Origin of the sequence: Achromobacter aegrifaciens (assembly GCF_902859735.1) — a bacterium.
GTDB classification, from domain to species: Bacteria; Pseudomonadota; Gammaproteobacteria; order Burkholderiales; family Burkholderiaceae_B; genus Achromobacter; species Achromobacter aegrifaciens.
In genome coordinates, this window is record NZ_CADIJY010000001.1 from 618,678 (window position 1) to 731,470 (window position 112,793).

The following is a 112,793-nucleotide window of genomic DNA, read 5'->3' on the forward strand; positions in this document are numbered from 1 at the left end:
GCTGTCGTCGATGATGATCACGTATTCATTGCTGACGCCGGCAAAGCCACGGACTACGTCTTCGATGGCGGACGGGAACAGATTCACGCCGCGCACGATCAGCATGTCATCGGCGCGGCCGAGCACGCCGCCAGGCAGGCGGGCATGGGTGCGGCCATCGGGGCCCGGGCGGCTGTCGCGCACCACGATGTCGCCAGTCCACCAGCGCACCAGCGGGCAGGCCTGCTTGTCCAGATGGGTGAGCACCAGCACGCCGCGTTCGCCGTCGGCCACCGGCTCATGCGTGTCGGGGTGCAGGATTTCGACGTAGATGAAATCCTCGGCCAGCGTGGGGCCGAGCTGCGCGGCGGTATCCCAGCCTATGGGTTGGCATTCCAGGGCGCCGTAGCAGTCGAACATCTTGGCGCCCCACAGGCGCTCGATGCGTTCGCGCGTGCCGGCCACGCTGGCGCCGGGCTCGCCGCCGACGCAGACCATGCGCACGCGGGATTCGCGCAGGTCGCGTCCCATGGATTGGGCGGTCTCGGCCATGTGGGCCATGAAGGACGGGGTGCCGATGACGCAGTCCGTGCCGTACTGGAAGATGGTTTCCACCTGGCGTTGCGTGTCGCCGGAGGAGCCCGGAATCACCAGCGCGCCGACCCGCTGCGCGGCCAGGGTGGCGCCCAGGCCGCCGACGAACCAGGCGTAATTGAACATGCATTGGAAGACATCGCCGCGGCGCAGCCCCTGGCCGTAGAGATAGCGTGCGTACAGCTCGGCCCAGCGGTCCACGTCATGCTGGGTCCAGAGCACGGGAGCGGGCTGCGCCGTGGTGCCGGAGGAAAAGTGCACCCGCACGGCCTCGCCGGGCTGGACCGCGGCCAGCGTGCCGAAGGGCGGCGCGGCGCGCAGGCCTTCGAGATAGTCGCGCTTGTGGGTGAAAGGCAGGCGTCTCAGGTCTGCCAGGGTCATGAGGTCTTCTGGAACGAAGCCCGCGTCCGCGAACACCTTGCGGTAGTGCTCGCTGGTATCCGCGACGCGCCGCAACTGCCGGCGCAAGGCTTCGAGCTGGAAGGTCTCGATGCGGTCGCGCGACCAGGTTTCGACCTCATCCCAGATGGTACTGGAATAGGGGAGTTGCTCTTGCTGCTTCATTGTTGGAGTCCTTGAGTAGCCCCCGCAGCGCATAGGCCGCGAGGGTGTGCGCGATATCGTCTATCGCCGCGTCGCTCTGCAGACGCCGCTGGCTGTACCACACGGTGGCCCAGTTCAGCGCGCCAAAGAAGGGTTTGCTCAACATCCTGGCGGGAAGGTCCACGAAGTCACGTTCGCGGATGCCGTCATCGATCACCTCGACGAACATCTGCTCGTAGTCATCGCGCATCTTCACCACGGACCGCAGCCGCTTGGCGGCCGCGGACGCCTCGAGCAGGTGACGCTCCAGCCCCTGCACCGCCACCTTCTGCATCGGCAGTTCCTTGAGCAGGATCTGGGTATGGCGCAGCGCCATGGCCGACAGGCGTTCGACCGCCTTGCCGCCGCCGCGGGCGATGGGGTCGATCTCGTCCGTCAGCCGGGTCATTGCCGCCACCTGCACGTCGAAGAACAGGTCGGCCTTGCTCCGGTAGTGGTGATAGATGCGGCCCTTGGTGGCGCCCAGGCGTTGGGCGACCGCGTCGATGGAAGTGGCCGCATAGCCGAACTCCATGAAGAGTTCCGCGGCCGCCTGCAGGATTTCCTCGCGCGACTCGCCGCCGCCCACTTCTGCCGGGTTCTGTTGTGCACTCACCATTGCTACCTCTTTTCGGAATCGGGTCAAATAGCCAGCTCTTCCGCCTCCTTGCGTACCGCGCGCGACAAGACCAGCCGCTGGATTTCGGAAGAGCCCTCATAGATCTCGAGTATGCGCTGGTCGCGGTACAGCCGCTCGGCCACCGTAGGCTTGCAGTAGCCCAGCCCGCCCCAGATCTGAACGGTATTGTCCACTACCCGGTGCGAAACCTCCGAGGCGAACAGCTTGGTCATGGCGCCCAGGTTGGAGACGTCTTCCTGGCGGTCATAGGCTTGGGCAGCCTGGTACAGCATCATGCGGGCAGCCGAGATTTCCGTGGCCATGTCGGCAAGGCGAAAGCCGATGGCCTGGTTGTCCCCGATGGGTTGGCCGAAAGTCCGGCGCGCCACGGCGCGGGCGGCGGCCTCGCGGTAGCTTGCCAGCGCCACGCCCAGGGACTGGGCGGCGACCATGATGCGGCCGACATTCAACGTCTGCAACGCCAGGCGCAGCGCGCGGTTGAGTTCACCGACCTGGGCGCTTTCAGGCACGACCAGGTCGAGTTTCAGGTTCGAGGTCTGGGTGCCGCGGATGCCCATCTTGTCGGAGAGTTCGTCAATGACCGCGCCCGGCTGCTCCTTGTCGACCATGAAGGCGCTGATGCCGCGTCCTCCTGCCGCCGGGTCGGTCTTGGCAAAGACCACGTAGTAACGAGACGCGCCGCCATTGCCGATCCAGTATTTCTCCCCGCGCAGGCGCCAGCCGCCGCCTTCGCGCACGGCCGTGGCCTCGATGGCCGCGGCATCCGAACCGGCGATGCGCTCGGAAAGTGCAAAGCTGGTGGCGCGGCCCTCGGCCATTTCGCGCAGATAGAAGGATTTCTGCTCGTCCGTGCCGGCCAGCAGCAGGGGGAACGCGCCCAACTGATAGGCGCACATGATGGCGGCGGTCGAAGCGCAGTGCGTACCCAGGGCTTCGACTGCCGCCACGGTGGCGACCAGGTTGGCGCCCTGGCCACCCCATTGCGTGGGTAGGAACAGGCCTGTGAACTTGTTTTCCACCAGGGCGGCGATGGTCTCCCAGGGATAGCGTTGTTCACGGTCCAGTTCGGGGGCGAGCGGCGCGAAGCGCTCGGAGCCCAGCTTATGGGCCAGGGCCTGCCAGCGGGTGGCGGTATCGTCCAGCGTGGGATTCCAGATAACAGTCACTTCGAGTTCTCCAGTGTGGTCGCCATGGCCTTGGGACGCTTGCGACGTGTCGCCAGCAGGCCCATCAGCCCTTGCGGAAAGAAAGCCAGAACAAGGATCAGCAGGCTGCCGAGCACGATTTTGTCGACATAGCCTCCGAACGAGAAAAACTTTTCCTGGATCAGGATCAACGCGGTGGCCAACAGCGGCCCGAGCAACTGGCGGCGGCCGACCAGTACGACGGCGGTCAGCATCAGGATGAGGAAGTAGGTTTCAAGGATGTCGGCGCTGACGTAGGCGCGCTGATAGGCATACAACCAGCCCGCGCAGGCCGTGATGGGCGCCGAGAACAGGAAGACCTGCAGGCGCACCCTGAGCGGATCGATGCCGTTCATGGTGGCCAGGCGGGGATTCAGGTGCACCATCAGCGCCGCCTGGCCCAGGCGCGAGTGGCGGAAGCGGTCCACCAGGTAGAGCGTGATCGCCAGCAGCGTGAACGCGTAGGGCCAGAGCGTCTGGTCATTGCCGGCACTGAGCGTCCAGCCGCCGATGGACAAGTCCAGCGTGGGCAGGCCGCGGATGCCATCCGAGCCGCCCAGGAAGGCCCAGTTGGCTGCCAGGGTCATGGCGACCACGGCGACCGCGTACGTCACCAGCGAAAAGACGAACTCGCGCAAGCGCAGGGTGACCAATCCGATTACTGCCGCCAATCCCAGGGCGACCGCAATCGACGCGGCCAGCGTCAACCATGCGCTGGCGCCGGAGCGGGTAGCCAGCAACGCCGTCACATAAGCTCCCGCGGCGAAGAAGACAGTATGTCCCAGGCTCACCTCGCCCAGGTCCGAGACGATGACATCCAGCCCGTAGGCCATGATGGCCATGATGGCGATCAGCACGGCGGCGCTGTAGAGAGCCTGGCTGCCGCCCAGCCAGGAAGGCAGGAAGAATACGATGACGGCGCCCGGCAGCAGCGCGAGACGCGAGGCGGAAAGCGTGGCCATCAATGGACTCCTTTCATCGAGCCGGCGGTCAGGCCGCCAGGGCGCAGCACCAGCACGCCAATCAGTACGACGAAGGCCGCGGCGGTTGCGTATGCGGGCGACACCAGGGCGCTGAACAGCGCGGTAAAGACGCCCAGTGCGACGCCCGCGACGTAACTGCCGGTCACGCTGCCGATGCCCCCCAGCACGACCACGACGAAAGTGATGATGACCTCTTCGAAACCCATGGAGGTCAGGATCGGCGTGCGCGGGGCCACCAGCCCGGCGGCCAGGGCGACCGCCGCGCCTTCGAAGGCGAACACGCCGTAGTAGACCTGCCGCACATTGATACCCGCCAGTTGGGCCAGCTTGGGATCCTCGGCCACCATGCGCACCAGCCTTCCGGCGCGGCTGCCGTCGAGCACGCGCTTGAGCAGCAGGAACAGCAGGATGGCGGCGGCGACGATGGCGGCATCCTGCCAGGTCAGCCACAGGTCGCCGATCTCGATATCGCGTTGCGACCAGGCGGTATCCAGAATTTGTCCCGTCGAGCCGAAGGCCAACGACGCTGCGCCGTGCATGACATAGCCAAAGCCGAGCGTCATGATCATGATCGACACCAGGTTCTGTTCGAACGTGGCGCGCAGCATGATGCGCTGCATGATGATGCCGATCAGCGCGCCGGCCGCCATGGCCAGCGGCAAGGCCAGCAGATAGGGCAGGCCGGCGGTGGTGGTCGCCCACCAGGTGACGAAGGCGCCCAGCATGTACATCTGGCCGTGGCCGAAGTTGACCAGCCGGGCAACGCCCAGCAACAAGGTCCAGCCGATGGCGATCAGCGCGTAGGCATGGCCCAGCACCAGGCCATTTATCAACTGTTGCAGCAGGCTCATGTCGTATGTGCTCCCAGATAGGCTTGCGCGATGCGAGGATCCGCGCCGACCTCTGCTGCGGGGCCTTGCAGCACCAGCCGGCCGCGCTCGAGCAGCAGCAGACGATCGACCACCTGCAAGGCGGCGCGTACGTTCTGTTCCACCAGCAGGATGGCCAGGCCGGCGCTGGCGAGCGAGCGCAGGCTTTGCAGCACTTGCGTCACCAGCATGGGCGCGAGCCCGATGGAAGGTTCATCCAGCAGCAGGGCGCGCGGCCCCATCATGAGCGAGCGGCCGATGCCCAGCATCTGCCGCTCGCCGCCGGAGAGCTGACCGCCCAGGTGCAGGCGGCGTTCGCGCAGACGGGGGAATAGATCGTAGACATCGTCGCGCTTGTAATAGCGGCGCGACGAGTCCTCGGCGGGCGTGATGGCGGGGGCGAGATTCTCTTCCACCGTCATGCGTGAAAAAACCAGGCGAGACTCCGGCACCAGCAACAGTCCCGCGCGTACGCGCTCATGTGTCGGCAGGCCGTCGATGGGCCGTCCCGAAAGCTGGACCTCGCCGCTGACCGCGGGCTGACCGCGCGACCAGCCCAGCAGGGCGTTGACCAGCGTCGACTTGCCTGCTCCATTGGCGCCTATCACCCCGACGATCTCTCCGGCCCGCAGGTCCAGCTGGTCAAGCTGGAGCACGCGATTGCCGGCATAGGCGACATCGAGACGCCGCGCGCTGAGTACGTGTGGCGTGGACATCATGAATCGCCTCCGAGATAGGCCTGGAGCACGCGCGGGTCGCGCTGGATCTCTGCCGGCGTGCCGCAGGCCAAAGTCTTGCCGAGGTTGAGGACGCAGATGTGGTCGGCGACGGACATGATGAGGTCCATGTGATGCTCGATCACCACCACGGCCACGCCCTCGGCCTTGAGCGAGCGCAACAGCGAGGTCAGGGCTGCCATGTCGGCGCCGCCCAGCCCCGCGGCGGGTTCGTCCAGCAGCAGCACGTCGGCGCCCGAGCCGTAGGCCAGCGCGATGGACAGCATGCGCTGCATGCCGTACGAGATTTCATGCGGCTTCAGATCGTGGCAATCGGGCGGCAGGCCGAAGCGCTCCAGGCGCTTGGCGGCCTGGTCGCGCAGGGCCTGCGCCTGCCGGCCCGCCGTCAGCGGGCGCAGGATGCAGGCGCCGAGGCCGGCCGTGCCGCCCAACGCCGCCACCATGTTGTCGCGCACGCTCAACTGGTCAAAGAAGGCGTTTTGCTGGAACGCGCGTTTGATGCCCAGCCGCGCCAGCCCATGGGCCGGCACGGCGCTGATGTTGCGCCCGCGCAGATGCACGCTGCCGCCGCGGGGGACCAGCGCAGACACGGCGTCGTAGCACGAGCTCTTGCCGGCGCCGTTGGGGCCGATGATGCCCAGCAATTCGCCGGCGCTGACTTCCCAGCTGACGTCTTCCAGGGCGACCAGCGCGCCGTAGCGCACGGCCAGGCTGTCCACGCGCAAGGCGGCAGTCATGGCTTGACCACGATCTTTCGGTCTTTGACCGTGAACAGGTAATAGTGCGACTGCAGCTGGCCGTTGGGCTCGAACGTGACGTCGCCCATGAGCGTGCCCTTGAAACTGCCGCCGCGTATGCGCTTGGCCACAGGTTCGCGATCGAGCGTTTTGAGCTCGTTGACCGCCTGGGCCCAAACCTGCAGCGAGGTCGCGCCCAGCGCCATGAACTTGTCCGGCGTGTACTTGAACATCTCCTGCGTCTTGGCGACGAAGCGCTTGTTGGCGCTGTTCGAGGCGAAGGGCTCGACGTCGGGGAAGTAGATGTCCGCGCCTATCAGGCCGTCCGAGGCATCGCCCGCTACGTTGATGACGCTGGGGGCCACGGTGCCGACCGCGCTCACCAGTTGGCCCGGCAGGCGTGATTGGCGGGCCTGGCGGATGATGGCGGGCATGCCCAGGCCTTCGTTGGCGTTAATGGCGACGGTGATGTCTGGCTTGGCGGCGCGCACGTTGGTCATGGCGACGCGGAAGTCGGCTTGGGTGAAGGGGAATTTCTCCTCGGCCACTTTTTCATAGGTGTGCCCGAGAGCCTTCAGCGCCTTCTCGATGGATTCCTGCGCACCGTTGCCGTAGGCGTCGTTCTCGGTAAGAAAGGCGACGCGCTTGGCGCCGGCGGTCTTGGCGATGTATTCGGCGATGACCGTGCCGTCCTGTGCGTTCGAGCTGTTCAGCCGGATCGCCAGCGGATTGCCTTCGCCGGAAAGAATGGGGTCTGCCTTGGAGATTGCGGTGATGTCCAGCACGCCGGCGCGGGCGATCACGGGCTGCATCGCCAACGTCACCGGGCTGTTCCAGCCTTCGATGATGACCGACACGCCGGCGCTGATGAGTTCGGTGGCGCGTGACACGCCGACCGCCGGCGTGGATTCGTCGTCGCGCGACACGATCTCGATCGGACGGCCGAGCACGCCGCCGTCTTCATTGATCACCGCCGCCATGGCCTGAATCGCTTGCGTGACGTGCTGGCCTTGCGGACCCGCGCCGCCCGACAACGGGAAGATGACGCCTACCTTGATGGGCGCGGTGGCCGCCCCGACGGGTGCGCACAAGGCCATCGAGGCCGCCAGCGCCAGGGGCGATGCCATGCGCAACAACTGTTGTATCCGCTTCATGCCTGTCTCCTGATTTTTGTGACACCGGTCTGCGCCGGCGCTGCGGCGGCCATGGCCGCCGTGCTGCATAAATGGGGACTGCGTGGTGCAACGGTTGACGGAGGCCGCGGGCCGGTAGGTCTCCGGCACTCTGAATCGGCTGTCGGAGTAAACATACCATTCGGTATTTTGATAGGTCAACGGCGTAAATAAAGTTTGATTCTAGGCATTTTCCCTAGGTAAAAAATCAGTTTTTTGGTTTTTATTGATCAGATACTAATTGGTATGTACTATGAAATTTCCTTTTTCGTCACTGAGGGCTTTGGCATGAAGACAGAAGGCAACAGCGCGCTGGTGACAGGCGGCGCATCCGGGCTGGGCCTGGCGACGGCGCAACGCCTGGTCGCGCAGGGCATGAAGGTGGTGATCGCGGATCTGCCTGGTTCAGCGGGGGAGGCAGCCGCCCGCGATATCGGGGCGCTGTTCGCTCCCACGGATGTCACCCGGGAGGCCGACGTGCAGGCCGCGTGCGAACTGGCGGCCACGCTCGGCCCCTTGCGGGTGCTGGTGCATTGCGCGGGCCGCGGCGGGCCGGTACGTCTCATCGACAAAGAAGGAAATCCCGGCTCGCTGGAAACCTATACGGACATCGTCCGCATCAATCTGATCGGCACTTTCAACACCCTGCGCGTGGCGGCGGCCCATATGGCGCGCAACCCGGTGGACGACGAGGGCGAACGGGGCGTCTGCATCCTGACCGCTTCGGTGGCGGCGTACGAAGGCCAGATCGGCCAGATCGGCTATGCCTCTTCCAAGGCCGGCGTGGTGGGCATGACCATCGTGGCCGCGCGCGACCTGGCCAGCAAGGCGATACGCGTCTGCACCATCGCGCCTGGAATTTTCGATACGCCCATGCTGGCTCGCGTTTCTGACGATGCCCGCAAGACCTTGTCAGCCTCGGTGCCGCACCCGGCGCGCCTGGGCATGCCCGCGGAATACGCCCTGCTGGCAGAACACATCATTGCCAACCCCATGCTCAACGGCGAAACCATCCGTCTGGATGGCGCCTTGCGCATGGCCCCACGCTGACGTGTAGAGGAGATAACGATGACCGAGAACAAGACGGAAAGCGACGAGGTACTGCTGGAGAGCAGCGACGGAATCCTGACGATCACCATCAACCGGCCGCAAGCGCGCAATGCGGTGACCCTTGCCGTGGCGCGGGCCATCGCCGCAGCCGTGGATGAACTGGATGACCGTGAGGACCTGCGCATAGGCATCCTGACCGGCGCCGGCGGTTCGTTCTGCGCCGGCATGGACCTGAAAGGCTTTCTACGCGGCGAACGGCCCAGCATAGAAGGGCGAGGATTCGGCGGGCTGACCATGCGCCCGCCGAAAAAGCCGCTCATCGCGGCGGTCGAGGGATATGCGCTGGCGGGCGGCTTCGAGCTGGTGCTGGCTTGCGATCTGGTGGTGGCGGCCGAGAATGCGCAGTTCGGCGTTCCGGAGGTCAAGCGCGGGCTCGCGGCCACTGCCGGCGGCCTGGTCCGCCTGCCGCGGCAGTTGCCGTGCCGGGTGGCGATGGAGCTGGCGTTGACCGGCGACATGTTTCCCGCAGCGCGTGCCTTGAGCTACGGCCTGATCAACCAGGTGACTGCGCCCGGACAGGCCCTGCAGGGCGCGCGGGAGCTCGCGCGCCGCATCGTCGCCAACGGGCCCCTGGCCGTGGCAGCCAGCAAACGCGTCATCGCCGAGTCGCAAGGCTGGCCGGCCGACGAGATCTGGAGCCGCCAGGCCGAACTGACCGAGCATGTCTTCACGTCGGCCGATGCCCGCGAAGGTTCCGCGGCGTTTGCCGAGAAGCGCGCGCCCGTCTGGCAGGGGAGGTGAGGTATGGCTGGCGATGCGCGTTTTGACGGGCCCGGACCCGACGTCCGCCATCAGGCGGGTTTGCGGGAGGGCCGTATCCTGTTGCAGCACTGCGACGACTGCGCCAGCGTGCGCTTTCCTCCGGCGCTGGTCTGCCGGGCCTGCGGCAGCCCACGGCTGACCTGGCGCGAGTCGCCGGGCGCGGGCGTGGTCTATTCAACCACGACGGTGCGCGACCGCGCCGGAGACTACAACGTCTCGCTGGTCGAAGTGGAAGGCGGGGCGCGGATGATGACCCGCGTCGAGGGCGTGGACGCGCCTGCCATCGGTTCAAAAGTGCGCGCGCGCATCGTCGCGGGCGACGACGGGGCCTACGTTGTATTCGACGCCCCGGGAGAACGCTCATGAGCGCCCGCTTGCGAGGCCGTTGCGCCATTGCCGGCATAGGCAATACGCGGCGCTGGAATGCGCCCGGCCGTTCTCCCTTCGATCAGCTGCAGGAGGCGGCGATCCTTGCGCTGGAAGATTGCGGCCTGGGGATGAAGGATGTAGATGGTCTGTATTGCGCCATGTCCACATCCGGCCTGCCGGTGCTGAACGTGGCGGAACGGCTGGGCATACAGCCGCGCCAGGCCGATGGCACGATGGTCGGCGGTGCGTCGTTCCTGTTCCATCTGCAATCGGCGATGGCTGCGCTGGAAACCGGGCTGTGCGATGTCGCGCTGATCTGCTACGGGTCGAACCAGTTGACCGCAGGCGGCAAGCTGGCATCCATACCTGACCCGCAGCCCTACGAGACGCCGTTCGCGCCGCGTTATCCGATCTCGAGCTATGCGTTGGCCGCGGCGCGGCACATGCATCGGTATGGGACCACGCGCGAGCAGCTGGCGGACGTGGCGGTGGCGGCGCGCCTGTGGGCGCAGCGCAATCCGGATGCCTATGTGCGCGGCGAGTTGACGCGCGCGGATGTGCTGGCCTCGCGCATGGTCAGCGACCCGCTCAGCAAGGCGGATTGCTGCCTGGTGACCGACGGCGGCGCCGCCGTGGTGCTGGTCAGCGCGGATCGCGCGCGCGACCTGCGCAGGCCGCCGGTCTATGTGCTGGGCACCGGCGTGGCGACGAGCCACAGGCAGATATCCTGCATGCCGGATCTGGCTACCACCTGCGCGGTCGAGTCAGGGCAACGCGCCTACGCCATGGCCGGGCTGTCGCCGCGCGACATCGGCCATCTCATGGTCTATGACGCGTTCACCATCAACACGATCCTGTTCCTGGAGGACCTGGGCTTCTGCGCCAAGGGGGAAGGGGGCGCCTTCGTCGCCAGTGGCGCCATCGCGCCTGGGGGCTCCCTGCCGGTCAATACCAACGGCGGCGGGCTCTCCTGCAACCATCCTGGCATGTACGGCCTGTACACCTTGCTGGAGTCGGTGCAGCAGTTGCGCGGCGAGGCGGGCGAGCGGCAGGTGCCCGACGTGCAGGTGTCGCTCGCCCATGCCAATGGCGGCGTGCTGTCCAGCCAGGCCACGGCCATACTCGGCACCGCCGACGTTTTGTGAGGTTCGCATGCCCATCGATCCGGCAACACTGTTGGCTGCGCGCATCCCCGAGCGCATCCAGGAATACGACTGGCGCGACTGCGCGCTCTACGCCCTCGCGCTCGGCGCGGGCATGAATCCCGTCGACGAGGAGGAGCTGTCCTACGTCGATGAAACCCGGCTGAAGGTCCAGCCGACCCTGGTCAACGTGTTGGCGGACCCGGGCTTCTGGCTGCGCGATCTGCCGCTGGGGCTGGATTGGCGCCGCACGGTGCATGGCGAACAGTCCATACGCCTGCACCGGCCCCTTGCCCCCAAGGGGCGGGTAAGAGGCGTGACTCGCATCGTCGACCTGGCGGACAAGGGCGCCGGCAAGGGCGCCTTGCTGTACGTCGAGCGTGAACTGTTCGATGCCGCGGACGGCGCCTTGCTGGCCACCCTGCAGCAGACTGTGTTCTGCCGTGGCGATGGCGGTTTCGGCGGGCGGGAGTCGGCGCGGCCGGCGCCGCCGGCGATGCCGGCGCGCGAACCCGATGCGGCTGTCGATTGCCCTACTTCGCCGCAGGCCGCCCTGGTCTACCGGTTGTCGGCAGACCTGAACCCGCTGCATATCGATCCCGCGGCCGCGCGGCTGGCGGGCTTCAAGCGGCCGATCCTGCATGGCATGGCCAGCTTTGGCGTGGCCGGTCTGGGCCTGGCGCGCCTTTGCTGTCCGGGAGAGCCCGAGCGGGTGCGCGCCATGAGCGGGCGTTTTCGCGCGCCGGTCTATCCGGGCGAGAGGCTGCGGGTCGATGTCTGGCGGGAGCAGCCGGGACTGGCGCGCTTTCGCGCCGTGGTTGTGGAGCGCGGCGAGATCGCCATCGACAACGGCGCATTCGAGTTCGGAGAGTCGCAATGACAACAAAAAAGGTGCTGGTGGTGGGCGCGTTGGGCGTGGTGGGGCGGGCGGTGATGGAGCATCTGCATGGCCGGCCGGACGTGCTGTGCGCAGGCTTGTCGCGACGGTCGGCCGACTTTGCCAGGGATGCGATATGGATTGCGGCCGACCTGCGCGATGCGCAGGCAACGCGGCAGGCATTGGCCGAGCACGGCGATGTGACGCATCTGGTCTATGCCGCCTTGAACGAGCAGCCGGATTTGCTCAAGGGGTGGCGGGATCCGGAGAACGTCGCCATCAATACGCGGATGCTGGCCAATACGTTGGCGGCATTGGACGGCGCGCCGCTGGCGCATGTGACCCTGATGCAGGGGACCAAGGCCTACGGCGTGCATACGGGGCGGGCCATGCGCATCCCCGCGCGCGAGCAGGACGCCGTGCGCGACCATGCCAATTTCTATTTCGACCAGCAAGACATGCTGGAACAACAGGCGCGGCGGCAAGGGTTCGGATGGACCATATTCCGCCCGCAGATCGTGCTTGGCGTTGCCCTGGGTAGCGCCATGAATCCGGTGGCGACGCTGGGCGCCTATGCCGCGCTGTTGCGGGAATCGGGCCAGCCGCTGGCCTATCCCGGACATCCGGAGCTGTTGACGGAATGCACGGATGCGCGTCTGATCGCCCGCGCGGTCGAGTGGGCCTGGGATGCGCCGCAAGCCTGGGGTGAGGTCTTCAATATCGCCAATGGCGATGTGATGGCCTGGCGCCATCTGTTTGAGCGCCTGGCCGAATTCTTCGGCATGCCAGCAGGGGAGTTGGTGCAGACCCGTATGCGGCAGGCCATGCCCGCCGAAGCCCAGGTCTGGCGCGAGATGGCGCGGCGGGAGGGCTTGCATGTGAACGAGCTGTCGGACCTGATCGGGCTGTCATGGCAGTACGCGGACGCGACCTGGTCGGCGCAACACCCCTTGCCGTTCCCGCCGCTGGTATCCACCATCAAGCTGCGCCAGGCCGGCTTCGGCGATTGCATCGACAGCGAGCTGTCGGTGCTGGAAAATCTGCACAGGATGCAGGCGCTCGGCTACTTGCCGCGCTGAGCCGGGCGCCCGCGATCCCGCCTATTGCACGGGCGGGATCTTCAACTTCTCGATCAGCGCGCCCCAGCGCTGACTCTCCCGCAACGTGATATCGCGCAGTTCCGCCGGACTGCTGCTGCGCGGTTCATTGCCGATCTGCTGCATGGTGCGCACGAACTGTGGCGAAGCCGTGATCTTGCGCAGTGCGGCGTTGAGCTTGTCGACCACTGGCGCCGGGGTCCCGGCCGGAGCGAACACGGCGTACCAGGTTTCGCCGACCACGTCCGGATAGCCCAGCTCGGCGAATGTGGGCACGTCGGGCAACAGCGGTTGACGCTGCGGACTCAGCACGGCCAGCGCGCGGTACTGCCCGGCGCGCACATTGGGAACGGCGCTGGTAAGCGCCTCCACGTTGGAGTCGACCACGCCGCCTATCATGTCCACGGTGGCGGGCGCCGCGCCCTTGTAATGCACCTGCGTCACGTCCACGCCCATGCCAGCTGCAGCCAGCTCGCCCAGCAAATGGACCATGCTGCCGAGACCGTTGGTGGCGTTGTTGACCTTGCCGGGATGAGCTTTGGCATAGGCGGCGTATTCGGCCACGTTTTTTGCGGGAAAGTCCTTCTTCACTACAAAGGCGAACGGCACGGTGGCGATAGCGGAAACCGGCGCGAAGTCGTCCAGCGTGTACGACATCTGGGTCATCAAATGAGGCGTGACGGTGAAGGTGCTGCCGGAGGAAAGCAGCAGGGTGTATCCGTCCTTGGGTGCGCGCGCCACGAAGGTGGCGCCTATCATGCTGGATGCGCCGGCCTTGTTGTTGACGACAAAGGTCCCTCCCAGCTCCTCGCCCAACTGCATGGCGAGTTGCCGGCCCACCACATCGCTGGTGCCGCCGGGGGGAAAGGGAATGACAAGCGTGACGGGCTTGTCTGGGTAGCTGGGTGGGGCGGCCTGCGCAAGTGGGGCGAGGCTGGCCAGGGCCAAGGCGGCCCAGGCCGGAATGCGATTCAGCATTGCGGTCTCCGGCAAAGAGGTGAGAGCCGCGGGCGTAGCGCCCGCGGCCGGCTTCAGACGGTGGCGACGGGAGTGACGGGCGAACCTACCGCGCCGGGCAGGCGCAGCGGCGGCGCCGTCAGCAGGAAAGTGCTGCGGCCATGCTCGCGCAGCCATTGCGCCAGCTCTGCGAAGTACCAGAGTTCGCCGAGATGCAGCCCAAGCTTGAAGAGGCAATGCGCGTGCAGGGGCAGGCCGGGATAGTGCTCACCCTTGCCTGGCGTGGCCGGATAGGCTTCCACCGCGAAGTTGTCGGCGCAGATTGCCACGATGCCGGAGTCGGTGATCCATTGCAGCAGGCGTTCGTCGCGGCCGTCCAGCACGGCGCACGAGCGCGCCAGGACGTCGCCGTCCGGCTGCTTGTTCATTTCCAGGATCAGGTCGGCAAAGCCCGTATAGAGGCAGAGAAAATCGCCGGGCAGTACCGCGACGCCGTCCAGGGCTGCCATCAGCTCGTCATAGCCGATCAGTGCGCGTTCGCGCCCGTAGCGGCGTTCCAGGTCGACCAGCACGCCACGCCCCTGGACGCCGGCGGTGGCCATGCGTTCGATACCGATGGCCTTGGCGCCCAGGCCGCTCTTTGCGTCATCGGGCCCGATCACGTCCAGGCCGCCGCGATAGCCGTTGTAGTAGACCTTTTCGGGCAGCCCGTCGCCGTTCGCATCGAACATCTGTCCAACATGCCCCAGTCCGTCCCATTGGGTCGAGTACTGCAGGAACATGAGGACGGCGTCGTCCGAAACGACGTCGTTGAAGCAGGGGCAGACCTGCGACAGCCGATAGTTGTAGTTGTGGCCGTCGCCGCGCTTGTCGTAGGAGAACTGCGGTTCCCGGCGATGCTGGAACAAAGTGTTCCCGCCTGGGTAGTCCAGCGGCAGGCTGAGGCAGAACGCCCGGCCTTCCTGCACCTCGCGGAACGCGCGCAAGCGCGTTTGCGGGGTTAGCAGATTCATGCGCCCGATCTGATCGTCAGGGCCGAAGTCTCCCCAATTCGATCCTTCCGGGCGCTGCTTCCAACGTGGGGTATCCATATTCTTAGACATCCTTGCCATGGGTTGGTGAGCCTGCGTGCAGACCGTCCGCCGATTGTCTCCTTCAGCGGCGGGCTGCATTCTTTGGGCAAACATACCACTCGGTATGTTTTTATGTCAATCGCGTTTTCCCATATAAAAAATCCCGGCTTTTAATGCTGAGATTTTTGTTTTTTATGAGAAATGAAAAATACCAATCGGTATCTTTATGGGAATTGGGAGCAAGGAAAGCCCCTGCCGCGCCACGCTCGTGCGAGCACGAGCGTGCTAGGGGACGGTCGGAAGGCTGGGATGGAAGACATGGTCCGTTCGGGAACAGAACGAACAGGGCACGATCAGCTCCCCGTATCGGGGGCATTGGAAGGAACGCCCGGCGCGCGTAGCGGCGCCGGGCGGGATCGGGATGTGGGGGGCGGCCTACTGCTTGTCCATGTACGTCAGCGCGGAAGCCACCAGCGCGCGTACACCCACGCGCAGCGCGTTTTCGTCGATGGCGAACTCCGGCGAATGGTTGGGCGCGCCGCTTTTGTCGCCCAATGGCGAGGCATTAATGAACCAGAAGACCGAGGGCACCTTGCCGCTGACGCCATATGCGCCGAAGTCCTCGCTGCCGGTGGATGGCGCGGGCATTTCAACTGTCTTGCCGGCGCCGGCCGCTTCCTGCCATGCAGGTATCAAGCTGCCGGTCAGGGATTTATCGTTGTCGACGACCTCGTAGCCGGTGTAGATGTTCACCTCGGAGCTCAGGCCATAGGCCTGCGCAATATGCTCGGCGCGTGCGCGGATGGCCTCGTGGACGATGCGTTGGTTGTGCGACGAAAGCGAGCGTACCGTGCCCGCCAGTTCGGCGCTTTCGGGCAGGATGTTTGCGCGCCGTCCGCTCTGCAACATGCCGATGGACAGTACGGTGACGCCGTCGGATTGATCCACCTTGCTGCTGGTGATGCCCTGCAGCGCCAATGTCAGTTCTGCTGCGGGTACGAGCGCGGGATTCGCGGTCCATGGGCGTCCGCCGTGTCCGCCCTTGCCGTGCAGTGAGATCTCGAAGCGGTCGCCGCTGGCCATGGTAGGGCCGGCGCGATAGGCGATGGTGCCGGAGGGGGCGCCGGCGCTGATGTGCTGGCCGAAGACCACGTCCACTTTGGGATTCTCCAGCACTCCCTGCGCGATCATGGCCCTGGCGCCGCTGGGCTCTTTGTCGGGTCCCCATTCTTCGGCGGGCTGGAATAGGAAGACTATCGTGCCGGGCAGTTCGTCCTGCATCGCCGACAAGGCCTTGGCCGCGCCCAGCAGCATTGCGACATGAGTGTCGTGGCCGCAGGCGTGGGAAACCGATACCTGTTCTCCGCGCCAGACGGCCTTGGCCTGCGAGCGGAATGGCAGGTCATTGCGTTCCTCGACGGGCAGGGCGTCCATGTCGGCGCGCAACGCCACCACCGGTCCTGGCTTGCCGCCCTTGAGCACGGCCTTTACGCCTGTGCGCGCTATCCCGGTCTCGACGGTGATGCCGGGCATGGCGCGCAAGGCGTCGGCGATGTACTTCGCGGTTTCGGTCTCCTGGTACGACAGCTCAGGATGCTGGTGTATGTGGCGTCTCCATGCGATCACTTCAGACTCGGTCTGGTCCGCCCGTTGCAGGGCCTCCTGCAGCAGGCCGGCATCGGAGGCGGCCTTGGCCACCGGCAGTGTCAGTCCCAGGGCCAGCATCAATCCGGAACTCGCGGCCATAAGCCGGTTGGGTAGGGCCATTGCCTTGCTCCTATCAGTGGGGCGCCTCGGACTTGCGGGCGCAGGGAGAAATGTTCAGCGCTGCGCGCAAGCGGCGATGGCGCGTGCGACATAATCGATGTTGCCGTCGGTCAGGCCGGCAACGCAGAGTCTGCCGGACTTCAGCAGATACACGGCATGTTCGCGGCGCAGCGATTCGACCTGCTGGGGGCTCAACCGCATGTAGGAGAACAGTCCTTGCTGTCGCTCGATATAGTCCCAGGCTTCGCGCGCGCCGGTCAATTGCGTCAGCGCGTTGGACAAGCGGGCGCGCAGGCTGACGAGCCGTGTCCGCATCTGCTCCAGTTCATCGGTCCAGACTTGCCGCAACGCGTCATCGCTCAGAATGGCGGCAACCAGGGCGGCGCCAAACGTGGGAGGCGTGGAGTAGTTTCCACGTATCAGCAGCTTGAGCTGGCCCAGCGCGCGGTCGGCGGCGGTTTGGTCGCGGCACACGATATTCAGGGCGCCGCAGCGTTCGCCGTACAGGGAGAAGTTCTTCGAGAAGGAACTGGCGACCAGGCATTCCACGCCCGCCCGCGCCATTGCCCGGATTGGTTCGGCGTCCGCATCCAGACCTAGTCCGAACCCCTGGTACGCCAGGTCAAAAAAGGGAATCAGGCCCTGGCGCGCAAACAGTTCGGTCAGTGCCTCCCACTGATCTGCAGACAGGTCCACGCCAGTTGGGTTGTGGCAACTGGCGTGCAGCACGACGATGGACCCTGCCGGCAGAGCCTGCAACGCGTCATGCATCTGCGCAAAGCGCACGGTGGCAGTTTGGGCGTCGTAGTAGGGATACTCATGCACCGCGAAGCCCGCCTGGCGGAAGATCTGAGCATGGTTCTCCCATGTCGGATCGCTGACCCAGACCGTCGCTTTGGGGCAGATATGGCGCAGCAAGTCCGCGCCCAGCTTCAAGGCGCCGGTGCCGCCGACACTTTGGGTCGTCACCACGCGCTCAGGCTCGGGGCCATTGGCTCCGAAGATCAGCGATCTGGCTGCGTTGCGGTATGAGGCCGAGCCGGGGATGGGCAAGTAGGGATGCGGCTTTCCCGCCTGCACGAGCATGTCGCGGGCCTGGCGCACGGCGCGCATCACAGGGATGCTGCCGTCTTCGGCAAAGTAGGTGCCGATGCTGAGACTGACTTTGTGGGGCGCAGGGTCGTTCTGGAAGGCTTCAACCAGCGCGAAGATGGTGTCGCCGGCTGTGGCGGGCAGGGGAGAGAAAAGAGACTGCATGGAACTGCCTCATTGGAAAGGTGCGGCCGTGGCCGGCCAGGATGTCAGCGCGATGCCTGGATCTGTACCGTCAGCGTGCCGATGTCCTCGATCGTTGCGCTGATTTCGTCACCGATCTTGAGGAACGTGCCTTGTGGCGCGCCCACGCCGGCGGGCGTGCCCGTCAGTACTAGATCTCCGGGTTCCAGCGTCATGATGCGACTCAGGATTGCCAGCTGCTCACGGATGTCGAAGACCATGCCGCTGGTACGGGCGTTTTGCTTGATCTGGCCGTTGACGCTGAGCTTCAGACCCAGGTCCATGGGGTCGCGGATGAACGCCGCCGGTACCAGTCTGGGTCCGAGCGGGCAGCTGGTGTCATGCGCCTTGCCGGCCACCCAGTCCAGCTTGTAGAAGGTGTCGGGCGCCTTGTTGAGGTCGCGCGCCGACATGTCGACCGCGACGGTGTACGCCGCCACGTGGTCCAGCGCATTTTCCGGCAGCACATTCCTGGCCGTCTTTCCTATCACCAGCGCCAGTTCGATCTCCCAGTCCAGGCGCTGGCAGCCTATGGGCATGTGTACCGTGGCACCCTCGCCGACCACGGCCTGGCGGGGCGGCTTGAAGAAAAAGAACAGGCGCTGTGCGGACTTGTCCTCGGCGTTCGGGACGTTCATTTCCGCCAGGTGGTCATGGTAGTTGGCCCCGGCGCAAAGCACCTTGCCCGGATACTGCAGCGGAGCCATGTGGCGCACCGGTCCGGAGACCTCATGGCCGTCGAGCGCGGAGCGGCGGGCGGCTGCCTGCTCAAGCAGCGCCAGCGAGCGCGGCCAGTCTTCGAAGAGATCGCGGACGGAGGTATCCAGGGCGGGCTGGTCCAACACCTGGGCACAGGTGGCCAGCGGATAATTCCGCCCTTCGATTTCCAGGCAGGCAACGGGACGAGAGGCGATGTCGAGGGTGGTCAATGCGAACATGGGACTTGATCCAGTGAGATCAGAAAATGGGTGGCGGGCGGCGCAGCTCAATCGACCACGAAGCCGGACTGGGCCACGGTATCGCGCCACTGCTCGAGCTGCTGGCGCGCCAGCGCGTCGACCGCCTGCGGTGTGCCGCCGGCCGGTCGCATGCCCAGCTCGGAAAGACGCTTGGCGACGTCGGGAAGGGCGAGGATGTCGTTTACCGCCGAATTCAGCTTGCGGATGGCTGGCTCTGGGGTGCCGGCCGGTGCATACAGCCCAGCCCAGCCCGAGGTCTCGAGTTCGCCCAGCCCGAGTTCGCGCATGGTCGGCGTTTGCGGCAGCGCCGGTTCGCGTTGTGCGCTGAAGGTCGCCAGAACGCGCAGCTTGCCAGCCTGCGCCAGCGGGACCACTTCGCCCGCATCCATAACGATGGCATTGATGTGTCCGCCCAGGAGCGCGGTGACGGCGTCCTTGCCGCCCTTGAACGCGATGTGCTCCAGCGGCGTACCTAGGCGCCTGGCCAGTGAAACGCCCAGGAAATGCTGCAGGCTGCCGGTGCCGGATGTACCGTAGAACGCCTTGTCCGGATTCTGCCTGGCCCAGGTCTGGAACTCGTTGAACGAGGTGACGGGGCTATCGGCCGCGACGGCGAGCACGATGTCCCAGCTCACCAGCTGCGTCACCGGCTTAAGGTCGGCGAAGGGATCGTAATTGAGCTGTCGGAACAGGTGCGGGTAGAGGAAGATGGCCACGCCCGGCGCCACCAGCAAGCTGCTTCCGTCGGGCGCGGCGCCCTTGACCGCCTGAATGGCAATGCGCGTCTGCGCGCCGGGGCGGTTCTCCACCACCACGGGCCGCTCCAGATGATTAGGAAGCTTCTCCGCCACGATCCTGGCCACGGTATCGAACGATCCGCCGGCCGGCAAGCCGACGACCAGCTTTGCCGGCTGCTGCGCGTGGCCGGAGGCCGCCATGAACAGGCCGGCCAATGCCAGGTACTTGAGTCGGGTGAGAAGGGAGGCCCCGCCAGGAACGGCTGTCTTCATCTTGTCTCCACGGTCTTTTTATTTGAGTTGACCCTGGCGAGGATTGTAGGCGCGTGGTGAAAACCGTCTAATGAAGATTAGTCATCGGGTGAAAACTAGATGGAATTTCAAATCCTGGCATTGGCGCTATCGGCTTCCCTGACAGACCAGACCTCCACCCGATCACGTCCCGCATTCTTCGCCCGGTACAAGGCCTCATCCGCCTTCGCCATGACCTTGTCGATGTCGGCATCATCCGACGGCCACAGCGCGATGCCGATGGACACCGTGACACGCCCCACCGCTTGCGGCATGGCATGGCTTGCCGTCGCAGCCCGGATGCGTCCGGCGACCATCTCCGCCGTGTCACGCGAAGCGTTGGGCATCAGGATCAGGAACTCTTCGCCGCCGACGCGGCACGGCGCGTCTTCCCCTCGCACACAGGTCTTGAGGATGGCGGCCAGCGCGATCAGCACCTGATCGCCGGCCGCGTGCCCGTAGGTGTCGTTCACGCGCTTGAAGTGGTCCAGGTCCAGCGCGAGCGCCGCGAAAGGCTGCTGGGTCTGGCGCAGGGTGGCGATCTGCAGCGCCAGGCCCCTGCGGTTGAAGAGGCCCGTCATCGGATCGGTGATGGTGTCCGTGTTCAGCTTGTCGAGCCGCCGGGTTTGGGAGCTTTGGCTCATCGTCACGGCGTTCCGCAGGCGGGCAGCTTCGTAGTACCAGCCCTTGACCCTGTCCAGATCTCCAGCGGATGCGCCCGGCTGGTCCCGTTCGATGATCTGCGCCAGTTCCTCCAGCGGCCGCGAGATCCAGCGGCCCAACAGATAGATGACCAGGAACATGATCAGCCCCACCGGCAAAGCGTAGAGCACGATCCTGTCGGTCAGGCTCCGCAGCGGGCGCAGCGTTTCGTCCAGCGGGCGTTGCGCCACGACGCCCCAGCCGCCGTTCTTGAGCGCGGCGTAGCCGGCCAGGAGGTGCGCGCCGCGGGTGTTGACCACGGGCATCGCACCCGTCTCGCCGCGCAGCACGGCTTCGACCACGGCGTTGCTTCTTTCGCTGGTGCCGATGCGATCCTTGTCCTTGTGATAAATGATGGTGCCGTTGCCGTCGACGACATACAGGTAGGATCCGTCGCGGTAGAAGTGCTCGCCTACCAGTTTGTCGAACTCGTTGCCTTGCCGAAGGTGGATGGCCGTGAGAATCGTGCCGGCATAGTTGCCCTTGGCATCACGGAAAGGCTCGGAAAACGCCAGTATCAGCTGGCCCTCCATACCCACGTAGGGGGTCGATATCTGGCCCTTCAAATGTTGGGCGCCCGTCGCCAATTGTTGGCGCACCAGCGTCCTGCCTTCGAAGCCCGCGTCGGCGGGAGCGGTGGCGAGGATGGTGCCGCTACTGTCGGCGATGGCGGCCGTCATGACGCCGTCGCTCTGATGGACGAGGCGCGCGAGTTCGTCTTCCATGGCGGGTTTCGAACCCAGCAGGCCAGGCGCTCGCTCGGCTGACAGGAGCAATTGCCGCTGTATGGATTCGATGTAGATGTCGGTGACTTCCGCCAGCTTGACCGCATAGGCCCGGTTGGCCTCGAGGGTGTTGGCAATCAACTGCTCGCGCTGCACCAGGTAGGCCGCGTACAGGGTGTTGACGAAGGCGATGATTCCGCTCGCGAGCGCCAGCACGGTGACAAGGCGGCGCAGTTTCAGTCTGGGCATCGCGGCAGTGGTCAATGCGGAGCTCCTTCAATCATTCACTCTGACCATTGAATCGGGGCCTTCCGCGCCTGGCCGAGCCTGCGCGCGTGTAGAACTTCAGTTTTGCGGCAAGCCTGCGCCAAGTCAAGAATCGCGTGAACGGGCGCCTGTGGATAGCGCTTCGATCAGGTGCTCGATGAAAGCGGCCGTCGCTTCGGGCAACCGGGCGTGGCTGGCGGTCTGCACTTGCAGCGTGCGTTCGGCGAAGACGGCTTGCTGCAAGGACACGGCCACCAGCGCGCCGCTGCGCAGCGGTTCGGCGAGCGTGATCTCGCCGGCCAGCGTGACGGCATGGCCGGCCTCGACGATGGCGCGAATGACCGATGACGAGTTGCTCGAATAGGCGATGTCGAAAGGCGGCCCGTCGCCGCCCGCCGCCGAGTTGTCGAACAACAGGCGCACGGTGGTGCCCGAGTCGGTCAGCGCGATCGGGTAGCGGCGCAGGTCGTCCAAGGACACGCTGGCGCGTTTGGCGAGAGGATGGCCCGGGACCATGATGGCGCGAACGGGCGAGACGATTTCGTAGCGCACGGCGATGCCGTTGCCCGCGTTCAGGCTGAAGGCCAGGCCCACGTCGATGCTGTTGTCGCGCAGGCGCTGCGTCACGACGCCGGGCGAGCCGATGTGCACCTGGAACGCTACATCGGGATGCAGGGCGCGGTACGCGCCCAGGATGGGCGGCAGCACGTTGCGCGCCACGGCTTCGTTGGAGCCTATGCGGATGGTCGTCAGCTCCGCATGACGCAGGCTGCGGATATCGCGCAGCACGTGTTCGGCATCCATGGCGACGCGGCGCGCATAGTCGGCCAGCATTTCGCCGGCCCGCGTCAGCTCCATGCCATGCGGGCGCCGTTCAAACAGGGCCGCGCCGCAGTCATCCTCCAGTTTGGCGACCTGCCGGCTGATGGCGGAGGGCGCTACGTGGAGGCTCGTGGCCGCGTCCTTGATGCTGCCTGCGCGTACGACCTCGAGGAAATAGCGGTGCGCGGTGCTGAGCATGTCGTGATTCTCAAAATAGCAATTGGCATGCTAATTATTGATATTGATTGCCGCAAAAGCAATTCATAGAATGGGCCGACCAGGGCCGCCAGGATACAAGGGCAACAGACCCGCCTACGGCGCTTCAACCAAGGGGAATCGCATGGCTAGTGTTGTATGTAAATCGGGCCGCGCCGCCGCGCGCCCGCAGGGACTCGGCATTCTGAAGCGCGCCTTTGCCGCGCTGGCATTGTCGGCGGCTACCGGCGCGGGGGCGGCTGATTTTCCGCAGCGTTCGCTTCAGCTGATCCTGTCGTTTCCACCGGGCGGAGCGACGGACGTGCTCGCTCGCGAGCTCAGCCAGAAGCTGGGCGACACGCTGGGCCAGTCGGTGGTGGTGTTGAACCGCCCCGGCGCTGGCGGCTTGATCGGCATGCAGGCGGCGGCGCGTTCCGAAGCCGACGGCTACACGCTGTACATCTCGTCGGTGATGTCCAACTCCATTTACGAAGCGCTCAATGGCAAGCAGCAGGTGTCGCTGGACGGCGACTTCGATGCGGTGGGCGCGATCGCCAGCGCCCCGCACATCCTGGTCACCCCCGCGACGCTGGGCATCAAGGACTATGCCAGCCTGGTGGCCTATCTGAAGGCAGCGCCGGGCAAGTACAACTACGCGTCGATGGGCGCGGGCACCCTGTCCAACCTGGAGGGCGAGATCTTCAAGGAGCAGGCGGGCGTGGACGCATTGCAGATCCCGTACAAGGGCAGCAGCCAGGCCTTGCCCGAAGTCATCTCGGGCGCGTCGGTCTTCATGTTCGACAGCGTGACCAGCTCGCTGCCGCATAAACAGGGCGGCCGCATCGACGTGCTGGGCGTGGCCTCGGCCAAGCGTCTGCCGGTCATGCCTGACGTACCCACGCTCAAGGAGCTGGGCGTGCAGGGCCTGGAGGCGGAGAACCTGTTCGCGTTGATGGCGCCCAAGGGAACGCCCAAGGACCGCCTGGACATCGTGGCCCGCGCGCTGGCCAAGGCGCAGGGCGACGCGGGATTCCGCAAGGCCATCGAGGCGCAGGGCTTCCAGATCAGCGAGATTCCGGCTCAGACCCTGCCCAAGTTCATCCTGGACCAGCAGGCGTTCTGGCGCGACAAGGTCAAGGCCCTGAACATTACTGCGGGCAAATAGCGGCCGTCCCGGCTTTCTTGCTGGCCGCCCGCGGGCGGCCAGCCCCTAACTTCCGACCCGACTCCCATGCCCATTCCGAACGATCCCTTCTGGCAGCTTCCTTATGCATCGCAACGCATGCCCCTGCTTGCGGACAACGTGGTCAGCACGTCGCAGCCACTGGCCAGCGCTGCCGGCCTGCAGATGTACGCGCGGGGCGGCAACGCGATCGACGCGGCACTCGCCACTGCCATTGCGCTGACCGTCGTGGAGCCATGCATGAACGGGATCGGCGGCGACATGTTCGCCATCGTCTGGCATGGCGGGCGCCTGCATGGGCTGAATGCGTCGGGGCGCGCGCCGGCCGCCTGGGAAACGGCCAGGTTCGCGCATCTGGATGGCATGGACCCGATAGGCTGGGGCAGCGTGACGGTACCCGGTGTCGTGTCGGGTTGGCGCGCGATCTGGGAGAAATTCGGTTCGCTGCCGTTCGAGGACTTGTTCGAGCCCGCCATACGCTATGCGCGGGACGGCTATCTGGTTTCGCCCACGGTGCATCGCCAGTGGCAGAAGCAGGTGCCGCGCCTGAGCGGGCAGCCGGGCTTTGCCGAGTCCTTTGCGCCCGGGGGCCGCGCGCCCTTGCCCGGCGAGCGCTTCTGCAGCCCTGGCCAGGCCGCCACGCTGGAGAGCATCGCCCGCAGCAAGGGCGAGAGCTTCTACCGCGGCGAGCTGGCCGCGGCGATAGCCGCCCACGCGCGCAACACGGGCGGCTATATCACCGAGGCCGACATGGCGGGCCATGCGGCTGACTGGGTGGAGCCGATAGGCATGCGCTACCGCGACCTGGAGCTCTACGAGATTGGTCCCAATGGCCAGGGCATCGGCGCATTGATGGCCTTGGGCATGCTGGAACGTTTCGACCTGGCGGATTGCGGGCGCGACAGCGGCCGCGCGCTGCATCTGCAGATCGAGGCCATGCGCCTGGCGTTCGCGGACCTGTACGAACATGTGGGCGATCCGGCCCACATGCAGGTGTCGAGCGCGCAGTTGCTGGAACCCGCCTATCTGGCGGAACGGGCAAAGCTCATCGATCCGGATCGCGCGGGCGAACCCCGGGCCGGCAATCCGCACAGCGGCGGGACGGTGTATCTGACCGCGGCAGACCGGCACGGCACCATGGTGTCGTTCATCCAATCCAACTTCAAGGGATTTGGTTCCGGCGTGGTGGTGCCGGGAACGGGTATCGCCATGCAGAACCGGGGCTGGGGCTTTTCAACGAAGGCCGGGCATCCCAATGTGGTGGCGCCAGGCAAGCGGCCGTTCCACACCATCATTCCAGGCTTCCTGATGAAGGGCGGGCAGCCTTTGATGAGTTTTGGCGTCATGGGCGGCTCCATGCAGGCGCAGGGCCATCTTCAAGTGACGAGCCGGCTGGCCGACTTCGGCCAGAATCCCCAGGCAGCGAGCGACGCGCCGCGCTGGCGCATCAAGGATGACAACGTGGGCGTGGCGGTGGAGTGGAACGTCCCGCCGGATGCTGTCGAGCATCTGCGCGCATGCGGCCACAAGGTCGATGTGGCGCCGCGCTTTGATCTGGAGTTCGGCAGTGCGCAGATGGCCTACCGGCTGGAGCAGGGAGGCTATCTGGCGGCGTCGGATCATCGCAAGGACGGCTACCCCATAGGCTATTGACGCCGTCTTCCTGGGGCATGTTTGGTCGAGGAAAATCCCCGTTTCGTCGAAAACTGCGTGATGTCTCGTGGCCGGCCGATGACAATCGGCACATTTCCGGCCCGAACCGATGCGGCAACGGTCCTATCCCGACGCTGGCCACAATGGCCGACCCGTCGCGTCAGCGCTGCGCCACCGCGCGCCGCAGGCGCTGCGACGCGACCCGTCCCAGCACCACGGGCGCAACACCGTTGTTGAACGCGACCTCGGTCTGCGCGCCGGGCAGCTGCGACAGGTGGGAGACATGTTCCAGATTCATGATGACCGACCGCGACAAGGCGCAGAAGGGCGGACTGGGCAGTTGGGCCGCCAGGCGCTTGAAGGTGATGTGCATCAGCTCGTTGGCGTGCGCGGCGCTGCAAAGCATCACGTAGTCGCCTTGCGCCTGCGCCATGGTCAGTTCATGGATCTTGATGATCTTGGTGCCGTTGCGCGTTCGCAGCGTCAGGTGGCCGCCAGCGCGCGGACGCAGCCGCGCCAGCGCCTGTTCAAGCCGGCCCGGACGCACGGGCTTGAGCAGGTAGTCGACGGCCTGGACGTCGAAGGCGCGGGCGGCGTAGTCGCTGTGCGCGGTGACGAAGACGACGGCGGGTGGGACTTCCAGCTGGTCCAGCAGGTCGAAACCGGTGGCGGCAGTGAGTTCGATGTCCAGGAACAGGGCATCCGGACGATGCTCGCGGATCAGCGTTCGCGCCAATTCCAGGCAGTCGGCTTCGCCCGCGACATGGACGTCGGGCGAGGCTTCGAGCAGCCGGCGCAGGTAGCGCCGCGCCGGGGCTTCATCGTCGATGACAAGCACACGCAGCATTTTCCTCCCTGGCGCCATGGTGTGGCGGGTATAGTCGTCCGGTCTGGCACGCGGGTAAATATAAGGCCTATGCAGTTTCCAGAGAACCCTTTGCCCGTCCGGGGGGCGCATCCATGAAGTTCGCATCGATCGGCCAGGGTTTGAGTCCAGGGGAGTCCTCGCTTGGCTTCTGGCGGGCGCAGACGCTGGGATGGCTCTTTCTCGCGATCGTGGGCTTCTTCATCCGGTTGGCGGTGTTCGGCAATGCCACCGCAGCCTTCTGGCTTACCGTGGCGCTGGAACCGCTGGCATTCGTCCTGACCAGCGGGGCGGCCGTGCTGCATGGCCGCCGTGCGGGCAAAGGCGATCCGCCCTTGCTGGTGCTGGTCTGCGCGGTGTTGTTCTGCCTGACCGCCTCGGCCTTGCTGGCGTCGATCGCCTATGGCATCCACAGCCTGTTTCTGCCTGGCGCAATCCGCGTGCTGCCGGGCAACCAGTACCGGCTGGGCTTTCTCTACTACATGGGCATGCTCTCGATCTGGACGCTGATCTATTTCGGCGTCTCGGCCGAGCTGAACGCACGCAGCGAGCGCCTGTCCAAGATGAAGGCGGAGACGCGCTCCTTGAGGCTGGAGCTTGAGCATCTGCAGCTGCAGATCGAGCCGCACTTCCTGTTCAACTCGCTGAACACCATCGTGGCCGAGATCGCCGATCGGCCTGCCATCGCAGAGGAAATGACGCGCAGCCTGGCCGAGTACCTGCGCTATTCGCTGGACCGGCGCGGACGAGGCTTGTCCAGGCTGGAGGAGGAGATCGAGGCCGCCGAAGCCTATGTGCGCATCCAGGCGCTGCGCTTTGACAAGCGGCTTGAATTGCGCAGCCAGATCGATCCGGCCACGCTACGGATCAGTGTTCCGCGCATGACGCTGCAGGGACTGGTGGAAAACGCGATCAAGCACGGCATGCGTTCGGAACACGCGCATTTCCCGATCAGCATACGCACGCGTTTGCAGGGCGATGAACTGCTCATCGAAGTGGACAATCCCGGCCGGCTGCACGCGCCCTTCGATCTGGCCAGCGGCGGGGGCGGACTAGGGAATCTGTGCAGGCGGTTGACGCTGAGGTATCCGGACAGGCATCAGTTCGTGCTGGAGCAGCGCGGGGAAAGAACCGTCGCGCAGATAAGGCTGCGGGGCGAGCCGCTGCCGGCCTAGCGCGCCGGTTTCAGCGGTACGTCGCGAGCAGGATGCTGGTTTCGGTGGCCGCGATGCCCTTGATCAGGCGCACGCGTTCCAGCACCTTGGACAGATCTGCAGTGGAATCTGCGCGTATTTCGGCCAGCAAGTCCCAACGGCCGTTGGTGTCGTGCAGCTGCTCGACGCTCGGCTCGCCCAGCAGGCTGGCCAGCACGGCGCGCGTCTGGTTGCCGTCGACGGTGATGCCCATCCAGGCGCGCAGGCCGTCCTGGTCGGAGTCAGGGCGCAGCTTGAGCGTATACCCGGCGATGAGCCCGTCCTCCTCCAGCTTGCGCAGGCGGTTGGAGACCGTGCCGCGCGACACGCCGGCCTTGCTGGCCAAAACGGAAAGCGGCGTGCGCGCGTCGCGCCGCAGAATGCCGATCAGTCGGGTATCGATTTCATCCATGACGGGTCCGGATTTCAATATTCCCGGAACAGCCGGCCATAGCCGTCCATCCGGTCGTGGACCCCCGCCAGCCGCAGGCAATGCCACATGCTGGCCTGATTGCTGCCGATCACGGGCTTGCCCAGCCTGTCTTCCAGACGTCCGAGGATGGCGGTGGAGCGCAGCGCGCCGCAGCTGATGAAGACGGCGTCGGCATCGGGCCGGTCCACGGCACAGGCGAATTCGTACAGATAGTCGGGCGAGACCCGGTTCATGGTTTCGTCGTCGGGCAGGGCCAGGCCCTGCAGCGAGACGACTTCGTGGCCGATGCTTTCGAAGTAAGCGCGCTCCAGTTCGTTGACGGCATCGTCATAGGCGGTGGCAACCGCCAGGCGGCGCGCGCCGACCGCGTCCAGCGCCTGCGTGACGCCGTCCAGCAGCGTGGCCACGGCCGCGCCGGGGCGGGCCTGCGCGAGCAGCGCTCGTACCTTGTCGTTGCCGATCACGAAGCTGCCCGCGGTGCAGTTGTAGCAGACCACGTCGATATCGCGACGCCCTGGCGCCAGGCCGTCCAGGGCCTGAAGCAGTCCGCCCTCCATGCCGGCCAGGCTTTGCACGGTGCAGGCCGTTGCCATGGGCACGCGGGCAAAGCTCAGGCCCACGCCGTCGGGAGCCATGGCGTGCATTTCGCCCTCGGTCAGGCCGGCATTGGCCACGCACAGGAAAGCCAGGCGGGCCCGGGGGTAGGGGCCGGCGTCGTAGCGGACGGGATTCATTCCGTCATCCCCGCGGCGTCGAAGCACTCGCGTATGACCGTGGCCGCCTTGACGAAGTTGGGGTGCCCGACCATGGCGTAGTTGCGCGGACGCGGCAGATCGATGTCGACGGTCAGCGCCACGCGGCCCGGCCGCTTGCTCATCACCACCACGCGGTCGGACAGGAACACCGCTTCGGAGATGCTGTGGGTAATGAACATGACGGTCTTCTTGCTTTCCAGCCATACCCGTTGCAGCTCCAGGTTCATGGCTTCGCGCGTCATCGCGTCCAGGGCGCCGAAGGGTTCGTCCATCAGCAGGATGTCGGGGTCGTGGATCAGCGCGCGGCACAGCGCCACGCGTTGCTGCATGCCGCCGGACAATTGGTGCGGCAGGCATTTTTCAAAACCTTCCAGTCCGCTCAGCTTGATCAGTTCTCGCAGCCGGGCCTCATGACGCGCCGCGGGCAGTTTGCGCATCTCCAGCTGCAGCGAGATGTTCCCGACGACGTCGCGCCATGGCAGGAGCGCCGCACGCTGGAACACGATCCCCACGTTGGCGCCCGGCTCGGTCACGCGCTCGCCAAGCACGCGGATCTCGCCGGCGGTGGGCGGCGTCAGGCCGGCGACCGCCCGCATCAAGGTGCTCTTGCCGCAGCCGGAGGGGCCGAGCACGGAGAGGAACTGGCCTTCGGGTATGGCAAGGTCGATGCCGTCGACCGCGACATAGGAGCCAAAGCGCTGGACCATGCCGCGGATGTCGATCGCGGTATCGGGCGCGCCCGCTGCGGGAGCGAGCGTCAAGGCTGCGTGCTGTGCCATATCTAGTCCCTGTTGTAGTCGTTGGTGTAGAGCGTGCTGGTCGGGACCGGGCTGGCGATCTGATTCGATTGCACGAACTGGTCGACCATGGCCTGCCAGTCCTTCTCCGCAGAGACGCCGAAAGGCAATCCCTTGGTGTTGGGCGTGCCGGCGGCCTGCAGCGAAAGCTGCAGCTGGCGCACCAGTTGCTCGCGATTGCGCGCCTGTTCCGGACGTTGGCGCACCAGGGCGTCGACCGAGGCGGCCGGGTCGGCCAGGGCCGCCTCGTAGGCCTTGCGCGTGGCGCGCAGGAAGCGCCGAGCCGTTTCGGGATTGGCCTCCAGCCATTTGGTATTGGCCGCCAGCCCGCCTTCCAGCGCGTTGACGCCGAAGTCGGCATAGAAAAAGTAATGCACCTTTGCGCCCTGCGCTTCCAGCGGCGGGATATGGAAGTAGGTCACGCCGGTGATGGCGTCGGCGCGGCGTTGCAGGAACAGGGCGGTCTTGGTGCCCACGGCGGGCGCGATGACATTGATCTTCTTCTGGTCCACGCCGTTCAGCGCGGCCAGCACCGGGAACATCTGCGCCGTCGACTCGGATGCGCTCATGCCCAGCACCTTGCCTTCCAGGTCCTTGGGCGCGCGCACCGGGGCGTCCGCGTGGCTGATGATGACCATGGGCGAGCGCTGGTGCACCGCGAAGACGGCCTTCAGCGGCATGCCTGCGGCGACGCCCTTGAGCATGGTGCCGTAGTCCATGAAGCCGATGGGATCGATGCCCTGCGCCACCAGTTTTGCGGTGTTGCTGGAGCCGCTGCCTTCGCCGATGCTCAGGTCTAGGCCTTCGGCCTTGTAGAGGCCTTTGTCTATGCCGTAGTACAGCGGCGCGTGCGTACCGTAGATGCTGTAGTCCAGGCGCAGGCTCAGTTTTTCCTGAGCGCCAGCCGCGCCTGCGGCCAGCAGGCAAGCCAGGGTCCAGCCAAGTCGAGTCGTGAATTTCATGATGGAGTCTCCGGAGGGCGGGGTCAGACAGAGGGCAGGGCGTCGCTGCGCACGCTGATGTGCCAGGGAATCAGGAATCGTTCGGAAAACTCGACCAGGTAGTAGAAGACCAGGCCGATGAGCATGAGCGCGACCAGCACCGCGAACAGCAACGTCGTGTCTAGGTTGGCGTTGGCGGACAGCAGCACGTAGCCCAGGCCGCTTTCGGCGCCCACCCATTCCCCCACCACCGCGCCGACCGTGGCGAAAGCAATGGCGACCTTCAGGCCGGAGAAGATCTGCGGCAACGCATACGGCAGCCGGATGCGCAGAAAGGTCCGCAGGGCGCCCGCCCGCATCGAGCGGGCCAGGTCGTTGAGGTCCGCGTCCACGGAACGCATGCCCGCCACCGTGCTGACCACGATGGGGAAGAAGGCCACCGAGAATGCGATCAGGATCTTGGGAAACAGGCCCAGGCCGAACCAGATGATGATGAGCGGCGCGACCGCTACCTTGGGAAACGCCTGCGACACCACCAGCAGCGGCATGATGGCGCGCTCCAGCGGACGCGACCACACCAGCAGGATGCCCAGCGGTATGCCGACGGCGATGCTCAGCAGGAAGCCGCCCAGCGTCTCGACGGACGTGACCCAGGAGTGATGTCCCAGGAACGCCGAGTCGGTCCACAGCCGTTCGAGCACGCTTAGCGGCGGCGGCAACAGGTAGGCTGGCAGGCCGAACAGCGGTATCGCGAAATGCCACAGAAGCAGCACTCCCATGACCGCGATGGTTGGATACATCCAGTTCTTCAACACGGCAATTCCCCTTGTATGTTGTTGGAGCCGGTCTTGTTGTCAGACGTCGATTTCGATCAGCTCGCGCGGATAGCGGGTGAGCACTTCGCAGCCGTCCTCGGAGACGGCCACGCTTTCGCTGGCCATGAAGCCGCCTTCGGGCATGAAGAGGGAAGGCACCAGGTGAAAGGTCATGCCGGGCTCAAGCACCGTGGGGTCGTCCGGACGCAGCGCGAGGAAGCGGCCCTCGGCCCAGTTGGGCGGAAAGCCGATGCCTATGCCGTAGGCCGTGCGGTGATCGAAGTAATGCCCCAGCCCGGCCCGTTCGAAGACCGCGCGGCAGGCCTGGTCCACCTGGGCGGAGGTGACGCCGGGGCGGATGGCGTCGATGGCGGCGTCCAGCGCGGCGATGACGGTGCCGGCCAGGAAGCGCTGCCGCTCGGTGGCGCGCCCGACCACGCAATTGCGGGAGATCATGGCGTGATAGCGGTTGATGTTGGCCGCGGCCTCCAGGAACACCAGGTCGCCCCGCTTGAGCTCCCGGCGCTGCCAGGTGGTGAAGCAGACGCCGCTGGCGCGCCCCACGGCCACCAGCGGCACGCGGGTGTACTCGCTGCCGGCCTTGGTGGCGCCGTGCAGCATGGCGGCGGCGAGATCGTTTTCGGTGGCGCCGACTGCGATCGCGCGCACTGCGGCGTCGATGCCGGCGACCGCCGCGTCCGCGGCCTGGCGCATGAAGCCCAGCTGCGCCGGGGTCTTGATCTTGCGCGCCTCTTCCATCGGGCCTTGCCAGTCGGCCAGCCGTGGGCCCAGGCGGGCTTGCAGCTGCTTGTAGGCGGCCACGCTGAGGTAGCCAGAAGCCGTTTCCAGGCCAATGAGGCCGCTGGGCAGGATGTCCTTCAGGTAGCTCGCCAATACATCGACCGGGTCGCTGATGTCATCGATGGCGACAAAGCGTGCGATGTTGCGGTTGCCGGTCGCCACGGCGTGGTTGACCTGGCGCGAGACCATGGCGATGCCGCCGTCGGGCGAGACCACCAGGCACTGGAAGGTGAAGTAGCCAATGGAACGGTAGCCGGTCAGCCAGTAGATATTCTCGGGGTCGAACAGGATGGCGGCTGACAGGCCCTGAGCCTGGATGTCCCGTGCCAGCAGCGAGAGGTTCGCGGCATAGGTTTCCGGGCCGAACGGCAATTCCATGGTTGCGTAGTTTTCCGACACGATGGGTCCTGGGTGAAAGTCGAGCGTTCATCCTAGGAACAATCTGCATAACTGCCTAATACCAATAATTGCCATCCCTATAGCTAAATAGTTATAGTCGGCGCATGAACGTGCGAGAGATAGAAATCTTCAGGGCGGTGATGCGCGAAGGCTCGGTATCCCGGGCAGCGCAGGTGCTGCTGATTTCACAGCCTGCCGCCAGCAAGTACATCGCCCAGTTGGAGCGCCGCGTGGGCGTGGCGCTGTTCGTGCGCAAGGGCGGGCGTCTGTTGCCCACGCCCGAAGGCAGGGCGCTTTATGGCCAGGTCGACCGGCTGTTCTCCGGCCTTTCGCAACTGGATAGCTTCATCAAGGACCTGGGCAGCGAAAAGCAAGGCCACCTGACCGTCGCGTCCTTGCCCTTGCTGTCCTTGACCGTCATGCCGGACGTGCTGGCCAGTTTCATGGCGGACCGGCCCAACATCTCCGTGGCTTTGCAGACGCGCAGTTCGGCGCGCATCGTCGAATGGGTGGCGGCGCGCCAGGTGGATATGGGGGTGTGCTTCTACGGGGGGCAGCATCCGGGCGTGGTAGCCGAGCCGCTGGTGAGCCTGCAGCTATATTGCGCCATTCCTCCCGGCGACCCGCTGGAAAAGTTCGACACCATCCGTGTGGAACAACTGGCCGGCCGCGACCTCATCATCTACGACAACCTGGACCACACCCGCTTCTGGCTGGAAGCGCTGCTGGAGCAGCAGAAGGTCTACGCGCGGCGTCGCGTGCAGGTGTTCTGGACCTCGGTGGCGATGGAACTGGTGATGCGCGGCGTGGGCATCGCGCTGGTAGACCGGCTGACCGCCGCGCGCATCCCGGGCGGGCTGGATCAGCTGCGGCCGCTGGAGCCGGGCGCCTCGTTTGATCTCAGCCTGGTATGGCCAGAGCATTGGCCGTCGTCGGTCATCGCGCTTTCATTCGCTGACGCGTTGCGCGAGCATCTGCGCGACCACGCAACCTAGCGCACCGCGCCCGCGGCCAGGAAAACTGGAGGCGCGGGCTGGAATCGAACCAACCTTCGCGGATTTGCAATCCTGCTGCATAGCCACTCTGCCACCGCGCCGTTTATTTTGTCCTAGGACAGATATAATTATGTTCGAGTACAAACTAAAGCGCAAGCGGCAACCCATAGACAGAGGACAGCAATGCAGTTCCAGTTTCCCATCGTCATCATCGACGAGGACTTCCGCTCGGAAAACACGTCCGGCCTGAGCATCCGGGTATTGGCCGAGGCCATCAAGGCCGAAGGCTTCGATGTGCTGGGAACGACCAGCTACGGCGATCTCAGCCTGTTCGCGCAGCAGCAAAGCCGCGCCAGCGCCTTTATCCTGTCCATCGACGACGAGGAACTCGCGCACGGCGAGGGCGTCGCGCCCGCGCTGCTGGCATTGCGGGAATTCATCAGTGAAGTTCGGCGGCGCAATGCCGACGTGCCGATCTATGTGTACGGCGAAACCAAGACCGCGCGGCACATTCCGAACGACATCCTGCGCGAACTCCAGGGTGTTATCCATATGTACGAGGACACGCCCGAATTCGTGGCGCGACACTTGATCCGCGAGGCCCGGGCCTATCTGGAGGGCGTCAAGCCGCCGTTCCTGAAGGCGTTGCTGGACTACGCCGAGGACGGATCCTATTCCTGGCACTGCCCGGGCCATTCGGGCGGCGTGGCGTTCCTGAAGAGTCCCGTGGGTCAGATGTTCCATCAGTTCTTCGGCGAGAACATGTTGCGCGCGGACGTCTGCAACGCTGTGGAGGAACTGGGGCAGCTGCTGGATCACAACGGCGCCATCGGCGCGAGCGAGCGCAACGCCGCGCGCATTTTCAATGCGGACCACTGCTATTTCGTGACGAACGGGACCAGTACCAGCAACAAGATCGTGTGGCACCACATGGTGGCGCCGGGCGATGTGGTGCTGGTGGACCGCAACTGCCACAAGTCCATCCTGCACAGCATCGTCATGACGGGAGCGATACCCGTCTTTCTACGCCCGACACGCAACCATTTCGGCATCATCGGCCCGATTCCGCGCAGCGAGTTCGATATCCAGGCCATCCGGGAGAAGATCCGCGCCCATCCGCTGCTCAAGCACCTGGACGCTGACGAGGTCCGCCCGCGGGTGATGGCGCTGACGCAGTCGACCTACGACGGCATCATCTACCAGACCGAGGAGATCAAGACGGCCCTGGACGGCTACGTGGACGCCTTGCACTTTGACGAGGCCTGGATGCCGCACGCGGTGTTCCACCCGTTCTATGGCGCCTACCACTGCATGGGCAAGCAGCGCGCGCGGCCCAGGGAATCGCTGGTTTTCTCCACGCAATCGACGCACAAGCTGCTGGCCGGAATCAGCCAGGCCAGCCACGTGCTGGCGCAGGACTCCATGACTCGGCGGCTGGACCGGCATCTCTTCAACGAAGCCTATCTGATGCACACCAGTACCAGTCCCCAGTACGCCATCATCGCCAGCTGCGACGTGGCCGCGGCCATGATGGAGCCGCCCGGCGGCACGGTGCTGGTGGAGGAGAGCATCGCCGAGGCCCTGGACTTCCGGCGCGCGATGAAGGAGGTCGGCACGCATTTCGCCGATGGCGACTGGTGGTTCAAGGTCTGGGGACCGGAGACGCTGGCGCCAGAGGGCATAGGCTCGCCCGAGGACTGGATCATCCGCGGCGGCGACGGCGAGTCGTCCTGGCACGGATTCGGGGCGCTGGCGGACGGTTTCAACATGCTGGATCCGATCAAGTCCACCATCGTGACGCCAGGGCTGGATCTGGACGGCAACTTCGCGGACAGCGGCATTCCGGCCTCCATCGTCACCAAGTTCCTGGCGGAGCATGGCGTGATCGTGGAGAAGACCGGGCTGTACAGCTTCTTCATCATGTTCACGATAGGGATCACCAAGGGCCGCTGGAGTTCGCTCTTGACCGCGTTGCAGCAGTTCAAGGACGACTACGAACGCAACCAGCCCATGTGGCGGATCCTGCCGGAGTTCTGCCGCAAGCATCCTCGCTACGAGAACATGGGCTTGCGCGACCTGTGCCAGCATGTCCATGCGACCTATGCCAGGCATGACATCGCCCGGCTGACCACGGACATGTACCTGACTGACGTCACCCCCGCGATGAAGCCCTGCGATGCCTATGCCTGCATCGCCCAACGCCGCACCGAGAGGGTGGAGATCGACCATCTGGAAGGCCGCATCACCACCAGCCTGATCACGCCCTATCCCCCGGGCATACCGTTGCTGGTCCCGGGCGAGGCGTTCAACCGGACCATCGTCGATTACCTGAAGTTCTCGCGCGAGCTGAACCGCGAGTGTCCCGGGTTCGGCACGGACATCCATGGCTTCGTGGAGCTGCGCGACGCGGACGGAAACCTGCGCTACTACGTGGATTGCGTGCGGTAAGCCCGCTTTATGCGGACTGGAAATCCATGTCAAACTTACGCCGGGAGTCGGCGCGGCCGCTGCCCATGCCAGGAACGGAATTGTCTTAGGACGCTATGAAAATACAAGGAAAGACCGCCGCTGAGATCTTCGATTGCGTGCGCGGGCTGGCTCAGTCGGGCCAGTTGCCGCCGGGCCAGGCGTTGCCGCCGGTGCGCGATCTGGCGGTCGAACTGGATATCAACCGCAATACGGTCGCCGCCGCCTATAAGCGCTTGGTGACGGCCGGCATCGCGCTGACCCAGGGTCGCCTGGGCACCATCATCCGCGACCAGTCCGGACCGGGCGAACAGGAAGGCGCGCTATCGGACTCGCCATTGGCCGATCTGGCCAGCGGTAATCCCAATCCGGCCTGGCTGCCGGATCTGAGCGCGGCCCTCGCGATCCGGCCCTATCAGCCGCGGCTCTACGGCGAACCCACGGTCAACGCGGGGCTGGAAAGCTATGCCCGCGCCTGGTTCGCGCGGGACTGCCCGGCGCCTTTCGAGATCAACCTCACCCACGGGGCTGTGGACGCCATCGAACGGCTGCTCAGCTCGCACCTGGTGGCTGGGGATAAGGTGGCGGTCGAGAATCCCTGCTTCCTGAGCAGCATCAACATGCTGCGCATCGCCGGCCTGCAGGCGCTGGGCGTACCGGTCGACACCGAAGGCATGCAGGCGGCGGCCCTGGAAGCGGCACTGGCCAAGGGCGCGCAGGCCGTGATCCTGACGCCGCGCGCCCATAACCCCACGGGCTGCAGCCTGAGCGAAAAGCGGGCGAAGGCGCTGGCGCGGGTGCTGGCCAAGTATCCCCATGCCATGGTCATCGTGGACGATCACTACGCCTTGCTGTCAGGAAAGGAATACCACTCGGTGCTGCCTTCGGGCATCCAGCGGTGGGCGCTGGTGCGCTCGTTCTCCAAGACGCTGGGCCCCGACGTGCGCCTGGCCATGGTGGCCAGCGATACCGCGACGTCGCGCCAGCTTCGTTTGCGGCTGGCTTCCGGCACCAGCTGGGTCAGCCATCTGTTGCAGGACATGGTCGAGGTCACGCTGGGCCGGCCCGAGGTGGCCAAGCAGATGGCCCAGGCCCGCAAGGACTACGCCCAGCGGCGCAAGGCCTTGGAAGGCGCCTTGTCCGACCAAGGCGTGCCATACGCCGCGGACGGCGACGGCCTGAACCTGTGGGTGCCGCTGGATACCGACGACCAGGCGGTCGCGCTGGCCCTGGCCCATCGCGGCTGGTTGGTGCGCCATGGAGATGCCTTCGGGGTCCAGGAGCCGGTCAGGGGTCTGCGCATCACCGTCTCTGCGATCGAACCCGGGCAGTGCCGCAAGCTGGCGCGGGATATCCGGGAAAGCATGGTCTAGCCACGGCCGGCGTCAACGCCGGTCGGCCATGGCTTGTCCCAATCTGACGGCGCGCCCTGTCTTCCAGCCGGGATGGAACCGCCAGGCGTTGCCCGGCATCAGCAACACCACGGTCGACCCCAACTGGAAATGTCCCATTTCGGCGCCTTGCGGCAAGCGCAAGGGGGCCTGGCCGCCGTAGTCCCATTGCTGGATACGCCGGCCCCGCGGCGCCACCTGGCCATGCCAGGCCGTGGCTATGCTGCCAACGATGGCGGCGCCCACCAGCACCATGGCGTAGACGCCATGGAGTGGATGCTCGAACCAGCAGACCAGCCGCTCATTGCGCGCCAGCAGGCCATCCATGTGCTGCACGATCTCCGGCCGGACGGAATACAGAGTCCCCGGCACATGGCGCATGCCCAGCAGGCGTCCCTCGCAGGGCATGTGCACCCGATGGTAATCGCGCGGACTGAGATAGATCGTGGTGAACCAGCCGCCTTCCAATGCGTGCGCCAGGTCTGCATCGGCCAGCAGCGCGGCCGCGCTGTATCGGCGCTGCTTGGCCTGGATCAATTGCCCCAGGCTGATGCGGCCGAACTGGCTGACGGTGCCGTCCGCGGGGCTGGTCCAGTCCGCATCGGCCAGCTTGCGCGCGCCCGGGCGCAGGGCGCGCGTAAAGAAGGCATTGAAACTGTCATAGGCCCTGGGGTCGGCGTGCAGGGCTTCGGCGAGATCGATGCCGTACCACTTGGCATAGCCGCGTATCAGCGGCTGGGCCACCCATGGCTGGCGGCATGCGGCCAGCCAGCCGGCGCAACGTGTCAACCAGCGCCTGGGCGTAATGCGGTGGATAAACAGGGAAAGAGAGGTAGACATGACACTCGCGTTCGCTCGATGGCGGTTATTGTCCTGAATCATAGTGTAGTATGGCATAGGACAACATTTACGATAAGAATGCCGTAGATCGATTACCGAGAGGCCGCAGCCGCAACAACATGGTTTCCCTACATAGCCCGCGCGTTGAAACCCTGTCGCCCTATGTGCCTGGAGAGCAGGCTCCCGGCAATGGATGGATCAAGCTCAACACCAACGAGAATCCCTATCCGCCGTCCCCCGCCGCGATAGCAGCCATCGCCGCTGCGGCTGCTGACGGTCTGGAGCGTTATCCGGACCCGCAGGCCGGGCATTTGCGCGAGGTCATCGCGCAGTATCACGGGGTGCCGGTAGCGCAGGTCTTTGCTGGCAACGGCTCCGACGAAGTGCTGGCGCTGGCGTTCTGCGCGTTCTTCCAGCACGGCGTCCAACCCTTGCTGATGGCGGATGTGACCTACGGCTTTTATGAGGTGTATTGCCGCCTGTTCGGCATACGCTGCGCGCAGATCTCCGTGGACGAGCGCTTGAGGCTGGACCTGGACGGATTCGCGGCGCTGGGCGCCGCGGATGCGGGCATAGCCGGCATCGTGATCGCCAACCCGAACGCGCCCACGGGAGAGTGCCTGCCGCTGGACCGCGTGCAGCGGCTGCTGGAGATCCAGCCTCGCCGGCTGGTGCTGGTGGACGAGGCCTACGTGGACTTCGGCGGGCGCTCCGCCATTGCGTTGGTCGAGCAGTATCCGAACCTGCTGGTGGTCCAGACGCTATCGAAGTCCAGGGCGTTGGCCGGCCTGCGCGTGGGGTTTGCAATCGGGCAGACGTCGTTGATCGCCACGCTGGAGCGGGTGAAGAACAGCTTCAACTCCTATCCGCTCGGGCGACTGGCCCAGGCAGGCGCTGCAGCGGCCTTTCAGGACCGCGCCTATTTCGAGGAGACGCGGCAGGCCATCATCGGCACCCGTACCTTGCTCTGCGCGCATTTGCGCCTGATGGGCTTTGATGTCTTACCGTCACAGGCGAACTTCCTGTTTGTCCGTCATCCGCGCTTCGACGCGCGCTTGCTCGCCGCCGGCCTGCGAGACGCGAAAATACTGGTGCGCCATTTCGCGCGGCCACGCGTGGAGCAATACCTGCGCATTTCCGTGGGCACCGAGGAGCAGGCGGCCTGCCTGGTGCGCGCGCTGCGCGCCCTGGTTCAGCCATAGCGGCACGGGAGGGCCCGCGGCGTCTAGCGCGGACGCGGCGCGGGGCAGCTTAGCGCGTCGCACTCGTCGCGGGCGGGATCATCGGATGCGGCCGCGTGTGCCGCAGGAACATCGTTCTCCGCCAGCAGCCTCCCAATGGTTGCGCCCAGTGCCAGGTCGTCGATGCTGCCAAAGTGCTGCAGGCGCACGCGTCCCTGGCGGTCCAACAAGACCAGGCTGGGCGTGCCGCGCAAACCGTAGGCTTGCATGGTCATCGGGATGGCGCCCGTCGCCGCTGGCCGGTCTATGCCGATGGGAAAACTCCACCGGTACTCGTGATTGAAGGCCCGCAGCGCGGCGGGCCCCATGACGTCGTGGTGTTCGAACACGGTGTGCAGGCCGATGACCGCGACCTCCTGGCCGCGGAACAGTCTGTGCACGCGTTCGGCCTGCGGCAGCCCATGCGACAGGCACCCGGGGCATAGCATCTGGAACGCATGCAGCAGCACGACCTTGCCGCGCAGGGCAGCGAGTTCGATGGGACCGTCCGCATTCAGCCATTCGTCCGCCAGCAAGGGCGGGGGCAGTGCGTCGGCCAGGGTGTCTGATCGGGACATCTGAATGCTCCTCTGATGCGGCCGGCGGGGCGATGACGCCCCGCCGGCCGCTGTGGTCGTGCTATGCGGCGCGGCGCAGCTTCACGGCCGGGAAATCCACCGGCACGGCAAACGCCACGTTGACGTAGTTGGTGAACAGGTTGAGCGCGACGTGCGCCAGGATCTCGACGATCTCCTGGTCGCTGTAGCCAGCCGCGCGTACGGCCTGCACGTCGGCTTCGCTCACTTGCCCGCGCGCTTCCACCAGCTTGAGCGCAAAGCGCAGCGCCGCAGCTGTCTTGGGATCGGCGGCGTCGCCGCCTTGCGCGGCCGCCATTTCTTCGGCGCTGGCGCCTGCCTTGCGGCCCAGGGCCGTGTGGGCCGCAAGGCAGTATTCGCAAGCGTTGCGGTCGGCCACCGCCACCGCGATCTGTTCGCCCAGCTTGGCGGGAATGACCCCGCCGCCCAGCGCGCCGAAGGCGCCCCACATGCTCTGCAGCGCAGCCGGCGAATTGGCCACGGCCTTGAACATGTTCGGCGTTGCGCCAAAGGCGCCGTGGATCTGCGTGAGCAGCGCCTTGCGGTCCGCGCTGGCGCTGCTGGCATCGATAAGAGGAACTCGGGACATGTCGGTAACTCCTGGAAATGAAAAAAAGGCCGCCGATATCGAACGGGCTGGAGGAATCGTACGTAGAATGTCTGGACGTAAGGTGTTTTTTAATCCATGAAAATTGTCATTTCGTCCAAGATATGAGCAATCCTCTTCCCATTCAGGTTGACCGGCTGTCGGCGCTGCTGGACCGTTTCCGGGTGCGCGCCACGCTGTTCCACACGGGGGCGCTATGCGGCACCCAGGCTTTCGAAGCCGTGCCTGGGCGCGGCTTCCTGCACGTGTTGCGCCGGGGCGAAATGGAAGTGCGGCATCGCCTGGGCGAGACCGCCACGCCGCGCCTGCGCCTGGCCGAGCCGACCCTGCTGTTCTACCCGCGCGCCGTGCATCACGAATTCGTGAACCCGCCGCGGGACGGCTCGGATTTCACCTGCGCGGCGTTGGATTTCGATGGCGGCGAACGCAATCCCATCGTCCAGTCGCTGCCGTCCGTGGTGCGGATCCCGCTGGACGCGGTCGAAGGCTTGCGGCCGGCGCTGGACCTGCTGTTCGCCGAGGCGGATCAGGTGCGCTGCGGTTCACGCCTGTTGGCCGACCGCCTGTTCGAGGTGGTCTTGATCCAGCTGCTCAGGTGGATACTCGACCATCCGGAGGAAGTGGGTGTGACCAGCGGTCTGGTGATGGGCCTGTCCGATCCGCGTCTGGCCAGGGCGTTGGTGGCGCTGCACCGTTCGCCCTATGAAGACTGGTCGCTTGCGCGGATGGCGGCGATGGCGGGCATGTCGCGCAGCGCCTTTGCAGCGGCCTTCAAGGATGCTACCGGCGCCACGCCCGCGGCCTACCTGACCGATTGGCGCTTGAGCCTGGCGGCGTCCATGATGCGGTCCGGCCGCGCGGTCAAGCTGGTGGCGGCGGAGCTGGGATTTGCCAGCGCCTCGTCCTTGTCCAAAGCGTTCCGGCAGCGGATGGGTGTTTCGCCGCGCGAGTGGCTGGCGGCCAACGCGTAGCATCGGCCGCCTGCGCGCCGGCGTGATAATATTGACCTATGACAAAACTTTAGACGGCATAAGCGTAATGGAAAGCGCCCGCCGTTGTTCCTCCGCGAGGTTCAGGCATGAGCGAGCAAGACCCAGGGCAAGACAAGGGCACCCAGACACAGCATGACCAGCATGGCCGCTGGCCGCAGGCGCAGTCGGTCGAAGACTTCCGCCACAACCTGGCCACGGTCAACGGACGCATCGCCGATGCCGCGCGCCGCGCCGGGCGCGATCCGGCCACGGTGCGCCTGCTGCCCGTGAGCAAGACGGTGGAGGAAGCGCGCATCCAGCTGGCCTACGAGGCTGGCTGCCGCTACCTGGGCGAGAACAAGCTGCAGGAAGTTTCGAGGAAATGGGAAGCCATGGCCGACCTGACCGATCTGCGATGGTCGGTCATCGGCCACCTGCAGACCAACAAGGCCAAGCTCGTGGCCCGCTATGCGGCCGAGTTCCAGGCGCTCGACAGCCTGCGGGTCGCTGAGGCGCTGGACCGCCGGCTGCAAGCGGAAGGGCGCCAGCTGGACGTTTTCGTGCAGGTCAACACCTCGGGCGAAGCCAGCAAGTATGGGCTGCAGCCGGACGAGACGGCGGCCTTTCTGCGCGAATTGCCCGCGTTTTCGGGACTGCGGGTGCGCGGTCTGATGACCCTGGCGCTGTTTTCGGCCGAAGCCGCGCGCGTGCGCGAGTGCTTCGTGCTGTTGCGCACGCTGCGCGACCAATTGCGCCAGGACGCGCCCGCGGGCATCGGCCTGGATGATTTGTCCATGGGCATGTCGGGCGACTACGAGATCGCCATCGAGGAAGGGGCCACCGTGGTCCGCGTCGGTCAAGCCATCTTCGGCGCGCGCAACACGCCGGATTCCTACTACTGGCCGACCGACAACGGCGCGGAATCGCGCGCGTCCGGCTCTCAGGAGTAGCGCGCATGCCGGTGTACCGACTCATCATCAAGCGCGACGGCCGCCTGATCGGTCATTTCGAATCCACTGCGGCGTCCGCGCTGGACGACAGCCGCGACATCGCGGCGCGCCTGCCGGCCAAGGACGGCTATCAGCTCAGCCTGCAGGTCGCCGAGGGCGAACGGCGCCTGCTGGAAAGCACGCCGCAAGGCATACGGTTGCTGGCATCGGAAAACCTGTTCGTCTCAACCCCCGAAGGCTTGCTGGGCGGGCTGGACCGCCATCCGAGCCCGCAATAGGAGTTCCTGGAATGAGCCTCAGCGCTTTGGCGATCCGCCACGTTCCCTTTGAAGACCTGGGCATATTGGCGCCGGTCTTGGCCGATCGCGGCTACAGCGTGCGATACCTGGAGGCCGGCGTCGACGCCATCGACGCCGCCACCGTGGCTAACGCCGACCTCGTCGTGATCCTGGGCGGCCCCATCGGCGTCTATGAAACCGGCCGCTATCCCTTCCTGGAGCCGGAGCTGCGCGCCATCGCGCAACGCCTGCGCCAGGACAAACCGACCCTGGGCATATGTCTGGGCGCGCAACTAATGGCGGCAGCGTTGGGCGCGGACGTGGTGTCCACCGGCCGCGCCGAGATCGGCTATGCGCCGTTGACCCTTACGCAACAAGGGCAGGATTCCGTGCTGAGCGCGGTCGAGTCGGTGCCTGTGCTGCATTGGCATGGGGACCAGTTCGCGATCCCCGAAGGCGCGGCGCGCCTGGCCGAAACGCCGGGCTTCCCGAACCAGGCGTTTGCGCTGGGACCCAGGATACTGGGCCTGCAGTTCCATCTGGAGGCGGATTCCGCACAGATCGAACGTTGGCTCATCGGCCATGCCTGCGAACTGAGCCTGCGCCAGATTGATCCCGCGGTGATCCGCGAGGACGCGCGGCGTTATGGTCCCCAGCTTGAACACGTCGCGCGCCAGGCGATCGAGCAATGGCTGGACCAGATCTGAGTCTGTCCTATGCCCTGGCGCGTCCTGGCGACGAGGACGCTGCGCAACCATAGCCTTGCATAGGCGCAAGGGGCGCGCTGCGCCCCGTTCCAATTCGCCGCGGCCTGCGGCTCTCGGCGCTTCTTCCGCTCGCCATCTCTACCGCTGAATCTAAGGGTTAAACCCAGTAGCCGCTTCGATGCCCGATGAATAGGATCCCGTTTTATACAAATGGGATCCCATTTGTGTTTGTCACTTTTCTTTCTTCAGGACGGACAGCACATGACCAGCATCGACACCATCACAGGCAAGAAGATCATCAACGAGGGCGGCCGCGGCGGTCCGCTGACCGAGGACCACCAGGGCATGCGCGCCCGCCACGAGGACGACCTCGAGTGGACCAACCTGCGCTACGAAGGCCAGTTCGCAAAGATGATGTTCCATCCGACGGCGGAGGATCCGACCATTCCGAACGCCGGCATCGTGCGCTACGAAAAGGGTTCGGGACACCCGCTGCACAACCATTACTTCGCGCAGATCTGGTACATCCTGGACGGCAAGTTCCTCATCGAAGGCAAGCTCCACGGCAAGGGTTCGATGATCTTCCATCCGGATCCCCATTTCGAAAGCAAGCTGGAAACCATCGAGGCCGGCACGATTCTGTATGTGCAGTACGTCGGCCCGCACACCCGCCAGGGCGCGATCTACGAAGGCCGCTTCAACGTCAGCGAGCGCAAGAGCCTGGCGGAAGAGACCACCGCCGTGTAGTCGGGCGAAAAAAAGAAAACAAGGGAGACCGGGATGAACGCCATCTCACAACAGCCGTCCTCGCGCTCGAAGAAGCATTACGTGACCGCGGGACTGTCCAGCATGATCGGGACCACCATCGAGTGGTATGACTTCTTTCTATACGGCATTGCGGCAGCGCTGATTTTCAACAAGATCTACTTTCCCGCGATCGATCCCATCAGCGGGACGCTGGCGGCCTTCGGCACCTATGCGGTCGGTTTCATTGCGCGGCCGCTGGGCGGCATCGTGTTCGGCCATTTCGGCGACCGCGTCGGCCGCAAGTCGATGCTGATGATCAGCCTGATGCTGATGGGCGTGCCCACCATCCTGATCGGACTGACGCCCAGCTACGAGACGATCGGCTACTGGGGCGCAGTGGCCCTGGTCTTCTTCCGTTTCCTGCAAGGCCTGGCGGTGGGCGGCGAGTGGGGCGGAGCCGTGTTGATGGCGGTGGAGCATGCCCCCGAAGGCAAGAAGGGCCTGTTCGGCAGCCTGCCGCAAGTCGGGGTCGCGCCCGGCCTGATCCTGTCGTCGCTGGCGATGGGCGCGGTCTCCAGGCTGCCGGAGGCGGATATGCTGAGCTGGGGCTGGCGGCTGCCATTCCTTGCAAGCGTGTTCCTGCTGCTGGTCGGTTGGTACATCCGGGCCAAGGTCAGCGAATCGCCGGAATTCAAGCAGGCGCAGGCCCAGCCGAAACCGGACGCGCTGCCCTTGAAGACGGTGCTCCGAGAGCACAAGGTTCCCGTGTTGACCGCACTGGTGGCCTGCATCTCCGAAAAGACCTGGTTCTATACGCTGGCGACGTTTTCATTGACCTATGCCGTGGGTACGCTGGGGCTGCCGCGTGAAACCATATTGACGGGTGTCATTTGGGGAGCGGTCGGTGCATTGTTCACCATCCCGCTGTTCGGGTTGCTGGGCGACATGATCAGCAAGCGGGCGATATTCATCGCCGGCGCGCTGGGGATCTCGCTGTTCAGCGCGACATTCTTCTCGCTGCTGGATGAGAAGACGGCTTATCACACGAACATCGCGATGCTGGTGGCGTTCGGCTTGGTATACGCCGCGATGTATGCGCAGGAATCCAGCCTCTTTTCCAGCATGTTCCCGCCGGACGTCCGCTATACCGGCATCTCGCTGGCCGTGCAGATAGGCGGGGCGATAGGCGGCGGCACCGCGCCGCTGGTGGCGACGTACCTGCTGTCCCTGGGCGGAGGATCGCCCCGGTTCATCGTGCTGTATCTGGCGGGACTGGGATTGATCGCGGCGGCGTGCGGCGTGTTGATGCGTCCCTATGGGAAGCCGCAAGGCGCGAGCGGCGCAAAGCTGGCTAGCGCCGCGACTCCATCCATTCGATGACGAGTTCGGTCGTCCGGGATATGTGCGTGGCCATCGCTTCGCGAGCGGCGGGGCCATTGCGCAGGGTCAGCGCCGCGATGATGTCCTCGTGCTGCTTGATGTTTTCTTCCATCAGGCGGGGTGGCATCTTGGAGGCGAATCCCAGCACATTGGAAACGATGCTGCCCTGCAACTCGGCGACCAGCTCGTGCAGACGTTCGTTGTGGCTGGCCTGGGTGATCAGACTGTGGAATTTGGCGTTGAATTTCAGCCAGTCGGAACCGCTTTCGCTGCGCACGCGCGAACGCAGGGCGTCGGCGTAGTGCTTCTGATGCTGCGACAGCAGTTCCAGGTCGTGGTCGTCGATCCAGTCCACCGCCAGTTGCGCGGCCAGCCCTTCGAGTTCGGCGCGGATCTGGAAGGCTTCGCGGATGGCGCGGATGGATGGCACGGTGACCACGGCGCGGCCGGTACTGGTCAGCGTGATGGCGCGCCGTGCTTCGAGAAACCGCAAGGCCTCGCGGATGGGGGTGCGGCTGGTTTCGAACTCGGTCGCCAGCTCGTACTGGCTCAAGGCATCGCCGGGCAGGTATTGCCCGTTTCTGATCCGCCGCAGAATTTCTTCCGAAATCTCGATCGAGGATCTAGACGTGTTCCTGGTTTCGCTCATGCTCGAATCCGTGTCGCTTCCTGTGCGGGTCGGCAGGCGCTCCACGGCTTGGGGTGGCCAGGCTGATCCGTGTCCCTGGCGTCTGCGTTGCGCCCTTCCGCCGGCATGGTAGCACGTGGCTTTCGGCGGAATTGGGGGCGCAGCTACCGTGGTGGCTTGCGGCCTTCAGGACGCTTTTGCAGCCAGTCCACCACGAACTCCCCGGACTCATGGATATGCGCGCGCATGGCGGCGCGCGACGCCGCGGTGTCGCGCGCCGTCAGCGCTTCGACGACGGCCGCATGATGTTCGATGTTCTTCTTCATGCGGGCCTCGTACATGCCCAGCACGGTCATGTTGAGAATGTTCTTGGTGTAGTCCGTGTGCAGGTCCTTGATGATGCGCTCCAGCGACGGATTGCCGGCGGCGCGGAAGATCAGGGCATGAAACTCCTGGTTCTTGGCGACCCAATGCCGCATGGGCGCGGCGGCCTGGCGCGGCGCGGCCGAGCCGCCGGCGTTGACCTCGGCGTAGAGCGCGGCGACCGCCTCGGCGCATTCGGCGTGCGCGGCCTGCAGCCTTTGCAGATCGGCGTCGGAGATCCAGCGCGCCGCAAGTTCCGCCGCCATGCCTTCCAGCTCGCCGCGCAGCCAGTAATTCGCGCCTATGTCCTTGATGGTCGGCGCCACCACCGTGGCGCCGTAGCGCGGTTGCTGCACGATCAGGCCCTTGGTCTCCAGCTGCCGGAAGGCTTCGCGCACAGGCGTGCGGCTGACCTCGTATTCTTCGGCCAGGGTCTCCTGCCGCAGCTTCTGCCCAGGCGCGTAGGCGCCATTGAAGATCTTCGCGGAGATCGACTCCACCAGATGCTGCACCAGCTCTTCCGTGGCGGGATAAATGCGATCCATGGCCTGACTCCCCTGTTCTTGACGGCTGCGGCGATCCTCCGCGGGCTATTTTCCCGGCTCCGCGGAGAATACCAGTCGCCACTTCTGCTGTTCCTGGCGCATGCGCTCCAGAAAGACCTGCGACCCCGTGGGCATGGGCTGGCTGCCTTGCGCATGGAGCTGCGCCATGCCCTCGCTCTGCGCCACCGTCTGCATCGCATGTTCCAGCTTGTCGAGGATGCTCCGGGGCGTGGCGGCAGGCGCTACGAGTCCGGATATCGAGCCCACATCGAAATCGCCGCCCAGGGCTTCGCGGGCCGCGGGAACGTCAGCCAAATTTGACACCCGCTGTGCCGAGGTTACGCCCAGCGCCCGCATCCGTCCGGACTGTATGAATGGTCCGACCACCACGGTCTCTACCGCCGTCACGTCCACCACGCCCGAAAGCAGGGCGGTGGCGGCTTCCGCGCCGCTCTTGTAGGGCACATGCATGAGCGTGGCGCCGGTCTGTCGCTGCATCAGGGCGAATACCTGGTGTATCGAGGTGCCTTGTCCGGAGCTGGCGAAGGAGACGGCATCCGGCTTGCTGCGGGCCCGCGTCACCAGCGCCGGCAGGTCCCGGATCGGGGAGTCTTGCGGCACGACCAGGGCCAGCGGCGTGTTGGCGATCATGGAGACGTAGGCGAAATCCTTGAGCGCGTCGTAGTTCAGCTGCTTGTGGATGAGCGGATTGACCGCGACCATGCCGTTGGTGATCACCATCAACGTGTAGCCGTCGGGCTTGGCACGGGCCACGATGTCGGCGGCGATATTGCCGCCGGCGCCCGGCTTGTTCTCTACGACCACCGGCTTGCCGAGCTCGGCTTGAAGCTGTTTGGCCACGGTGCGGGCGGTGAGGTCGGTGATGCCGCCGGCGCCGAACGGCACGACCAGCGTGATGGGGCGCTCAGGCCAGTCCGTTGCAGCCTGGGCCTGAGCGGCAAGCGAAAACGTCAACGACGCGAGGCAGGCGCGCAGAAATCGTGCGTGCATGATGGTTTTCTCCTTGGAATGTTCTATTTCTTGGTGGGCAGGTCGGTTTCGACTGCCTGCCGTGGACGGCTGCCAATCCTGGCTGCCGCCCCGGGGAACCGCGTATCAGTGTTCGAGGTCCTGCTCGGTGATCGCGGGCGGCTCGCCCTTGATGTTCATGCGGCCTTCGTAAACCGGCCGGCCGCCGGTCGTTGGGCCTTGGTACTGGACGAAGAACAAGGTGCCGCCCGTTTCGGTGCTGAGCGCTTCCTCGATGTGCGGGTCCGGATGGAACACCACGGTGCCGGGGCCGTACATCTTTCCGCCCATGTTGAATTCCCCTTCGATCACGTACCAGACCTGGGCGAAGTCGTGCTTGTGCAGGCGGAAGCCCGCGCCGGGTTCATAGCGGAGAAATCCTGCGTTGGGCTCGGTGAGGCGTTCCGCCCGCGTATGGAAAAGGAACTTCGTCTTGTTCTTGAACCGGCCCATTTCCCATTCCATGTCCTCCGGCCTGCGGTACTCGGGCATGTGATGGGTCTGCGCCTGGTCGAGAACGTCATTGCTGCTCATGGCTTGCTCCTTGGTGATAGACCGGGAAAGTCTATCGGCCTTGTGCGGGAATTACTGGATACAAGATTTGCCTGTACTGCAGGGTGGGCGGGAGGTATCAGGCGCCCTGGAAATAGGTATTGGACCGGCCTGGGCGGCGTCCCTAGACTGCAAGCCAACATGGAGAACGAGCGATGCACTTGAAGGGAATCATCGGCTATCTGCTGACGCCTTGCGATGAACGCGGGCGGGTGGACCATGCGCTCTTGGAAGCGCACGTCGAGCGGCTGATCGGCGAGGGCGTGCATGCGCTGGCGCCGCTGGGCAGCGTCGGCTGCCTGCCTTACCTGGACGACGGCGAGCGCGAGGCCGTCATCGACACGGTCATCCGCGCGGCAAGCGGGCGGCTGCCCGTGCTCGCGGGCGTGTCCAGCCTGAGTACCGCCAGCACGGTGCATCACGCGCGCTACGCCGAACGCGCGGGCGCCGCAGCCTTGCAGCTATTGCCTAGCACCTACTGGAAGTTGACCCAGGACGAAATCCACGCCTACTACCGCGAGGTCTGCCAGTCGGTCTCCACACCGGTGATGGTCTACAACAACCCGTTCACGACGGGCATGGACCTGCCCGTCGAGTTCCTGGCCCGGCTGGCCGAGCTGCCCAACGTCACCATGATCAAGGAAAGCAGTCCGGACCCGACGAAGATCGCGCGGCTGCGCGCGGCCTGCCCGGATCGGACCGCGGTGTACATCGGCCTGAATTGCATGGCGCGGACCGGGTTTGCGGAAGGGGCGGCGGGTTGGTGCACGGCGTCGGCCAACGTCAGCGCGTCGTTTGCCCTGAACCTGTATCGCTGCGCCATGGCCGGCGACGCGCGCGGTGCGGACGAATGGTTCGGCCGCCAGATCGATCTCTTGAACTTTCTCATGGACCATGGCTTGCCGCGGACCGTGGCCGCGGGCTTGCGCTTGCGCGGCCTGGACAGCGGCCATCTGCGCGCGCCTCTCGCGCCGTTGGCCCCGGACCTGGAACAACGGCTTCTTGAAATCCTCAAAAAAATGGAGATCGCGCGATGAACAAGGGATTGCGCCGCTGCATGGCGGCTTTGTTGGGTGTAGTGCTTCCCGCTGCGGCGGCATGGGCGGGGTCGTATCCCGACCAGCCCATACGCCTGATCGTGCCGTTCGGCGCCGGCGGCGTGACCGACACCACGGCGCGGGTGTTCGCCGAGGGCCTCACGCGCGAGCTGGGCCAGCCGGTGGTGGTGGAGAACCGCGGCGGCGCGGGCGGCTCGATCGCCGCGGGCGCGGCGGCGAAGTCGCCGGCCGACGGCTATACGCTGCTGGTGATCACCAACGGCATGGTCGCGGTCAATCCGCTGATCTACAAGAAGCTGCCCTATGATCCGAACAAGGACTTCACCTACGTCGCGATGCTGGCCAATACGCCGACGGTGCTGGCGGTGGGTGCGGACAGTCCATATGCATCGTTGCCGGAAATCATCAAGGCCGCCTCGGCCAAGGCTGACAATATCGCGTTCTCCACGGCCGGCGAGGGCTCCGACAACTATCAAGTTCTGGAGCTGCTGCAACAGGCGACCGGCGTGAAGATGCTGCACGTGCCTTACAAGAGCGGATCGGAGTCCATGACGGCCGTGATGAGCCGCAACACGGATCTGACGGCCGTTTCCGCCGTCACCGCGGTGGGTTTCGTCGAGGCCAAGCAGATTCGTCCTTACGCGGTGACGTCGTCGCGACGCCTGGCCAATCTGCCTGACATTCCCACGGTCAAGGAAGTGCTGGGCAAGGACGTGGAAGGCGGGTCGCTGTCGGGTATTGCCGTTCCCAAAGGCACGCCGGCCGATGTGGTTGAGCGCCTGAACATGGCCATTGCCGCGGTGGCAAAAAGCCCATCGGTGCAGGACAAGATCTACGCGCGTGGCAGCGAACCCGTGGATGGATCGCAAGCGGCGTTCGAGCAGCGGGTCGTGGCCGAACAGAAAAAATGGGCGGACATTCTTTCGCGTCCGGCGCCGTAAGCCCCAGGGGCGTCAGGCGGCTTGCGCGCCCAGCACCTCGCGCGCCGTGTCGATGAACCAGCGGACTGCCGGATTCATGGACTCGGCGGGCGCTGCCAACGCCATGGCGTAGGTCAGGGGCGCGCCCTCCACGTCCATGAGGTCCACATATGCCACGTTGTCGATGGCGATCCGGCGCAGCGCCGCCGGCACGATGGCGACCCCCAGGCCCGCGGCGATGAGCGGCAGGCTGATGAGGGCGTGGGACGATTCCTGCAGAACCCGGGGATGAAACCCCGCGCGCTGGCAGGCCGCGACGATCTCTCCCGCGAACCCGGGGCTGTCGGAGTGCGCCAGGGTCACCAGCGTTTCATCCGACAGGTCCGAGAGCCTGGCGCTTTTCATGCCTGCCACCCGATGGCCCGCAGGCACGGCCAGCACCAGCCGTTCGCGCTGCAAGCCCGTGATTGCGATGCCCGGCACCCCGGACGCGGGCGGCACCAGGAATGCCGCGTCCAGCTCGCCGCGCTGCAATCCTGCCAGGATGCCGACGGTGCTGCCGCTGGTCAGTCGCAGGCGTATGTGCGGAAAGCGCTGCGTAAACTCGGGCAGGATGCGCGGCAGCAGGTTCAACGCGGCGCTGGGCACCGCGCATACCCGCAGCGTGCCCATACGTCCTTCGGCCGCATCGCGTGCAGTCTGCAGCGCGGCATCGGCGCCTTCCAGCAGGCGCTTCGCTTCGCGCAGAAAGGCGCCGCCGGCGACCGTGAGGCGCACGCCCAGGCGGTCCCGTTCGAAGAGGTCTGCACCAATCTCGGTTTCGAGCCGTTTGATTGCGACGCTGAGCGGAGGCTGGGTCATGTGCAGCCGGGCGGCCGCCTTGCGATAGTTCAATTCCGTGGCCAGAACCACGAACTGCCTGAGCTGCCTGAAATCCATGCTGGTCTCCCTGTGCTTTCTTAGGGCCGCCGCGCCGGCTTCAGCCCCGCGTGCGCTGGAAGTCTGTCATGAAATCGGCCAGCGCGGCCGCAGCGGGCAGCTCCACCGCGTTGTACAGACTGGCTCGGATGCCGCCGGTGTGCGCGTGTCCTTTCAACCCCATGAGCCCGGCGCTCTCGGCCTGGCGCAGAAACAGGGGCTCCAGGGCGGAATCGGCCAGGAAGAACGGCACGTTGTTGATGGACCGGAATTCCGGCCGGACCTTGTTGAAGTAGAAGCCGTCGCTGGCGTCGATGGCGCGGTACAGCAGCCCGGCCTTGGCCTGGTTGGCCTGATGGATGCGTTCCACGCCGCCGGTCCGGCGGATCCAACGCAGCGTCAGTCCGGTCAGATACCAGGAGAAGGTGGCGGGCGTGTTGAGCATCGAGTCCGCCCGCGCCGCGTGCGCATAGTTCAGCACGTCGGGCGTGATGGGCAGCGCGCCGTCCAGCAGGGCTTCGTCCACCACCACGACCGTGACGCCGGCGGGCCCCATGTTTTTCTGCGCCGCGGCGTAGATCAGACCGTGCCGGGACACGTCGATGGGCTTGGACAGCAGGCTGGAGCAGGCATCGCACACCAGCGGGACGGACGCGTCCGGCGCGGCGGGGAACTGCACGCCATGCACCGTCTCGTTCTCCGTGTAGTGCAGATAGGCCGCATCGGCGTCGAGCTGCCATTCGGCGGGCGCAGGGATGCGGTCGAAGCCCGATGCCTCGCTGCTGGCCGCGACGCGGACCTTGCAGTAGCGCCGGGCCGCATCGATGGCCTTGCCGGACCAGAGCCCCGTGTGAAGGTAATCCGCCGACGCCTTGCCGCGCAGCAGATTCATCGGCACCTGCGAGAACTGCAACGAAGCACCTCCTTGCAGGAACAGCACCTTGTAGCGGTCGGGGATCTGCAGGATGGCCCGCAGGTCCGATTCCGCCTGGCGTGCGATATCGATGAACACGCGCGAGCGATGGCTGATTTCCATTACCGACATGCCGGTGCCCGCGAAATCGAAGAACTCTTCGTGCGCCTCCTGCAGCACTTCCAGCGGCAGCGCGGCCGGACCAGCGCTGAAGTTGTATGACCTTGCCATATTTTCCGATTCTGCCCCGCCTGGCGCGGGCTCCTGCATGGTTACGCCCGCGGTTGCCGTGGCGATCGGGTGAGTCTACGGATAGAATGGCCGGCCCGGACAGGCCAGTTTTCTTCTTGTGAGCAGACCACATGCCTAAGACCTTCGAGCTGGATACGCTGAGGATGCGCATGAACGATGCGGAGCTCCAGCGCCTGGAGCTGCATCAGAGAATTCAGCGGGCGCTGCGCGCCCTGATCCTCGACGGTGCGCTGGGGCCTGGCCTCAGGCTGCCCGCCACCCGGGGGCTGGCCAAGTCGCTGGGGGTGGCGCGCGATACGGTGGAGAATGCCTATGTGCATTTGCACCGCGACGGCTACATCGTGCGGCGCGAGGGCTCGGGCAGCTACGTGTCGCAGACCGTGAGCACCGAATTGCGCGGCGCCGCGCGAAGGCGCGCGAAGCTGGAAAACAAGCTGGGCGCACTACCGCCGGGGGCAGGCCTGAGCCGGCGCGGGCGCATGATCCTGGACAGCGGCGGGGTCGCGGACCAGCAGGCCATCAAGGCGTTCGCCACGGGCCTGCCGGAAACCCGCAGCTTTCCCACCGACGTCTGGGAACGGCTGCAGCGCCAGGTCTTGAAGGACTACCGCAGCCATGTGCTGCTGCATGGCGACCCGCAGGGCGCCGAGCCCCTGCGCCGCGCCATCGCCGCCTACCTGAACCTGGAGCGCGGGGCCAAGGTCTTGCCTGAGCAGGTGCTGGTGTTGAGCAGCACCCGCCAGGCCCTGTTTCTGTGCGCGCAATTGCTGACGGACGCCGGCAAGCCCATTCTGATGGAAAACCCCGGCTACTTCGGCGCCCGCAAGGCCTTCGAATCCGCGGAAACGCGGATCGTGCCCATCGATGTCGACGCGCAGGGCATACGCACGGACCTGCTGCGCGCGGACCGCAGCGGCGCCAACTGCGTGTACGTGACGCCGTCGCACCAATACCCCACCGGCGTGACGCTATCGCTTGAGCGCAGGCTGGATCTGATCGGCTGGGCGGCGGAGCACGGCAAATGGATCATCGAGGACGACTACGACAGCGAATTCCACTACGACGGCCTGCCTACGGCCTGCGTGCAGGGGCTGGACATGCACCAGCGCACGCTCTACCTGGGTACGTTCAGCAAGACGCTTTATCCGGGTCTCAGGATGGGATATATGGCGCTGCCGCCCGGCCTGGTCGATGCTTTTGCCCGTGCGCGCAGCATCATGGACGGGCATACGCCGCAGATCCTGCAGCTGACGCTGGCGCGCTTCATGGACGACGGCCATTACAACTCGCACGTGCGATCCATGCGCAAGCTGTACGCGGGACGGCGGCAGGTGTTGCTGGAGTCGCTGGGCAAGCAGTTGGACGGCGTCGTGCAGGCCTACAGGCCTCCCGGCGGGTTGCAGATCCCATGCCTGCTGGAGCGCGGATGGTCCGAGGAGCAGACCATCCGCCAAGCCGAGGCCGCGGGCCTTCGGCTGCCTGGACTGAGCCGGCTCTATGCGGGCGATCACAAGCAGCAGGGCTGGCTGCTGGGCTATGCCTCGCTGACGGCCTACGAGATCGACGCCGCGGTGCTACGGCTGTCGAATGCGTTGAAGCGCTAGGGGACTTCAGTACGGCAGCGGGAAGCGCCTGGCCAGCCCGGCCACGCCTTCGCGGATGGCGCTTTCCGTGCGGGCGTCGACGGCCCCGGCGCGCAAGCCGCCCAGCAAGGCCAGGATCATGTCGCCGATTTCCTGGAATTCGGCGGGTCCCATGCCGCGCGACGTGCAGGCGGCGCTGCCCACGCGTATGCCGGAGGTAACGGCCGGCTTGGCGGGGTCGTTGGGGACGGCGTTCTTGTTCAAGGTGATGCCAACCTGTTCCAGCGCTTGCTCCGCCGTATTACCGGCCAGTCCCCAGGGTCGCAGATCGACCACGCCCAGATGGCAGTCGGTGCCGCCCGACACGATGGACAGGCCGCCTTCGGCCAGCCGGCGGCACAGGACGCGCGCATTCTCGACCACGGCGTGGGCGTAGGTGCGGAAGGCGGGCTGCAGCGCTTCGCCCAGGGCCACGGCCTTGGCGGCGATGATGTGCATCAGCGGACCGCCCTGCAGGCCCGGGAATACGGCCGAATCGATCTTGCGGGCGAGTTCGGCGTCATCGGTCAGGATCATGCCCCCGCGCGGGCCGCGCAAGGTCTTGTGGGTGGTGGTGGTCGTGACGTGCGCATGCGGCACCGGCGAGGGATACGCGCCGGCCGCGGCCAGGCCGGCGAAATGCGCCATGTCCGCCATGAAGATCGCGCCCGTCTCATCGGCAATGGCGCGAAAACGCGCGAAGTCCAACGTGCGCGAGTAGGCCGAGCCGCCGGCGATGATGAGCTTGGGTCTTTCCTGCCGCGCGATGCGCTCGACCTCGTCCATGTCCACCCGATGCGTAGCCGGATCGACGCTGTAGCTCAGCGCCTGCAGCCAGCGTCCCGACATGTTGACCTTGGAGCCATGGGTCAGGTGTCCGCCCGCCCTCAGGTCCAGGCCCAGGATCTTGTCGCCGGGGGCCAGCAGCGCCAGGTAGACCGCCTGGTTGGCCTGGCTGCCCGAGTGGGGCTGTACGTTGGCGTAGCGGGCGCCGAACAGACGCGTGGCGCGCTCGATGGCGATCTCCTCGGTCACGTCCACGTTGACGCAGCCGCCATAGTAGCGGCGGCCAGGGTAGCCCTCTGCGTACTTGTTCGTCAGCACGGAGCCCTGGACTTCCAGCACCGCGCGGCTGACGAAGTTTTCGGAAGCGATGAGTTCTATCGAGTGCCTCTGCCGGCGCCGTTCGGCGTCGATGGCGCCCCAGATGCCGGGGTCGGCCTGCGCCAAGGGCAGGGCGCTGACGCAAGGCAGTGCGAGGCTGTCGGGAAGGTTGGGGTTCGTCACGGTGGTTCCTGTTTCGATGGACGTATGGAGATGAAGAGGTCAGGAATTGGCGGCCAGCGCCCGCTGGCCGCCATGGATGAGCAGGTGCGCGGTCAGGCCGGCGACCAGCCCCCAGAACGCGCCGCCCACGCCCAGCAGGGTGACGTTGGCGGCGGTGGCCAGAAAGGTGATGAGCGCGGTCTCCCGGGTGCGGGCGTCGGCCATCGCATTGGCCAGGCTGCCGCCGATCGCGCCCAGCAAGGCAAGGCCGGCCAGCGTGGTGATGAATGCCTTGGGCAGCACCATGAACAAGGTCGCCAGCGTGACGCCGAAGGTGCCCACCAGGATGTAGAACACGCCGCAGGCCAGGCCCGCGAGGTAGCGTTTGGCGGGATCCGGATGCGCATCCCGGCCGGTGCAGATCGCCGCGGTGATCGCCGCCACGTTGAAGGCGTGCGCGCCGAAGGGCGCCATGAGGAGCGAACCCAGGCCCGTCACGGTGAGGATCGGGTTCGCGCTGGTCTGGTAGCCGTCGTTGCGCAGTACCAGCATGCCGGGCATGTATTGACCCGTCAGCGTGATGATGAAGAGCGGCAGGGCGACGCCCAGCAAGGCCTGCAGCGAGAACTGCGGCATTTCGAAGACCGGCGCTGCGAGGCTGAGGTGGACTGCCGAGAAGTCGATGCGGCCTTGTGCGATGAGCAGCGCAAGGCCGATGACCAGGATGCCGACCACCGCAAAGCGCGAGGTATAGCGCTTGAGCAGCGCATAGGAGATGACCAGCACGATTACCAGCAGCGGATCGGCGCTGGCCCCGCCGAAGGCATTGACGCCGAATTGCAGCAGGATGCCGGCCAGCAGGCCGGCGGCAATGCCGCCCGGAATCATGCGCACCAGCTTCTCGAATGCGCCGGACAGGCCGAGCACGACGAAGCCCAGCGCCGACAGGACGTACGCGCCGATGACCTCGCCGTAGGGCGTGAAGGGCATCACGGTCGCCAGAAACGCCACGCCGGGTGTGGACCAGGCCGTAATGACGGGCGCCTTGTAGCGCCAGCTCAACAGTGTGCCGGTGATGCCGACGCCGATGGAAACCGCCCATACCCAGGACGCGGTCTGGGCAGGAGTCAGCCTGGCCAGCTCCGCGGCCTGGAACACCAGCACGAAGGTGCCGCCGTAGTTCACCAGCACCGAGATCAGGGCGGCGACGGTGGGGGAAAAGAAGTCGGCGGGTCTGAGGCCAGCCGGTGATGCGTTCATGATCAACTCCGCGTTCGTGGTGGGGCCAGGCCGCGCGGCGGCCGGGCTTGAACGGGGAGTCTATGGTGCTGGCGGTATGTCGATACCTGCCACATTCATGAAAGTGGGCAGACCGCTTTCCTGACGGGAACAGCGCTGGGCGGAGTGCGGGACAGGCTCAGCGCCACGCTTGCCGCAGGGTTTGCGCAAGCGCGGATGCCTGGCGCAGCCCGGCCTCGGCGGCGTCGGCGCGGCGCGCTGGGTCCAGCACGTTGTCGCCGATGGCCTGTTCGCTGGTCGCGTCCGGCAGCACGGCATGGACCTCGTTGCCGGCGTCGCGCAGGGCCTGCAGTTCGCGCCGCAGATGGCCGCTGACCGGATTCCCTTCCCGATAACCCAGCGGCGCCAGCACCACGACCTGCTGATAGCCGGCCGCCATATCGGCATTGGTCATGGAGCGGATGCCGCCGTCCATGTAGGTCGCGCCGCCGATGGGCACGGCCGGCCAGGCGCCCGGCACGGCGCAGCTGGCGGCGATGGCATCGACGAAATCGACCTGGTCGGCGGCGCTGAAACCGCGCCCTTCGCCGGTGGTCGTGTCGACCGCGACCACCAGCAATGGACGGGAAGGCCAGTCGCTTGCGCCCAGACGGGCGGCGATGATGGCGCGGCGTTCCGCCAGTGTGGGCGTAGCGGAACGCTGCGCGTAGGCGCCGATGCGCCGGCGCGCCTGTTGCAGGTCCGCGCCCACTTTGGCGAACAGCTCGCGGTTCTTTTCGTCGGCGGCTTGTTGCGAGTACGGACGATATTGTTCGGCGCCCGTCCCTCCCAGTTGCGTCGCCAGCAGCTGCATGGGCGGGACGCCCAGCGCCAGCTGCGCGCCGGCGACGGAGCCTGCGGAGCAACCGATGAACAGGTCCGCCGCGGTGAGGTCGACGCCCTGGCGCGCCAGGCCCGCCAGGACGCCGATCTCCCAGGCCAGCCCGGTCACGCCGCCGCAGCCCAGTACCAGGCAGCGCTTCTTCTGCGGATGCGCCATTCAGGCTGTCTCGACGCGAGTGGCGGCGGACGGCTCGGTTTCGCCCTCGCCGGACGCCGGACGGTAGTGGTAGTCGCCCATGTCCGTCTTGCGCAGCATGTGCCAGTAGTCGTCGTTGCGGAAGGGAGTGGGCGCCACTACCTTGCCATGCGCGTTGCGGTACCAGTTGCTCATGCCCTTGTGGGTCCAGATCATGCGGTCATGGGCGGCCTGGACACGGGCGTTGTAGGCGTCGTGCCTGTCCCTGCGGACTTCGATCTCGAAGCGTCCGCCGGCCTTGTCCAGACCTTGCTGCAATAGGCCCATGACATAGCGCACCTGGGTCTCCAGCAGGGCGACGACGCTGCCGCCGTGGCCCAGGGCGGTGTTGGGGCCGGCCAGGATGAACAGGTTGGGGAAGCCCGGCGCCGCGACGCCCATGAAGGCCTCGGCCCCTTTTTCGTCCCAGGCTTCGCGGATCGAGCGCCCGCCGCGGCCATAGAGCTTGAACGAGGACAACAGGTTGATCGCGTCGAAACCGGTGGCGACCACCAGCACGTCCAGTTCGTGCGCCCGGCCGTTGTCGCCCACCACCGCGTTTTCCGTGACCCGGGCGATGCCGCCCGTGACCAGTTCGACGTGGTCCCGGGCCATGGTTCGGAACCAGCCGTTGTCCATCAGCATGCGTTTGCCGAAGGGAGGGTAGTCGGGCAGAACGTCCGGCAGCAGGTCCTGGCGGTCGCCGAGTTCCGCCTTGATGTAGCTGGTGAAGTGTTCGCGGTGCCTGTCGTTGATCTGATTGATGGCGCGCTCGGGGTGCGGCCATTGCGGATCGATCTGCAGCGTGGCGTGGACGCGGTCGTTGAAGATCCAGGCTAGCCGTTGGCGATACCACTCCTGGTAGTACGGCACCTCGCGCAGCAGGAAGCGGACGTCCTCCGGCACCGGCTTCTGGAATTTCTCGAAGGGCGCGGCCCATTGCTTGGAGCGCTGGAACACGGTCAGGGAGCGGACCTGGTCGGCGATTGCGGGAACGACCTGCATGGAGCTGGCGCCGTTGCCGATGATGCCCACGTTCTTGCCGCGCAGGTCCAGGCCTTCCGGCCAGTTGGCCGTATGGAAGCAGGGGCCCTTGAAGCTCTCCAGGCCGGGTATGGGGGGCAGCTTGGGCACGTTCAGCAGGCCCACCGCGCTAATGAGGATGTCCGCCACATAGTCCTGGACCTGGCCGTCCTGCCCGACCGTGCGTATGTTCCAGCACAGCGCGTCTTCGTCGTAGCGGGCGGACTCCACGCGCGTGTTGAAGCGGATGTTGGGGCGCACGCCATGCTGGTCGGCGACGCTTTCGAAATAGCCCTGGATCTCGCCTTGCAAGGCGAAGTAGCGCGACCAGTCGTGCTTGGCGAACGAATACGAGTAGATGTGGTTGGGGGTGTCCACGCCCGCGCCAGGGTAGCGGTTCTCGTACCAGGTGCCGCCGACTTCGGCGTTCTTCTCGATCACCACATACGGAATGCCCGCGCCTTGCAGGCGGATCGCGGCGCACAGGCCTGCCACGCCGGCGCCGATGACCAGCACCCGATAGCCTTGCGGCACCTGGAACGCATCGTGTTGCTCCAGCGCGAAGTCCGGGTCCAGGCCCAGCCAGGCGGCGATCATGGGGCCGTACGAGTCGGGCACATCTTCCCCGATGCTGGTGCGCAGCATGGCGACCAGCTGTTCATGCGCAGGCGCCGGCAGCTTGGGCTGCTGGCCGCGGCGGGTCAGCAGGATGGCCGAGTACGCGGCCTCGCGGATCTCTTCCTGCACGGCGTCCGGCAACCCGCCAGGGTCGTTGTCTTCCAGGCCGCGAATGCGCGAGCACTGGTAGCGCTCGGACAGCCATTGCGTGTCGCCCGTCAGGTGCACCAGCACCATGAGCAAGGTGGGGATGTTGGCGCTGGCCAGCGCGCGCTTGAGCGTGGCCTCCCACAGGTCGTTGCCGAACGGTGTTGCCGGAGCCGGGGTATCGCGATGCATGTAAGGGTCCTTCCAGGAGTGGCGTGGGGGGTGGGTTGCGGCCTACTCGGCGGTTGCGCCGGACTTCTTGATCAGCTCGGCCCATTTGGCGCTGTCGCTGACGATGAAGGCGCCGAAATCGCCCGGCTTGGTGAACAGGGCGTCCAGGCCCATTTTCTTGAACTGCTCCTGCACGTCGGGCGCCGTCTTCATCTTCTGCAGGGATGCCTGCAGCCTTTCGACGACCGCGGACGGCGTGCCGGCCGGGGCCACTATGCCCAGCCAGGGCATGGCGTCGTAGCCGGGCAGGCCGGACTCCTCGACCGTGGGCAGGTCGGGCAGCACCGAGGACCGCGTCTTGGTGGTGACGGCGAGCGGCCGTACCTTGCCGCTATCGAGGAAAGGCTGGGCGGCCGCGATGTCCACGAACAGCATGTCGACTTCGCCGCCAGCCAGGGAGGTCAACGCCGGAACGCTGCCCTTGTAGGGGATGTGGGTCATCTTCAGGCCGGTCAGCGCGGCGAACAGCTCGCCCTCCAGATGGTTGGACGTGCCGTTGCCGGAAGAGGCGAAGGTCGCCGATTTGCCGTCTTTCTTGAGCGCGGCGATCAGTTCCTTGACGCTGGACGCCTGCACCTGCTTGCCCGTCACCAGGACGTGCGGCACGCTGGCGATGAGCGAAACGGGCTGGAAGTCCTTGACCGGGTCGTAGTTCGCGGTGTTCTTGTACAGGCTGGGAGCGATGCCCAGGGACGATGCCGCCATCAACAGCGTGTAGCCGTCGGCCGGCGCCTTGGCCACGTAGGCCGAGGCGATCATGGTGCCGGCGCCGGGCTTGTTGACCACCACCACCGGCTGGCCCAGATCTGCCTGCAGCTTGGCCGCGACCTGTCGGGTCATCACGTCCGTGACGCCGCCGGGCGTGAAGGGCACCACGATGTTGATGGGCTTGTTGGGATAGTCCTGGGCGTGGGCGGCTGCGCCCGTGCAGATCAGGGTTGCGGCCAGGCAATGCGATAGCCATTTCATGAGTTTGTCTCCTGTGGTTTTCTAGGTGTGGCGTTCAGATGGAGCCTGCGCTGAGGCTCCGGTGCCGGATCAAGCCCCAGACCGTGTTGGCGTGGGGCATGTCCAGGTTCAACTTTGCTGCGATCTCGATCATGGCGCCGACCAGGGCGTCGGTTTCCAGCGGCTTGCCTTGCAGCGCGTCCTGCAGCATCGAGGTCTGGGCGGCGCCGGCGCTGGCGGCTGCCTGCATGCGTTGTTCCACGGTGACCGGCAGCTCGAGCCCGAGCGCCTGGCCCAGCGCCAGGTACTCGCCGAGCATGGCGCGCGCCAGTTTTCCGAGATATGGATCCTGGACCATGGCTTCCATGGTGGCGCGGGCCAGCACGCTCAAGGGGTTGAAGGTGGCGTTGCCCATCGCCTTGATCCAGACGGCTTGGTGGATGTCGCCGCTGACCTCGCATTGCAGGCCTGAAGCTTGCAACAGCCCGGCGAGCCGATTGGCCCGCGCAGACATGGAGCCGTCCGGTTCGCCGAGGATGAGATTGTTGCGGGCGTTCTGGGCCGCGATGCCAGGCGCGGTGGCGTTCGCCGCGATGTACACCACGGCGCCCAGCACCCGCTCCAAAGGCAGCGCTCGCCTGAGGGCGCCGCGGCCATCCACCGATTGCAGCGGCGTGTCGCCCAGGGGGCTGGCCAGCGTGGGCAGATACCACCAGGGGATGCCGTTTACGGCCGGCACCACGGCGCCCTGCGGCGCGAGCATCGGCGCCAGGTGCGCGGAGATATCGTCCAGCGCCTGTTGCTTGACCGCAAGAATCAGGTAGTCCGCGTCGCGCACCTGGCGCGGTTCGTCGGTGGCGCGCACCGGGTAGTGGCGCGTGACGCCGTTGACCGTCAAGCCGACGCCGTGCTGGCGCAGGGCGGCCAGCGTCTTTCCGCGGGCGATCATGGTCACCTCGCAACCTGCCTGGGCCAGGCGCGCGGCGAGCAGACAGCCGATCGCGCCCGCACCATATACCGCGACGCGGCATTGATGAGCATCTTTCATTTCTACTCTGCGAAAAAAGGGCCGCCGGGATGGCGGCGCGGTTGCCGCTATTCCTGGTATTCGGGCCGGATGCGTTGCAGCAGCCGGAGCAGGGGGGGCCAGTGCTTGTGGCGGGACGGGCGGTCCAGACGGTCGAACTGGCGGCCGACCTTCTCGGCAACTTCGGCTCCGGGCACAACCAGCGGCAGGCCGCCGGCCAGCGCCGCGACCTGCGCCTGGCAGGCGCGCTCCAGATAGAACATGGCGTCGAAGGCGTCCGGCACGCTGGCGCCGCAGACCAGCAGGCCGTGATTGCGCAGGATCATCGCGCTGTGGGAGCCGAGATCGGCGATCAGGCGCTGCTGCTCGTCCATGTCGAGCGCGACGCCTTCGTAGTCGTGATAGCCGATGCGGTTGTGAAAGCGCATGGCATGCTGCGAAATCATGAGCAGGCCAGCCTCTTGCGCGGACACCGCGATGCCGGCCGCGGTATGCGTATGCATGACGCAGGCCGCGTCGTGGCGGACGCGATGGATGGCGCTATGGATGACGAAGCCGGCGGGGTTGATGCCCAGGCCGGTCTGGTCCAGCAGGATGCCGCCGTCTATGTCCACCTTGACCAGGTTGGACGCAGTGATTTCGTTGAACATCAGGCCGTAGGCATTGATCAGGAAGTGCGGCTGGGCGCCGGGAACCCGGGCCGAGATATGCGTATAGATGTGGTCGGTCATGCGCATTTCGACAGCCAGGTTGTAGGCCGCGGCGAGATCCACGCGCACTGCCCATTCCTCGGCCGAAACCTGGTCCTTGATCGATGCCTCTTGCACGGCAGCTCCTCCGGTTTTGCATTCTTCTTGGTCTGGCCGGCGCCTCTGCTGCGTGGCCTCTTTCAAACGGAGTATAGGTTTTCCAGCCGCTGTCGACTAAGCAAACGTTTTGATGGAAACGCATAAATTCCATCAATCATTCGGCCATGCCGGCAGGCATGAAAAACCTTGATGGATATGCATAAAAACGTTTAGCTAGTGCGGCGAAATTCCGCTACCTATACTGATTTTCCTACCCATGGGCGCGGCGGCAAGGAGCCGGCGCGTCCTTGAAAAATCAGAATAGCCGGAGGCTGGATGGACGCTGCAGGAAACCGCGGGATCACGGATTTGCTCGATGAACAGGCGCTGTGCCACGGGCATAAGTTGGCGATCGTGCATGAGTACCACAACGGCGACATCAGCCAGTTGAGTTTCATCCAATTACGCGAAGCGGCCCGCGCATTTGCCGCGGGCTTGCAGGCGCGCGGCGTGAAGCCGGGCGACCGCGTATTCGTATTCATGGGCAACACGGCGGAGTACGTGCCGCTGTGGATGGGCCTGATGCTGGCAGGCGCCGTCATCGTGGCGGGCAACATCCATCTCACTGCGCCGGAAGTGGCCTATCAGCTTGAGCATTGCCAGCCCGCGCTGGCGCTGGTCGAGCCTGCGCATGAAGCGCTGGTTCGCGAAGTGTGCGCCGGGATGGACCAGGCGCCGGATATCGTGCCGGTGGCGCGCGGCAGCCTGGGGCAGGAAGGATTGAGCGGTGCGCTGGCTGCGGCATCCGCGGATTACCGGGCTCCCGAGCTGTGCAGCGACGACCTTGCCCAGATCCTGTACACCTCGGGCACGTCGGCGCGGCCCAAGGGCGTGATGCTCACCCACGCCAATCTGCTCTGGTGTGGCCAGGCGGGCGCAGCCAACAGCGGCATTGGCCGCGCTGACCGCGTGTTCAACAACAAGCCGCTGTTCCACGCCAACTGCCAGGAAACCGTGCTGTCCTGCCTGACCGCGGGCGCCACCGCGGTGATCGGGGAACGCTATAGCGCCACGCGCTACCTGCGCCAGCTCATCGAACACCGCATCACGATCTGCAGCCTGTCCGGCATGCTGTGCCGAACCTTGTTGAACCAGCCGGCCACGCCATTCGATACAGCGCATCAGGTGCGGTACGCGGGCTATGCCATCAATATTTCGGAAGCCGAGATCGCGGCGTTCATCGAGCGTTTCCGCATCCCGCTGCGCAATGGCTATGGGCAGTCGGAGACCATGCTCTACATCACCTTGCAGCCGCATGCCTCGCCGTCCGCCTATCCGTCCATCGGGCGCGCCACGCCCGACCGCGAAGTGTTCGTGGTCGACGACGACAACCGGCCGGTCGCCATAGGCGCAGTGGGCGAGATCGTGGTGCGCGGACGTCCTGGGCGCACGCTGACCCTGGGCTACTACCGCGACCCGGCTGCGACGCAGGCCGTGTTCGAGGGCGGCTGGCTGCACACGGGGGATCTCGGCTACCAGGACGCCAAGGGCAACTTCTTTTTCTTCGGCCGCAAGAAGGAGGTGATCAAGCGGGCCGGCGAGAATATCTCGGCCGCGGAAGTGGAAGAGGCCCTGATGGGGCATCCGGCCGTGCGCGACGTGGCCGTGGTGGGCATACCCGATCCGGTGCGCGACCAGTCGGTCAAGGCTTTCGTCGTGCTGCACGCAGGGCACCAGGCGGATGCGGATGCCATCAAGACCTATTGCGCCGGGCGGCTGGCGTACTTCAAGGTGCCCGAGCACGTGCAGTTCATGGCTGAGCTGCCGCGCAACGCCAGCGGCAAGGTGCAGAAGCGCGCGCTGCTCGACGCCTGAACGCGGCCGCGAGTTCTCAGGCGTGGCCGGTAGCCGCCTTGCCCAGCCGGGCTAGGGCTTCGGCGACCTGATGGACGACGGACTGGCCCTGGTTGCGGTGGATGGCGATGGTGAACTCCAGCGTCAGCGGCGTCAGCGCCGGGTCCACCAGCACCAGGGTGCCGGCGCGAACTTGTTCGGCCACCATCATTTCCGGCAACTGCGCGATGCCGCCGCCCGCCTCGACGACTTCGATCAGGCTGTTCAGGCGATTGCAGCTGCAGATGTTGTCCAGGTTGGCGCCCATGTCGCGCAACTCGTCCTGCGCCGGGCCAAAGAAGCCCGACGGACGCGATACGCACCACAGCGGCTCGGTTTGCAGTAGCGATTGCATGCTGCGAGGCTTGCCTTCCGCGTCGCTGAGCAGCCGGGACGAGACCATCCACGACATGCGGGTCGTGCCCAGCGATTCGCAGATGAACTGGTCGTCGCGCAGATGATTGGCCATGATGGCAATGTCCAGCGCGCCGGACGTCAGGTGTTCCTGCAGCTTGATCGCCAGGTCCAGCTCGATCTCGTAGGAAACGCGCGGCAGGGCGCGGCGCAGCTCGGGCACCACGCGTGAAAACCAGGTCATGGAAATCTCGCCCATGCCGATGCGCACCGTGCCGGCCGCGTTGTTGACGGCCTCCGCGTCGGTGAAGGCGTCTTCCACCGCCAGCAGCAGCGGTTCCACGCGTTCGACGAAGCGGCGCGCGGGCACCGTCAGTTCCAGCCGGCGGCCGCGCTTTTCGAAGAGCGGAAAGCCCAGCGACTGCTCCAGCTCTTTCATGCGCGCCGAGACGGCGGGTTGGGAAGTGTGCAGCCGTTCGGCCGCGGCGCGGAAGCTGCCCAGCTTGGCGATCTGGCACAGGGTTTCGGCGTTGGTCAGATTCGGACGGGGCATGGGCGAATGTCGTGGTTTTTGCGCGGTATGTTAAAGGAAATCGTCAGGAAATCCCGCCTGGCTCGGTGAAATCCGCCATTTCCCCCCGCCAGGCCCGCCGATAAACTGGCCGCTCGCCATCCTAACGAGACAGCCATGAGACATCTACTTCCCGCCCTGGGCGCCGCGCTTGCCTTCACGCTCGGCGCGCAGGCATCGGCCCAGCAAGCCCAGCCCGCGGCCTCCGTGCCGCGCGATCCGTTCTTCTGGCTGGGCGAGATCAACAAGGCCACTGCCGTCATCAACACGGACGAGGGGCTGCTGGACAAGTCCATGGCGCCGCGACTGGCGGCCGGCGTGGCCAAGGTGATCAACGACGGCAACCAGCCGGGCGCCAAGCGCCCGGCCAGCGTCATCACCTTCGAGCCGCTGCTGATCAAGGCGGCGGGCGAGGATGTGACGCTGCTGCACGCGGGGCGCTCCAGCCAGGACATGCACGCGACCTACCGCAGCGCCATCCTGCGCGACAAGCTGCTGGACTTGGCGGCCCAGCTGAACGCCACCTCCACCACGCTGGTGGAACTGGCGGGCAAGCATGCAGCTACCATCGTGCCGAACTACACCAATGGCGTGGCGGCGCAGCCTAACAGCTATGGGCACTATCTGCTGGGGCAGGCCGCCGGCCTGGCCCGCGACGCCCAGCGCATCCGTGAGGCCTACGTGCGCATCGACCGTTCGCCGATGGGCACGACGGTGCTCAACGGCACCAGCTGGCCGCTGGACCGCAAGCGCATGGCGCAGTACCTGGGCTTCGCCGCACTGGTGGACAACGCCTATGACGCCTCGCAGATCTCGTCCATGGATCAGCCGGTGGAAGTCGCCTCTATCGTCACCAGCATTGCGCTGCGCACCGGCAATTTCGTCGAGGACGTGATGACCCAGTACGCCCAGCCGCGTCCCTGGATCCTGCTGGAAGAGGGGGGCGGCAACACCTACGTGTCCAGCGCCATGCCGCAGAAGCGCAATCCCGGCCTGCTCAACGATACCCGCAGCGATGCCTCCACGGCCGTGACGCTGGCCATGGGGCCGGTGGTGCAGACGCACAACATCACGCCGGGCATGAGCGATCCGAAGGACGTGAAGCAGAATTCCGCCATGGTGGATGCCGGGATTTCGGCGCTCAAGCGCTGGGACCGGGTGTTGAAGGCCATGGTCCTCAGCCCCGACCGCGCGCTGGAAGAACTGAACAGCGACTGGACGGCCTCGCAGGAACTGGCCGACGTGCTGATGCGCAAGTACAAGCTGCCGTTCCGCGACGGCCACCATTTTGCGTCCGAGGTCGTCAGCTACGCCAAGGCCAACAACATCAAGCCGCTGGACTTCCCGTATGAGCAGGCGCGCCGTATCTATGCGGACGCCATGAAGGACTCGAAGTACGGCAACGAACTGCCGATGAGCGAGGCGGAGTTCCGCTCCACGCTGGATCCCGTGGCCATCGTCAAGAACCGCGCCACTTCGGGCGGTCCGCAGCCGGCGGAAATGGAGCGCATGCTGAAGGAAGCGCGCGCGCAGCTGGCTGAGCAGGACGCCTGGATCAAGGCGCGTCGCGCCCACATCAACGATGCGCTGGCGGAGCTGGACAAGAAATTCGGCGCGCTGGTGGCCAGCGCGCCGAAGCAGTAGAACCTGCGGGAAGAGCGCTTCCCGGCGGCTGCCGGGAAGCCCCGCTCAGCCGCGGGCCGGGAAGGGCGCGGCGAAGCGGCGCAGCCGCAACGCGTTGCTCAGCACGAACACGCTGGACAAGGCCATCGCGCCCGCCGCGAACACCGGAGACAGCAGGCTGCCGTTGACCGGATACAGCAAGCCCGCCGCTACCGGGATCAGCGCCACGTTGTAGGCAAACGCCCAGAACAGGTTCTGCTTGATGTTGCGGATGGTGGCCTTGGACAGCGCGATGGCGTTGGGCACACCGCCCAGGTCTCCCGACATCAGCACCACGTCGGCGGCTTCGATGGCGATGTCCGTGCCGGTGCCGATGGCCAGGCCGACGTCCGCTTCGGCCAGGGCCGGCGCATCGTTGATGCCGTCGCCCACGTAGGCGATGGGACCGTACTGCTGCTTCAGGCGCTGCACCGCCGCGACCTTGCCGTCGGGCAGCACTTCGGCGACGACTTCGTCGATGCCGAGCTGGCGGGCGATGGCCTCGCCGGTGCGGCGGTTGTCGCCGGTGATCATCGCGACCTTCAGCCCCAGGTCATGCAGGGCGCGGATCGCGGCGGCCGTGGTTTCCTTGATGGGGTCAGCCACGGCGATCATGGCGGCCAGCTGGCCGTTGATGGCGGCGTACAGCGGCGTCTTGCCTTCGTCGCCCAGGCGCGCGGCGTCCGAACCGAAGGACTCGACGCTCAGGCCCAGTTCGCGCATGAAGCGGTCGGCGCCGATCTCGACCAGGTCGCCGTCGACCCGGGCGCCGACGCCAAAGCCGGTGATCGATTCGAATTGCGAAATCGAGCCCAGCGCAATGTTCTCGGCGCGCGCCGCATCCACGATGGCTTGGGCGATCGGGTGTTCCGACTTGGCCTCGACGGTGGCAACCTTGCCCAGCACCGCAGCGCGGTCGAAGCCCTGTGCAACGATCAGGTCGGTCAGCTCGGGACGGCCCTTGGTCAGCGTGCCGGTCTTGTCCACGGCCACGACCTGCGCGTCCTTCAGCGATTGCAGCGCTTCGCCCTTGCGGAACAGCACGCCCATCTGCGCGGCGCGGCCCGTGCCCACCATGATGGAGGTCGGCGTGGCCAGGCCCATGGCGCAGGGGCAGGCGATGATCAGCACGGCCACGGCATTGACCAGCGCGAAGGTCAGGGCGGGTTCGGGGCCGAACGTCAGCCAGATGATGAAGGTCACGACGGCCGCCGCCATGACGGCAGGCACGAACCACATGGTGATGCGGTCCACCAGAGCCTGGATCGGCAGCTTGGAGCCTTGCGCCTGTTCGACCATGCGGATGATCTGCGCCAGCAGCGTGTCGCCGCCGACCTTGGTGGCGCGGAACGTCAGCGCGCCGTTCTGGTTGACGGTGCCGCCGACCACTTCGGAGCCGGGCTGCTTTTCGACGGGCACGGGCTCGCCGCTGATCATGGACTCGTCGATGAAGCTGTTGCCTTCCACCACCTCGCCATCCACCGGGATGCGTTCGCCGGGGCGGACTTCGATCAGGTCGCCCGCCACCACTTCCTCGATGGCGAGTTCCAGCGTCGCGCCGTTGCGCACGACGCGCGCGGTCTTGGCCTGCAGGCCGAGCAGGCGCTTGATGGCCTCGGACGTATTGCCTTTGGCGCGTGCCTCCATGTAACGGCCCAGCAGGATCAGCGCCACGATGACCGCGGCGGCCTCGTAATAGACGTTGACGGTGCCGGCGGGCAGCAGTCCGGCCGCGAAGGTGGCGACCACCGAATAGGCATAGGCGGCGGACGTGCCCACCGCCACCAGCGAGTTCATGTCGGGCGCGCCGCGCAGCAGCGCGGGGATACCTTTCTTGAAGAAGCGCAGGCCGGGGCCGAACAGCACGATGCTGGCCAGCACGAATTGCAGGTACCAGCTGTTCTGCGTGCCGATGGTTTCGGCGATGACGTGGTGGAACGCCGGCACGATGTGCGCGCCCATTTCCAGGATGAACACCGGCAGCGCGAAGATCGTGGCGACGGTCAGCGCGCGCTTCAGTGACTTCAGCTCGGCGGCCTGGCGTTCGGCCACGGCGTCGGTGTCGCTGGCTTCGGCGGCCAGGGGCTTGGCTTCGTAGCCGGCCTTGGCCACCGCCTGGATCAGGGCGCTGGCGGGCACGCCGCCGGCCGCGGTGATGCTGGCGCGCTCGGTAGCGAGGTTGACGCTGGCGCTGCTGACGCCGGGCACCGCCTTCAGGGCTTTTTCGACGCGGCCCACGCAGGAGGCGCAGGTCATGCCGGTGACCGACAGTTCGATCGTGGTTTCGGCGACGGCGTAACCCGCCTTCTGCACCGCCTGCACGGCGGCGGCGACGTCCGGCGCCCCTGCAAACGTGATGTCGGCGCGTTCGGTCGCCAGGTTGACGCTGGCCTGGTTGACGCCCGGCACGGCCTTCAAGGCCTTTTCGACCCGGCCCACGCACGAGGCGCAGGTCATGCCTTCGATAGGCAGGCTGACCGCGACGCTGTCTGCTGGGATGGCACTCATATCCGCTCCTTGAAAACTTGGAATTTCCTGCTGATGGGTGTCACTATAAAGATTCCAATGATGTCAAGGTCAAGCGTTTGATCGGACGAGTTTTGACCTGGCTCAGCCCAGTCTGCCCAAGGCGGGGAAGGTCAGCAGCATCCAGATGGCGAAACGGGCCAATTGGCCGGTGGCGATGGCCCAGCCCATCACGATCAGGATCAGCCCGGTCAGGATCCGCAGGATCCGGCCGGCGCGTTGCAGGCCCTGCATGCGGCGCAGGAAGGGGCTCATGAACCAGGCTGCCGCTAAAAAGGGGACGCCCAGTCCCAGTGCGTAGACGCCCAGCAGGGCCACGCCCTGGCCCACACTGGCCGAGGCCGCGCCCAGCGCCAGGATGCCGGCCAGGATCGGGCCGATGCAAGGCGTCCAGCCGAATCCGAACGCGGCGCCCAGGATCGCGGCGCTGCCGGGGCTGCCCTGGCCCGCCGGATCGAACCGGTAATAGCGCTGCGCCCAGGCGGGCAGGCGCAGGACGCCCAGCAACATCAAGCCCGCCAGCGCGATGATGGCGCCTGCGGCCAGGTTCAGTTCGTAGCGGTAGGACAGCAGCAGGCGGCTCAGCGCCGTGACGCTGGCCCCGAAGATGACAAAGACAGTAGAGAAGCCGGCGACGAAGCAGGCCGCCAGCCCCAGCATGCGCCAGCGCAGCGCACGGCCATCATCCGCGGACGCGCCGGATCCGCCCGCGATGTAAGACAGATAGCCTGGCACCAGCGGCAGCACGCAAGGCGACAGGAACGATGCGGTCCCCGCGATGAAAGCGGTGGCCAAGCCGATGAGGGACAGGTCAAGCATGACGGGCCGCCGCGATCATGGCGCAGCGCCTTCGCGCTGGCGCTGGCGGGCCAGCGTGATGCCCTCATTGACGGTGCGCGCCATGTCGCTGCCGGCAGGCAGCCTGGCCAGCAGGCGTTGCCAGAAATCGATGGCCGCCGGGAAATCGCGCTGGTCAAAGCGGCTTGCGCCCGCCAGCATCAGGGCCAGCGGCTCCTCGGGGTTGAGGTCCAACGCGCGCCGCAACAGCTGGTCAGGCTGTCCGCCGAAACCCCGGTTGGCGCTGAGCACCAGCGATTCGGCGTACTCGGCCAGGGCTGCCGGGTTGCTGTCCACCACCGGCGCGGCCCGGGCAAAGGACTGGACCGCGTCGGCGTGCCGGCCGAAGTAGCGGTGGGAACGGGCCAGCATCAGCCACCCCTGATAGTCGTCGGGATTGCTCGCCAGGCGGGTCTCAAGTTTGGCCACCATGGCCCGGATGTCGGCGGCGGTGACCTCGGGTTGTGCGACAGGCGCCTGAGGCGGGGCGATGGCGGCGGGGTTGCCCAGCGCCACATAGGCAATTATGGCGGCCAGAGGCAGCGCGAGGGCCAGGCTCGCAGGCAGCAGCCGGCCGGGGTTCGTCGCCGCGGCACGGTCTTGCGTTTCGCCGGCTTCTTCCAGCGCCAGCCGCTGTAGCTCGGTGCGCGCTTCGGCGAAGGCGTCTTGCGAGAGGATGCCGTTGGCGCGGTCCCGCTCCAGCTCGCGCAGCTGGTCGCGCAGCACCGCCACGTTCGCCGCCCGGCGCTTGTTGGCGGCGTTGGCGGCGGGCGCACGTCGCAGGGCGGCGATCAGCCATAGGGTGACGACGGCGGCCATCAACGCGGCCGACAGATAGAAGAGCTGAGTCATGTTCCAGATCCTTTTTCAGCGTCGACGCCGAGCAGGGCGTCGGCAGCCCGGCGCTCGGCAGGCGTCAGCGCGGGGCGGCGCTGGCGCAGCCTGCGACGGCGCAAGGTCAGGGCCAGCGCGGCCAGCCCGGCGGCCAGCAGCGCAGCCGGGCCGAACCAGAGCAGCAGCGTGGAGGCTTTCAGGCGTGGCCGGTAGAGGATGAAGTCGCCGTACCTGGCCTCCATATAGGCCAGTATGTCGGCCTCGGATTTTCCGGCGTCCAGCTGCTGACGGATCTCGCGGCGCAGATCGACGGCGAGGTCGGCGCGCGAGGCGGCAATGGATTCGTTCTGGCAGACCAGGCAGCGCAGTTCCGAGGCGATCTCGGTGACGCGGCGGTCGTCAGTCGAGCCTTGGGCGCCCGCGCCGTAGCCCAACGCCAGCGATAGCGCGAATACGCGCAGGAGTATCTTCATTGCAGCCCCCGGATCAGCGGAAGCAGGGTGTCGCGCAGCGATTCGCGCGTCACCGGGCCGATGTGCTTGTAGCGGATGGTCCCGGCCTGGTCGATGACGAAGGTCTCCGGCACGCCGTAGACGCCGTAGTCGATGCCGACCTTGCCGTCGGTGTCGGACACGGACGCCTCGTAGGAATCGCCGTTGCGCGCCAGCCAGGCGATGGCTTCGTCCCGTATGTCCTTGTAGTTCAAGCCTATGACAGGCACGCCGTGCTGCGACGACAACTCCTGGATATAGGGGTGTTCCGTCAGGCAGGCATAGCACCAGGACGCCCAGACGTTCAGCACCCATACCCGGCCTTTCATGCTCTCAGGCGTGAAGGTCTTCTGGGGCTCATGCAGTTCGGGCAGGGCAAACGCGGGCGCGGGCTTGTCGATCAGCGGCGACGGCACTTCGGACGGGTTTAGGGTCAGGCCTATTCCTAGAAAGAACACCAGCACCACGAAGCCCGCCAGGGGCCAGATGTAGCGGCTCATGGCCGGGCCTCCGCCGGCGCCTGCGGTACTGCGCGTTGCGGCTGTTTTTTCTCGCGGCGCTTCAGGCGGTAGCGCGGATCGCTGATCGCCAGCAGCCCGCCCAGGGCCATGAGGATGCAGCCGCCCCAGATCCAGTCGACGAACGGCTTGTAGTACAGGCGCACGCTCCAGGCGCCTTGCTCCATGGGTTCGCCCAGGGCGACGTAGACATGGCGCAGGCCGTTGGCGGCGATGGCCGCCTCCGTCATCGGCAGCGCCGAGGACGCATAAGTGCGCTTTTCTGGATGCAGGTCGCGCAGGCGCTTTTCGCCGCGGTAGAGCGCGAAGGTGCCCATATCGGATTCGTAGTTCGGGCCGCGCACGCGCGCCACGCCCTTGAATTCGACGCGATACGAAGCCACTGGCGCGCTTTGCCCGGGCTGCATCAGCAGATCCTGTTCGGTCTCGTAGCTGCCCACCAGCGTAACCCCCGTGACGAACACCGCCACGCCCAGGTGAGCCAGATGCATGCCCAGCCAGCTGCGTGGCTGGCGCCACCAGCGGTCGCGGGTCGCGCGGATGCGCTTGACGACGTCGACGGCGATGGCGGTCGCCAACCACGCGGCCAGTCCCAGCCCCAGCGCCGTGCCTCCGGACCAACGCTCGAAGAGCAGGGGAACGCCCACGCCCGCCAGCACGGCCAGCGCCGCGGGAATCGACAGGCGTTTGAGCAGGCTGCCAGCATCGGTCGATTTCCAGTTGGCCATGGGCCCCACCGCCATGAGCAGCAGCGCGGGCACCATCAGCGGCACGAAGACCGCGTTGAAGTAGGGTGGTCCGACCGACAGCTTGCCCAGGCCCAGCGCGTCGATGAGCAGCGGATATAGCGTGCCCAGCAACACGCTCGCGGCGGCAACCGCCAGCAGCACGTTGTTGACCAGCAATAGCGATTCGCGCGATACGAACGCGAACTGGCCGCCGTGGCCGATCCGGGGCGCGCGCAGGGCATACAGGAACAGAGAGCTGCCGACCGTGGCGGTGAACAGCGCCAGGATGAATACGCCGCGCGCCGGGTCCGTCGCGAACGCATGCACCGAGGTCAGCACGCCCGAACGCACCAGGAACGCGCCCAGCAAGGCCAGCGCAAACGTGCCGATCGCCAGCAGCACGGTCCAGCTCTTGAAGCTGCCGCGCTTTTCGGTCACGGCCAGCGAGTGGATCAGCGCCGTGCCGGCCAGCCAGGGGATGAAGGAGGCGTTTTCCACCGGGTCCCAGAACCACCAGCCGCCCCAACCCAGCTCGTAGTAGGCCCACCAGCTGCCGACCGCGATGCCCAGCGTCAGGAACAGCCAGGCCGCTGTGGTCCATGGGCGCGACCAGCGGGCCCAGACCGCGTCCAGATTGCCCGACAGCAGCGCGGCGATGGCGAACGCAAACGCCACCGAGAACCCGACATAGCCCATGTACAGCAGCGGCGGGTGGAAGATCAGGCCGATGTCCTGCAGCAGCGTGTTCAGGTCCAATCCGTCAGCCGGGGCCGGGACCAGGCGTTCGAACGGATTCGACGTCAGCAGCACGAACAGCAGGAAGCCCGCGCTGATCAGGCCCAGCACGCCGAGCACGCGCGCGACCATGGCGTCGGGCAACTGCCGCGAAAACAGGCTGACCGCGCCGGCCCAGCCCGTCTGCATGAACATCCATAGCAGCAGCGAGCCTTCATGCCCGCCCCAGGTCGCCGCGATGCGGTAGAACAAGGGCAATTGGGAGTTCGAGTTGTAGGCCACATAGGCCACCGAATAGTCCTTGGCCGCGAAAGACCAGATCAGCGCCCCAAGGCTGAACGAAACCAGCAGGAACTGGATCTGCGCGGCGGGCCGCGCAATGGCGATCCAGTCCGCGCGGTCCAGGGCCGCGCCGCGCAGCGCGAGCGCACCTTGCACCAGCGCCACGAACAGCGTCAGGATCAGGGCGAAATGAGCGAGTTCCGGAATCATCGGGAGCGGGCCTCCTGGGGGGCGGTCTTCGGTGCGGCCTGCGATACGGCCTGATCGATCGCGTGCTGCGCCTCGGGGGGCATGTAGTTCTCGTCATGCTTGGCCAGCACCTCGTCGGCGCGGAACAGGCCATCGCCGTCCAGCCGGCCCTGCGCCACGACGCCCTTTCCTTCGCTGAACAGGTCCGGCAGGATGCCTTCATAGGCCACGCGGACGGTGTGGGCCGTATCGGTCACGACGAAACGGACGGTGAGCGAGCCCGGCGTGCGCTGCACGCTGCCGCCTTCGACCATGCCGCCCACGCGGAAGGCGCGTCCAGCCGGCGCTTCGTTATTGCTGACCTGGGTGGGCGTGTAGAAGAACACCAGATTGCTCTGGAAGGCGTTGAGCACCAGCGCGCTGGCCACGCCCACCGAGGCCAGCTCGCCCAGGACGAGCCACAAGCGACGTGTCCGCTTACTCATCGCCGCCCTCCCGCCATTGAACGGGGGGCGGCCCCGCCAGGATTGCGCGGCGGCGGCGCGCCAGCAGCAGCTGTTCGCTGCCCAGCAGGAACGCCGTCATCAGCAGCGATCCCCACACGTAAAGCGCATAACCGCCCATGGCGAGGAACTCGCCCAGACTGGACCAGTGCATCATTCGCTACTCCATTGTTCGCGGATCCAGGCCGCGTGCCGCTCGCGCTCGAGCACGATGCAGCGCAGGCGCGCCAGCGCCGTTGCGATGCTGTACATCCACGCGGCCAGGGACATCAGCAGCATGCCGGCGAGCATGATGCCGGCCATGCTTGGTGCGGCGGTCAGCGAGACCGAAGCGCCCTGGTGCAAGGTGCTCCACCATTGCACCGAGAAATAGATGATGGGAATGTTGACCACGCCGGCCAGCACCAGCACCGATCCGGCGCGGTCGGCGCGCTGCGGATCGTCGATGGCGGCCCTCAACGCGATATAGCCCGCGTACAGGAACAGCAGGATCAATTCCGAGGTCAGCCGCGCATCCCAGACCCACCAGGCGCCCCACATGGGCTTGCCCCATAGCGCGCCGGTCCACAGCGAAAGAAACGTGAACAACGCGCCGGTGGGTGCCAGCGCGGCGATCATCATGGCTGACAGCCTGCTGTTGAAAACCAGGTGGACCAACGCCCAGAACGCCATCACCAGATAAACGAACATCGACATCCAGGAGACCGGGACATGGACGAAGATGATGCGGTAGCCCTGGCCCTGCTGAAAATCGGCGGGCGCGGCGATAAAGCCGATATAGAGGCCGGCCGCGGCCAGCAGGACCGCGGCCGTGGCGAACCAGGGGATTGCTTTTCCGGCCAGGGGATAGAAGGCCTTGGGCGAGGCATAGTGAAACCAGCGGATCATGGGTTCCTCATTCAAGCGAGATGCGTAGGGCGGCGGCCGCGCCCAGCGGCGCGAGGAACAGGGACAAGGCCAGCACGGCGCCCAACAGCGACAGGTGCGCATTCGCGCCCAGGCCGCTTTGCGCTGCCTGCACAGCGCCCGCGCCGAATACCAGAATGGGAATGAAGAGGGGCAGCACCAGCAGGGCCAGCAGCGCGCCGCCGCCGCGCGCGGTCAGGGTGAGCGCCGCGCCTATGGCGCCGATCAGGCCAAGCGCGGGCGTGCCGATGGCCAGGCCCAGCGTCAGGATCAGAAGGGCGGCGGCATCCAGGCCGAATTGCAGGCCCAGCACGGGCGCAAGCAAGGTCAGCGGCAAACCGGACAGCAGCCAGTGGGCCGCTGCCTTGCCCAGCACGATCACCGGCAAGGGCGCGGCGGACAGTATCAACTGCTCCAGTGAACCGTCGCGATGGTCTGCCTCGAACAGGCGGCCCAGCGACATCAGGCAGGACAGCAAGGCCGTCACCCAGAGCACGCCTGGCGCAATGACGCGCAGCGTTTCCCGTTCGGGGCCGACCGCCAGGGGAAACAGGCTGGCAGCCACCAGGAAGAAGGCCAGCGGCGTCAGCGTGTCGCTGGCGCGCCGTTGGGCGATGCGCAGGTCGCGCAGCGCAATGGCTGCGAGCAATTTCGGCATGGAACTCATGCGCTAGGAGCCAAGCCGGATCTGCTTGTGCGCATGGTCCAGCGCGATCGCCTGATGGCTCGTCGCCACGATCGCGCCGCCATCGCGCAGATGGCGATCCATGGCGCGCGCCAGCCACGCGTGAGCGGTGGCGTCCAGGGCGGTCACGGGTTCGTCGAGAATCCAGAGGGGGCGGAATTCGGCAAGCAGGCGGGCGAGGGCCGCCCGCCGCCTCTGGCCAGCCGACAGGGCGCGGATAGGAAGATGCTGCTTGTCGTCGAGTCCTGCTTCGTGCAGCGCGGAGGCAATCGCCGCGGGACGCTCCGCGTGTCCGCTTGCGGCCTGTAGCGCCCGCAGATTCTGGATAGCGCTGAGTTCACCATTGAGGCCGTCGGCATGCCCCAAATAGAAGAACTGGCTGCGATAGTTGCTGCCAAGTTGCGAAATGCCGAGTCCCTGCCACAGCACCTTGCCGCGAGCGGGCTGCGCCAAGCCCGCCAGAATGCGCAGCAGGCTGGTCTTGCCGCTGCCGTTGCGTCCGTGGACGAAGAGGCATTCGCCGGGCGCCACCTGCAAGGCCAGTTGCTTGAACAGCGGGCGCTCCGCGCGCATGCAACCAAGATCCATCGCTTCAAGCATTGCCGCTCCGCCGCTCTGTGGACAAAGGGGCCACTATAGGGAGGCGCGTCTGACCGTCACATTGCTGGCGGTTTACATTCCTGTAATGTTCGGACGGAAACGGCCGTGTTTCAGCACAGATCGCGCGGATGCGGGCGTAGCAGTTGGAAAAGTTCTGGCCGACGCCGCGAGTTGCGGCGCCGGCGATACTTAGAACCAGATGCGCACGCCGGCCAGGATCGCGCGTTCGGAACGGCTTTCTCCGGCTTCGCTGGCGTAGCTGGCGGTCTTGCCGAACTTGCGTCCGAACGACACGCCGACATACGGGGCGAATTCGCGCGTGACCTCGTAGCGCAGCCGCAAGGAGAACGATGCGTCCGACAGCCCGGAACCCACGCCGCGTTCCTCGTCATTCTTGCCGTTCAGGCTGGCTTCGATTTCAGGCGTCAGGATCAGGCGCTGCGTGAGCAGCAGGTCGTATTCCGCCTTCAGCGCCAGCGCGGTTCTGCCGGATCCGCCGACGTAGCCGGTGATTTCGGTTTCGATGCCGTAGGGCGCCACGCCTTGCACGCCGAACGCCGCCCAGTTGCGCTTCGGTCCCGTGCCGAAATCGCGCCGCGCACCGAGTTGCAGGTCCCAGAACGGCGAGATCGTGTGGCTCCAGAAGGCCTCGATCTTGGCGTCCGTGCTGCCGTTCAGGCGATCGCCTTCGCTTTTGATCCACAGCTTGTTCAGATCGCGGCCGATCCAGAACTGGCCGTCCCATTGCAGGCTGGTCTGTTCGTTGCGGTCGTAGGCGACGCCGAGCTTGTCGAACAGCAGGTGGCTGGTGACGACGTTGTCCATCATGTGCGGATGGATGCGGTAGGCGGCGTAGCGCTGCTCCGTGCTGCCGTCGCTGGAGGGCAGGGATCCCACCGGCGGGCCTTTGGGCGGGGATTCGTCCATGCCGGGCATGGCGCCGTGATCCATGCCCGGCATCGAACTGTGATCCATGCCTTGCATCGAGCCGTGGTCCATGCCTTTCATTGAACCGGGGGCCATGCTCTTCGTCGAGGTCGGATTCTGACCCTGCGTCGATCCATGGTTCATGCCAGGCATCGAACTGTGGTCCATGCCTTGCATCGAGCCATGGTCCATGCCGTCCATCGTTCCGGCCGGCGCCTGCGCCTGGGCCAGTCCGGATGCGGCCGCAAGAAGGGCGGCGCCCGCGACGAGCCCGGACCAGTGCATTCTGGATGTCGTTGTTCTCATTATTCCCCCTATTCCACGACGACCGCGCGGAACATGCCGGCCTCCATGTGGAACAGCAAGTGGCAGTGATAGGCCCAGTTGCCGCGCGCGTCCGCGCTGACGCGGTAAGTGAGGCGCTGCGCCGGGTTCAGGCTGATCGTGTGCTTGCGCACCTGGAAATTGCCGTCGGCGGATTCGAGGTCGCTCCACAAGCCATGCAGGTGGATGGGGTGCGTCATCATGGTGTCGTTGACCAGCACGAAGCGCACGCGCTCGCCATACTGGAGCACGATGGGCTTGGCCTCAGTGAACTTCAGCCCGTTGAACGACCACATGTAGCGGTCCATGTTGCCGGTCAGGTGCAGTTCGATCTCGCGAGTCGGCGGGCGGTTGTCCGCGGGTTCGACCATGGAGTGCAGGTCCGCATAGGTCAGCACGCGGCGGCCATTGTTGCGCAGGCCCACGCCTGGATCGTCCAGCCGGGTCGAAACGATGTCAGGCACCATGGAGTTGGCGGGACTGTACTCGGCGGGGTAGGGATGCTTGACCTCGACCATGCCGCCTTCGTTGCCGCCCGCGCCATGGTTCATGCCTGCCATTCCTGCCATGCCGGCGTGGTCCATGCCGGCCATGGAGCCGTGATTCATGCCGCCCTGAGCGCCATGGTTCATTGCACCCTGAGCGCCGTGGTCCATTCCCCCCGCTTGCGAGCCGCCCATGTCCATGCCGGGCATGTCGTGCGCCATGCCCATGTCCATCATGGTCAGCACCTGCACCGGGTCCAGCGCCGGGATCTCGGCCTGCATGCCCTCGCGCGGGGCCAGCGTGCCGCGCGCATAGCCGGAGCGGTCCATGGCCTGCGAAAAGATCGTGTAGGCGCGCTCGTCCTGCGGTTCGACGATGACGTCATAGGTCTCGGCCACAGCGATGCGGAACTCTTCCACCTCCACGGGCCGCACGGCCAGGCCGTCGGCGGCCACCACCGTCATCTTCAGTCCGGGGATGCGCACGTCGAAGTAGGTCATGGCCGACCCGTTGATGAAGCGCAGGCGGATCCGTTCGCCCGGACGGAACAGGCCGGTCCAGTTGCCGGCCGGCGATTTGCCATTGGTAAGGAAGGTATAGGTTGCGCCCGAGACGTCGGCCAGGTCGGTCTGGTTCATGCGCATCTTCTGCCACATGAGCCGCTCGTTCAGCGCATTCTTCCAGCCGGATTTTTCGGCGTCGTCGATCAGGCTGCCGACGGTGGGCTGGATGTAGTTGTAGTAGTCGGGCATCACCTTGAGCTTGCGGAACACGCTCATGGGATCCTCGTCGGTCCAGTCGGACAACAGCACCACATAGTCGCGGTCCGCGCGCACCGGGTCCGGGCGCTTGGGGTCGATGACGATGGCGCCGTACAGTCCCGTTTGTTCCTGGAAGCCGGAATGGCTGTGATACCAGTACGTGCCGCTTTGCCCCACGTCGAACTGGTACGTGAAGGTTTCGCCGGGCGCGATGCCGGGAAAGCTCAGGCCGGGAACGCCGTCCATGCCGGTGGGCAGGATGATGCCGTGCCAGTGGATCGAGGTGTCTTCGCGCAGGCGGTTGGTGACGCGCAGCGTGACGCGGTCGCCTTCGCGCCAGCGCAGCGTGGGCGCGGGCAGCATGCCGTTGACCGTGGTTGCGATGCGGGGAGCGCCAGTGAAATTGGCGGGGCTCTCGCCGATCTCCAGGTTGAACTCGGTGCCCGACAGCACGCTCTGCCGGGCGGCGCCGGCCTGCGCCCAAGAAGACGGGCTCCACAGACCCATGCCGGCCAGCGCGCCGCCCGTGGCCAGGCCCTGCACAAACCGGCGGCGCGGATTCGAAACTGCTCTACTCATGCTCTATCTCCCCGGTAGCCGGACCGGCATCCCGGCAGTGGATTACTTGACGGAAACCGCGCCCTTCATGCCGGCGGGATAGTGTCCGGGCTCCAGGCAGGCGAAGGCGACGGTTCCCGCCTTGTCGAAAGTCCAGACGATGTCGCCGGCCTTGCCCGCTTCCAGGGACACGGAGTTCGGCTCCTCGTGGCGCATGCCCGGGTCCTTGAGCATCATCTGGTAGTGGCTGTTCAGGTCTGCCGTGGTGCCCAGCACCATTTCGTGGCGGATCTTGCCGGAGTTGGTGACCTTGAAACGGATGGTCTCGCCCGCCTTGACGTCGATCTTGTCCGGCGTGAAGCGCATTGCATCCGTCATGTCGACCACGATCGTGCGCGAGACCTTGGCGGGGTTGCCGGGCTTGCCGATGGGGGCGGCGGCGTCATGGCCGCCGCCGTGGCCCGCGCCGTGGCCGGGGGCAGCCATGGCGCCGAAGGAAAGCAAAAAGACGCCCGCGGCCACGGCGCCTTGTGCGAGTTTCACCAGTTTCTTCATGCGTATCCTCTAGACTCGAATTGGGGGTAGGAGGCGCCACTTTAGTGACGCGCTCCACACCGCAACCTGTCGGGAGGATTACTTTCCTGTAATGTTCGGCGTCCGGGACAGTGTGAAGCCGACCTCGGTGCCCTGACCGCCGCAGCGCGCGAACGCGTTGCCGCCGTGCATGCGGGCAATGGCGCGGACGATGGCCAGGCCCAGGCCGTGCCCGTCGGCGCGCCGGCTGCGGGCATCGTCGCCGCGATAGAAGCGGTCGAAGATGCGCGGCAGCGCCTCGGATGCGATCGGCGCGCCTGGATTCCTGACCCTGATCTCGATCTCCTCTTGCCGGGTGATGCAATAGAGGTCGATGCCGCGTCCCCGCGGCGTGGCCCGGATGGCGTTGCTGAGCAGGTTGGCGATGGCGCGCCGCAACAGCCGCGGGTTGGCCATCAAGATGGCGGCGCCGTGCGCGGTCAGGGACACGCCGGCTTCGTCCAGCGCAGCCTCGTAGTACTCGGCCACGCGGGCGACCTCGCGGCGCACGTCCACTTCCTGCAGGTCCCCCGCTGGTTCGCCGCCGTCGGCGCGGGCCAGGAACAGCATGTCGTTGACCAGCGCCTTCAGCCCTTCCAGCTCCTCCAGGTTGGATTCCAGCACCTCTCGCAGCTCCTGCTCGGAACGGGGGGACGACAGGATGACCTCGGCGCCGCTGATCAGCGTGGCCAGGGGCGTGCGCAGTTCGTGCGCCACGTCGGCGTTGAAGCCTTCCATCTGCTGGTAGGCCGTTTGCACCCGGCCCAGCATTCCGTTGAAGGTATGGGTGAATTCGCGCAGCTCGCGGTCTATGCCCTGTTCCGGCAGGCGCACGGCAAGATTGTCCGGCTGGATCCGGGCGGCCTGCTGGGACAGGCGGCGGATGGGCGACAGTGAGCGCCGCACCGCCCATGCCGACAGCACCAGCGTGGCGCCGACCCAGGTGGCGCAGATCAGGACCAGCGCGGTGGCGAAGGCATACAGGAACTGCGTGCCAGGGCGCAGGTTCACGGCCACGGTGAGCTCGGCCCCCGGCAGCAGCGTGCCTTCCAGCGGCACGCGCAGCCCGCGCATGTTCCAGCCGTCCTGCGAGTGCAGCCTGATTTCGCGGCCGGACAGCGGCCGCACGTCCACGGGCGGCGCCTCGCCGTAGAACACGCTGCCGTCGGCGAGCGTGATCCAGGTCTTGAGATTGCCGTGACCGACCATGATGTTGTCCAGGGCGCCACGCAGATCCTGCATCTGCGCCAGCGTGGTCTGCATGCCGATAAGGTGGTTGATGAGCTCCAGCTTGCCGGCCACCTCGGTGATCTCCTGGCGCTGCACCTCGCGCTTCAAGGCCCAGAACAAGGTGTAGCCGGCGATGCTGGACACCACCAGCGCAATGACGCCGAGCAGCAGCGTGAGGCGGATTTCCATCGACGCGATGCGCGGCAGCTTCATTTTTCGCGCAGCTCCAGCACGTAGCCCATGCCGCGCACGGTATGCAGCAGCTTGGTTTCGAACGGATCGTCTATTTTGGCCCGCAGGCGCCGCACGGCGACTTCGATGACGTTGGTGTCGCTGTCGAAGTTCATGTCCCAGACTTGCTCGGCCAGCACCGTCCGGGACAGCACCTGGCCGTGGCGGCGCAGCATCAGCGTCAGCAGCGTGAATTCCTTGGCGGTCAGGTCCAGGCGCATGCCGCCGCGTTGCGCCTTGCGCCGCGCCAGGTCCATCTCCAGGTCGGCAAGCTTGAGCAGCGTCGACTCCTGCCCGCGGCCGCGGCGCAGCAGGGCCTGGATCCGCGCCAGCAGCTCGGAAAAGGCGAAAGGCTTGACGAGGTAATCGTCCGCGCCGCCTTCCAGGCCGCGCACGCGGTCTTCCACCTTGTCGCGGGCGGTCAGCATCAGGACCGGCGTTTCCTTGTGCTTGCGCAGGTCCGCCAGCACGCCGAAACCGTCGACGCCGGGCAGCATCACGTCCAGCACCACCACGTCGTAATCGCCCTCGATGGCGGCGTGCCGTCCGTCGATACCGTCGCGGGCGATGTCGACCACGTAGTTGTGCTCGGTCAATCCTTTGCGGACGTAGTCCGCGAGCTTTCTTTCATCTTCGATCAAGAGGATACGCATGGGGCGCCTCGCATTCCTTGCACAAATGTAATGAGTCGGTCCGGCTTCTGTAATTGCCGACTGCGTAGAGTTCAGCGTGTCTGCCAAGTTCCCGCTTGGCGGCGCTGAAACACAAGGAGCGATCCGTGAGTGATCGAAAATCTGTCTCGAAGAGCTTTGAAACGGCCAACGATGAAATTGCCGTTGCGGCGCATTATGCACCTTGCGCGCCGAAACGTGCACGGGGATATGCGCGGATGCCGGCCGCAGGGACCGGTCCGTCCAGGGCCTGAACCGGCGTTGCTCGATGAAGATCCTGTACACCAATTTCCATCGCGGCGATGGCGGCGGGCATACCACGTATGTGCTGTCGCTGGCCGGCGCGCTGCGCGGCGCGCACGATATCGTCGTGGCGGCGCCGCCAGACAGCCGGCTGTTCAAGACGGCCTCGGCCATGCCAGGTGTGCGGGCCGAAGCGCTGGATTTCCGCGGCGGCGTGCTGGCAGCGTTGCCCAATGCGCGGCGCCTGCGGCGGCTGCTGGTGCAAGAACGCTTCGACATCGCGCACGTCAACGGTTCGGCAGACCATCGCGTGTGCATGCTGGCGGGTCTGGGGCTGGGAGCGGACAGCCCTGCGGTGGTGTACACGCAGCATAACGACCGGCCCGCCGACAGCTTAGGCGCGATGCTGCGTGCCCGGCTGGCGACGGACCGCGTCATCTGCGTGTGCGAGCACACGCGCCGCAAGCTGGCGGGTAGCGCATTCGGGCGCTGCGGCCTGCGCACCGTGCGCAATGGCGTGGACGTGGAACGGTTCAGGCCGCCCGCGCCGCAGGCAAGGGATGAAGCCCGCCGCCGTTGGCTGCCTGCCGCGCACGCGGGGCGCCTGGTGGTCGGCAGCAATGCAGGCACTGCGGACTACAAGCGCTGGCCGGACATGGTCGAGGCCCTGTCCTTGCTGCCTGTCGAGCTGCGGGCGCGTATCGTCATCATGATCGCTGGCGAGCCTCCCGGCGAACCTCAGCGCCGGCGGGTGCGTGAACTGGGCATGGAAGACCAGGTGATCTTCTCGGGCCTGCTGGACGACGTGCGGTCCTTCGTGGCCGCGCTGGACGTGGGCTTTGTGCTGTCCTCGGAGATGGAGACCATCTCGTTCGCGTGCCGCGAGATGATGGCCATGGGTGTGCCGGTCATCGTCAGCAATGCCGGCGGGCTGGCCGAGAATGTGTATCCCGGGCTGGACGGCTGGGTGGTCCCGGCGCGCACGCCCGAGGCCGTGGCAGGCGTGCTGCGCGAGATCCTGGCGCAACCGCAGCTACTGGGTCCCATGGGGCGCGCGGCGCGGGAAAAGGCAGTGCGGGACTTCGCCCTGTCCCGCTTCGTGGCGGACACGCACGCGGTCTACCTTGAAGCGCAGTCGCAGGCCCAGCGTCCGTTGCGGCTGGCGTGAATGGAACGGCCCCCAGCGTACGGCCTCAGACCATCGCTTTGCCGCTGCGCCTGGCAGCGCGGATGTCCCGCCACAGCGTCACGCACAGCAGCGCCAGGATGAGGGCGGAAATGGCGGGCCACACCAGGAAGTAGAACGTCAACCACATATCAGTCTCCTTGTTGCTGAATGGATGCTCAGCCTTGGGCCGGCTGGATTTCGGGGCGTTGCACGGCGGGCGCGGAAAGGGCGTCCTGCGCTTCCTGGAAGGAAGTCACGCGGTCCGCCAACAGGCTGAAATCGAAGCGCTGCTGGTTGCGCAGGCTGAGACCGGCGCAGACCGTGGCGCTTACGCCGTAGGCGGTCAGCGAGCCCATCAGGACGATGTACTCGCGCAAGGTGCCCACGAACACGGGCAGCATGACCAGCATGCCCAGGGCGCCCACGGCGAGCGCCGCGGTGCGGCCGAAGAAGCCGAACGTCATGAGGCCCAGCACCACGCCGCCGCCGATGGCCGAGCAGATCTCGAAGAACACGGCGACCGCGCCGGTGATGGGCAGCAATTCAAAGCGCACGACGGTGAACAGGATAACCGCGCTGAGCACGGCGCTGACGAAGGCGCGGTTGTCGACGCGGTCCCAGTAGAAGCTGGCGATGACGGGGAAAACGATGGCGCCCCACAGCGCGCCGACGAACACCAGCATGACCAGGATATCCAGGCGCAGGCTGGCGAATATCACGCCTATCATCGTGGCGACGATCATGGTGATACGGCCCCACCACAGCATGCGGCGCGGATCGGGGCGGCCGCCGGCCAGGTTCTTGGCGTAAACATCAGTCATGACGATGGCAGACAGCGCGGCCAGGTCGGAGTCGGCGGTCGAAGACAGCGAGCCCACCACCAGCAGGAAGAACAGCGCAATGCCGAAGGGCGGCAGGTAGGTCGAGGCCATCTGCGGGATGATGTTGTTCATGTCGCCGTTGGCGGGCTCCAGGCCGACGAAAAGCGCCAGCAGCCCCAGCATGCCCAGTCCGATCACGACGGCGCCATATCCCGCCGTGGCCGTCAGGAACGTGGGCTTTATCAGGTCTTCGCGCACCGCGAACAGGCGCTGGGCGATGGTCTGGTTGCCGATGGCGTAGGCCAGCACGGCCACGAAATAGGGCGCGCCCTGTTCCAGGATGGCGCGGGTGGAATAGAAGTCCGCCTGGTCGGCGCTCAGGCGCCACATGTTTTCCGACAGCACGTCGGGTCCGCCCGCGTTGAAGAAGATGAGCGGGATGATGACGACCGCGGCGATGATCATGGCGGCCAGCTGCGCAAAATCCGTCATTACGGAAGTGCGGAATCCCGACCACAGCGTGTACGACAGCACGCCCAGGCCGGCGATGAGCACGCCCTGGATGAAGGTGAGCGGGCTCAGGATCGAGACCAGCGCGCCCGCCGCCGTGAAGTTCACCATCAGGCTGATGCAGCTGCCCACGATGTTCGACACCGCCATGATCATCTGGCTGGAGGTGCCGTGGCGCGCGTGTATGACTTCGGCCAGCGTATGCGCCTTGGGCGCCAGCTTGCGGAAGCGCTTGCCGAAGGGATAGATGAAGAGAATCATCAGCGCGCCCCAGAAGCCGTAGTGCAAGGGGCCCGACAGGCCGTACTTGTAGCCCGAGGTGGCGCTGGCGTAGAACGATGCGGCCCAGATCCAGGTTGCGATCATGCTGGCGGTGGACAGGCCGAAGCCGACCGCGTTGTTCGACACCATGTAGCCATCGACGTTTTCGTTCTTCTGGCCGATAAGCAGCGACATGAGGAACGTCGCGCCATAGAACCCGACCAGCAGCAGGATGGCGGTGGTGGCGGATAGCTGAAAGAATTCTGTCTCTTGCATCGTCTTCGTCCTTTCTCCTTGACAGCGTGTTCATGACGGACAGTCATGGCTGCATGAAGGCCGTTTCCGCGGGATGCGATGGGCGGCAAACCCCTTTGACGCAGCCGAAACACCAGGCGAGCGGCCGTAGGCGCGATCGCATGCCTGTCCGGCGCGGACGTGACTGGACACGCCCGCGGACGGACAGCAATAAGGCACACCGTATAGGTGTCTTGCTGCCGCATAGCGCAGAACGCTGGTTGCTTTTTTACGTTGCCCGATGCGGCGAGCGATGGTCCTGCCTGGTAAGCAGGAGTTTTGTTCCGCAGCCTTTACGGCTGGGTGTGGGTGTTTCGGCGTTACACGCCGGGCCGCTGTGCGCGGCCGTGTGATGGATGCTTCCAGCGATGTACATCGCCTGGCTGCATGCGTAATGAACTACAACAGGCGCCAAGTATAGGGACATACCCCGCGCTAGTCCAGCTTGCGTCCGCCAGGCGTGCATGCGCGGGTATCGCGAATCGCATTGGCGGGTATCGCAACACTTAATTGGCCGCCGTGCGCGCCATCCGATAAGGTGTACGCAAGCCCGGGCCATGCGTATGGCATGGCCGCGCAAGACCGAGACGACACATGACAGACCGCGTATACCTCAATGCCGTGGGAGCAGACGGCAATCCCCTATACATGCACGTGCGCGATGGCCGCATCCTGGCGCTGGGCGCCGAGCCGCCCGTCCTGGGCGCGGCGCAGGTGACCGACCTGCGCGGACACCTGGTGCTGCCGGGCTTTGTCGACGGCCATATCCATCTGGACAAGAGTTTCGTCGGCGACCGCTGGCGGCCGCACCGGCCCGCGGACAGCCTGCGCGAACGGCTGGCCATCGAGAAAGAAGAGCTTGCGGCCGCGCCGCCCATAGAGGGGCGCGCCGATGTCCTTATCGCGCAAGCCGCGGCGTTCGGCACGGTGGCGATGCGCTGCCACGTGGACGTGGACGCCACGACCGGCTTGGCGAATCTGCATGCTGTCATGGCGGCGCGCGAGAAATGGCGCGGCATTGTCGATATCGAACTGGTGGCGTTCCCGCAGGCCGGCGTGATGTCCTGTCCGGGCACGCCGCAATGGCTGGAAGCGGCCGTGCGCGAAGGCGCCGGGGTAGTGGGCGGCATCGATCCCTCCACGCTGGACGGCGATGCCGAAGGCCAGCTGGATTGCGTGTTCGGCATCGCTGAGCGGCTGGGCGCCAAGATCGATATCCACCTGCATGAGCCGGGCGAGCAGGGCGTTGCGCAGATTGCGCGCATTGCCGCGCGCGCGCAGGCGCTGGGCCTGGCGGGTCGAGTCGCTATCAGCCACGCCTATGCACTGGGCGATGTCGGCCAGGGGGCGCTGCAGGACGTGGCGCGCAAGCTGGCCGACGCCGGCGTGGCGATCATGACGAACGCGCCGGGCGACCGGGCCTTTCCGCCGGTATTGGCGCTGCGCGCGGCGGGCGTGCGCGTATTCACGGGCAATGACAACATCCAGGATTGCTGGTGGCCCTATGGCAATGGCGACATGCTGCAGCGCGCGATGCTGATCGGCTACCGCTCGGGCTTCTACACGGACGACGATTTGTTGACGGCCTTGCACATGGCATCGCATGCGGGCGCGGCGGTGCTGGGCCTGGACGGGTACGGCCTGCAGGTTGGCAATGAAGCGACCTTCGTGGTGCTGCCCGTGCCCAACGGCGCCGCCGCGGTTGCCGCGGTGCCGAGCCAGCGCGCTTTATTCCGCAAGGGCGAACCCGTGGGCGAGGCGGCTCGGGCTTACGCTGGCGTCACGCCGGCGGCGTGACCTGCGCGGCGCGTTGCGTGCAGAAGTCCTGCAGTGCGCGCCGCAGCGCGTGACCCGCGTCGCTGAGCCGCGAGCGCGCATACAGCGACAAGTGCAGGCCGCGCGGCGCCGGAAATCCTTCTTCGGGCGTGAGCAGCCGGTGTTCGGCGCTGGCGCAGGCGGCAGGCAGCAGGCTGATCCCCAGTCCCGCGGCGACGGCAGCGCTCAGGCTGGGCAGGCTGGGGCTGGAAAAGCGCACATGCCAGGGCTTGCCGCTGGTTTCCAGCATGGCGGTCATTTCCTGGCGGTACAGCGCGCCGGACGGAAAGGCCACCAGCGGCACGGCGGTGTCGGGCGCGGGCGGCGGAGCATCGCGGGCGGTGATCCAGCACAGGGGTTCGGGCCAGTGCGCATCGCAATCGGCGTCCACTTCCCATTGCTTGACCAGCAGCAGGTCCAGTTCGCCATCGCGGTAGCGCCGCAGCAGCTGATGACTGAGGCCGCCTTCGACTTCCACGCGCAGGCGCGGATAGGCCGCTTCCACGGCGGCCAGGGTAGGCATCAGCGTGGCGCCCATGAAATCCTCGGGCGCGCCCACGCGCACCACGGCGCTGGCCTGGGCGGCGGCCACGTTTTCGCGCGCCTCCTCAGCCAGCCGCAGGATGCTGCGCGCATAGCCCAGCAGGCGCTCGCCCTCCTCGGTGGGCAGGACATGGCGCTGCGTGCGGTCCAGCAGGCGGCAGCCCAGGTTCTCTTCCAGCCGGATGACGTGCTGGCTGACGGTGGATTGCGTCAGGTGCAGGTGTTCGCTGGCGCGGGTGAAGTTGCCCGTGTCCACGACGGTAAGAAAACTGCGCAGCAGGACGGGATCTAGCATTGGGATGTCCACTCGAATCTATCAAGCCAATTAATTTCATAATACTTGGGCCGGCCGCCATACTTGGAATCTCACGAGGCCGCGAGTCGATTCGGCTTGCCTCAAGCTGTTGATCTGGAGGAAATACCAATGTCTATCTTTCGTGCGGGCCGTCTTTGGCTGGCGGCATTCCTGTTGGGCATGGGGGGCGCGGCCGCGGCCGCGGGCCCGGACACCGCGCTGTTGGCCGCCGCGGGCAGTGGCGACGCGGCCCGCGTCAAGCAGCTGCTGGGGCAGGGCGCTGCCGTGGATACGCGCGATGCGGACGGCAATACGCCGCTGCTGCGCGCGACGCAGGGCAATCATGTCGAAGCGGCACGCGTCCTGATCGAGGCCGGCGCCAACGTCAATGCGCAGAACTCGATCCGCGACAGCGCCTACCTGCTGGCCGGCGCCCGCGGCTATCGCGAGATCCTGGCGCTGACGCTGGCGCACGGCGCTGACCTGAAAAGCACCAACCGCTACGGCGGCACTGCCCTCATTCCCGCATGCGAGCGCGGCCACGTCGAAGTGGTGGACATGTTGCTGCGCGCCGGCGTGGACGCGGACCATGTGAACAACCTGGGTTGGACCGGCCTGCTGGAAGCCGTGATCCTGGGCGATGGCGGCGCGCGTCACCAGGCGATCGTCAAGCGGCTGATCGAAGCCGGCGCCGACGTCAACCTGGCGGACGGCAAGGGCGTGACGCCGCTGCGTCATGCGCGTGAGCGCGGACAGACCGAAGTCGTGCGCCTGCTGGAGGCGGCGGGAGCGAAGGGCTGAGGCGCTGGCGCTGCGTAAAAAAACGGGGCTTGCAAGCCCCGTTCTTCATGCTGGAAACGGCAAGCCGGATCAGAACCCCTCGCGCGGCACGTGGACGCGGCCTTCCATCAGCACGCGGGCGCTGCGGCTCATGATGGCCTTGGTGACCTTCCATTCGCCGTCGACCAGCTTGGCCTCGGCGCCGACGCGCAAGGTGCCGGACGGATGGCCGAAGCAGACATTGTCGCGTTCGCCGCCGCCCGCGGCCAGGTTGACCAGCGTGCCCGGCACCGCCGCCGCTGTGGCAATGGCGACGGACGCGGTGCCCATCATGGCGTGGTGCAGCTTGCCCATGGAGAGCGCGCGCACCAGCACGTCGATGTCGCCCGCGCCGATCTTCTTGCCGCTGGAGGACACGTATTCCTTGGGCGCCGCCACGAAGGCGACCTTGGGCGTGTGCTGGCGGCTGGCGGCCTCTTCCAGCGTCTTGATCAGGCCCATGCGCAGCGCGCCGTGGGCGCGGATGGTCTCGAAGCGCGCCAGCGCGGCGGCGTCGCCGTTGATGTCGTCCTGCAGTTCGGTGCCGCGGTAGCCCAAGGCTTCGGCGTCCAGGAAGATCGTGGGGATGCCGGAGTTGATCATGGTGGCCTTGAAGGTGCCGATGCCAGGCACTTCCAGGTCGTCCACCAGCTTGCCGGTGGGGAACATGGAACCGCCGTCGCCTTCCTCGGCCGGGTCCATGAATTCCAGGCGCAGTTCAGCCGCCGGGAAGGTTACGCCGTCCAGTTCGAAGTCGCCGGTTTCCTGCACCGCGCCGCCCGTCATGGGGACGTGCGCGATGATGGTTTTCTGGATGTTGGCCTGCCAGATGCGCACGACGGCGACGCCGTCCTGCGGCACGCGGGCGGGGTCGACCAGGCCGTTGGTGATGGCGAACGGGCCGACGGCGGCGGACAGGTTGCCGCAATTGCCGCTCCAGTCCACGAAGGGCTGGTCGATGGAGACCTGGCCGAACAGGTAGTCCACGTCATGGTCGGGGCGCGTGCTTTTGCCGATGATGACGGTCTTGCTGGTGCTGGAGGTGGCCGCGCCCATGCCGTCGATCTGCTTGCCGTAGGGATCGGGGCTGCCGATCACGCGCATGAGCAGCGCGTCGCGCGCGGCGCCGGGCACGCGCGCGGACTCGGGCAGGTCGTCGAGCTTGAAGAACACGCCTTTGCTGGTGCCGCCGCGCATGTAGGTGGCGGCTATCTTGGTCTGGGGAGCATGGGTCATGGGGCAGTCCTGATGATGGGTGTTGGGGCGGGCGCCGCGGCGCCCGTCCCGCCTATTGCGGATCAGCCGGCTTTCTTGTCGGCGCCGGAAGCTTCCAGGAAGTCCTGGGCAAAGCGCTGCAGCACGCCGCCGGCTTCGTAGATCGAGACCTCTTCGGCCGTGTCCAGGCGGCAGGTCACGGGGACTTCGACGGTTTCGCCGTTGCGGCGGTGGATCACCAGCGTCAGGTCGGCCCGCGGCTTGCGCTCGCCGATGACGTCATAGCTTTCGGTGCCGTCCAGGGCCAGCGTCTTGCGGTTCACGCCCGCCTTGAATTCCAGGGGCAGCACGCCCATGCCGATGAGGTTGGTGCGGTGGATGCGTTCGAAGCCTTCGGCGACGATGGCTTCCACGCCAGCCAGGCGCACGCCCTTGGCGGCCCAGTCGCGCGACGAGCCCTGGCCGTAGTCGGCGCCGGCCACGATGATCAGCGGCTGCTTGCGGTCCATGTAGGTTTCGATGGCTTCCCACATGCGCATGACCTTGCCTTCAGGTTCCACGCGGGCCAGCGAGCCTTGCTTCACCGTGCCGTCCGCGTTCTTCACCATTTCGTTGAAGAGCTTGGGGTTGGCAAAGGTGGCGCGTTGCGCGGTGAGGTGGTCGCCGCGGTGGGTGGCGTAGGAGTTGAAGTCCTCTTCGGGCAGGCCCATCTTGTGCAGGTATTCGCCCGCGGCGCTGTCCATCAGGATGGCGTTGGATGGCGACAGGTGGTCGGTGGTGATGTTGTCGCCCAGCACGGCCAGCGGCAGCATGCCGCGCAGCGTGCGCTCGCCTGCCAGCGCGCCTTCCCAGTATGGCGGGCGGCGGATGTAGGTGCTCTGCGCACGCCAGTCGTACAACGGGCTGACGGCGGCCTTGCGGTCGTCCTGGATGCCGAACATGGGGGCGTAGACCTTGCGGAACTGCTCGGGCTTGACCGCCGACTTCACCACGGCGTCGATCTCTTCGTCGCTGGGCCAGATGTCCTTGAGACGGATCTCGCGGCCGGCGGCGTCCGTGCCGAGCACGTCGCGCTCGATGTCGAAGCGGATGGTGCCGGCAATGGCATAGGCCACTACCAGCGGCGGCGAGGCCAGGAAGGCCTGCTTGGCATAGGGATGGATGCGGCCGTCGAAGTTGCGGTTACCGGACAGCACGGCGGTGGCGTAGAGGTCGCGATCGATGATTTCCTGCTGGATGACCGGGTCCAGCGCGCCCGACATGCCGTTGCAAGTGGTACAGGCGAAGGCCACGACGCCGAAGCCCAGCTGTTCCAGTTCCGGCGTCAGGCCGGCTTCGTCCAGGTACAGCGAGACGGCCTTGGATCCCGGCGCCAGCGAGCTCTTGACCCAGGGCTTGCGGGTCAGGCCCGCGCGGTTGGCGTTGCGCGCCAACAGGCCGGCGGCGATGACGTTGCGCGGATTGCTGGTGTTGGTGCAGCTGGTGATGGCGGCGATGATCACGGCGCCGTCGGGCATCTGGCCGGGATTGTTTTCCACCACGCCGGAGATGCCGCGCTCGGCCAGGTCGCTGACCGGCAGGCGGCGGTGCGGATTGGACGGACCGGCCAGGGTGCGCACCACGCTGGACAGGTCGAAGCGCAGCACGCGTTCGTATTCGGCCTGCTTCAGGCTGTCGGACCACAGGCCCGTGGTCTTGGCGTAGTTCTCGACCAAGGCGATCTGCTCGTCCTCGCGGCCGGTCAGGCGCAGGTAGTCGATGGTCTGCTGGTCAATCGAGAACATCGCGGCGGTGGCGCCGTACTCGGGCGCCATGTTCGAGATGGTGGCGCGGTCGCCCAGCGTGAGGCTGGCGGCGCCTGCGCCGTAGAACTCCAGGTAGGCGCCCACGACCTTCTCCTTGCGCAGGAATTCGGTCAGGGTCAGCACGATGTCGGTGGCAGTGATGCCGGGCTGCGCGCGGCCGGTGAGTTCCACGCCGATGATGTCGGGCAGGCGCATCCACGAGGCGCGGCCCAGCATGACGTTCTCGGCTTCCAGGCCGCCCACGCCGATGGCGATCACGCCCAGCGCGTCCACGTGCGGCGTGTGGCTGTCGGTGCCGACCAGCGTGTCGGGGAATGCCACGCCGTCCTGCGTGTAGATGACGGGCGACATGCGTTCCAGGTTGATCTGGTGCATGATGCCATTGCCCGGCGGCACGACTTCGATGTTGCGGAAGGCCTGCTTGGTCCAGTCGATGAAATGGAAGCGGTCTTCGTTGCGGCGGTCTTCCACGGCGCGGTTCTTGGCGAAGGCGTCGGGGTCGTCGCCGCCGTATTCCACGGCCAGCGAGTGGTCGACGATCAGCTGCACCGGCACCACCGGATTGACCTTGGCGGGGTCGCCGCCCTTGTCGGCAATGGCGTCGCGCAGGCCGGCCAGGTCGACCAGCGCGGTCTGGCCGAGAATGTCGTGACAGACCACGCGCGCCGGGAACCACGGGAAGTCCAGATCGCGGCGGCGCTCGATCAGCTGCTTCAACGCGTCGGTCAGCATGGCCGGATCGCAACGGCGCACCAGGTTTTCCGCCAGCACGCGCGAGGTGTAGGGCAGGCGGTCGTAGGCCCCGGGCGAGATCGCCTCGACGGCGGCGCGGGTGTCGAAGTAGTCCAGGCGGGTGCCGGGCAGGGGCTTGCGGTAGTTTTGGTTCATGCCTCGGTGCGCTGCAGGTTGCCCTGCGCGATCTGCTGTTCGATGTTGATACGGGATGCGCGGATGTGGCGGCGCATCAGGATTTCAGCCAACTCGCCATCGCCGTCGGCGATGGCATCCAGAATGCGGTGGTGTTCGGCGTAGGCCTGCCGGGGGCGGTTGGGGGTGGTCGAATACTGGATGCGGTACATGCGCGCCAGCTGGTAGAGCTCGTCGCACAGCATGCGGAACAGCATCTGGTTGCCGCTGCCCTTGACGATGCGGTAGTGGAAATCGTAGTCGCCTTCCTGCTGGTAATAGCCCAGCCCGGCCTGGAAGGCTTCATCGCGTTCGTGCGCTTCCAGCACGGCGCGCAGCTCGGCGATTTCCGAGGGCGGCATGCGTTCGGCGGCCAGGCGGCAGGCCGTGCCTTCCAGCGATTCGCGGATTTCATAGAGTTCGGACAGTTCCTGCTGCGACAGCGACACCACGCGGGCGCCGGCGTGGGGCACGCGCACCAGCAGCTTCTGGCCTTCCAGGCGGTGCAGGGCCTCGCGCAGCGGGCCGCGGCTGACGCCATGGATGCGGGCCAGCTCGGGCTCGGAAATCTTGCTGCCGGGGGCGATTTCACCCTTGACGATGGCGGACTGGATCTTGCGGAATATGTGTTCCGCAAGCGTCTCGTTGTCGCCGGGGGCGGCGCCGGGCAGGGTCAGCACCTTGCTCATTGTGTTGACAATCTTTCCGCTATGGGAAGAAAAATTCGGAAAAAAGCGCCGTGTGACGCAAGATTGTCAACAATTTACCTCGGAGGCGGGGCGGGCGCAAGCCCGCCCCAATGGGACGCAGGGCGGGCGCCTAGCGCTTGTGGTGCACTTCCTGCAAGCCATAGACCTGCACCGGCACGGCCACCTGCCGCGCCTTCAGCTGCAAGGACAGGTACTGCGAGTAGTGCCGCGACTGGTGCAGGTTGCCGCCATGGAACCAGAGCGCTTCCTGCTGCGTGGGCTTCCACATGTTGCGCTGCTCGCCCTCCCAGGGGCCGGGGTCCTTGGTGGTGTCCGAGCCCAGGCCCCAGCACTTGCCGACCTTGTCCGCGACCTCGCGGTTGATCAGGTCGGCGGCCCAGCCGTTCATCGAGCCGTAGCCGGTGGCATAGACCACCAGGTCCGCCGGCAGGCTGACGCCGGACTTCAGCACCACGGCGTCGCGTGTCAGGTGGCTGACGTCGGTGCGTGACTGCAGCTTGACGCTGCCGTCGATGATCAGATCGCAGGCGCCGACGTCGATGTAGTAGCCGGAGCCGCGCCGCAGGTACTTCATGAACAGGCCCGAACCGTCGTCGCCCCAGTCCAGCATGAAGCCGGCCTCTTCGAGCTTGGCGTAGAACCCGGCGTCGCGTTCGCGCATCTGGTCGTAGAGCGGGATCTGGAACTGCGCCATGATCTTGTAGGGCAGGGACGCGAAAGTCAGGTCGGCCTTGCGGGTGGTCATGCCATTGGCCAGCGCCTGCTCTGAATACAGGCCGCCCAGGCCGATGTCCATCAGCGTGTCGGAACGCACGATGTGGGTGGACGAGCGCTGCACCATGGTGACGTTGGCCCCGCCTTCCCACAGCGCCGCGCAGATGTCGTGCGCGGAGTTGTTGGCGCCGATGACGACCACGTTCTTGCCGCGGTAGGCGTCGGGACCGGGGTGTTGCGAGGAATGCTGCTGTTCGCCCTGGAATTCGTCCTGGCCGGGGAAGGTGGGGACATTGGGCTTGCCGGACATGCCGGTGGCCAGCACCAGCTGCTTGGGCCGCAGCACCACGGGCTTGCCCTCGCGCAGCACCGTGACCTCCCATTCCTGTTTCTGCTCGTCGTAACGGGCCGACTGGCAGACGCTGGAGGTCCAGTAGTTGAGCTCCATGATCTTGGTGTACATCTCCAGCCAGTCGCCGATCTTGTCCTTGGGCGCGAAGACGGGCCAGTTCTCGGGAAAGGGGATGTAGGGCAGATGGTCGTACCAGACCGGGTCGTGCAGGCACAGGGACTTATAACGCTTTCTCCAGCTGTCGCCGGCGCGTTCGTTCTTTTCGATGATGATGGTCGGCACGTCCAGTTGGCGCAGGCGTGCGCCCAGCGCGATGCCGCCTTGGCCGCCGCCGATGATGAGCACGTAGGGCTGGGTCTGGTAGCCCAGTTCGGCGGCTTCCTGCTCGCGCTTTTCCAGCCAGGTCTGGCGCGTGCGGCTGCTGCCGTGTTCGGCGCCCTTGGGACGGCGCAGGCCGCTGGGTTCCTCGTGCCCCTTGAGTTCGGACATGGTGGTCAGCAGAGTCCAGATCTTGCCGTCCTGGACGCGGATGTGGCCATAGCCGCGCGCGCGGTTGGTCTCGATCTCGATCCAGCCTTGCAGCAGGCCGGCCTCCTGCGACACGGTTTCCTTCGGATCCAGGCTGAAGCGCACCGGCTCCACTTGCGACAGCTGGTGCTGCAGCATGTCGCGGATCTGGCCATGGCCTTCGAGCGTGCGGATGTTCCAGGTGAACAGCACCAGGTCGCGCCAGTAGCAGTCATCCTGGAACAGGGCCGCGACGCCGTCGATGTCCTTGTTGCCCAGCGCCGTGTTCAGGCGCGTGAGTACGGCGTCCAGGGCGGCGCCGGCTTGATCGGTCTGCATGTCTAGTCTCCTTGCCCGTGGCGGGCGATCGTTGTCGTGGCGGACCGGCACATGGTCCGCTGGCGGCCCCGGCCTGTGCCGGCCGGTGGGCGTCGATAACGATCAAGCAATCGGCATGCCAGCCCTGGCGCGCAGGAGAGCTGGACTGGATGCCGTGGCGCCGCGCCACACCTGTGGCGCAAGGGTGTGGCGCCTGGGGTGACGCCCGGCCGTGGGCCTCAGGAGCGCGAGGAGACGCCGTGGCGCCGCATCTGGCGATGCACGGTGGAGCGGTCCACGCCCAGGCGCCGCGCCGCTTCGGAGACGTTGCCGCCGCAACTGGCCAGCATGGCGCGCAAGGCGGCTTCTGCCGGGCTGGCGACGGCTGCCTCGGGCGCCAGTGCGTCGGGCAGGTCGGCGGGTTCGATCACGCCGTTCTCGCACAGCGCGGCGGCGACCGCGATGGCGTTGGCGAGTTCACGGATATTGCCGGGCCAGGCATGCGCCTTCAACGCCATCAGCGCGGCGGGCGCCAGCACGGGGGCGCCGGACTCGTCCTGGTGGCGCGCCAGCAGGCGGGCGATGAGCCATTCCAGGTCCGCACGTTCGCGCAGCGGCGGCACGGTCAGCGTGGCGGCATTGATGCGGTAATAGAGGTCTTCGCGGAAGCGCCCCTCGCGCACCAGCGCGGCCAGGTCGCGGTGCGAGGCCGACACCAGGCACAGGCGCACGGCGCGCGGGGCGTTGGCGCCGATGGGCGTGACCTCGGATTCGGCCAGCACGCGCAACAGGCGGCTTTGCAGCGCCAGCGGCATGTCGCCGATCTCGTCCAGGAACAGCGTGCCGCCGTCGGATTCCTCGATCAAGCCTTTGCGGCCTTTGGCTGCCGCGCCGGTGTAGGCGCCGGGCAGGTAGCCGAACAGCTCGCTTTCGATCAGCGATTCGGGAATCGCCGCGCAATTCACGGCGACGAAGCGCCCGGCGCGCTGGCTGCCGTCGTGGATGGCGCGGGCCAAGTACTCCTTGCCGACTCCGGTTTCGCCTTGCAGCAAGAGGGGCAGTCCCTGCCGGGCCAATTTGGCTGCGCGCGTCAGCATGGCCGCCATGCGGGCGTCGCCGCCGTCCAGGCCGCGCAGCGCGGACGGCGCGCCGCGCACTGCGACCGAGGCGCCGCGCGCGTGCCGGTTGGGTTCGATGGCGTGCGCGAACAGCGCGTTGCCGTCGCGGGCCGCGATCAGGCGTTGCTGCGGCGCATGGGCGCGGGTGTAGCGCGGCAGGTCATCAAGCTGCACGTCGAAGAAACGGGTGACGGGCTGGCCGATCAGGCCGGCGGGATTGCGCCAGTCCAGGCCGGCGGCGCGCGCCAGCAGTTTGGCGCCGGTATGCGTCATGCCCAGGATGCGGCCGGAGCCGTCCAGCGAGATCGCGGCCTCCGGGTCCACGTCCAGGAATTCCGGCGAGCGCGCGAAGCGCAGCACCCATTCGTTGCTGGTGCGCGCCATCAGATTGGCCATCTCGATGCGCCGAGTGGTGCTGGTGACCAGATGCAGCGCCAGGTTCTGGCTGGCTTTCAGGATGGGCGAACTGAGCAGCGAAATGTCCAGCACGGCCGCGAGTTCGCCGTCGGCGTTGTAGATGGGGGCGGCGGTGCAGGACAGGGGCGTGTGGGTGTTGTCGAAGTGGTCGCTCTGGTGGATGGTAAGGGCTTCGCCGCTTTCCAGGCAGGCGCCGACGGCGCAGGTGCCGGCGCGGCGCTCCGACCATTCCGACCCCAGATACAGTCCCGCCTTGCGCAGGCTGGCGGTCTGTTGCGCGTCGCCCAGGAATTCCACTGTGACGCCCTGGCGATCGGCCAGCAGCAGCACGTAGTTTTGGCCGGCGACCTGGCGGAACAGATGGTCCAGGCCGGACCTTGCAATGGAAATCAGCGCTTCGGACTGCTGGCGGTGTTCGCGCAGCCGGCCATCCGGCACGATATAGGCCTCGCAGGCCTGGGCGGGATCCAGCCGGTACTGGTCCAGGCAGCGCAGCCAGCTGCTGACCACGTGCGCGTCGCGCTGGGTGGGGCGGCCCTGGCCGACTTGTTCGATCTCGCGGATATGGGCGGAGTGCAGGGATTCCTGACTAGGCATGTCGTCTCCATGTTGCGCCCGATCTGCGCCGGATCAACGGCCAGCATGCACAGAGGACGACACGCCTGTAAATGCTGGTTATCCAGCATCGGGACGTATGGGGGACGCTACAGGTCGACCTTGACCTTGCCGGCCTGCACCAGCCCCGCCACGTCGCGGATTTCCGCCAGCAACGCCTGTTGCAGCTGCGCGGGCGTGCCGCCGGTGGGCTGGAAGCCCTGTTCGCCCAGCTTGGCGCGCACCGTCTCGGTCTGCAGCGCGCGGTTGATGCCCTGGTTCAGCGCCGCGATGGTGGCTTCCGGAGTGCCCGCCGCGCAATAGGTGCCGAACTGGATCTGCGCCGAGAAGCCGGGGTAACCGCCTTCCGCCACCGTGGGAATGTCGGGGTACTTGGGCAGGCGTTCCGGGCTGGTCACGGCCAGCACGCGCAGGCGTCCGCCTTGCAGATACGGTTCCACCGCTGCGACGGTGGCGACCACCACCTGGATCTGTCCGCCCAGCAGGTCCGTCATCATCGGACCCGTGCCGCGGTAGGGCACGTGCAGCATGTCGATGCCGCAGGCGGCCTGCAGCAATTCGGTGGCCAGATGTTGCGGCGTGGCGTTGCCGGGGGAGCCGAAGGTCAGCCCCTTGGGCTCGCGCTTGGCCTGGGCGACGAGTTCGCCCAGGGTCTTGGCAGGCAGGTCCGCATTGACCGCCACCATGTAGGGCGAACGCGCAATCGGGCAGACCGGCGCCAGTTGCTTGAGCACGTCCTCGGGCGGCTTGGCGTAGTAGCGCACCGATGGCACCAGGCCGGCAAACAGCAGCACGCTGCCATCCTTGGCGCCGTTGGCGGTGTAGTCGGCGCCCAGCATGCCGCTGGCGCCGGGTTTGTTCTCAACCACCACCGGGCGGTCCAGCGCGCCTTCCAGCGTGGCGGCGATCACTCGGCCCAGCACGTCGGTGCCGCCGCCGGGCGGGAAGGGCACGATGACGCGCAAAGGGGCTTCGCGCGCGCTGGCGGCGCCGCCGAGCGCTGCGCCCAGCGGCGTGAGCGCCAGGGCCGCCATGTTCTTCAGGATGGTTCTGCGATTCATATTGTTTGTCTCCGTATCCACTCTACGCGGGCTAGGCCGCGCTTGGCGCGCCGGCAGCCGGCAGAAAAAATCCATGCAGCGCCGCCGCCACGATGGCCGGTTCCTCCACCGGCAGCATGTGTCGCTGGCCTGGCACCACCTGCGCCTGCGCATGGGGCAGCGCTTCGGCCAGTTCCCGTGTCATGCGCGGGGTCGAGCCGACGTCCAGTTCGCCGGTCAGCGCCAGCGCGGGACAGGCGATGTCTGGCGCGGCCTGCGCCAGGATCGGGTCGCCCTGCGCGAACACGCGGTAAGCGGCCAGGAAGCTGGCGCGGTCGTTGTCCAGCAGGCGCTGGCCGATGCTGGCCACGCGCTCGGGACGCCGGGCCTGGAACGCGGGCGTGAACCAGCGCTGCAGCGAGACCTGGGCCGCGGCTGCGGGATCCTGCGTGGCAGCTGCTTCCAGCCGCGCCAGCACGGCGCGCGTTTCGTCCGCGCTGCGGCGGAACACCGTGCTCAGCAAGGCCAGGCGCGTGACGCGTTGCGGGCGTGCGGCGGCATAGGCGCCCGCGATCAGGCCGCCCATGGAATAGCCCAGCAGATTGGCGCTTTGCCAGCCGGCGCGATCCAGTTCCGCGTCCAGCTGCGCGATGTAGTCCTGCACCGTCACTCCATCGGCGACGGCGGGGGCGCGGCCATGGCCCAGCATGTCGTAGCGCAGCACCTCGAAATGCGGCTCCAGCAGCGGCGCCAGATCGTCCCACAAGGTGTGGTCCAGGCCGACGCCATGCAGCAGCACTAGCGGTACGCCGCGGCCCGAACGGCGAAAATGCGCGCTCATTTGGCCTGCGCCTCGCGTTCCAGTTCCTGCAGGTCGGAATAGCGGTTGCCGATCCGATGATGCGGACGGCCCGAGGTCGCCGCGCCCAGGGCGATCACGATTTCGTCGGGGGCGGGCGCGTCGTTGATGGTTGTCTGCACGGTCAGATAGTGCGAGCGCAGGCCTTCGTCGAGCTTGTGCATCAGCGGCACGGTGATCACGCAGCCGGGGCCGCCGCGCATATTGGTGAAGCTCAGGTAGCTGGTGCCGCCAACCGCGCCGCGATAGGCGTTGCCGAAGCGCAGGGTGTGGATCAGCGCCGAGGCGTGTTCGACTTCGCCGGCCGTGCCCACGACCGCGGCCTTGCCATAGGCTTCAACCTGGTCGGCCGAGCCGGCCTGACGCAGGATTTCCGCGACCAGCAGCTCGCCCAGCGGCGGCGCGGCTTCCAGGATCTTGGGCCGCAGGTCTTCCTGGAACGGCTGGCCGGCCCAGGGATTGCGGATCACGGCCGCGGCGATGACCATCACCAGCGGGCGCTCGGCGGCGCGACCGCCTTCGATCAGGGTTTTTTCCACATAGCTGACTACCTTGCGCACTTGCAAAGACATAACCGCTGCTCCAGTACCTGTAGGAATGAAAGACGCGGCCATTGTTGAAGGCAAGGCGGAGTTTTGACAATCCAAATTAACTCAAGTTAATTTCGGAAAATCCGAATTTTCTGCACCCCTGAAGCCATGTCCGCGCCCTTGAAGATCCAGCATCTGCGCCAGTTTCTGTTGGCGGCCGACCACGGCAGTTTCCGTCTGGCGGCCGAAGGCACATTCCGTTCGCAGGCGGCCGTGTCGGCGGCCATGCAGGATCTTGAGCAGCAGCTGGGCGCGCCGCTGTTCGAACCCGGCAAGCGCGCGCAGCTCACGCCCCTGGGTATCGCCGTGGCTCCGTTATTCCGCGAACTGCTGTCCACCCACGACCGGGTGCTGGACGCGGCGCGTCAGTTCGGCCTGGGCAGCCAGGGACCGGTATCGCTGGCGGTGATGCCGTCGCTGGCCGACGAGTGGCTGCCGCGTTTGCTGGAGCGCTATGCGCGCAGCCACCCCGCGATCCGCATCCGCGCCGTCGACGAGTCGTCGCAGGATGTGCACCGGCTGGTGCTGAGCGGTGAGGTGCAGGTAGGGGTGGCGGGGCAGGTGCCGCGCACCGCGGAGGTGGCATTCGCGCCGGTGGCGCGCGACGCGTTCGGCCTGGTGTGCCGCAAGAGCCATCCGCTGGCGCGGCGGCGCGGCCCCGTGCCCTGGTCGGCGTTGGCGGGCGAGCGCCTGATAGGCAATGCCACCTTCGACACGCTGAAGAACCGGCAACTGGGCAGCGCCATCGAGGACCCGTTCATGGTGGTGTCGAACCGCGCGTCGCTCCTGGCCAGCGTGGTCAGCGGGCTGGGCGTGACGGTGCTGCCGGTGCTGGCGCGGCCGGCCGCCGCGACCGGACTGGCCTTCGTGCCGCTGGCCGAACCCACGGTCGAGCGCATCGTCGGCGTGCTGACCCGCAAGGAAGAAACGCTGCTGCCGTCGGTGGCTGCCATGCATGCATTGGCCCTGCGTTCCCTGGCCCAGTTCACGCGCCGCAAGGGCGCGATCCTGGTATAGCGACCAGGCGTGCTGCGGCGCTAGACGCCGCAGGCGTAGATCATGAACTGGCGGAAGGCTTCGGCGGGCTTGGCCAGCCGCGCTTGCGGATGCCACAGCAGCCCGGCCTCCATGGGCGGGACGGCATCGGTAATGGGTACGGCCTCGATCTTGCGGCCCTCCAGCGACCACGGACGGTAGACCATGTCCGACAGCATCGTGACGCCGAAGCCATGCGCAACCAGCCCGCGAAGCGCCTCCATCGAGCGCGTGCGGAAGGCGATGTCGGGCTGCAGGCCGTGGGCGCGCCAGTAGGCCAGCGCGGAGCGTTCGCCTTCGTCCATTTCCAACAGGATGTAGGGATAGCCGGCAATGTCGGCCAGCGACGGCGCCGATGCCTGCGCCAGCGGATGGCCGGACGCGGTCCATAGCTGCCGCCGCGAGCGCACCAGCACCTGGTGGCCGAAGCGCTCGCGCCGTTCCACGTTGGACAGCAGCGCCACGCCCAGCTCGACCTCGCCGCGGGTTACGGCGGCTTCGATCTCGGGCCGGTCGAGGTCTAGCAGGTCCAGCTCCACGTCGGGATAGCGCCGCCGGAAGCGCGCCAGCAGGTCGGGCAGGAAGTAGCCCAGCACCGTGTAGGACGCGGCGATCCTCACTGCGCCGCGCAGCGCATAGCGCTGGAAGCCGGGTTCACGCAGGGCGTCGTCCAGCGAGTCGAGCACTTCACGCGCCCGCTGGTGGAAGTTATGCCCTTCGGGCGTCAGGGTGACGCCATGCGGATGGCGGTCGAACAGCCGCACGCCCAGTTGCGCCTCCAGCGCCAGGACGGCGTTGGTGACCGCGGATTGGGAGACATGCTCGTCGGCGGCGGCCATGGAAAACCGGCCGGTCCGGGCGGCAGCCGCGAAGTAGCGCAGTTGGCGCAGGGTGACATCGTTAGCCATCTGTTTAGCACATACCTGATACCTGAATATATGAATATACGATAACCAGCCTGCTTCCTACACTGCGGCAAAACACCAAGAACCGGAACGCAGGAGACAAGCGTGGACACCCCCCTTTCCGCAGGCGCGGCCGATACCCATGGCCTGACGCTGGACGACAAGTACACCCGCAGCCACGGGCGCATCTATCTGAGTGGCACCCAGGCCCTGGTGCGGCTGCCGCTGTTGCAAAAGCAGCGCGACCTGCAGGCCGGCCTGAACACCGGCGGCTACATCTCTGGCTACCGCGGCTCGCCGCTGGGCGGGCTGGACCAGGCCCTGTGGAAGGCCAAGCGCCACCTGCAGGCCAACGACGTGGTGTTCCAGCCCGGCGTGAACGAAGACCTGGCCGCCACGGCGGTATGGGGCTCGCAGCAGCTGAACCTGTTTCCGGGGGCGGCGCGCGACGGCGTATTCGGCATGTGGTACGGCAAGGGGCCGGGCGTGGACCGGTCGGTGGACGTACTCAAGCATGCCAATTCCGCCGGCAGTTCGGCGCATGGCGGCGTGCTGATGCTGGCGGGCGACGACCATGCCGCCAAGTCCTCGTCGGTGGCGCACCAGTCCGAGCACGTGCTGATCGCCAGCGGCATACCAGTGCTGTATCCGTCCAACGTGCAGGAGTACCTGGACTACGGCCTGCATGGCTGGGCCATGAGCCGCTACACCGGCCTGTGGGTGGCGATGAAGTGCGTGACCGACGTGGTCGAGTCCAGCGCTTCGGTGGAAGTGGATCCGGACCGGGTGCAGGTGGTGCTGCCCGAAGACGTCTTGCCCGAAGGCGGCCTGAACATCCGCTGGCCCGACACGCCGCTGGCGCAGGAGGCGCGGCTGCTGGACCACAAGTGGTATGCGGCGCTGGCCTATGTGCGCGCCAACAAGCTGAACCGCGTGGTGCTGGATTCCCCGCAAGCGCATTTCGGCATCATGACCGCGGGCAAGGCGTATCTGGACGTGCGCCAGGCGCTCAACGACCTGGGCCTGGACGAGGCGGCCTGTAGCGAGGCCGGCATACGCGTGCTGAAGGTGGGCTGCATCTGGCCGCTGGACGCGCAGGATGCGCGCGAGTTCGCCACCGGCCTGAAAGAGATCCTGGTGGTGGAGGAAAAGCGCCAGATCCTGGAATACGCGCTGAAGGAAGAACTCTACAACTGGCGCGACGATGTACGGCCACGCGTCTACGGCAAGTTCGACGAACGCGACAACGGCGGCGGCGAATGGTCCACGCCGCGCGGCGGCTGGCTGCTGCCCGCGCGTCACGAGCTGTCGCCCGCGCTGATCGCCCGCGCCATCGCCGCGCGGCTGGAAAAGGCCGACCTGTCGGATGCGCTGAGAGCGCGCATCGCGGCGCGGCTGGCTGTCATCGACGCCAAGGAGCGCGAGGCTTCCCGTCCCACGCTGGTGGAAGAGCGCAAACCCTGGTTCTGTTCCGGCTGTCCGCACAATACCTCCACCCGCGTGCCCGAAGGCTCGCGCGCCGTGGCCGGCATAGGCTGCCATTACATGGCGATGTGGATGGACCGCAAGACCGACACCTTCAGCCAGATGGGCGGCGAGGGCGTCGCCTGGCTGGGGCAGAAGGATTTCACCGCTGAGCGTCACATCTTCGCCAACCTGGGCGACGGCACCTATTTCCATTCGGGGTTGCTGGCCATACGCGCGGCAGTCGCCGCGCACGCCAGCATCACCTACAAGATTCTCTACAACGACGCCGTCGCGATGACGGGCGGGCAGCCGGTGGATGGCGTGCTCACGGTGCCGCAGATCGCCGCCCAGATGCAGGCCGAAGGCGTGGTCAAGACCGTGGTGGTGACCGACGAGCCGGAAAAGTACGCCGGCGCTACCGCGTTGCCGCAGGGCGTGGAGGTGCACCACCGCAAGGCGCTCGACGACGTGCAGCGCGCCTTGCGCGACATCGCTGGCACGACGGTGCTGATCTACGACCAGACCTGCGCCACCGAGAAGCGCCGCCGCCGCAAGCGCGGCGAGTATCCCGATCCGCCGCGCCGCGCCTTCATCAACGAGTCGGTCTGCGAAGGTTGCGGCGACTGCTCGGTGCAATCCAATTGCCTGTCGGTCGAGCCGCTGGATACGCCGCTGGGCACGAAACGCCGCATCAACCAGTCGTCCTGCAACAAGGACTTTTCCTGCGTGGAGGGCTTTTGCCCCAGCTTCGTCACGGCGGAAGGCGCGACGCTGCGCAAGCCGGGCACGGGCAGGGATCTCCCCGCGTTGGCCGAACCGCCGCAGCCCGACCTGGCAGGGATCCGTCCGCTTGGGGCCTACCGCGTGGTGATCGCGGGCGTGGGCGGAACCGGCGTCGTGACCATAGGCGCGCTGCTGGGCGCGGCCGCGCATCTTGAAGGCAAGGGCGTGACCGTGCTGGACATGGCCGGGCTGGCGCAGAAAGGCGGCGCCGTGCTCAGCCACGTGCAGCTGGCCAATCGCCCCGCGGACCTGCATGCCACGCGCGTGGCGCTGGGCGAGGCCGACCTGGTCATCGGCTGTGACGCGCTGGTGTCGGCGTCGCCCGAAGTGCTGTCGCGCCTGCGCCCGGACCATGGCCGCGCCGTGGTGAACAGCAGCGCCGCGCCGACGGCAGCCTTCCTGTCGCAGCCGAGCTGGCGCTTCCCCGGCGCGCAAGCCGAAGCCGCGCTGGCGCGCAGCACGGGCGGCAACTGCGATTTCATCGAGGCCGGCCCGCTGGCCGAGGCCCTGCTCGGCGACACCATCTACGCCAATCCGCTGCTGCTGGGCTATGCCTGGCAGCAGGGCGGCCTGCCGCTGGCGCTGGACAGCCTGCGGCGCGCCATCGAGCTGAACGGCGTCTCGGTCGAAAAGAACCTGGCCGCCTTTGAACTGGGCCGGCAAGCCGCGCATCATGGCGCCGCCGCGCTCAAGCCGGCGCCGCGGGCGCAAGTGATGGCCTTGCCGGAGTCCCTGGACGGCCAGATCCAGCGGCTGGCGCAACACGTACGCGCCTATCAGGACGAGGCCTACGCCGCGCGCTTCCTGGATGCGGTGGCAGCGGTGCGGGCGCGCGAAGCTGCGCTGGCGGATCCGCAGCGTTTCGAGGTCACGCAGGCGGTCGCGCGCAACCTCGCCAAACTCATGACTTACAAGGACGAGTACGAGGTGGCGCGCCTGTACGTGGATCCGGCCTTCAAGGCCCGGCTGCGCGAGCAGTTCGAAGGAGAACCCGGCCGCGACTACCAGCTGCGCTATCACTTGGCGCCACCCGCGCTGGCGCGCCGCGACGCGCGCGGGCGCCTGCAGAAGCGCGCCTACGGTTCGTGGATGGGACTGGCGTTTCGCGCGCTGGCGCCCATGAAGCGGTGGCGCGGCACCTGGCTGGACGTGTTCGGCAAGACCGCCGAACGCCGCATGGAGCGACAACTGGCGGCCGACTACCTGGCGCTGGCCGAGGAGTTCTCCCGCACGCTGGACGCGGCCAATCGCGCCACGGCGCTGGAACTGGCCGCGCTGCCTGACACGATCCGCGGCTATGGCCATGTCAAGGAGCAGAACGTCGAACGGGCGCGCGCGCGGGAAGCCGGGCTGTGGGAGCAATACCGCGCGCCGGCGCGGGAAACGCTGGCGGCTTGAGTGGCTCGTGGCGTCAAGCCATCTGTTCGAGCAGCACGCAGTTGCGGCCGGTCAGCTTGGCCTTATATAGCAATTCGTCGGCGCGGCGCGACAGGTTTTCCAGCGCTGCCGTATCGCTGCCGCGGGCGTGGGCCACGCCGAAACTGGCGGTCATGCTGAAGCTGGCGCCCGCGCCGGCACTGAGCCGCGTTTGCGCGATGCTCAGCCGCATGCGTTCCGCGATGTCCCGGACGCGGTCGGGGTTGCGGCTGCGGCACAGCACCGCGAACTCTTCGCCGCCCACGCGCGCGACCACGTCGGATTCGCGGAAGGTCTTGCGGCACAGATCGGCCACGGTCTTGAGCGCTTCGTCGCCTGTAGCGTGGCCGTGCGTGTCATTGATGGACTTGAAGTGGTCGATGTCGAACAGGATGAAGCCCAGACCGCTCTGCGGATCGTTGCGGATATCGTCCAGCGAAGCTTCCAGGCGCTTTTCGAAGGCACGGCGGTTCAGCAGGCCGGTCAGGAAATCCGTTTCGGCCATGATGGCGAGGTCTTGAATCAGGCGGTCGCGTTCGAGTTCCAGCTTACGCACGGCGGTGGCGTTGTCGTTGAGCACGTTCAGCGCCTTGAACATGCCGTTGACTTCGCCCCGGTACTGGTCGGCGGGAATGGGCGGCACATCGCCGCCTTTCGCGATCGCGCCGATGATGTTGGTGGCGCGGACGAAAGGCCGGATGACGCGCTTGCGGAACATGGTCAGGCCGATTATCAACGCGGCCGTGAGCATTGCCGCGGCCGCCAGGGTGGTCAGCAGCACGCGGATCGCGGCCTGGCGGTTTTCTCCGATGCGCCGCTCCACTTCGTTGAGCATCAGGTCGCGAAACCGGACGATGGACTTCATGCGCGGCACATAGTTCGCGCCGAGTTCGTACATCGACACCAATGACTCCTCCGGCGCCCGTTCGGCAATGGCGCGCACGCTGTCGAGGTAGTTCATGCCATCGCCGAAGTACTGCTGCTGCAGTTCGCGGTAGGCGAGGGAGGATGCGTATCGCGGCATGCTGGCGATGTTGGCGTCGATCAGGGCGCGCAGTTCGTCGATGCGGCCGATCACGCGTTCTATCCTCAGCTGATCGCTGGCGGTCAGCGTGCGGCGCTTGCTGAGGGCCGGCGCGAACGTGGAGCCGACCAGTCCCGCCTGTTCGCGCAGTTCGCCGGCCAGCAGCGCCAGGGACAGCAGGTCGAAGTCTTCGCCCTGGTTCCGGGCGACCAGGCCGATGCCGTCGGACATCGCGGCGCGCAGTTCGGGAACCACCGCCACCATGTCGCCGACCACTGTCCACAGGTTGTGGCCGGACGTGTTGGCGCGGGGCGCGGCGATGGCCGCGTCGGCGCTGGCGCGGGCGTTCAACAGGGACTCGCGGATGCGCTGGATGTTGGTGAATTCGCGGGCGCCGTTGGGATTGAGAGGTGCGCGGTAGAGCGCAAGCAGGTCGGCGACTTGCGCATTGGTGCGCTGGCGGGCTTCGGCCAGCGCGCGCAGGATGTTTTCGGGGACCGGCAGGTCGGAGCCCAGCGCCGAGTTCATTGGGCCGCGTTCGGCGGATACCGCTTCCATCGTCATCAGGGTCGTGCGGACCACGATGAAGCCCCGCATGGCGTCGTCGGTGGCGGCCAGCGACCGCCAGTTCTGCTGCACCACGATCACGGTCAGCATGGAGACCGGCAGCGCTACGCCGGCTGCCAGTGTCAGGAAATACCTTTCAAGGGATTTGAGAGCAAAGACATTGCGGAACATGCGTAAACATCGGCTCGGAACAATGACTGGTGGCCGGAGGTTACTTGAAATGGGCCGCCCAATGCATGGTTTTCCCGCCACAGTCCGACGGAACGAAGTTTGTATCGCTTTAAGTCGTAAAGTCTCATTTGCCAGCGCATTGCATCACTCTATTGCGAGCGCTTTCAGGGCTTCTTCCAACATGCGCGGCGGGCCCATCATGGCCGCGCGACGGGCAGCTTTTCCAGCGCGTTCTTGAAGTCGGGATACTCCTTCAGGAAATCCAGGCTGCGCCCGAACCGCTTCAGGAGTTGGTCGTCCACCGTCAGATTGAGCACGGTCGCGCCATCCCACAGCCTGGGGCGTTTTTTTACATGGATCAGCACCTTCTCCGTGAACTCGCGGTAGGAGTCGTGCGGCTCGCATTGGTCGTAGTCCGTGGCGACGCGTTGCGCCAGTCCGGCCTCCAGGCCGACCTGGCGCGCCTTCTCCTGCAGCCACGAGGCGGGCAGCGTCTGCAGGCTGCCGTCCCGGTAGCCGCCGCCGACGTCCGAATGGGCGCCGATGAACCAGCGCTGCTCGACCGGATGGTCGGCTGGACGCGGCTCGGAGTCAGCCAGCCGGGTCCACAGGGTAGGCGCATACGGTTCGCGGAATTCGTTGGTGGCGATTGCGTGATAGGCGTGATGGACGTGGTTGCTGAGTTCGGTGTCGTGGAAGTTGTAGAACCTGGAGAAACCCGGAAAAGGGATGCCGCCTACCGGTATGCCCAGGCTGCCGACCGTGTCCCAGACGCCGACGAAATGCACGTCGGTCTCGCGCGAGAAATTCACGCGGAAGGTCGCGGCTTCCAGCGAGGAGGGGATGCAGTCGTCGCGGTAGAGCGCATAGGCTTGCTCCACGTTGTTGTCGGAGGGATCGTTCAGCAGGCCGCATTTGCGCACCATGCCGGCCAGGCTGCGGGCGGAGTAGGCGCCACGGCTGAACCCGAACAGGAAGATGCGGTCGCGCGGTTGGTAGCGCTGGCAAAGCCAGCGGTAGCCCGTGCGGATATTGGCCGACAGTCCTGCCCCAAAGGCGCCGCCGGCGAACTTGTCGATGGCCGCCCACAGGCCCTGGCCCTGCGTGCCTACGCCTTCGATATAGAACGTCTCTTGCGTGGAGGTCTCGGGCGCCGCCTTGTAGAGTTCGTAGACGTTGGTGCGGTCATTGGGTTCGTTCCAGGTCCCGTCGAAGAATACGGCCAGATTCTTCACCATGATCGTTCTCCACAGATTGAGTCTTGCAATGAATCTGTTTGCTGGCATGGTCCGCGTCGTGCGCGACGGTAAGCTAGCACGGCGTTCGGACGCCGCCGGGTGCATGGTTTCCCTGCTGCATGGACGTACACCGCTTTTTTGACTAGCTAATTGGTCGCAATCCAGCGCAGTGTCTGGGTTCGCACGGCGGCGCGGGCGCAGGAGGAAAACTTCACTACATCAAAAGTAGCAATCCTCCAGGCAAGCGCGGGGAGGCCCGCACGCGTTGGCGGCCGCGCCGGGCATGGAGTATGTTGCGGGGCAGGGCGGCCGCGGGCCGCGTATCAACCGAGTAGATGTACATGGGACGTTTAGCCATATTGGGCGCCTTGCACGAAGAGATCGCCGACCTGCTGGCGGCGATGGATCCGGGCGCCGCCATTCACCGCATTGCCATGCGCGACTTCCACGTCGGCACCTTGTGGGGCACGCCTTGCGTGATTGCGTTGAGCCGGATTGGCAAGGTGGCCGCGGCTGCGACGGCATCCATCGTGATCCAGGAGTTCAAGGCGTCGCGGGTGGTCTTCACCGGACTGGCGGGCGGCTTGCATGAGGATGTGGCGGTGGGCGATGTGGTCGTGGCCAGTGCGTTGATGCAGCACGACATGGACGCGCGCCCGCTGTTTGGACAGCATGAGATTCCCCTGTTGGGGCGCGAACGCTTCGATGCGGATCCGGTCCTGAGCGAACGGCTGCTGGAAAGCGCGGGACAGTTCGTGCGCCAGGGCGGCTTGCCGGCGGGACCAGGCGGACAGCCGCCGCGGGTGCACCATGGGCTCATCGCCACCGGCGACGTCTTCGTCAACAGCAATGACTATGCGCACCAGCTACGCCAGCGCCTGCCCGGTGCGCTCTGCCTGGAAATGGAAGGCGGGGCGATGGCGCAGGTCTGCTACGAATTCGGCGTGCCCTTCGCTGTGCTGAGGGTGATTTCGGATCAGGCCGATCATGCCGCGAAGGCGGACTTCACTGACTTCCTGGTGAACCTGGCGCGGGTCTACACCGCCGGCATCCTGGCGCCCCTGCTGAAGTCGGGCGCGCTGCGGGAAGCCTGAGGCCGGCGCTGGTCAGCGGCCGGTGTCGGGGTAGTTGGGGCCGGCGTCGTGGAAGCCGCCCTGGCTGTAGGGATTGACCGCGCCGGGATGGGGCGGGCCACCATTGCCCTGCGCGCAACCGGCCAGGACCAGGGCCGTGGCCATGAGAGTAAGCAAGCGGATCAGGGCGGATTTCATGGTGGTCTCCTGCGCGTACCGCTGCTGCGGGGCGCTGCTGGTCTGTCTTCGTTATTTTACGCTTTGACGGCAGCGCCAGTCCTGATCTTGCGTTTGGTCTGCGGCGCCGCGCAGCGCTGCTGATAGGCCTGCACCGCTCGGGAATTCGCGGCCTGGAAGTAGGGGTGGGGATGACCGGCCTCGCGCAGCGCGTCGTACATGCGGCCGCCCCACACGCATTGGGCCTCGGCTTGTTTCCAAAGCCCAGTGGCCAGGTCTTTTTGGCCGTGGCGCCACAGCGCCAGGCCGTAATCGGCCACGATTTCCTCGTCGCGCGGAATCTCGCGGTAGGACTGCTGCAGCAGGTCCAGCCCGCCGTCGACGTCGCCCCTCAGGACGAGGATCCAGCCCAGCGTTCCCAGGTTGTAGGGAAGGGCGCCGGCCGTGGCTATCGATTTGTGCGCTTGCGCCTCGGCTTGCGCCAGGTAGTCGGGAAAATCCGCCAGATAGTAGGCGATGCTGTTGGCCCAGTCGGGATCGTCCCGCAGCGGGACGTCGGCCTGGCGCCGCTGCAATTCCAGCGCGTCTTCCAGCGCCAGGGCGGGCAGGCCCAGCAGGCGTTCCAGCTTGCATCTTGCGCGCAGCACGTCATGATCCACGGGCTCGGATCCTGAGCGGGCGCGTTCCAGCCATAGGCGCGCCAGGTCGGCGCGGCCGGCCATCAGCAGCAGGTTGGCCATGTCCAGCTGTTGCTGCGGCTCTGCGCCGCAGGCGGCGGTATCCACCAGTTGCAGCGCGCCCTCGGCATCGCCCTGGCTGAACTTGCGGTTGATGGCGTCCAGCTCGTCGAAGCAGCGGCGGTTCTCTGCCGCATTGGCCTCGACCGAGATCGAAAGGGAGGCCGCCGGCCGGGCGTGGCTGAAGTAGGCGGTATTGCCCTGCGCGGTGCTGTACCCAAGGTCTACCCATTGCTCACCCCAGCGCACATGCATGGTGGTGATGTAAGGCCACCCCCCCAGCGGACCATTATCCCCGCCGCTCTGCAGCTGGAAAACACTGCCCCAGGCGCCGCTCCCTATGCGCCGGATCAAGGTGAAGTCTTCGGCGGAATGCGCCTCGCGGGTCCAGATCCAGGCGCTGCGGCCCAGCGCGTCGGTGACGCCGTGCACGATGCCGTCGTGGTCGGGCGTACCCTCGATGGCCTTGTCCTCGCCTGTCAGGAACAGGCGGTATGGCGTATTGGGAGCGATGCCGCCGCCGCGGCTGTTGTCCAGCCTCAGGATCAGGTAGCGGCCATGTTCACCCTTGCCGTACTGCGGCATGCCTTGGGGCGGCGTCGCGGGCGTGTTGCGGGTGGCGGCTTTCCGGGAGGACGAGCCGGCGGAGGCATATGCCGGCAAAGCCGCCAGGGCAAGCGCGAGCGCGCCGGACAACAGCAACGGGTACAGCCTGGATTGCGGAAGCGTCATGGGTGCTGCTTGAGGTCTGAGCGGTGGAGCCTGAGAGACAGGCGGCATTCTCTCAGAGAACGCGGCGCGCCGCTGCCTGGCGAGCAATCGCGCCGGGCGGTGTGTATCGGATGCAGCGGGATTCCTCCTGTGGCATTCTTGCGCCCGCACCCCGCCGCCGCACGCGGCGTATTCCCGTTCCATGATGCCGAAATTCTTCCTGCGGTTCTGTGATTTCCTGCTGCTCTCTGCTGCGGCGGCGCTGTTCGGCGCTTGCCTGACTTCAGTGCTGAAGACCGATGCCTACGGCTGGATGATTCCGGATGCGCCGTTCATGTACGGGCCGTTCGACTTCTACGTCGATGCCGCCTTGGCGGGGCTGGCCGGCCTGCTGGCGCTGGCGCTGGCCGAGCGCGCGGCGCGGGTGCGCCGTTCGGCCGCATGGCGGGCCGCGGCGACGCTGGCCGCCGCGCTGGTTGCGCTCTATCTGGCGCCGCCCGAGGCCCAGGTGTTCGGTAACACCTGGGCGCCTGGCGAGGCCACGATGGAATTGTTCGTGGCGCAGTGGCGCATGGTGCTGCCTATTGCGTTCGCCGTGCTGGCGCTGCGCCTGGGATTGAGGCGCCTGCTTGCGCGGTCCGGGGTCTAGCCCTGCTCCAGCCGGTAGAACTGCTGGCTTGCGATCAGCGTGGCGCCGCAGGATGTCTTCATGCCTTCCAGCGCGGTGCGTCGGTCCGAACTGACGGCG

104 protein-coding genes and 1 tRNA gene (2 of these 105 cut by a window edge) are annotated in these 112,793 nt (G+C 66.4%); 31 read left to right on the forward strand and 74 right to left on the reverse strand.

What is annotated here, in order from left to right; translation table 11 throughout:
• The 8 genes in view from HV766_RS02865 to HV766_RS02900 are tightly spaced (at most 23 nt apart) and all read right to left on the reverse strand, a layout consistent with a single transcriptional unit that may run on beyond the window.
• Positions 1-1,137 carry the 5' portion of a phenylacetate--CoA ligase family protein gene (locus tag HV766_RS02865; protein ID WP_175180515.1) on the reverse strand. The gene continues 198 nt to the left of window position 1, outside the view, so only the first 1,137 of its 1,335 coding nucleotides appear in the window; it begins with the start codon at positions 1,135-1,137; the stop codon falls past the left edge of the window.
• The gene (locus HV766_RS02870) at positions 1,091-1,774 is read right to left on the reverse strand and encodes a TetR/AcrR family transcriptional regulator (protein ID WP_054452167.1); all 684 of its coding nucleotides are present in this window, start codon (positions 1,772-1,774) and stop codon (positions 1,091-1,093) included. Before HV766_RS02870 ends, HV766_RS02865 begins: the two co-directional genes overlap by 47 nt.
• A 23-nt stretch (positions 1,775-1,797) precedes the next feature.
• The gene (locus HV766_RS02875; protein ID WP_054452166.1) at positions 1,798-2,961 is read right to left on the reverse strand and encodes an acyl-CoA dehydrogenase family protein; all 1,164 of its coding nucleotides are present in this window, start codon (positions 2,959-2,961) and stop codon (positions 1,798-1,800) included.
• Positions 2,958-3,941, reverse strand: a complete 984-nt coding sequence (locus HV766_RS02880; protein ID WP_175180516.1) for a branched-chain amino acid ABC transporter permease — start codon at positions 3,939-3,941, stop codon at positions 2,958-2,960. Before HV766_RS02880 ends, HV766_RS02875 begins: the two co-directional genes overlap by 4 nt.
• Entirely contained in the window at positions 3,941-4,813 is an 873-nt protein-coding gene (locus HV766_RS02885) for a branched-chain amino acid ABC transporter permease (RefSeq protein WP_054452164.1), read from the reverse strand. Before HV766_RS02885 ends, HV766_RS02880 begins: the two co-directional genes overlap by 1 nt.
• The gene (locus HV766_RS02890) at positions 4,810-5,550 is read right to left on the reverse strand and encodes an ABC transporter ATP-binding protein (protein WP_225590391.1); all 741 of its coding nucleotides are present in this window, start codon (positions 5,548-5,550) and stop codon (positions 4,810-4,812) included. Before HV766_RS02890 ends, HV766_RS02885 begins: the two co-directional genes overlap by 4 nt.
• The gene (locus tag HV766_RS02895) at positions 5,547-6,305 is read right to left on the reverse strand and encodes an ABC transporter ATP-binding protein (protein ID WP_175180517.1); all 759 of its coding nucleotides are present in this window, start codon (positions 6,303-6,305) and stop codon (positions 5,547-5,549) included. The genes HV766_RS02890 and HV766_RS02895 overlap by 4 nt, the downstream gene beginning before the upstream one ends.
• On the reverse strand, positions 6,302-7,459 hold the full coding sequence (locus HV766_RS02900; protein WP_175180518.1) for an ABC transporter substrate-binding protein: 1,158 nt from the start codon (positions 7,457-7,459) through the stop codon (positions 6,302-6,304). The genes HV766_RS02895 and HV766_RS02900 overlap by 4 nt, the downstream gene beginning before the upstream one ends.
• Positions 7,460-7,765: 306 nt before the next feature.
• On the opposite strand from HV766_RS02900, the gene HV766_RS02905 reads away from it, so the two are divergent.
• Genes HV766_RS02905 through HV766_RS02930 form a run of 6 tightly spaced genes read left to right on the forward strand, consistent with a single transcriptional unit; the run spans position 7,766 to position 12,816 of the window.
• A complete protein-coding gene (locus HV766_RS02905; RefSeq protein WP_175180519.1) occupies positions 7,766-8,527 on the forward strand; it encodes an SDR family NAD(P)-dependent oxidoreductase in 762 nt (253 codons plus the stop codon).
• An 18-nt stretch (positions 8,528-8,545) separates the two neighbouring features.
• The gene (locus tag HV766_RS02910) at positions 8,546-9,328 is read left to right on the forward strand and encodes a crotonase/enoyl-CoA hydratase family protein (RefSeq protein WP_175180520.1); all 783 of its coding nucleotides are present in this window, start codon (positions 8,546-8,548) and stop codon (positions 9,326-9,328) included.
• A gap of 60 nt (positions 9,329-9,388) precedes the next feature.
• Complete coding sequence (locus HV766_RS02915) at positions 9,389-9,715, forward strand: Zn-ribbon domain-containing OB-fold protein (protein WP_233564553.1); 327 nt, start codon at positions 9,389-9,391, stop codon at positions 9,713-9,715.
• Positions 9,712-10,863 carry a thiolase family protein gene (locus HV766_RS02920; RefSeq protein ID WP_175180521.1) on the forward strand — a complete coding sequence of 384 codons (1,152 nt, stop codon included), beginning with the start codon at positions 9,712-9,714 and terminating at the stop codon, positions 10,861-10,863. Before HV766_RS02915 ends, HV766_RS02920 begins: the two co-directional genes overlap by 4 nt.
• A gap of 7 nt (positions 10,864-10,870) precedes the next feature.
• On the forward strand, positions 10,871-11,740 hold the full coding sequence (locus HV766_RS02925) for a MaoC/PaaZ C-terminal domain-containing protein (protein WP_054452157.1): 870 nt from the start codon (positions 10,871-10,873) through the stop codon (positions 11,738-11,740).
• The gene (locus HV766_RS02930; protein ID WP_054452156.1) at positions 11,737-12,816 is read left to right on the forward strand and encodes an NAD-dependent epimerase/dehydratase family protein; all 1,080 of its coding nucleotides are present in this window, start codon (positions 11,737-11,739) and stop codon (positions 12,814-12,816) included. The genes HV766_RS02925 and HV766_RS02930 overlap by 4 nt, the downstream gene beginning before the upstream one ends.
• Positions 12,817-12,837: 21 nt before the next feature.
• Here the strand turns inward: HV766_RS02930 and HV766_RS02935 are convergent, their stop codons facing one another.
• The 8 genes from HV766_RS02935 to HV766_RS02970 form a co-directional block, all read right to left on the reverse strand.
• Positions 12,838-13,812, reverse strand: a complete 975-nt coding sequence (locus tag HV766_RS02935) for a Bug family tripartite tricarboxylate transporter substrate binding protein (RefSeq protein WP_054452155.1) — start codon at positions 13,810-13,812, stop codon at positions 12,838-12,840.
• A gap of 53 nt (positions 13,813-13,865) precedes the next feature.
• On the reverse strand, positions 13,866-14,882 hold the full coding sequence (locus tag HV766_RS02940; RefSeq protein WP_125471767.1) for a cyclase family protein: 1,017 nt from the start codon (positions 14,880-14,882) through the stop codon (positions 13,866-13,868).
• 417 nt (positions 14,883-15,299) lie between these two features.
• Positions 15,300-16,631 (reverse strand): M20 metallopeptidase family protein, encoded by a 1,332-nt coding sequence (locus HV766_RS02945; RefSeq protein WP_367648156.1) that lies wholly within the window; start codon positions 16,629-16,631, stop codon positions 15,300-15,302.
• 54 nt (positions 16,632-16,685) lie between these two features.
• Entirely contained in the window at positions 16,686-17,888 is a 1,203-nt protein-coding gene (locus HV766_RS02950) for an amino acid aminotransferase (RefSeq protein WP_175180522.1), read from the reverse strand.
• A 44-nt stretch (positions 17,889-17,932) separates the two neighbouring features.
• Positions 17,933-18,844 (reverse strand): fumarylacetoacetate hydrolase family protein, encoded by a 912-nt coding sequence (locus HV766_RS02955; protein ID WP_175180523.1) that lies wholly within the window; start codon positions 18,842-18,844, stop codon positions 17,933-17,935.
• A 47-nt stretch (positions 18,845-18,891) separates the two neighbouring features.
• Positions 18,892-19,875: a Bug family tripartite tricarboxylate transporter substrate binding protein gene (locus HV766_RS02960; RefSeq protein ID WP_175159828.1), complete on the reverse strand. Its 984-nt coding sequence runs from the start codon at positions 19,873-19,875 to the stop codon at positions 18,892-18,894.
• 107 nt (positions 19,876-19,982) lie between these two features.
• Positions 19,983-21,584 (reverse strand): GGDEF domain-containing protein, encoded by a 1,602-nt coding sequence (locus tag HV766_RS02965; RefSeq protein ID WP_175180524.1) that lies wholly within the window; start codon positions 21,582-21,584, stop codon positions 19,983-19,985.
• A 108-nt stretch (positions 21,585-21,692) separates the two neighbouring features.
• Positions 21,693-22,607: a LysR family transcriptional regulator gene (locus HV766_RS02970; RefSeq protein WP_175159836.1), complete on the reverse strand. Its 915-nt coding sequence runs from the start codon at positions 22,605-22,607 to the stop codon at positions 21,693-21,695.
• 142 nt (positions 22,608-22,749) lie between these two features.
• Between HV766_RS02970 and HV766_RS02975 the strand changes: the two genes are divergently transcribed.
• Together HV766_RS02975 and HV766_RS02980 are read left to right on the forward strand one after the other, a co-directional pair.
• Positions 22,750-23,769, forward strand: a complete 1,020-nt coding sequence (locus HV766_RS02975; RefSeq protein ID WP_082400824.1) for a Bug family tripartite tricarboxylate transporter substrate binding protein — start codon at positions 22,750-22,752, stop codon at positions 23,767-23,769.
• A gap of 66 nt (positions 23,770-23,835) precedes the next feature.
• Positions 23,836-25,440 carry a gamma-glutamyltransferase family protein gene (locus tag HV766_RS02980; protein ID WP_217472140.1) on the forward strand — a complete coding sequence of 535 codons (1,605 nt, stop codon included), beginning with the start codon at positions 23,836-23,838 and terminating at the stop codon, positions 25,438-25,440.
• A gap of 160 nt (positions 25,441-25,600) precedes the next feature.
• On the opposite strand, the gene HV766_RS02985 is transcribed toward HV766_RS02980, so the two are convergent.
• On the reverse strand, positions 25,601-26,287 hold the full coding sequence (locus HV766_RS02985; RefSeq protein ID WP_054452138.1) for a LytR/AlgR family response regulator transcription factor: 687 nt from the start codon (positions 26,285-26,287) through the stop codon (positions 25,601-25,603).
• 113 nt (positions 26,288-26,400) lie between these two features.
• On the opposite strand from HV766_RS02985, the gene HV766_RS02990 reads away from it, so the two are divergent.
• Positions 26,401-27,480, forward strand: coding sequence for a sensor histidine kinase (locus HV766_RS02990; RefSeq protein ID WP_054452137.1), 1,080 nt, complete (start codon positions 26,401-26,403; stop codon positions 27,478-27,480).
• Positions 27,481-27,490: 10 nt separating this feature from the next.
• Here the strand turns inward: HV766_RS02990 and HV766_RS02995 are convergent, their stop codons facing one another.
• From HV766_RS02995 to HV766_RS03020, 6 genes are read right to left on the reverse strand one after another with little or no spacing between them, the layout of a single operon-like run.
• Positions 27,491-27,910, reverse strand: a complete 420-nt coding sequence (locus tag HV766_RS02995; protein ID WP_054452136.1) for an Lrp/AsnC family transcriptional regulator — start codon at positions 27,908-27,910, stop codon at positions 27,491-27,493.
• 14 nt (positions 27,911-27,924) lie between these two features.
• The gene (locus tag HV766_RS03000; RefSeq protein WP_175180525.1) at positions 27,925-28,665 is read right to left on the reverse strand and encodes a maleate cis-trans isomerase family protein; all 741 of its coding nucleotides are present in this window, start codon (positions 28,663-28,665) and stop codon (positions 27,925-27,927) included.
• Positions 28,662-29,465: an ABC transporter ATP-binding protein gene (locus HV766_RS03005; RefSeq protein ID WP_119450411.1), complete on the reverse strand. Its 804-nt coding sequence runs from the start codon at positions 29,463-29,465 to the stop codon at positions 28,662-28,664. The genes HV766_RS03000 and HV766_RS03005 overlap by 4 nt, the downstream gene beginning before the upstream one ends.
• A gap of 2 nt (positions 29,466-29,467) precedes the next feature.
• Entirely contained in the window at positions 29,468-30,445 is a 978-nt protein-coding gene (locus HV766_RS03010) for an ABC transporter substrate-binding protein (protein WP_175180526.1), read from the reverse strand.
• 23 nt (positions 30,446-30,468) lie between these two features.
• A complete protein-coding gene (locus HV766_RS03015) occupies positions 30,469-31,224 on the reverse strand; it encodes an ABC transporter permease (RefSeq protein WP_054452132.1) in 756 nt (251 codons plus the stop codon).
• Between the two features lie 54 nt (positions 31,225-31,278).
• A complete protein-coding gene (locus HV766_RS03020) occupies positions 31,279-32,439 on the reverse strand; it encodes a M24 family metallopeptidase (protein ID WP_175180527.1) in 1,161 nt (386 codons plus the stop codon).
• A gap of 110 nt (positions 32,440-32,549) precedes the next feature.
• Here HV766_RS03020 and HV766_RS03025 point away from each other — a divergent pair, with 110 nt between their 5' ends.
• The gene (locus HV766_RS03025) at positions 32,550-33,434 is read left to right on the forward strand and encodes a LysR family transcriptional regulator (RefSeq protein WP_158598560.1); all 885 of its coding nucleotides are present in this window, start codon (positions 32,550-32,552) and stop codon (positions 33,432-33,434) included.
• 26 nt (positions 33,435-33,460) lie between these two features.
• On the opposite strand, the gene HV766_RS03030 is transcribed toward HV766_RS03025, so the two are convergent.
• Positions 33,461-33,535, reverse strand: a tRNA-Cys gene (locus tag HV766_RS03030).
• A gap of 82 nt (positions 33,536-33,617) precedes the next feature.
• On the opposite strand from HV766_RS03030, the gene HV766_RS03035 reads away from it, so the two are divergent.
• Together HV766_RS03035 and ptsJ are read left to right on the forward strand one after the other, a co-directional pair.
• A complete protein-coding gene (locus tag HV766_RS03035; RefSeq protein ID WP_175180528.1) occupies positions 33,618-35,882 on the forward strand; it encodes an Orn/Lys/Arg family decarboxylase in 2,265 nt (754 codons plus the stop codon).
• Positions 35,883-35,977: 95 nt separating this feature from the next.
• On the forward strand, positions 35,978-37,273 hold the full coding sequence (ptsJ, locus tag HV766_RS03040; protein ID WP_175180529.1) for a MocR-like B6 salvage transcription factor PtsJ: 1,296 nt from the start codon (positions 35,978-35,980) through the stop codon (positions 37,271-37,273).
• A gap of 12 nt (positions 37,274-37,285) precedes the next feature.
• Here the strand turns inward: ptsJ and asd are convergent, their stop codons facing one another.
• On the reverse strand, positions 37,286-38,131 hold the full coding sequence (gene asd / locus HV766_RS03045) for an archaetidylserine decarboxylase (protein ID WP_175159853.1): 846 nt from the start codon (positions 38,129-38,131) through the stop codon (positions 37,286-37,288).
• Positions 38,132-38,250: 119 nt separating this feature from the next.
• Here asd and hisC point away from each other — a divergent pair, with 119 nt between their 5' ends.
• Complete coding sequence (hisC, locus tag HV766_RS03050; RefSeq protein ID WP_054452126.1) at positions 38,251-39,333, forward strand: histidinol-phosphate transaminase; 1,083 nt, start codon at positions 38,251-38,253, stop codon at positions 39,331-39,333.
• Between the two features lie 23 nt (positions 39,334-39,356).
• Here hisC and HV766_RS03055 read toward each other — a convergent pair whose 3' ends face one another.
• Positions 39,357-39,929, reverse strand: a complete 573-nt coding sequence (locus tag HV766_RS03055; RefSeq protein ID WP_125472261.1) for a redoxin domain-containing protein — start codon at positions 39,927-39,929, stop codon at positions 39,357-39,359.
• Positions 39,930-39,990: 61 nt separating this feature from the next.
• Positions 39,991-40,536, reverse strand: coding sequence for a carboxymuconolactone decarboxylase family protein (locus HV766_RS03060; RefSeq protein WP_175159855.1), 546 nt, complete (start codon positions 40,534-40,536; stop codon positions 39,991-39,993).
• Positions 40,537-40,658: 122 nt separating this feature from the next.
• Between HV766_RS03060 and HV766_RS03065 the strand changes: the two genes are divergently transcribed.
• From HV766_RS03065 to HV766_RS03090, 6 genes are all read left to right on the forward strand, one after another.
• Positions 40,659-41,525, forward strand: a complete 867-nt coding sequence (locus tag HV766_RS03065) for an AraC family transcriptional regulator (RefSeq protein ID WP_175180530.1) — start codon at positions 40,659-40,661, stop codon at positions 41,523-41,525.
• 107 nt (positions 41,526-41,632) lie between these two features.
• Positions 41,633-42,475 (forward strand): YggS family pyridoxal phosphate-dependent enzyme, encoded by an 843-nt coding sequence (locus HV766_RS03070; protein WP_175180531.1) that lies wholly within the window; start codon positions 41,633-41,635, stop codon positions 42,473-42,475.
• A 5-nt stretch (positions 42,476-42,480) separates the two neighbouring features.
• Entirely contained in the window at positions 42,481-42,753 is a 273-nt protein-coding gene (locus HV766_RS03075) for a hypothetical protein (protein ID WP_054452121.1), read from the forward strand.
• An 11-nt stretch (positions 42,754-42,764) separates the two neighbouring features.
• The gene (locus tag HV766_RS03080) at positions 42,765-43,460 is read left to right on the forward strand and encodes a glutamine amidotransferase (RefSeq protein ID WP_175180532.1); all 696 of its coding nucleotides are present in this window, start codon (positions 42,765-42,767) and stop codon (positions 43,458-43,460) included.
• Positions 43,461-43,721: 261 nt separating this feature from the next.
• Positions 43,722-44,207, forward strand: coding sequence for a cupin domain-containing protein (locus HV766_RS03085; RefSeq protein WP_054452119.1), 486 nt, complete (start codon positions 43,722-43,724; stop codon positions 44,205-44,207).
• Positions 44,208-44,240: 33 nt separating this feature from the next.
• On the forward strand, positions 44,241-45,587 hold the full coding sequence (locus HV766_RS03090; protein WP_119450403.1) for an MFS transporter: 1,347 nt from the start codon (positions 44,241-44,243) through the stop codon (positions 45,585-45,587).
• Here HV766_RS03090 and HV766_RS03095 read toward each other — a convergent pair.
• The 4 genes from HV766_RS03095 to HV766_RS03110 all read right to left on the reverse strand — a co-directional run bounded on the left by HV766_RS03095 (position 45,559) and on the right by HV766_RS03110 (position 48,686).
• A complete protein-coding gene (locus HV766_RS03095; RefSeq protein WP_175180533.1) occupies positions 45,559-46,236 on the reverse strand; it encodes a GntR family transcriptional regulator in 678 nt (225 codons plus the stop codon). The genes HV766_RS03090 and HV766_RS03095 overlap by 29 nt on opposite strands.
• 143 nt (positions 46,237-46,379) lie before the next feature.
• Positions 46,380-47,123: a GntR family transcriptional regulator gene (locus HV766_RS03100; protein WP_175180534.1), complete on the reverse strand. Its 744-nt coding sequence runs from the start codon at positions 47,121-47,123 to the stop codon at positions 46,380-46,382.
• A 45-nt stretch (positions 47,124-47,168) separates the two neighbouring features.
• Positions 47,169-48,134, reverse strand: a complete 966-nt coding sequence (locus HV766_RS03105; protein ID WP_175180535.1) for a Bug family tripartite tricarboxylate transporter substrate binding protein — start codon at positions 48,132-48,134, stop codon at positions 47,169-47,171.
• 105 nt (positions 48,135-48,239) lie between these two features.
• Positions 48,240-48,686: a cupin domain-containing protein gene (locus tag HV766_RS03110; RefSeq protein WP_054452115.1), complete on the reverse strand. Its 447-nt coding sequence runs from the start codon at positions 48,684-48,686 to the stop codon at positions 48,240-48,242.
• Between the two features lie 173 nt (positions 48,687-48,859).
• Here HV766_RS03110 and HV766_RS03115 point away from each other — a divergent pair, with 173 nt between their 5' ends.
• Both HV766_RS03115 and HV766_RS03120 read left to right on the forward strand, forming a co-directional pair.
• Positions 48,860-49,741, forward strand: coding sequence for a dihydrodipicolinate synthase family protein (locus tag HV766_RS03115; protein WP_175159864.1), 882 nt, complete (start codon positions 48,860-48,862; stop codon positions 49,739-49,741).
• Positions 49,738-50,703, forward strand: a complete 966-nt coding sequence (locus HV766_RS03120; protein WP_175180536.1) for a Bug family tripartite tricarboxylate transporter substrate binding protein — start codon at positions 49,738-49,740, stop codon at positions 50,701-50,703. Before HV766_RS03115 ends, HV766_RS03120 begins: the two co-directional genes overlap by 4 nt.
• 12 nt (positions 50,704-50,715) lie before the next feature.
• Here HV766_RS03120 and HV766_RS03125 read toward each other — a convergent pair whose 3' ends face one another.
• Positions 50,716-51,621: a LysR family transcriptional regulator gene (locus tag HV766_RS03125; protein WP_175180537.1), complete on the reverse strand. Its 906-nt coding sequence runs from the start codon at positions 51,619-51,621 to the stop codon at positions 50,716-50,718.
• A 40-nt stretch (positions 51,622-51,661) separates the two neighbouring features.
• Positions 51,662-52,744, reverse strand: a complete 1,083-nt coding sequence (serC, locus tag HV766_RS03130) for a 3-phosphoserine/phosphohydroxythreonine transaminase (protein WP_175180538.1) — start codon at positions 52,742-52,744, stop codon at positions 51,662-51,664.
• 131 nt (positions 52,745-52,875) lie between these two features.
• On the opposite strand from serC, the gene pdxR reads away from it, so the two are divergent.
• The gene (gene pdxR / locus HV766_RS03135; protein ID WP_175180539.1) at positions 52,876-54,369 is read left to right on the forward strand and encodes a MocR-like pyridoxine biosynthesis transcription factor PdxR; all 1,494 of its coding nucleotides are present in this window, start codon (positions 52,876-52,878) and stop codon (positions 54,367-54,369) included.
• Between the two features lie 6 nt (positions 54,370-54,375).
• On the opposite strand, the gene HV766_RS03140 is transcribed toward pdxR, so the two are convergent.
• The 7 genes from HV766_RS03140 to HV766_RS03170 form a co-directional block, all read right to left on the reverse strand.
• Positions 54,376-55,674, reverse strand: a complete 1,299-nt coding sequence (locus HV766_RS03140; RefSeq protein WP_166738380.1) for a serine hydroxymethyltransferase — start codon at positions 55,672-55,674, stop codon at positions 54,376-54,378.
• A gap of 39 nt (positions 55,675-55,713) precedes the next feature.
• Positions 55,714-56,913 (reverse strand): benzoate/H(+) symporter BenE family transporter, encoded by a 1,200-nt coding sequence (locus HV766_RS03145; protein WP_054452108.1) that lies wholly within the window; start codon positions 56,911-56,913, stop codon positions 55,714-55,716.
• Between the two features lie 157 nt (positions 56,914-57,070).
• Positions 57,071-57,931 carry a patatin-like phospholipase family protein gene (locus tag HV766_RS03150; RefSeq protein ID WP_175180540.1) on the reverse strand — a complete coding sequence of 287 codons (861 nt, stop codon included), beginning with the start codon at positions 57,929-57,931 and terminating at the stop codon, positions 57,071-57,073.
• Positions 57,932-59,929, reverse strand: coding sequence for a flavin-containing monooxygenase (locus tag HV766_RS03155; protein ID WP_175180541.1), 1,998 nt, complete (start codon positions 59,927-59,929; stop codon positions 57,932-57,934).
• Between the two features lie 42 nt (positions 59,930-59,971).
• The gene (locus HV766_RS03160; RefSeq protein WP_054452105.1) at positions 59,972-60,937 is read right to left on the reverse strand and encodes a Bug family tripartite tricarboxylate transporter substrate binding protein; all 966 of its coding nucleotides are present in this window, start codon (positions 60,935-60,937) and stop codon (positions 59,972-59,974) included.
• Positions 60,938-60,971: 34 nt separating this feature from the next.
• Positions 60,972-61,964 carry a ketopantoate reductase family protein gene (locus HV766_RS03165; RefSeq protein ID WP_175180542.1) on the reverse strand — a complete coding sequence of 331 codons (993 nt, stop codon included), beginning with the start codon at positions 61,962-61,964 and terminating at the stop codon, positions 60,972-60,974.
• Between the two features lie 47 nt (positions 61,965-62,011).
• Positions 62,012-62,770 carry a class II aldolase/adducin family protein gene (locus HV766_RS03170; RefSeq protein ID WP_054452103.1) on the reverse strand — a complete coding sequence of 253 codons (759 nt, stop codon included), beginning with the start codon at positions 62,768-62,770 and terminating at the stop codon, positions 62,012-62,014.
• A gap of 297 nt (positions 62,771-63,067) precedes the next feature.
• Here HV766_RS03170 and HV766_RS03175 point away from each other — a divergent pair, with 297 nt between their 5' ends.
• The gene (locus HV766_RS03175) at positions 63,068-64,606 is read left to right on the forward strand and encodes a class I adenylate-forming enzyme family protein (protein WP_175180543.1); all 1,539 of its coding nucleotides are present in this window, start codon (positions 63,068-63,070) and stop codon (positions 64,604-64,606) included.
• A gap of 16 nt (positions 64,607-64,622) precedes the next feature.
• Here the strand turns inward: HV766_RS03175 and HV766_RS03180 are convergent, their stop codons facing one another.
• Positions 64,623-65,531, reverse strand: coding sequence for a LysR family transcriptional regulator (locus HV766_RS03180; protein ID WP_054452101.1), 909 nt, complete (start codon positions 65,529-65,531; stop codon positions 64,623-64,625).
• 135 nt (positions 65,532-65,666) lie between these two features.
• On the opposite strand from HV766_RS03180, the gene HV766_RS03185 reads away from it, so the two are divergent.
• Positions 65,667-67,193, forward strand: a complete 1,527-nt coding sequence (locus tag HV766_RS03185; protein WP_175159882.1) for an argininosuccinate lyase — start codon at positions 65,667-65,669, stop codon at positions 67,191-67,193.
• A 45-nt stretch (positions 67,194-67,238) separates the two neighbouring features.
• Here the strand turns inward: HV766_RS03185 and HV766_RS03190 are convergent, their stop codons facing one another.
• From HV766_RS03190 to HV766_RS03265, 16 genes are all read right to left on the reverse strand, one after another.
• Entirely contained in the window at positions 67,239-69,719 is a 2,481-nt protein-coding gene (locus HV766_RS03190; RefSeq protein ID WP_175180544.1) for a heavy metal translocating P-type ATPase, read from the reverse strand.
• Positions 69,720-69,821: 102 nt separating this feature from the next.
• Positions 69,822-70,556, reverse strand: a complete 735-nt coding sequence (locus HV766_RS03195) for a cytochrome c biogenesis CcdA family protein (protein WP_054452098.1) — start codon at positions 70,554-70,556, stop codon at positions 69,822-69,824.
• 15 nt (positions 70,557-70,571) lie between these two features.
• Positions 70,572-71,426 (reverse strand): c-type cytochrome biogenesis protein CcmI, encoded by an 855-nt coding sequence (gene ccmI / locus HV766_RS03200; RefSeq protein ID WP_175180545.1) that lies wholly within the window; start codon positions 71,424-71,426, stop codon positions 70,572-70,574.
• Complete coding sequence (locus HV766_RS03205; protein ID WP_175180546.1) at positions 71,423-71,881, reverse strand: cytochrome c-type biogenesis protein; 459 nt, start codon at positions 71,879-71,881, stop codon at positions 71,423-71,425. The genes ccmI and HV766_RS03205 overlap by 4 nt, the downstream gene beginning before the upstream one ends.
• Complete coding sequence (locus tag HV766_RS03210; protein ID WP_054452096.1) at positions 71,878-72,399, reverse strand: DsbE family thiol:disulfide interchange protein; 522 nt, start codon at positions 72,397-72,399, stop codon at positions 71,878-71,880. Before HV766_RS03210 ends, HV766_RS03205 begins: the two co-directional genes overlap by 4 nt.
• Entirely contained in the window at positions 72,396-74,372 is a 1,977-nt protein-coding gene (locus HV766_RS03215) for a heme lyase CcmF/NrfE family subunit (protein WP_175180547.1), read from the reverse strand. Before HV766_RS03215 ends, HV766_RS03210 begins: the two co-directional genes overlap by 4 nt.
• Entirely contained in the window at positions 74,369-74,836 is a 468-nt protein-coding gene (ccmE, locus tag HV766_RS03220; protein WP_175180548.1) for a cytochrome c maturation protein CcmE, read from the reverse strand. The genes HV766_RS03215 and ccmE overlap by 4 nt, the downstream gene beginning before the upstream one ends.
• On the reverse strand, positions 74,829-75,011 hold the full coding sequence (ccmD, locus tag HV766_RS03225; RefSeq protein WP_370126740.1) for a heme exporter protein CcmD: 183 nt from the start codon (positions 75,009-75,011) through the stop codon (positions 74,829-74,831). The genes ccmE and ccmD overlap by 8 nt, the downstream gene beginning before the upstream one ends.
• Positions 75,008-75,742, reverse strand: a complete 735-nt coding sequence (ccmC, locus tag HV766_RS03230; RefSeq protein ID WP_042795263.1) for a heme ABC transporter permease CcmC — start codon at positions 75,740-75,742, stop codon at positions 75,008-75,010. Before ccmC ends, ccmD begins: the two co-directional genes overlap by 4 nt.
• Before the next feature lie 7 nt (positions 75,743-75,749).
• A complete protein-coding gene (gene ccmB, locus HV766_RS03235) occupies positions 75,750-76,418 on the reverse strand; it encodes a heme exporter protein CcmB (protein ID WP_175180549.1) in 669 nt (222 codons plus the stop codon).
• 12 nt (positions 76,419-76,430) lie between these two features.
• Entirely contained in the window at positions 76,431-77,045 is a 615-nt protein-coding gene (ccmA, locus tag HV766_RS03240; RefSeq protein WP_125472239.1) for a cytochrome c biogenesis heme-transporting ATPase CcmA, read from the reverse strand.
• A gap of 189 nt (positions 77,046-77,234) precedes the next feature.
• Complete coding sequence (locus HV766_RS03245; protein WP_437340956.1) at positions 77,235-78,257, reverse strand: copper resistance protein B; 1,023 nt, start codon at positions 78,255-78,257, stop codon at positions 77,235-77,237.
• Positions 78,258-78,286: 29 nt separating this feature from the next.
• Positions 78,287-80,122: a copper resistance system multicopper oxidase gene (locus HV766_RS03250; RefSeq protein ID WP_175180550.1), complete on the reverse strand. Its 1,836-nt coding sequence runs from the start codon at positions 80,120-80,122 to the stop codon at positions 78,287-78,289.
• A 42-nt stretch (positions 80,123-80,164) separates the two neighbouring features.
• Entirely contained in the window at positions 80,165-80,656 is a 492-nt protein-coding gene (locus HV766_RS03255; protein WP_042795260.1) for a cupredoxin domain-containing protein, read from the reverse strand.
• A 78-nt stretch (positions 80,657-80,734) separates the two neighbouring features.
• On the reverse strand, positions 80,735-82,117 hold the full coding sequence (locus tag HV766_RS03260; protein WP_175180551.1) for a heavy metal sensor histidine kinase: 1,383 nt from the start codon (positions 82,115-82,117) through the stop codon (positions 80,735-80,737).
• On the reverse strand, positions 82,114-82,788 hold the full coding sequence (locus HV766_RS03265) for a heavy metal response regulator transcription factor (RefSeq protein ID WP_119450383.1): 675 nt from the start codon (positions 82,786-82,788) through the stop codon (positions 82,114-82,116). The genes HV766_RS03260 and HV766_RS03265 overlap by 4 nt, the downstream gene beginning before the upstream one ends.
• A gap of 286 nt (positions 82,789-83,074) precedes the next feature.
• Between HV766_RS03265 and HV766_RS03270 the strand changes: the two genes are divergently transcribed.
• Positions 83,075-84,217 (forward strand): glycosyltransferase, encoded by a 1,143-nt coding sequence (locus HV766_RS03270; RefSeq protein ID WP_175180552.1) that lies wholly within the window; start codon positions 83,075-83,077, stop codon positions 84,215-84,217.
• A 25-nt stretch (positions 84,218-84,242) separates the two neighbouring features.
• Here the strand turns inward: HV766_RS03270 and HV766_RS30150 are convergent, their stop codons facing one another.
• Both HV766_RS30150 and HV766_RS03275 read right to left on the reverse strand, forming a co-directional pair.
• Positions 84,243-84,365 (reverse strand): putative transporter small subunit, encoded by a 123-nt coding sequence (locus HV766_RS30150; protein ID WP_217472141.1) that lies wholly within the window; start codon positions 84,363-84,365, stop codon positions 84,243-84,245.
• A 28-nt stretch (positions 84,366-84,393) separates the two neighbouring features.
• On the reverse strand, positions 84,394-86,085 hold the full coding sequence (locus HV766_RS03275) for a sodium:solute symporter family protein (protein ID WP_054452087.1): 1,692 nt from the start codon (positions 86,083-86,085) through the stop codon (positions 84,394-84,396).
• A gap of 612 nt (positions 86,086-86,697) precedes the next feature.
• Between HV766_RS03275 and HV766_RS03280 the strand changes: the two genes are divergently transcribed.
• Positions 86,698-87,900, forward strand: a complete 1,203-nt coding sequence (locus tag HV766_RS03280; RefSeq protein WP_175180553.1) for an amidohydrolase family protein — start codon at positions 86,698-86,700, stop codon at positions 87,898-87,900.
• Here the strand turns inward: HV766_RS03280 and HV766_RS03285 are convergent.
• Positions 87,884-88,756, reverse strand: a complete 873-nt coding sequence (locus tag HV766_RS03285) for a LysR family transcriptional regulator (protein WP_054452085.1) — start codon at positions 88,754-88,756, stop codon at positions 87,884-87,886. The genes HV766_RS03280 and HV766_RS03285 overlap by 17 nt on opposite strands.
• Positions 88,757-88,885: 129 nt before the next feature.
• On the opposite strand from HV766_RS03285, the gene HV766_RS03290 reads away from it, so the two are divergent.
• Positions 88,886-89,557, forward strand: coding sequence for an ankyrin repeat domain-containing protein (locus tag HV766_RS03290; RefSeq protein WP_175180554.1), 672 nt, complete (start codon positions 88,886-88,888; stop codon positions 89,555-89,557).
• 69 nt (positions 89,558-89,626) lie between these two features.
• Here the strand turns inward: HV766_RS03290 and prpF are convergent, their stop codons facing one another.
• The 8 genes from prpF to HV766_RS03330 all read right to left on the reverse strand — a co-directional run bounded on the left by prpF (position 89,627) and on the right by HV766_RS03330 (position 100,723).
• Positions 89,627-90,811, reverse strand: a complete 1,185-nt coding sequence (gene prpF / locus HV766_RS03295; RefSeq protein ID WP_054452083.1) for a 2-methylaconitate cis-trans isomerase PrpF — start codon at positions 90,809-90,811, stop codon at positions 89,627-89,629.
• A gap of 62 nt (positions 90,812-90,873) precedes the next feature.
• Positions 90,874-93,483 (reverse strand): Fe/S-dependent 2-methylisocitrate dehydratase AcnD, encoded by a 2,610-nt coding sequence (gene acnD / locus HV766_RS03300; protein WP_054452082.1) that lies wholly within the window; start codon positions 93,481-93,483, stop codon positions 90,874-90,876.
• Positions 93,480-94,190, reverse strand: a complete 711-nt coding sequence (locus HV766_RS03305) for a GntR family transcriptional regulator (protein WP_175159902.1) — start codon at positions 94,188-94,190, stop codon at positions 93,480-93,482. The genes acnD and HV766_RS03305 overlap by 4 nt, the downstream gene beginning before the upstream one ends.
• A gap of 130 nt (positions 94,191-94,320) precedes the next feature.
• Positions 94,321-96,123, reverse strand: a complete 1,803-nt coding sequence (locus tag HV766_RS03310; protein ID WP_175180555.1) for an NAD(P)/FAD-dependent oxidoreductase — start codon at positions 96,121-96,123, stop codon at positions 94,321-94,323.
• 218 nt (positions 96,124-96,341) lie between these two features.
• Positions 96,342-98,234, reverse strand: a complete 1,893-nt coding sequence (locus HV766_RS03315) for a sigma-54-dependent Fis family transcriptional regulator (protein WP_175180556.1) — start codon at positions 98,232-98,234, stop codon at positions 96,342-96,344.
• Between the two features lie 107 nt (positions 98,235-98,341).
• Positions 98,342-99,313 carry a Bug family tripartite tricarboxylate transporter substrate binding protein gene (locus HV766_RS03320; protein WP_175180557.1) on the reverse strand — a complete coding sequence of 324 codons (972 nt, stop codon included), beginning with the start codon at positions 99,311-99,313 and terminating at the stop codon, positions 98,342-98,344.
• 31 nt (positions 99,314-99,344) lie between these two features.
• Positions 99,345-100,133, reverse strand: a complete 789-nt coding sequence (locus tag HV766_RS03325; protein ID WP_054452077.1) for an alpha/beta fold hydrolase — start codon at positions 100,131-100,133, stop codon at positions 99,345-99,347.
• Positions 100,130-100,723, reverse strand: a complete 594-nt coding sequence (locus HV766_RS03330; protein ID WP_054452076.1) for an amino acid synthesis family protein — start codon at positions 100,721-100,723, stop codon at positions 100,130-100,132. The genes HV766_RS03325 and HV766_RS03330 overlap by 4 nt, the downstream gene beginning before the upstream one ends.
• Positions 100,724-100,849: 126 nt before the next feature.
• Between HV766_RS03330 and HV766_RS03335 the strand changes: the two genes are divergently transcribed.
• Positions 100,850-101,758: a LysR family transcriptional regulator gene (locus tag HV766_RS03335; RefSeq protein WP_175159912.1), complete on the forward strand. Its 909-nt coding sequence runs from the start codon at positions 100,850-100,852 to the stop codon at positions 101,756-101,758.
• Positions 101,759-101,778: 20 nt separating this feature from the next.
• On the opposite strand, the gene HV766_RS03340 is transcribed toward HV766_RS03335, so the two are convergent.
• Positions 101,779-102,684 carry a LysR family transcriptional regulator gene (locus tag HV766_RS03340; RefSeq protein ID WP_175180558.1) on the reverse strand — a complete coding sequence of 302 codons (906 nt, stop codon included), beginning with the start codon at positions 102,682-102,684 and terminating at the stop codon, positions 101,779-101,781.
• Positions 102,685-102,786: 102 nt separating this feature from the next.
• Between HV766_RS03340 and HV766_RS03345 the strand changes: the two genes are divergently transcribed.
• Positions 102,787-106,329, forward strand: a complete 3,543-nt coding sequence (locus HV766_RS03345; RefSeq protein ID WP_175180559.1) for an indolepyruvate ferredoxin oxidoreductase family protein — start codon at positions 102,787-102,789, stop codon at positions 106,327-106,329.
• A 13-nt stretch (positions 106,330-106,342) separates the two neighbouring features.
• On the opposite strand, the gene HV766_RS03350 is transcribed toward HV766_RS03345, so the two are convergent.
• Positions 106,343-108,109 (reverse strand): GGDEF domain-containing protein, encoded by a 1,767-nt coding sequence (locus tag HV766_RS03350; protein WP_175180560.1) that lies wholly within the window; start codon positions 108,107-108,109, stop codon positions 106,343-106,345.
• A gap of 197 nt (positions 108,110-108,306) precedes the next feature.
• The gene (locus HV766_RS03355) at positions 108,307-109,347 is read right to left on the reverse strand and encodes a T6SS phospholipase effector Tle1-like catalytic domain-containing protein (protein ID WP_054452058.1); all 1,041 of its coding nucleotides are present in this window, start codon (positions 109,345-109,347) and stop codon (positions 108,307-108,309) included.
• Positions 109,348-109,688: 341 nt separating this feature from the next.
• Between HV766_RS03355 and HV766_RS03360 the strand changes: the two genes are divergently transcribed.
• Complete coding sequence (locus HV766_RS03360; protein ID WP_175180561.1) at positions 109,689-110,441, forward strand: 5'-methylthioadenosine/adenosylhomocysteine nucleosidase; 753 nt, start codon at positions 109,689-109,691, stop codon at positions 110,439-110,441.
• Between the two features lie 12 nt (positions 110,442-110,453).
• Here the strand turns inward: HV766_RS03360 and HV766_RS03365 are convergent, their stop codons facing one another.
• The gene (locus HV766_RS03365) at positions 110,454-110,618 is read right to left on the reverse strand and encodes a hypothetical protein (protein WP_166738255.1); all 165 of its coding nucleotides are present in this window, start codon (positions 110,616-110,618) and stop codon (positions 110,454-110,456) included.
• A gap of 56 nt (positions 110,619-110,674) precedes the next feature.
• Complete coding sequence (locus HV766_RS03370; RefSeq protein ID WP_254593264.1) at positions 110,675-112,066, reverse strand: tetratricopeptide repeat protein; 1,392 nt, start codon at positions 112,064-112,066, stop codon at positions 110,675-110,677.
• Positions 112,067-112,247: 181 nt separating this feature from the next.
• On the opposite strand from HV766_RS03370, the gene HV766_RS03375 reads away from it, so the two are divergent.
• A complete protein-coding gene (locus tag HV766_RS03375; protein WP_225590388.1) occupies positions 112,248-112,694 on the forward strand; it encodes a hypothetical protein in 447 nt (148 codons plus the stop codon).
• On the opposite strand, the gene HV766_RS03380 is transcribed toward HV766_RS03375, so the two are convergent.
• Positions 112,691-112,793: the end of a PAAR domain-containing protein gene (locus HV766_RS03380; RefSeq protein WP_042795237.1), read on the reverse strand. The gene runs 167 nt beyond the window's last position; only the last 103 of its 270 coding nucleotides appear in the window; its start codon lies beyond the right edge, outside the window; the stop codon is at positions 112,691-112,693. The two genes, HV766_RS03375 and HV766_RS03380, sit on opposite strands and share 4 nt — an antisense overlap.

Bases quoted from the DNA above. Each gene is read 5' to 3' on its own strand.
- HV766_RS02870 (WP_054452167.1), bottom strand. From the start codon at position 1,774: ATGGTGAGTGCACAACAGAACCCGGCAGAAGTGGGCGGCGGCGAGTCG.
- HV766_RS02880 (WP_175180516.1), bottom strand. From the start codon at position 3,941: ATGGCCACGCTTTCCGCCTCGCGTCTCGCGCTGCTGCCGGGCGCCGTC.
- HV766_RS02885 (WP_054452164.1), bottom strand. From the start codon at position 4,813: ATGAGCCTGCTGCAACAGTTGATAAATGGCCTGGTGCTGGGCCATGCC.
- HV766_RS02890 (WP_225590391.1), bottom strand. From the start codon at position 5,550: ATGATGTCCACGCCACACGTACTCAGCGCGCGGCGTCTCGATGTCGCC.
- HV766_RS02895 (WP_175180517.1), bottom strand. From the start codon at position 6,305: ATGACTGCCGCCTTGCGCGTGGACAGCCTGGCCGTGCGCTACGGCGCG.
- HV766_RS02900 (WP_175180518.1), bottom strand. From the start codon at position 7,459: ATGAAGCGGATACAACAGTTGTTGCGCATGGCATCGCCCCTGGCGCTG.
- HV766_RS02905 (WP_175180519.1), top strand. From the start codon at position 7,766: ATGAAGACAGAAGGCAACAGCGCGCTGGTGACAGGCGGCGCATCCGGG.
- HV766_RS02910 (WP_175180520.1), top strand. From the start codon at position 8,546: ATGACCGAGAACAAGACGGAAAGCGACGAGGTACTGCTGGAGAGCAGC.
- HV766_RS02920 (WP_175180521.1), top strand. From the start codon at position 9,712: ATGAGCGCCCGCTTGCGAGGCCGTTGCGCCATTGCCGGCATAGGCAAT.
- HV766_RS02925 (WP_054452157.1), top strand. From the start codon at position 10,871: ATGCCCATCGATCCGGCAACACTGTTGGCTGCGCGCATCCCCGAGCGC.
- HV766_RS02930 (WP_054452156.1), top strand. From the start codon at position 11,737: ATGACAACAAAAAAGGTGCTGGTGGTGGGCGCGTTGGGCGTGGTGGGG.
- HV766_RS02935 (WP_054452155.1), bottom strand. From the start codon at position 13,812: ATGCTGAATCGCATTCCGGCCTGGGCCGCCTTGGCCCTGGCCAGCCTC.
- HV766_RS02940 (WP_125471767.1), bottom strand. From the start codon at position 14,882: ATGGATACCCCACGTTGGAAGCAGCGCCCGGAAGGATCGAATTGGGGA.
- HV766_RS02945 (WP_367648156.1), bottom strand. From the start codon at position 16,631: ATGGCCCTACCCAACCGGCTTATGGCCGCGAGTTCCGGATTGATGCTG.
- HV766_RS02950 (WP_175180522.1), bottom strand. From the start codon at position 17,888: ATGCAGTCTCTTTTCTCTCCCCTGCCCGCCACAGCCGGCGACACCATC.
- HV766_RS02955 (WP_175180523.1), bottom strand. From the start codon at position 18,844: ATGTTCGCATTGACCACCCTCGACATCGCCTCTCGTCCCGTTGCCTGC.
- HV766_RS02960 (WP_175159828.1), bottom strand. From the start codon at position 19,875: ATGAAGACAGCCGTTCCTGGCGGGGCCTCCCTTCTCACCCGACTCAAG.
- HV766_RS02970 (WP_175159836.1), bottom strand. From the start codon at position 22,607: ATGCTCAGCACCGCGCACCGCTATTTCCTCGAGGTCGTACGCGCAGGC.
- HV766_RS02975 (WP_082400824.1), top strand. From the start codon at position 22,750: ATGGCTAGTGTTGTATGTAAATCGGGCCGCGCCGCCGCGCGCCCGCAG.
- HV766_RS02980 (WP_217472140.1), top strand. From the start codon at position 23,836: ATGCCCATTCCGAACGATCCCTTCTGGCAGCTTCCTTATGCATCGCAA.
- HV766_RS02985 (WP_054452138.1), bottom strand. From the start codon at position 26,287: ATGCTGCGTGTGCTTGTCATCGACGATGAAGCCCCGGCGCGGCGCTAC.
- HV766_RS02990 (WP_054452137.1), top strand. From the start codon at position 26,401: ATGAAGTTCGCATCGATCGGCCAGGGTTTGAGTCCAGGGGAGTCCTCG.
- HV766_RS02995 (WP_054452136.1), bottom strand. From the start codon at position 27,910: ATGGATGAAATCGATACCCGACTGATCGGCATTCTGCGGCGCGACGCG.
- HV766_RS03000 (WP_175180525.1), bottom strand. From the start codon at position 28,665: ATGAATCCCGTCCGCTACGACGCCGGCCCCTACCCCCGGGCCCGCCTG.
- HV766_RS03005 (WP_119450411.1), bottom strand. From the start codon at position 29,465: ATGGCACAGCACGCAGCCTTGACGCTCGCTCCCGCAGCGGGCGCGCCC.
- HV766_RS03010 (WP_175180526.1), bottom strand. From the start codon at position 30,445: ATGAAATTCACGACTCGACTTGGCTGGACCCTGGCTTGCCTGCTGGCC.
- HV766_RS03015 (WP_054452132.1), bottom strand. From the start codon at position 31,224: ATGTATCCAACCATCGCGGTCATGGGAGTGCTGCTTCTGTGGCATTTC.
- HV766_RS03035 (WP_175180528.1), top strand. From the start codon at position 33,618: ATGCAGTTCCAGTTTCCCATCGTCATCATCGACGAGGACTTCCGCTCG.
- ptsJ (WP_175180529.1), top strand. From the start codon at position 35,978: ATGAAAATACAAGGAAAGACCGCCGCTGAGATCTTCGATTGCGTGCGC.
- asd (WP_175159853.1), bottom strand. From the start codon at position 38,131: ATGTCTACCTCTCTTTCCCTGTTTATCCACCGCATTACGCCCAGGCGC.
- hisC (WP_054452126.1), top strand. From the start codon at position 38,251: ATGGTTTCCCTACATAGCCCGCGCGTTGAAACCCTGTCGCCCTATGTG.
- HV766_RS03055 (WP_125472261.1), bottom strand. From the start codon at position 39,929: ATGTCCCGATCAGACACCCTGGCCGACGCACTGCCCCCGCCCTTGCTG.
- HV766_RS03060 (WP_175159855.1), bottom strand. From the start codon at position 40,536: ATGTCCCGAGTTCCTCTTATCGATGCCAGCAGCGCCAGCGCGGACCGC.
- HV766_RS03065 (WP_175180530.1), top strand. From the start codon at position 40,659: ATGAGCAATCCTCTTCCCATTCAGGTTGACCGGCTGTCGGCGCTGCTG.
- HV766_RS03070 (WP_175180531.1), top strand. From the start codon at position 41,633: ATGAGCGAGCAAGACCCAGGGCAAGACAAGGGCACCCAGACACAGCAT.
- HV766_RS03075 (WP_054452121.1), top strand. From the start codon at position 42,481: ATGCCGGTGTACCGACTCATCATCAAGCGCGACGGCCGCCTGATCGGT.
- HV766_RS03080 (WP_175180532.1), top strand. From the start codon at position 42,765: ATGAGCCTCAGCGCTTTGGCGATCCGCCACGTTCCCTTTGAAGACCTG.
- HV766_RS03085 (WP_054452119.1), top strand. From the start codon at position 43,722: ATGACCAGCATCGACACCATCACAGGCAAGAAGATCATCAACGAGGGC.
- HV766_RS03090 (WP_119450403.1), top strand. From the start codon at position 44,241: ATGAACGCCATCTCACAACAGCCGTCCTCGCGCTCGAAGAAGCATTAC.
- HV766_RS03095 (WP_175180533.1), bottom strand. From the start codon at position 46,236: ATGAGCGAAACCAGGAACACGTCTAGATCCTCGATCGAGATTTCGGAA.
- HV766_RS03100 (WP_175180534.1), bottom strand. From the start codon at position 47,123: ATGGATCGCATTTATCCCGCCACGGAAGAGCTGGTGCAGCATCTGGTG.
- HV766_RS03105 (WP_175180535.1), bottom strand. From the start codon at position 48,134: ATGCACGCACGATTTCTGCGCGCCTGCCTCGCGTCGTTGACGTTTTCG.
- HV766_RS03110 (WP_054452115.1), bottom strand. From the start codon at position 48,686: ATGAGCAGCAATGACGTTCTCGACCAGGCGCAGACCCATCACATGCCC.
- HV766_RS03115 (WP_175159864.1), top strand. From the start codon at position 48,860: ATGCACTTGAAGGGAATCATCGGCTATCTGCTGACGCCTTGCGATGAA.
- HV766_RS03120 (WP_175180536.1), top strand. From the start codon at position 49,738: ATGAACAAGGGATTGCGCCGCTGCATGGCGGCTTTGTTGGGTGTAGTG.
- HV766_RS03125 (WP_175180537.1), bottom strand. From the start codon at position 51,621: ATGGATTTCAGGCAGCTCAGGCAGTTCGTGGTTCTGGCCACGGAATTG.
- serC (WP_175180538.1), bottom strand. From the start codon at position 52,744: ATGGCAAGGTCATACAACTTCAGCGCTGGTCCGGCCGCGCTGCCGCTG.
- pdxR (WP_175180539.1), top strand. From the start codon at position 52,876: ATGCCTAAGACCTTCGAGCTGGATACGCTGAGGATGCGCATGAACGAT.
- HV766_RS03145 (WP_054452108.1), bottom strand. From the start codon at position 56,913: ATGAACGCATCACCGGCTGGCCTCAGACCCGCCGACTTCTTTTCCCCC.
- HV766_RS03150 (WP_175180540.1), bottom strand. From the start codon at position 57,931: ATGGCGCATCCGCAGAAGAAGCGCTGCCTGGTACTGGGCTGCGGCGGC.
- HV766_RS03155 (WP_175180541.1), bottom strand. From the start codon at position 59,929: ATGCATCGCGATACCCCGGCTCCGGCAACACCGTTCGGCAACGACCTG.
- HV766_RS03160 (WP_054452105.1), bottom strand. From the start codon at position 60,937: ATGAAATGGCTATCGCATTGCCTGGCCGCAACCCTGATCTGCACGGGC.
- HV766_RS03165 (WP_175180542.1), bottom strand. From the start codon at position 61,964: ATGAAAGATGCTCATCAATGCCGCGTCGCGGTATATGGTGCGGGCGCG.
- HV766_RS03175 (WP_175180543.1), top strand. From the start codon at position 63,068: ATGGACGCTGCAGGAAACCGCGGGATCACGGATTTGCTCGATGAACAG.
- HV766_RS03180 (WP_054452101.1), bottom strand. From the start codon at position 65,531: ATGCCCCGTCCGAATCTGACCAACGCCGAAACCCTGTGCCAGATCGCC.
- HV766_RS03185 (WP_175159882.1), top strand. From the start codon at position 65,667: ATGAGACATCTACTTCCCGCCCTGGGCGCCGCGCTTGCCTTCACGCTC.
- HV766_RS03190 (WP_175180544.1), bottom strand. From the start codon at position 69,719: ATGAGTGCCATCCCAGCAGACAGCGTCGCGGTCAGCCTGCCTATCGAA.
- HV766_RS03195 (WP_054452098.1), bottom strand. From the start codon at position 70,556: ATGCTTGACCTGTCCCTCATCGGCTTGGCCACCGCTTTCATCGCGGGG.
- ccmI (WP_175180545.1), bottom strand. From the start codon at position 71,426: ATGACTCAGCTCTTCTATCTGTCGGCCGCGTTGATGGCCGCCGTCGTC.
- HV766_RS03205 (WP_175180546.1), bottom strand. From the start codon at position 71,881: ATGAAGATACTCCTGCGCGTATTCGCGCTATCGCTGGCGTTGGGCTAC.
- HV766_RS03210 (WP_054452096.1), bottom strand. From the start codon at position 72,399: ATGAGCCGCTACATCTGGCCCCTGGCGGGCTTCGTGGTGCTGGTGTTC.
- HV766_RS03215 (WP_175180547.1), bottom strand. From the start codon at position 74,372: ATGATTCCGGAACTCGCTCATTTCGCCCTGATCCTGACGCTGTTCGTG.
- ccmE (WP_175180548.1), bottom strand. From the start codon at position 74,836: ATGAGTAAGCGGACACGTCGCTTGTGGCTCGTCCTGGGCGAGCTGGCC.
- ccmD (WP_370126740.1), bottom strand. From the start codon at position 75,011: ATGATGCACTGGTCCAGTCTGGGCGAGTTCCTCGCCATGGGCGGTTAT.
- ccmC (WP_042795263.1), bottom strand. From the start codon at position 75,742: ATGATCCGCTGGTTTCACTATGCCTCGCCCAAGGCCTTCTATCCCCTG.
- ccmB (WP_175180549.1), bottom strand. From the start codon at position 76,418: ATGCCGAAATTGCTCGCAGCCATTGCGCTGCGCGACCTGCGCATCGCC.
- ccmA (WP_125472239.1), bottom strand. From the start codon at position 77,045: ATGCTTGAAGCGATGGATCTTGGTTGCATGCGCGCGGAGCGCCCGCTG.
- HV766_RS03245 (WP_437340956.1), bottom strand. From the start codon at position 78,257: ATGCACTGGTCCGGGCTCGTCGCGGGCGCCGCCCTTCTTGCGGCCGCA.
- HV766_RS03250 (WP_175180550.1), bottom strand. From the start codon at position 80,122: ATGAGTAGAGCAGTTTCGAATCCGCGCCGCCGGTTTGTGCAGGGCCTG.
- HV766_RS03255 (WP_042795260.1), bottom strand. From the start codon at position 80,656: ATGAAGAAACTGGTGAAACTCGCACAAGGCGCCGTGGCCGCGGGCGTC.
- HV766_RS03260 (WP_175180551.1), bottom strand. From the start codon at position 82,117: ATGAAGCTGCCGCGCATCGCGTCGATGGAAATCCGCCTCACGCTGCTG.
- HV766_RS03265 (WP_119450383.1), bottom strand. From the start codon at position 82,788: ATGCGTATCCTCTTGATCGAAGATGAAAGAAAGCTCGCGGACTACGTC.
- HV766_RS03270 (WP_175180552.1), top strand. From the start codon at position 83,075: ATGAAGATCCTGTACACCAATTTCCATCGCGGCGATGGCGGCGGGCAT.
- HV766_RS30150 (WP_217472141.1), bottom strand. From the start codon at position 84,365: ATGTGGTTGACGTTCTACTTCCTGGTGTGGCCCGCCATTTCCGCCCTC.
- HV766_RS03275 (WP_054452087.1), bottom strand. From the start codon at position 86,085: ATGCAAGAGACAGAATTCTTTCAGCTATCCGCCACCACCGCCATCCTG.
- HV766_RS03280 (WP_175180553.1), top strand. From the start codon at position 86,698: ATGACAGACCGCGTATACCTCAATGCCGTGGGAGCAGACGGCAATCCC.
- HV766_RS03285 (WP_054452085.1), bottom strand. From the start codon at position 88,756: ATGCTAGATCCCGTCCTGCTGCGCAGTTTTCTTACCGTCGTGGACACG.
- HV766_RS03290 (WP_175180554.1), top strand. From the start codon at position 88,886: ATGTCTATCTTTCGTGCGGGCCGTCTTTGGCTGGCGGCATTCCTGTTG.
- prpF (WP_054452083.1), bottom strand. From the start codon at position 90,811: ATGACCCATGCTCCCCAGACCAAGATAGCCGCCACCTACATGCGCGGC.
- acnD (WP_054452082.1), bottom strand. From the start codon at position 93,483: ATGAACCAAAACTACCGCAAGCCCCTGCCCGGCACCCGCCTGGACTAC.
- HV766_RS03305 (WP_175159902.1), bottom strand. From the start codon at position 94,190: ATGAGCAAGGTGCTGACCCTGCCCGGCGCCGCCCCCGGCGACAACGAG.
- HV766_RS03310 (WP_175180555.1), bottom strand. From the start codon at position 96,123: ATGCAGACCGATCAAGCCGGCGCCGCCCTGGACGCCGTACTCACGCGC.
- HV766_RS03315 (WP_175180556.1), bottom strand. From the start codon at position 98,234: ATGCCTAGTCAGGAATCCCTGCACTCCGCCCATATCCGCGAGATCGAA.
- HV766_RS03320 (WP_175180557.1), bottom strand. From the start codon at position 99,313: ATGAATCGCAGAACCATCCTGAAGAACATGGCGGCCCTGGCGCTCACG.
- HV766_RS03325 (WP_054452077.1), bottom strand. From the start codon at position 100,133: ATGAGCGCGCATTTTCGCCGTTCGGGCCGCGGCGTACCGCTAGTGCTG.
- HV766_RS03330 (WP_054452076.1), bottom strand. From the start codon at position 100,723: ATGTCTTTGCAAGTGCGCAAGGTAGTCAGCTATGTGGAAAAAACCCTG.
- HV766_RS03335 (WP_175159912.1), top strand. From the start codon at position 100,850: ATGTCCGCGCCCTTGAAGATCCAGCATCTGCGCCAGTTTCTGTTGGCG.
- HV766_RS03340 (WP_175180558.1), bottom strand. From the start codon at position 102,684: ATGGCTAACGATGTCACCCTGCGCCAACTGCGCTACTTCGCGGCTGCC.
- HV766_RS03350 (WP_175180560.1), bottom strand. From the start codon at position 108,109: ATGTTCCGCAATGTCTTTGCTCTCAAATCCCTTGAAAGGTATTTCCTG.
- HV766_RS03355 (WP_054452058.1), bottom strand. From the start codon at position 109,347: ATGGTGAAGAATCTGGCCGTATTCTTCGACGGGACCTGGAACGAACCC.
- HV766_RS03360 (WP_175180561.1), top strand. From the start codon at position 109,689: ATGGGACGTTTAGCCATATTGGGCGCCTTGCACGAAGAGATCGCCGAC.
- HV766_RS03365 (WP_166738255.1), bottom strand. From the start codon at position 110,618: ATGAAATCCGCCCTGATCCGCTTGCTTACTCTCATGGCCACGGCCCTG.
- HV766_RS03370 (WP_254593264.1), bottom strand. From the start codon at position 112,066: ATGACGCTTCCGCAATCCAGGCTGTACCCGTTGCTGTTGTCCGGCGCG.
- HV766_RS03375 (WP_225590388.1), top strand. From the start codon at position 112,248: ATGATGCCGAAATTCTTCCTGCGGTTCTGTGATTTCCTGCTGCTCTCT.